Raw genomic sequence first — 115,343 nt, 5'->3', positions numbered from 1 at the left:
CGTCCTGTATCAGCGGACGGGCGGGCGGCTGGGCAGCAAGTGGCGGGTGGGCAGTGCCTTCCCGCGCGGACTGCCCGTTTGCCTACTCACCACCACCGGCCGCAAGAGCGGCGAACCCCGGGTCAACCCACTGCTGTTCCTCGAGGACGGCGAGCGCATCGTCCTCGTCGCCTCGCAGGGCGGGTTGCCGAAGCACCCGATGTGGTACTTGAATCTGCGGAGCGATCCGGCGGTCACCGTTCAGGTGAAGTCGCGTGTGCGGCCGATGACGGCGCGTGTGGCCACCGCCGAGGAACGCGCGCAGTTGTGGCCGCGGCTCGTCGACATGTATCCCGATTTCGACAACTACCAGGCCTGGACCGAGCGAACGATCCCCGTCGTCATCTGCACCCCACGATAAAACTGTATGTACCGCCGGGTAACGGATGCCATGTCCGGAGACTTCTTGCAGTATTGACCCCGTACGGAAGATGTACGACGGCCGAGGCGAGGAAAGCAGATATGACGACACAGGTTCAAGATCGGATACACGACCGTCGGGAGCTCACGGCAGCACTTCTGCGCGCGCTCGAACGGCGACACGAAGTCCTCGATGCGATCGTCGACAGCAAGGATCATGCCGAGGCGCTCACCACCGTCGCCGGCCTCCTGGACACATCCGAGGCGTACGCGGAAGCCGTCCTCAATCTGACGTTCCGTCGCCTCACCAAGGATGAACGCCTCCGCATCCAGTCGGAACTCGAAGACCTCGACGCGAAGTTGGAGTGGACGGCGTCCGACCGCCCGGCGAGCACCGGGCGCAATTTCCGTCTGCGTCCGTTCACACCCACCGACGAGGACGCCGAGTTGTTCCGCCGCCGCTGCGCCGAACAGGAGGAAGACGGCACTCCGTGGTCGCAGGAGCGGATCGAGAAGGAACGCGCGGAGGGTTTGAAGCGAATCGACGACGAGTCCGCAGCGTGGTTCGTCTGCGAGGACACCGCCGAGAACAGCTCCGTCGGGTTGGTCTTCGGTGAGCTCACCGGACGCGAAGTCGACGTAGCCATCTGGGTAGCACCCGAGTGCCGCAAGAAGGGGTACGGCACCGCCGCCGTGAAGCACAGCAGGCAGGAACTGGCCGCCGAGTTCCCCGGCACGGTTCTGGTCGTTCGCGCACCGGCCTGACCCTGCACCGTGGTGGCACGGCGCGCACGCGCGCGCTGCGCCACCACGTTGCGGTACGAACGCCTGGTCAGCCGGATATGACGCGGTAGTCGGGGTCCCGCTGCTTGGTGACGCCCTGCGCCCAGCGGTAGTCCGGCTTGCCGCTGGGTGTTCGCTGCACAGCGTCTTCCACCCACAGGAGCCGCGGAATCTTGTACCCGGCGAGGCTCTGCCGCACGTGGTGTTCGAGGCCGTCGAAGTCGATTCCGGCACCGTCCCGCGGCTGCACGACCGCGGAGACGCGATGCCCCCAGCGTTCGTCCGGCACACCGACGACGATGGCGTCGTAGATGTCGCGGTACGCCTTCACCGCGCTCTCGACCTCTTCGGCGAACACCTTCTCACCGCCGGTGTTGATCACCATGTTGCCGCGCCCGAGGAGGGTGATCGAACCGTCCTCCTCGATGCGCGCACGGTCACCTGTGACCACGACGGGCTTGCCGTCGACCTCCCGGAATATCTCCTTCGTCTTCTCGGGATCGTTGTAGTAACCGAGCGGGACGTAGCCGCCCTTGGCGAACCAGCCATCATTACCGGATCCGGGCTCGATGGGGCGATCGTCGTCGCCGATCACCATGGCATACCGGCCGGCGGGTACCCGCGGCCCACCTACTTGTTTCTGCCCCTTGGTCGCGAACCCGATTCCGCCGAAGCCGGTTTCGGAGGCGCCGATGGAATCCGACACCACCAGGTTCGGGAATGCGTCGAGAAACGCATCCTTGATCACCGGAGAGAACAGCGCCGCACCCGACGCGACCACCGCAAGGCTCGACGTGTCGGTGCGCGAGGACTGACGAGCCTCGATCAGGGGACGCCCCATCGCATCTCCGGTGATGATGAGGATCTGCACCCGGTGTCGCTCCACCAGTTCCCAGGTCCGGTGCGGATCGAATTTCGACTCCAAGAGCACGGTGTTGCCGCTGAACAGCGCGGTGAGGGTGGGCATCATCGCCGCGGCGTGGATCAGCGGCGGCAACGCGAACCACAACGTCGGCTCGCCCTCGGACCCCACCTGCGACTGCTGGTATTCGTCTTCGATGGCCTCACCGGTATAGAAGTCGAGGCCGCCGGCGAGCACTCGCCAGATCGACTCATGCGTCCACACGACACCTTTCGGACGTCCCGTGGTGCCGCCGGTGTACATGATGAACACATCGTCGTTGCTGCGCTCGCCGAAGTCCCTACGGCCGCTGCCGGACAGCGCTTCTTCGTACGGCACCGAGTCGCTGTGCAACCCGACGCCGCCGAGGTCGTCCTCGACGACCACGGTGTACCGGATCTTCGGCAGCGAGGGCAGGACTTCGGCGATCCGCGGCGAGTAGACCCGATGATGGACGACGGCTTCCAAGTCGGCATTGCCGTAGACGTAGGCGAGTTCGTCGCTGGTGTAGCGGTAGTTGATATTGATGGGAACGGCCCGGATCTTGAACGCGGCCAGCAGTGTTTCCACCGTCTCGATCGAATTGTGCAGGTGCACACCGATATGGGAGCCGGTGGTCAGGCCTGCCTCGAGTAAGTTGTGCGCCAAGCGGTTGGCCCGGTCCTCGAGTTCGCGGTAGGTGATTCGCCGTCCAGCCGCAATCAGCGCAACCCGGTCCGGCATGGCGTCGACGGAGTGTTCGAAGAGGTCTGCAAGGTTGTACGCCATGGACTTGTCCTCTTTCAGACGACACTGAGGGGTAGCGGTATGCCGCGGTCGGTGAAGGCGAAGTCGGCGCCCGTGCTGAATCGGGTGAGCGCCACCTCCGACGCCTCTTTCGCGGGCGCCTCCCCCGTGACAACTTCCACGGTGAGCGCCGTGTCCGTCTCCTCGATCACCCGTGCGGAGAAGCGCGGCGATACCCCGCGCAGCAGTGCGTCGAGCGGTTCCAGATGTGCGCCGTCGATCATCGAAGGCCAGGCACCGTCCGCGTCGGAACCGCCTGCACGCCGAATGGTGAGGAAAAGACGATCGACGAGGGTGGTCGTGACCTCGACGTACTGGCGAGGATTGAACGCCGGGTGGATGGCGAGCACGGCTGCGAGTCCCTCGAGGTCGCCCGGCAGCCCGAGCGCGTTCCGGATCCGCTCGGAGGTGAGTCCGGCGATACCGGTGAATTGTCTGCGCGCAATGGTCATCGCCGACTCCTCGTCGGTGCGCGACCGCACTGCCAACAGGAATCCGAGCGTGAGCAGGTGCTGTTGCAGGCACACTTCCTCGGCCATCCGGACGAGGGCCGAATGGGAGAAGTCGGAGAACCGCAGATCGCTGAGAAGCGCATCCGAGTAGTCGTGGCGGCCGGGCCCACGAGTGTCGATCGGCGACAATTCGACCGCCGCGGCCCTCGACCTGCCCAGCGTCACCAGACCCTCGGGCACCGGTGGTGGGGTGTGTGCGTCGTCGATGGTCACGGTCCACTTGCAGTGGGGAGTGCGATCCGCCGGGCGCCGGGGCGGACGGTGGACCGGTCGCACCTGCGCGTGCGGGTTGGTGGCCAGCGCGGTCGCGTCGAAGGTCGGGTCCTCGATGTCGTGGCACATGGACGTGACGTACTCGTCGCCCATCGGTTCTACGTCCATGAGGGCCCCGCAATGGTCCAGCCAGAACTCGCCGTGATCGTGGTCGATCACGCGGTAGCGGAAATCCATGAACTGTGGCGGCGCGCCGATGTCGAGTTGCAGGCCCTTGAAGATGGTCACGACGCCATCACCCTCGAACGCCAGCGCGCGCTGCATCCGCTTGGTGTAGATCGGGCTCGCCGCCATCCACTCCTCGATCGCGACCTGCGTCATCCCCTCGCGTCCGAACGCGCCGATCAGGTGCGGCATGCCGGAGCGATCGATCAGATGCCCACACAGCAGCAGTTCCGGCACCAGCACAGCGAGATCTTCACGGGACAGGTCCGCGAACGACGTGGGAACCCGCACGGCACTCACCACAACGGAACCGGGGCCTGGCCCACCGGATACCACCCCGGAAGCCGGCCGGAGGTCGAGCGCGCGATCCGCGCGTTCATACCGTCGGACATCGCGTTGTTCGTGATCATCTCGAGGAACAGGGCGGAGACGTTGCCGAAGTCGAAGAAGTCACGCTGCCAGGACCATTGGAAGTTGCCGCCGTAGCGGAACCAGCTACCACCGATCCCGTACACCTGGTAGTGGGTGCCGTCCTCGCGTGTGCGATCGGAGACCTGTTTCCAGAACCCGATGACGTCGCCGCTGCGGTCATCGATGACGACTTTCTGATAGGGGTACTCCCAGCCCTCCAACCCCTCCATCTCCTGTCCGAGCGCGAGGTCTCGAATCTCGTCGCGTCCGACGGCCATGAAGTCGTCCTTGGGGCCGTAGTTCCATCCGTACGTCGCGTCCTCGGTGTACATCTCGGCGAGCGGCTTCCAGTCGCCGAGCGATTCGCAGCGCTTGTTCTCGTCGATCCACCGCTGCACCATCTCATCGAGCTCGGCGCGATCGAACTGTACGGCCGGGCCGGTCCTTCGATCGAACTGTGACATCAGGATTCTCCTTCAGAAGTTTCGTTGTCCTCGACGATCCGCAAGGCCTGCGTGGGACAGAAGCGCACGGCGCTTTCCACACTCGCGCGCAGCGTCTCGGGCGGGGCAGTATCCACAATCTCGACCTTCCCGTGCTTCGGCACGGTGAACACCTCCGGTGCCTCGAGCTCACACATGGCGTGGCCCTGGCACAGATCGAGGTCGGCTTCGACTTTCATCACTTGCTGCGCTTCCGGTACCTCACCGCACAAGGCTGCTGCAGCTGAACCACCATCTTGCTGTGGTCGTTGCGATACGTCTCCGACGGCTGCGCCATCTCGAATTCCCAGTCCTGCAGGAGGATGGAGAAGATAGCTTTGAGCTGCATCAACGCGAATGCCGCACCGACGCAGCGGTGCCGGCCCGCACCGAACGGGATCCACGTCCACCGGTTGACGATGTCTTCCTGGTTCGGATCGATGTAGCGCTCGGGGTCGAACGCGTCCGGGTTCGGGAAGTCCTCGGCCAAACGGTTGGAGATCGCTGGTGTCGCAGCCACTAGGTCACCCTGCGCAATCTGGTATCCGCCTACCTCGAAGTCGCCCTGCGCCACCCGCAGCAGGATGATCAGCGGAGGATGCAGTCGCAACGTTTCCTTCAGCACCGCCTCGAGTTTCGGGATCTGCCGCAGCGCCCCGAAGCTGATATCGGAGCCGTCGGCGTACAGATCGTCGAGCTCGCCCACGACTTGCTTGGCGTAGTCGGGGTGGCGAAGCAGTTCGATCAGCGTCCACGCCGCTGTGCCGGAAGTCGTGTGGTGGCCGGCAAACATCATCGAGATGAACATGCCCGTGATCTCGTCGGCACTGAACCGCTCGTTGCCGTTCTCGTCCTTGATCGAGACGAGGACGTCGAGCATGTCCCGGTCCTCCTTGCCCTGCGGAGGGTGTGCGATCCGGTCCGTCATGATGTCCTGGACGAGGGCGACCAGCTGCACCCGGGCCTCGTCCCGTCGCCGGAAGCTGTCGATATCTGCGTAGGGGTCGACGAACGCGATCGCGTCCGTTCCCTGCTCGAGTTCGTGGTAGAGCTGCGCGAAGCGACCGTCGAGTTGGTCCCGGAACTTCTTGCCGATGAGGCAGGCCGAGGACGTATAGATGGTGAGCTCCGCGAAGAACTCGAGGAGGTCGATCTCGCCCTCGTCGTCCCAGCGCGACACCATGCGATCGACCTCGTGGGCGATGGTGGCGGCGTGCCCCTTCATCTGCTCGCCGCGCAGAGCCTGGTTGTGCAGCATCTCCTTGCGTCGTTCGGGGCTGGCGTCGAACACGACACCTTCACCGAAGATCGGCTTCATGAACGGATAGGCCGCCTGCTGATCCAGGTCCTCGTCGCTCGAACGGAAGAAGAACTCGTTCGCTTCCGCCCCGGACAGCATGATGACGTTGCGGTCCACCAATTGGAAGACGCCCACGTCGCCGCACTCCTCGCGCACCCGCCGCATCAGGGCGATGGGGTCGGTGCGCAGTTCCTCGAGGTGGCCGTGTTCGCGCTCTCCGCCGGAAACCCTCGGCGGCTGAGTCAGATTCATCAGGCATCCTTTCGCAGTGGCGCCTCGGGCTGGACCTCGATCAGCACCAGATGTGCTCCACGGGGCGCACTCACGGTGGCGACGACGGCATCAGCGATCGCGGACGCACGCAAGAAGTAGGAGTGGCGGGCGAAACCCCATTTCGCCCAGTCTTCGAGGACGGGTCCGATGACCTCCTCGGTGGTGTTCATACCCATAGCGGTCTGGGTGGGCCCGGGACGCACGATCGACGCACGGATACCGGTACCCTCCAGTTCCATCCGCATCTGCCTGCCCATTGCCTCGACGCCGGTTTTCGCGGCGTTGTAGGCGCCCATCCGCGGTCGTGGTGAGTCTGCGCAATCCGATCCGATCAGCACGAAATCACCGCGCTTGCGTTCGATCATGCCGGGGAGGATCCGATGCGCGAGGCGCTGCGCGCCGACGAGGTGTACATCGACCTGCTTCAGGAACTGATCCGGATCCATCTCGTGGGCGGTGGAAAACTCGAGGTCCCCGGCACCGGACAGCACGATCTCCGTCGAACCGAAGGTGCTCTCGGCCGCTGTCACGAAGTCGTTCACGGACGCCGTGTCCGTGACGTCGAGGAAGTGCGCGAAAGCCTCACCGCCGCTACTTCGGATCTTGTCGGCGATGGCCTCGCATTCCTCCACTCGCCGCGCCCCGAGTGCCACGGGATGACCGAGTTCTGCAAGCGCATAGGCGGTGGCGGTACCTATCCCCGAAGAGGCACCGCTGATGATCGCAGGACGCCGCGGCGGATGGGGTTCGAACCTAGGCATGACGGACCTGCACTTTCAGTGGAAGCGAGGCGAAACCTCGAACGTTAGTGGAATGAACTCGCACACAATTCTTTTCGTCCACCTCGAAGCTTTCGACCTTCTCGACCAGTTGTGTCAGAGCGATCTTCGCTTCGAGGCGGGCCATGTGCGCGCCCAGGCAGAAGTGCGTGCCGCCGCCGAAGCTGGCGAGCTTGTTGCTGCTGTCCCGGCCGATCCGGTACTCGTCGGCATCCTCGAATACCGCGGGGTCGCGGTTCGCGGACCCGATGAGGATCAGCACCTTGTCCCCGGCAGAAATGGTCGTGTCGCGGAAGGTGACGTCGACGGCCGCCGTGCGGGCAACCATCTGGCTCGAGGTGTCGTAGCGGAGAGTCTCCTCTACCCATTCCGACACCCGGCTCGGGTCGCCGAGGACCTTGCGCGCCTCGTCCGGGAACCGTGAGCCCCAGTACAGAGCATTACCGAGCAGCTTGGTAGTGGTCTCGTTGCCCGCAACCACCATGAGGAACATGAACGCGATGATTTCGTCGTCGGTGAGCCGGTCGCCATCGATCTCGGCTTCGAGCAGGGCCGAGGTCAGATCGTCCACGGGTTTCTTGCGCCGCTCGGCGATCATGTCCGCGTAGTAGCCCACGAGATACAGCGACGCTTCCATGGCTGCCTGGGGAACATCCAGGACGCCTTCCTCCCGGTGCACCACCAGGTCGGCGAGTCGCCGCAATTCGGAACGGTCCGTTTCGGGGACACCCATCAGTTCCGAGATGACGTCCATGGGTAGCTTGCCCGCGAACTCCGGAATCCAATCGAACTCCCCGGATGCCAAGGCCGGGTCAAGATACTGCGTTGTCAATTCCTCGATTCGCCCGTGTAATTCATTGACACGACGCGGGGTGAATCCCCGGGAGACCAGCTGGCGCATCCGCATGTGCCGCGGATCGTCCAGGGCCAGGAACGACATCGTCTTGTACGCCTTCGGACCGTAGGCCGCCGGATCGAGGGACACGCCGTTGGCACTCGACAGCCGCGTGTTGTCTCGAAACGCTGCAACGACGTCCTCGTGACGCGAAAGAGCCCAGAAATCGAGTTCCGGGTTGTAGTAGACCGGCGCCTCTTCCCTCAGTCGGCGATAGGTGACGTAGGGATCCTCATGAAAGTCGTAATCGTAGGGATTTAACGTCACCGGATCGAGTGACGCTCCGGGGATCGACGCTGCGGTCATGTGCATTCACTCCAGGATCAGCTTGGCGGAAGTTTCCAGTCGATCTGCGAATTCGGTGTACGACCCGTAGCCCATGCCCGCGCGGACCAACCCACCCGCGTACAGCAGCTCCAGCGCCTCGAGTACGTCCGGATCGGGATCGCTGCCGAGTGCGTCGGCAAGCCGCTGCCGGATCTCGATACCGATCCGCGTGCGCAGGTGCTCCACGTCGGGGTCACGGCCGAGCAATGCGCTGGTGACGGCGCCGGCCAACTCGGGTTCGTCGGCGACCAACAGTGCGATGTGCCGCAGCACGGCCACCACCCGTCCGGTCCGGTCGGGACCCGCGTCCGCCTCCTCGGGTGAAGCCGCGAGGCGGCGCCAGAACACCTCGGCGACGAGGTGCTCCTTGGAGGAGAAGTAGGTGTACGCCGTTGCCGGGGCGACGCCGGCGAGTCCGGCCACCGATCGAACGGTGAGACCGGCGAATCCCTCTGCCCGCAACACCTCGACTGCAGCCTTGGTCAGACGCTCGACAGTGTCTGCCTGCTTTTCGGTCAAACGGCGGCGGGTGGACTCGAAATTCATCTTACTGGACACGTGTCTGGACGCTACTACAGTTTGGTCGGCCTGGCAACGAAAAGTCCTGCATTTACTGCCCGCGCGGGTGAATACGTACGGGCATTGCCTTGATGCCACTGATGAAATTCGACCGCAGCCGCGTTATGGGACCGGTCGGCTCCACGCGATCGATGCGGGCGGCCATCGTCTCGAACAGGATCCGCAATTCCAGCCGTGCCAGGTGCGCGCCGAGGCAGAAGTGAATTCCGCTCCCCCCGAAGGCGACGTGCGGGTTGGGCGTTCGGGCGATGTCGAAACAGTACGGCGCGTCGAACACGTCCTCGTCACGATTGGCGCTCGGGTAGTAGATGACCACCTTGTCGCCTGCGACCACCGGTTGATTGCCGATCATCGCATCACGGGTGGCGGTGCGCCGGAAGTCCATCACCGGCGTGACCCACCGCAGGATCTCCTCGACCGCGGTCGCGGCAAGTTCCGGTTCGGCCTGCAACCGGCGCCACTGCTCGGGATGGTCGATGAAAGCTTGCATGCCGCCCGCGGTGGCGTTGCGTGTCGTCTCGTTCCCCGCGACCACGAGGAGAACGAAGAACATGTTGAATTCCATCTCGGTGAGGGTGTCACCATTCTCGTCCGGCTGGACCAGCTTGGTGACGATGTCGTCGCGCGGTTCGACGCGGCGCTGGGCCGCTAATTCGTTGGCATACAGGAAGATCTCCATCGCCGCGAGCTCGCCGTCCGCCTGAGTGGTGGCGTACTCGGGATCGTCGAAGCCGATCATCCGGTTGGACCAGTCGTAGAGCCTGTCGACGTCCGACGAGGGTGCGCCCAGGAGAGCCGCGATCACCTCGAGCGGTAAGGGGGCCGCGGCGCGGCGCACGAAATCGACCTCTCCCGCGTCGAGTAGGTCGTCGACTATCTGCGAGCAGATGTCCCGGATGTGCGCCTCCAGCGACTTGACCATGCGCGGCGTGAATCCTCGGCTGACCAACTGGCGCAACCGAGTGTGGTCCGGTGGATCCAGATTGACGAGCATGGCCGCTTGCTTCGCCCGGGTCTCGTCGTCGAAGTCGTCGATCTGCGTGGTGCCCAACGCGGAGGAAAACGTGGCGCTGTCCCGCGAGACGGCAACTACATCAGCATGTTTCGTCACGGCCCAATAGCCGGTGCCGCCCTCCTCGGGCTGCCAATAGACGGGCTCGCTCTTACGCAGGCGGTCGAAGAATGCGTAGGGCACCCCCTCCGCGTAGAGGTCGGGGGATTTGAGATCAATCCGAGACGCGGTCATCCACTGCTCCTCGATCGAATAAATGAATGTGATGTGTATCAAACTACACACCTTCATTTATTATGGAAGCCCTTATGCTGAACCCATGGCGAGAGGGCAGAAAGAACCGATCCGGCGTCGCACACTGACGCGCGAGAAGGTCGTGGATGCGGCGATCGACATCATCGACGAGCTCGGGTGGGACCCCCTGTCGATGACGAGCCTCTCCGCCCGACTGGAGGTCGTCACCGCGTCGCTCTACAACCACGTCCGCAATCTCGACGACGTCCGCGGCGCTGTTCAGGTGCGCACCATGGCGGAACTCGGCGCGCACCTACGCGAGACCGCGATGGGCCGAACCGGGGTGGACGGCCTCCGGGCGCTCGTCGACGCGCACCGCGTCTGGGCGACCGAGCACCCGCATCGGTACCGGACACTCACCACAAGCCCGGTCGACAGGGACGCCTTCATCTCCGCAGCCCTGGACGCCAACACGGCACTGCGTACGATGCTGGCGTCGTGCGGTGTGCCGCCCGAAGACACTCTCGATGCGGCTGTCAGCATCTTCGCCGCCATGCACGGCTTCGTCATGCTGGTGAATACCGATTTCCTCGGTGACGAGCTGGACCTGGACTCGATCTACGAATCCGTGCTGCGGGGAGCACTGTCCGGGGTGGGCTGCGTGAAGGAGACGAGTTCCGCCAGCTCGTCCAGGGACCACGGTGGCGCCGTGTCGTGGTCGCGGTAGGCGACGAACTTCGGCGTCTGCCGCTCGAATCGCCCTACGAAACAACCTGATCCGACGAAGACGCCTCCAGTGATCGCCGCGGCCCGATCGCTCGCCAGGTAGGCATAGAGCGCGGCGACGTACTCCGGTGGCGCAGGATGAAGCGAACCGTAGCGCGCCGCCTCGTCGAGCATGCCGCGCCGATGCAGTTCTTCGATGTGTTGCTCGTATCCTTCGCCGACGGACAGTCGAGTGCGCGCACCCGGACAGACGACATTTGCGCGCACACCCGAGTCTGCGAGTTCGGCTGCGATTGCCAGAGTGAGACTGTTGACCGCACCCTTTGCCGCCGGATACCCCGTACCGCCGAAGTCACCGAGGAACGCGAACGAACTCGTGTTCACGATGGCGCCACGTCCCCGCGCAACCATCAGCGGAGCGATCACCCGGCAGGTGCGAAAAGTCGAGGTCAGGTGCGCGTCGATCAGTTCGCTCCACTGCTCGTCGGTGACGTTCAGGATGGACGACTGCGGAGGTTCCGCGATCCCCGCGCAGTTGATCAAGACGTCGACCGACCCGTACGCGCTCACCGCCGCATCCGCGAGCGCCTCCGCGACACCCGGCACCGCGGCCGAGCCCGAAACCGCGATTGCCCGTCCGCCGGCGTCGACGATTTCCTGTGCCACCGAGTCGGACGCCTCCCGGTCGCGACCGTTGACCACCACGCCGGCGCCCTCGGCCGCCAGAGCGTGGGCAACCGATCGGCCGATTCCGCGACTCGAGCCGGTCACCACCGCTCCGCGTCCTTTCAGGTGCTTTGCTCGGTGTGAGTTCATGTCTTCCACTTCCCTCGAGGCGCGTATTGCGATCAATCCGGGCGCATCCCGTCATTGCGCCGTACAGATGTGCAAACTATAGTCCAGACATATGTCCAGTTCTGCGCTGGCTCCACTCTTCGACGAACCCCACAGGGAGCGTTCGCCCATGACCGCACCGACGATCCACCGCCTCCGCGTTGCGGAGGTCATCGAGGAGACCGCCGATGCTCGTTCGGTGGTATTCGCACTCGAACCGCACCAAAAAGAACGATTCAGCTACAAGCCGGGACAGTTCCTCACCCTGCACATCCCCCACGACGGCGCCTCCCTCGCGCGTTGTTACTCGCTCGCGAGTGCGCCGGACATCGACAGTGCACTGAAGATCACCGTCAAACGGGTCGATCGCGGACGGGGATCCAACTGGCTCTGCGACCATGCACAGACCGGCGCGGAGATCGAGGTGCTCGAGCCGTCCGGAGTGTTCACGCCGAAGGCACTGGACCGGAAGTTTCTCCTCATCGCCGGCGGGAGCGGTATCACTCCGGTGATGTCGATACTGAAATCCGTCCTCGGCCGCGGGACCGGCGATGTGGTGCTCTTCTACGCCAACCGCGACGAAGACTCCGTGATCTTCCGCGCCGAGCTGCTCGAATTGCTTGCACGCCATCCCGATCGACTTTCCGTCGCGCATTGGATCGAATCGACCGACGGGCTACCCACTTCGGACCGGTTGCGAGAGCATTTTTCGGCTTTCCACTTCGACGAGGTGTTCGTCTGCGGTCCCGGCCCCTTCATGAACTGCGCCCGAGATGCCTTGAGGGCGATACACTTTCCCCGCGAGCGAGTGCACATCGAGCGCTTCAACTCCCTCGGCAGCAATCCCTTCGAGTCGGTGCTCGCGGCGAGGGGGACTGACCCGGTTGCCGTTCCCCGTGCGTCCACCGTCGTCGTCGAGAAGGACGGCGCGACCCAGACATTCTCGTGGCCGGGCGACCAACGCCTACTCGACGTCCTCACCACCAACGGTATGAAGGCCCCTTCCTCCTGCAGTGAGGGCGTCTGCGCGGCGTGCGAGTGCCGCCTGACCGAGGGCCGGGTGGAGATGGTGAACAACCAGGTGTTGGAAGACGAAGACATCGAAGCCGGATACATCCTCACCTGCCAGGCATTGCCCCTTACCGACACCGTCCGAATCTCCTACGACTCATGACGACGACAACTCCCACACCATCCGATCCGGAAGTGACCCCATGACTCTGCGTCCCACCGACAGTTCCCTCCTGCTGATCGACGGCAAGCTCGTCCCGGGTTCCGGGGGCACCTTCGAGGTGATCAACCCTGCCACCGAAGAGGTGCTGGGTGCCGCGGCCGATGCCACCCCCACCGACATGGACGTGGCGATCGCTGCTGCGCGCCGGGCATTCGACGATACGACCTGGTCCCGCGACCACGCCTTCCGGGCACGGTGCCTGCGGCAATTGCGCGACGCCCTGCTCGCCCACATCGAGGAATTCCGGGAGATCACGATCGCCGAGGTCGGCGCGCCGAGATTCTTCACCAGCGGACCCCAGCTCGAGGGGCCCGTTGCCGATCTAGGATACTTCGCGGGCCTGGCGGACAGCTATTCCTGGGAACAGGACCTGGGTGAGTCGACGACGATGGGAATCAAGTCGCACAGGCGGGTCCTGAAGGAGGCAGTCGGTGTGGTGGGCGCCATCACGCCGTGGAATTTTCCTCATCAAATCAATTTCGCCAAACTCGGCCCCGCACTGGCCGCGGGAAACACCGTGGTGCTCAAGCCCGCTCCCGACACACCCTGGTGCGCGGCACTCGTCGGCACACTGATCGCGCAGGAAACCGACTTCCCGCCCGGTGTGGTCAACATCGTGACGTCGAGCGACCACTCCCTCGGTGCGCAGCTGTCGACCGACCCCCGCGTGGACCTCGTGTCCTTCACGGGCTCGACCGAAACGGGTAAGGCTGTCATGACGGCCGCCGCCCAGACGCTCAAGAAGGTGTTCCTCGAATTGGGCGGCAAGTCGGCCTTCATCGTGCTCGACGACGCCGACCTGGCGGGCGCGTGCGCGATGGCGGCATTCACCGTGAGCACCCACGCCGGGCAGGGCTGTGCGCTCACCACCCGGCTACTCGTTCCGCGCGAAAGGTACGACGAGGCAGTCGAGGCCACCGCGCGCACCCTCCGCGGTCTTCCTGCCGGTGACCCCGACGAACCCGACACCATCTGCGGTCCGATCATCTCCGCACGCCAACGCGAGCGAGTCGAGGCGTATCTGCGTCTCGCGGTCGAGGAAGGCGGGACCATCGTGGTCGGCGGCGGACGCCCCGGCAATCACGAACGCGGCTTCTTCATCGAACCCACCCTCATCTCCGGACTCGACAACAGCGCGCGGGTGGCACGGGAAGAGATCTTCGGTCCCGTGCTCGTGATCATCCCCCACGACGGTGACGACGACGCCATTCGCATCGCCAACGACTCCCCCTATGGGCTGTCCGGATCGATCTGGGGTACGGATCCCGCACGCGTGCAGCACGTGGTCGAGGCAGTGCGCACCGGAACGCTGGGCGTGAACGGCGGAATCTGGTACGCGGCCGATGCGCCGTTCGGCGGATACAAGCAATCCGGGATCGGCCGGGAAATGGGTGTTGCGGGCTTCGAGGAGTACCTCGAGACCAAGCTGGTCGCGGAACCGGCCCTGTAGTCCATCACCACACTTTCACCGCACTCAACTCAGGGAGACAAGACGATATGGGACGGTTCGACGGAAAGACAGCCATCGTCACCGGCGCTGCTCAGGGCATCGGCGAAAGATATGCCCGGGCGCTGGCAACCGAGGGCGCCAACGTGGTGGTCGCGGATCTCAACGCGGAACTCGGCGAAACCGTGGCAAAACAGATCACCTCGGACGGCGGGACGGCAGTATTCAAGGATGTCGACGTGTCAGACGAGGAGTCGGCGAAACAACTCGCCGAGTTCACCGTCGAGAAGTTCGGCGGCATCGACTATCTGGTCAACAACGCCGCCATTTACGGGGGCATGAAACTCGACCTCCTCATCACCGTGCCTTGGGACTACTACAAGAAGTTCATGAGCGTGAACTTCGACGGCGCCCTCAACGTGACCCGCGCGGTGTGGCCGCACATGAACAACGGCGGCGGCGGGTCGATCGTCAACCAATCCTCCACGGCGGCTTGGCTGTACTCCGGCTTCTACGGGCTCGCGAAGGTCGGAATCAACGGCCTCACCCAGCAACTCGCCCACGAGGTGGGTGGCATGAGCATTCGGGTCAACGCCATCGCGCCGGGACCGATCGACACCGAAGCCACCCGCACCGTCACCCCAGGAAATATGGTGGCAGACATGGTCAAGACCCTGCCCCTCAAGCGCATGGGAACACCGGAAGACCTCGTCGGGGCGTGTTTGTTCCTGCTCTCCGACGAGGCGAGCTGGATCACCGGGCAGATCTTCAACGTCGACGGCGGACAGATTTTCCGCTCATGACCACGACCGAGCAGGTATCCGTCGGCTACATCGGCCTCGGCAACATGGGTGCGCCCATGGCGAAGCGGCTTCTGGGCCGCCCCGGCGGACTCATCGTGTGCGACACCCGGCCCGAGGCGCTGGAACCGTTCGGCAAGGCGGGCGCGAAGGTGACGTCGAGTCCGCGGGAGGTGGCCGAGAACGCGGACGTTATCTCCGTGACCGTGCTGAACGACGAACAGGTGCGGGACGTTGTCCTCCAAATTCTGGAGGTGGCCCGGCCGGGCACCGTCGTGGCGGTGCATTCGACGATCAGCGACGTCACTGCCGTCGAATTGGCGCAGTTGTGCGGTGAGCAGGGCGTCGAACTGGTGGACGCCCCGGTGAGCGGCGGCGCACCGGGCGCACACAAGGGCAAGCTCGCCGTGATGGTCGGCGCGAGTGACACGGCGTTCGAGAAAGTGCGGGAGCCGTTCGGGCACTGGGCGGAACTCGTCGTGCACGCGGGCGACGTGGGCGCGGGTACGCGCATGAAGCTCGCCCGCAACCTGCTGCACTTCGTGTCCTTCACGGCCGCGGCCGAGGCGCAGCGACTCGCCGAGGCCGCCGGTCTCGACATCACCGAACTCGGGAAGGTCGTCCGGCACACCGACGCGATCACCGGTGGCGCCGGCGCGATCATGCTCCGCGACAACACCGCCGCCCTCGACGAGAACGACAGCTGGTACCTGATCATGTCCCACGTCCGGGACCTCGGCGAGAAGGATCTTCTCCTGGCGATCGGTCTCGGCGAACGACTCGACGTCACCCTGCCGCTCGCCCGGATCGCCCTGACCGGACTGGGGCCGGGGCTGGGCGTGGACAGCACAGCCACGAAGGAGCAGCGATGAAGAACGACACCCGCACCCGCGGCCTGGCCATGATGGAGAAGGTCTACGGGTTCGAGATGCAGGACGGTCCCGGCGCGCACTTCGCCGTTACCGCCGACCACCTCTTCGCCGACATCTGGGCGAGGCCCGGGCTCAGCATCCGCGACCGCAGGCTCCTCCTCCTCGGTGCGCTCACCGCGCAAGGTCTGGTCGATGTCGCGGAGATCCAGGTGGGCGCCGCCCTGCACAACGAAGAACTCGACGAGGAGCAGTTGCGGGAGATCGCCCTGTTTCTGTGCCACTACGTGGGGTGGCCGTTGGGTACGAAACTCGACTCCATGATCGGTGGGGTGCTACACAAGCGGAAGAAGGCAGCCAGAGCGGCAGCCCCGGATGCAGAGGCCACATGAGCACCGAACACCTGACACGAGACCTTCTCCGACTCGCCGAGTCCACGCCCGGGTTCATGCCGGAGGACGAGGGCACCGCCCTGCACGCGGCCGCGATGCACTATCTGACTCCGGGCGGTACCGGCGTCGAGATCGGCACCTACTGCGGTCGCTCCACGATCTATCTCGGGGCTGCCGCGAAGGCCCGAGGCGCTCGGGTGGTCACCATCGACCACCATCACGGCTCCGAGGAACACCAGCCGGGCTGGGAATACCACGAACCGGCCTTCGTCGACCCCCACACCGGTGTGCTCGACACCGTCGGCCGGTTCCGCCACACCATGGCCGACTCGGGGCTCGAAGAATACGTCGTCGGTGTACTCGGCCGCTCCTCCACGGTGGCAACATTCTGGCGCACCCCCGTCGACTTCGTCTTCATCGACGGCGGACACACCTCGGAGGCCGCGAACGCCGACCTCGAGGGGTGGGCACCCTGGGTCGTCGTCGGCGGCGCACTCGTCATCCACGACGTGTTCCCGGACCCCGCGGACGGTGGACGGCCACCGTTCGAGATCTACGAACGTGCTCTGGCGACAGGCCAATTCAAGGAGACGTCCGTCACCGGGTCACTGCGCGTTCTCGAACGGGTAGGCGGTCAGACCGGCGAACCGCTGGCGTGACAGTAGTCGCCGCACCGATCTGCACCGATCGGTAGTCCCACCGGCGCCGCCGCGTCCCGGAAGATCCCGTGTCCGGGCGTGGTGCGCGACAGTGCGTCCGCCGCGAGAATCATCGCTCCACCCGTCCACGTCGTCTGTTCGACCGGCCAGCGTTTGCCGTCGCTATAGACGAGCCCGGTCCAGTACGAGCCGTCGGGATCACGCAGATGCTGCATGGCCGCGAACTGCTCGAGAGCGCGGGTGCGCTCGCCCATCGCGTCGAGGGCCAGCACCAGCTCGCACGTCTCGGCTCCGGTCACCCACGGCCGGTGGTCGACACACCGGATGCCCAGACCTTCGACGACGAAGTCGTCCCACCGCGACTCGATGCGCGCAGCCGCCGCCGCACCCCGCACGGCTCCCCCGAGGATGGGGTAGTACCAATCCATCGAGTATTCGTCTTTGAGCGCGAACGACTCCGGGTGCTGCCGGATCGCGTGGCCGAGGGTGTATTTGGCGAACTCCCATTCCGGTTGGGGGTCGTCGACCAGTCGCGCCAGCAACAGCCCGCACAGCAGGCTGTGGTGGATGCTGGAGTTGCCGGTCAGCAGCGCCTCGGGGCATGCTTCGCCGCCGCTTCCTCGGGCCCAGAAGATTTCGCCACTCGGTTCCTGTAACTCCACGACGAAGTCGAGTCCTGCCCGCACCGAGGGCCACATGGACACGGCGAAGTCCCGGTTGCCGGTGATCAGGTAGTGATGCCACACTCCGACCGCGAGATACGCGCAGAAGTTGCTGTCGGAGTCGGCATTGTGGACCACACCGTCCCGGAACTCCATCGGCCACGAACCGTCGGGCCGCTGAGTGCGGCGCGACCACTCGTACGCGGCCTCCGCCTCCTCGCGCAACCCGGCAGCGCCCAGCGCCATGGCGGATTCGACGTGGTCCCACGGGTCGGTGTGACCACCGGTGAACCACGGCAACGCGCCCGATGATTCCTGGGCAGCGGCGATCGACTTGGCTGTCTGCAGTACCTGGCTCTCCGACAACACGTTCGGCACCGACGGAACGTCGGCCGCTCTCACCGCGGCGCCCTCACCGCGCTCGGCCGGTTCGGCTTCTCCAGATAGAACACCACGCTCTTGCCGACCACGGGGTTGAGTACCTTCTCCGCGGTGCGAGTGAGCCAGGGAGCTTTCATCATGTCCCACACCAGAACCTGGTGGTAGGCCTTGGTGAGGGGATTGTCGTTGTTCTCGACTCCCACCGCGCATTTGAGCCACCAGTACGGTGAATGCAGGGCGTGGGCATGATCGCGGCCCTGCACTTTCAGCCCGGCCGCAGTGAGTTTGCCCGCCAACTGGTCGGCCCGATAGATCCGCACGTGCCCGCCTTCCACCTCGTGGTAGGCGTCGGACAGTGCCCAGCAGACCTTTTCGGGCAACCACCGCGGAACCGTCACTGCTGCAACACCACCGGGCTTGAGGATGCGCACCAACTCGGCGATGGCGCGATCGTCCTCGGGCACGTGCTCGAGAACCTCGGAGATGAGGACAGCGTCGAACGTGCCGTCCTCATAGGGCAGGTTCAGCGCGTCACCCACCTGAATACGCGCGTCAGCGCCCGCGGGCGCCTCCCCCACTTCGGCCATGGCCACGAACATCTTCTCGACGTCGGCCAGCTCGTCGGCGTTCTGGTCGAACGCGATGACGTCGGCCCCCCGCCGATACAGTTCGAACGAGTGCCGTCCGGCTCCCGCACCGATGTCGATCACCTTGTCGCCGGGCTTCACGCCCAGCCGGTCGAAGTCCACGGTCAGCACAGTCGTTCTCCTCCACGGGTCTGCTGGATGGCATCGGCATAAGTCTCCGCGGTCTTCGCCGCCACCGCAGACCAGCTGTAGCGCTCGAGCGCTCGGCAACGGCCGCCGTCGCCCAGCCTGACGCGCCGCTCCGGGTCGTCGAGCAGCGCGCCCAGCACGTCCGCCAGTTCCTGCGGATCACCGGGCGTCACCAGGACACCGGCTTCTTCCTGAGTTCCCACGACCTCGGGGATGGCACCGGCGCGACTCGCGACGAGCGGAGTTCCGCAGGCCATCGCTTCGACGGCGGGCAGTGAAAAACCCTCGTACAGGGACGGGACACAGGCGACGTCTGCCGAGGCCAGCAGCGACGCCAATTCGGAGTCGTCGATGCCCGAGACCGTGCGCACCACGTCACCGATGGCGAGTTCGTCGATCAGCTTCTCGGTGACCCCGCCCGCCGCCAGTTTGGCGACGAGAACCACCTCGACGGAGCGTTCGGTGTGCACCTTCGCAACAGCTTCGAGCAAGGTCGACACACCCTTGAGCGGCATGTCGGCGCTCGCGACACACACGATCCGCCCCGCGACCCGTGCATCGGCGCGCGGCTGGAACACCTCGGTGTCCACGCCGAGCGGAATGGTCCGCAAATGAGCAGCGGGCACATCGAACTCCGCGCTGATGTCGTCGGCCGAAGACTGCGACACCGTCACCAGCGCGGGGATCCTGCGGGCCACCCGCTTCTGCATGCTCAGGAAGCCGTACCAGCGCCGGACTGTGACCTTGCGCCACCACTTGGCGGCCGCGAGGTCGAGCGCGCGGTCGCGGGTGATCGGATGGTGAATGGTCGCGACGACGGGCAGGCCGGCCTTCTGGAGCTGGAGCAGCCCGTAGCCGAGGCACTGATTGTCGTGCACGACGTCGAACTCGTCGGCGCGCTCACGCAGCAGTCGCGCCGCACGCAAGCTGAATGTGAGCGGCTCGGGAAAGCCGGCCGTCCACATGGTGGCCACTTCCAGCACATCGATGCTGTCGCGGAACTCCCGCAGGTGCGGCGTTCTGAACGGATCGGGCTCGCGGTAGAGGTCGAGACTCGGGACCTTGGTGAGGGTGACCCGGGGGTCGACATCCGGGTACGGCTGACCCGAGAACACCTCTACCTGGTGTCCGAGTTCGACCAGTTCACGGCTGAGATGACGGACGTACACACCTTGCCCACCGCAGTGGGGCTTACTTCGATACGACAGGAGTGCGATGCGCACGGACTCCGACCTCTCCTCGAGCAGCAGACGGCAATACTAGAACACGTTCTCACATTTGCGTGTCCTCGTCCTATCCAACCGCACTACTCAGCGCAGCGCCGCCGACTCGCGCAAACCTTCGATCTTTCCGGCAAGTCGCCCGAGGTACGCGAGCACCTCCTCCTCGCTTCGGTCCGGAACTCCGTAGACGACCTCACTGACGCCGAGGTCTCGCCACCGGTGCAGCTTCTCGACATCCGGCTTCCCGTCGAGCACCACGATCCGCGGTTCGCCCGTCCGGCCCGCCTCACGCCACATTCGTTGAAGAGACCGGACACGGTCGTCGATGTCCTGCTCGATCGGTGTGGTCATCCAGCCGTCGGCCGAACGCACGATCCACTTGAAGTTCTTCTCGTTGCCGGCCGCACCGACGACGACCGGAGGCACACGCGTCGGCTTGGGCCACGCCCAGCTCGGCCCGAAGGTGACGAACTCGCCGTCGTAGGACGCTTCCTCCTGCGTCCACAGGGCCCGCATGGCCTCGAGGTACTCGCGCAGCATCGTGCGACGGCGGCCCGGCGGAACATGATGATCGGAGAGTTCATCCAGATTCCAGCCGTATCCGACACCGAGGACGACGCGGCCGCCGCTCAGATGGTCGAGCGAGGCGATCGTCTTGGCAAGAGTGATGGGGTCGTGCTCGACGGGTAGAGCCACCGAAGTCCCGAGCTCGATACGCTGGGTCACCGCGGCCGCCGACGCGAGCGCGACCCAGGGATCCAGCGTGCGCATGTAGCGATCGTCCGGAAGCGAGGCGTCGCCCGTCTGCGGATGTGCCGCATCACGTTTGACCGGAATGTGAGTGTGCTCGGGCACGTAGAAAGAGTCGAAACCATTGGCCTCGCCCCCCCGCGCGGCGGAGGCCGGTCCGATTCCGCGGTCACTGGTGAACAACGTAATGCCGAACTTCACGAAATCTCCTAAGCCGGGAGGCATTTCCTTCTTGGAGAGTAACTTCTGGACACCTGTTTAGCAAGGTGTCCAAACAGGATTCCGGATCTGCTGGCACCGGGACGAACGGGACGCTCGTTGCGTCTAACGCAACGAGCGTCCCGTTCGTACAGCCTCAGATCAGGCGCCGTAGACCGGGACCGGAGTTTCGGCCTTGGCGAGCAAGCCGGCGACGACGGGGCCGATTTCCTTCGGCTCCCACCGCGCGCCCTTGTCCTGGGTGGGACCGTGACGCCATCCCTCGGCGACGGTGATCTTGCCGCCCTCGACCTCGAACACACGCCCGGTGACGTCCTTGGACTCGATACTGCCCAGCCACACCACCAGAGGGGAGACATTCTCCGGGGCCATCGCATCGAACCCGTCCTCGGGCGCCGCCATCGCCTCGGCCATGGCCCCGCCGGCGCCGATGGTCATCCGAGTCCGGGCGGCCGGGGCGATGGCATTGACGGTGACGCCGTAGTTCTTCAGTTCCGCCGCCGCCTGAATGGTCAGCTCCGCGATACCCGCCTTCGCCGCCGCGTAGTTGCCCTGCCCGATCGAACCCTGCAGTCCGGCACCGGAACTGGTGTTGATGATCCTGGCGTCCACGGAACGCCCTGCTTTCGCCTCACCGCGCCAATACGCGGCCGCGTGCCGCAGGGTGGCGAAATGACCTTTGAGGTGCACCCGCACTACGGCGTCCCATTCCTGCTCGCTCATGCCGACGAGCATGCGGTCGCGCAGGAAGCCGGCATTGTTCACCAGCACGTCGAGGCGGCCGAAGTGGTCCAGTGCAGCCTTGATCAGATTCTGCGCCCCGGCCCAGTCCGCGACATCGTCACCGTTGACGACGGCCTCGCCGCCGGCGGCCACAATCTCTGCGACGACCTGCTCGGCGGGACTCTCTCCCGTCGCAGAGCCGTCGAGTCCGGCGCCGATGTCGTTGACCACTACCTTGGCACCTTCCGCGGCGAAGGCCAGCGCGTGTGCGCGTCCGATACCGCGGCCGGCGCCCGTCACGATGACGACGCGATCGTCGACCAGTCCACTCATTTTCTCTCCTCGTTGATATTCGCCGCCGCTCCGGCGGGATCGGGGTCTGCTGCTGACAGGAAGGCCGGGCGCTCGCCGCCGCCGTGCACGGTCAAGGTCGATCCGCTGACGTAGGCGGCCAGTGGTGAAGCCAGGAACACCGCACAGTTGCCGACATCCTCGGGGCAGGCCATGCGGCCCAGCGGGATCGTCTCCGCGACGGCCGCGAGCCCCGACTCACCGCCGTAGTGCAGATGGGCCTGCTCGGTGCGGACCATCCCGACGACGATCGAATTGACCCGCACCTTCGGCGCCCACTCCACCGCCAGACTGCGGCCGAGGTGATCGACACCGGCCTTGGCCGCCCCATAGGCAGCCGTACCGGGTGAGGGCCGTGAACCGCTGACGCTCGAGATGTTGACGATCGCGCCGCCCGAATCCTGGTTCTGCATCACCGCGTTGGCCACCTGCGACACCAGCAAGGGCGCGAGCAGGTTCAGTTCGACGATCTTGGAGTGGTACTTCGGGCTGGCCTCCGCGGCGAGTGCGTAGGGCGCACCTCCCGCATTGTTGACCAGAACGTCGAGGCGGCCGTGCCGTTCGACGATTCGGTCGACCATGCCCTGTACCTGCTCCGGGTCGCGGATGTCGCAGGCGATGAACTCCGCGACGCGACCGTCCGCTTCGACCGGGCCGTCCGCCGGCCTCCGCGCACAGGTCACGACCGCGGCGCCTGTGCGCAGGAAGGTGCGGCTGATGCCTGCACCTACTCCGCGAACGCCGCCGGTCACGAGCACCACCGTTCCGTTCATAGTGAAACGCGTTTCCATCGTGCTACCCTACCAAGCAATTGCTTGGTGGAGTAGCGAGGCCGCTCAAATGGAGGAAACACATGGGAATCCGGACTGACGACGAGCCCGGGGGCGTCACGACAGTGACGGTCGACTACCCGCCCGTGAACGCAATACCGTCACGGGGCTGGTTCGAACTGGCCGACGCGGTACTGGCTGCGGGCCGCAACCCGAACACACACGTGGTGATCCTGCGAGCAGAGGGCCGCGGATTCAACGCCGGCGTCGACATCAAGGAGATGCAGGCCACCGACGGCTACGACGCCCTCGTCGACGCCAATCGAGGGTGCGCTGCCGCGTTCGCCGCCGTCTACGACTGCGCCGTTCCCGTCGTTGTCGCCGTCAACGGGTTCTGCGTCGGTGGGGGCGTCGGCCTGGTCGGCAACGCCGACGTGATCGTCGCCTCGGACGACGCCGTCTTCGGACTGCCGGAGGTCGACCGCGGTGCACTCGGCGCCGCCACACACCTGGCTCGTCTCGTCCCACAACACATGATGCGCACCCTGTACTACACGGCGCAGAACGTGACAGCACAACAACTGCAGCACTTCGGCTCGGTTTACGAGGTGGTACCGCGCGAGAAACTCGACGCCGCCGCCCGCGACATCGCCGGCAAGATCGCCGCCAAGGACACCCGCGTGATCCGGTGCGCCAAGGAGGCGATCAACGGGATCGACCCCGTCGACGTGAAGACCAGTTACCGACTCGAACAGGGCTACACCTTCGAACTCAACCTGGTGGGGGTCTCCGACGAACATCGAGACGAGTTCGTCGAGACCGGTAAGCCCCGCTCCAACTCGAACAACAGGGAAGGCTGATACATGGCCACCAAGCGTGACAAGCGAATGTCGCTGGACGACGTCGTCGGCGAACTACGCAGCGGAATGACCATCGGCATCGGTGGCTGGGGTTCCCGGCGCAAGCCGATGGCCTTGGTGCGCGCGTTGCTTCGGTCGGATATCACCGACCTCACCGTCGTCACCTACGGCGGCCCCGACCTCGGCCTGCTGTGCTCGGCGGGCAAGGTGAAGAAGGCGTACTACGGATTCGTCTCACTCGACTCGGCACCGTTCTACGACCCCTGGTTCGCGAAGGCGCGCACGGGCGGCGAGATCGAGGTCCGGGAAATGGACGAGGGCATGGTCAAGTGTGGCCTCGAAGCCGCGGCAGCGCGGTTGCCGTTTCTGCCGATCCGCGCGGGTCTCGGTTCCGACGTTCGCGCCTTCTGGGGCGACGAACTACGCACCGTCACCTCCCCCTACCCCGACGCATCGGGCAAATCCGAGACACTCATCGCGATGCCCGCACTGAATCTCGATGCGGCGCTGGTACATCTGAATCTCGGAGACAAACACGGCAACGCCGCGTACACCGGCGTCGACCCCTACTTCGACGACCTGTACTGCGCCGCGGCGGAGAAGCGGTTCGTCTCCGTCGAGCGAGTGGTGGAAACCGAGGAGCTGGTGAAAACTGTTCCGCTGCAGAACCTCATCCTCAACCGCATGATGGTCGACGGCGTCGTCGAGGCACCCAACGGTGCGCACTTCACGCTCGCCGGCGACAGCTACGGGCGCGACGAGAAGTTCCAGCGGCACTACGCCGAATCGGCGAAGGACCCGGAGTCGTGGCAGAAGTTCGTCGACACCTACCTCTCGGGCAGCGAGGACGACTACCAGGCCGCCGTGAAGAAGTTTGGAGAACACGCATGAGCGAGACGATCACCGAGGTGACTCGCGCAGAATACTGCGCCGTCGCCTGCGCCGAAATTTTCGCCGGTGCAGGAGAGATCATGGCAAGCCCCATGGCGACGCTGCCACTGATCGGGGCCCGGCTCGCCCGGCTCACCACCGAACCCGACCTGCTCATCACCGACGGTGAAGCCCTGATCTTCGCCGACACCCCGGCTATCGGCGCCAAGGCTCCGATCGAGGGGTGGATGCCGTTCCGGAAGGTGTTCGACGTCGTCGCATCCGGACGACGCCACGTCGTCATGGGCGCCAACCAGATCGACCGGCACGGCAATCAGAACCTGTCGGCGTTCGGTCCGCTACAACACCCCACGCGCCAGATGTTCGGTGTCCGCGGCGCACCCGGCAACACCATCAACCACCCCACGAGCTACTGGGTGGGTAAGCATTCGTCCCGGGTGTTCTGCGACAAGGTCGACATCGTGTCCGGAGTCGGCTACGACCAGGTCGATCCCGAGAACCCGGCGTTCCGCTTCCTGCACCTGCACCGCGTGGTGAGCAATCTCGGCGTGTTCGATTTCGGCGGACCCGGCCACACGTTCCGCGCGCTGAGCCTCCACCCGGGCGTCACCGCCGACCAGGTCGCGGAGAACACGTCGTTCGAGGTGGCCGGGTTGGACGAGGCCGGAGCGACGCGCGAACCGACCGAAGAAGAACTGCACCTGATCCGCGAGGTCCTCGATCCTCGCAGCCTGCGCGACCGGGAGGTGTCGGCATGAGCGCGCTCCGAACGGCGTTGACGGAACTCGTCGGTGTCGAACATCCGGTGGTCCAGACCGGGATGGGATGGGTGGCCGGACCGCGCCTCGTTGCCGGTACCGCGAACGCGGGCGGACTCGGAATTCTGGCGTCGGCGACCATGACGTATGAAGAACTCGAGGCGGCCATCGCCAAGACCAAGACGTTGACGGACAAGCCTTTCGGGGTCAATATCCGTGCCGATGCCACCGACGCCCCGCAACGCATCGACCTGTTGATCCGGGAGAAGGTGCGCGTCGCGTCGTTCGCGCTCGCCCCCAAGCAGGAACTGATCGCGAAGCTCAAAGCGGCCGGCGTGGTGGTCATACCGTCGATCGGCGCGGCCAAGCACGCGAAGAAGGTGGCGTCCTGGGGCGCCGACGCCGTAATCGTGCAGGGCGGTGAAGGCGGCGGCCACACCGGACCGGTCGCCACCACCCTGCTGTTGCCCTCGGTGCTCGACGCCGTCGACATCCCTGTCGTCGCCGCGGGCGGCTTCTACGACGGCCGCGGGCTGGCTGCGGCACTGGCCTATGGCGCCGCCGGTGTCGCGATGGGCACCCGCTTCCTCCTCACCCAGGAATCGACCGTGCCCGACTCCGTGAAGCAGGAGTACCTGGCGAAGGGATTGCAGGACACCACCGTGTCGCGGAAGGTCGACGGCATGCCGCACCGGGTCCTCAACACCGAACTGGTCAACAGCCTCGAGCACTCCGGGAATGTGCGCGGACTCGTTGCCGCCGCGCGCAACGCGTCCAAATTCAAGGCGATGACCGGCATGAAATGGTCAACGCTCGTCAAGGACGGCCTCGCCATGAAGAAGTCCAGCGACCGCACCTGGCAGCAGATCATCATGGCCGCCAACACGCCGATGCTGCTCAAGGCCGGGCTCGTCGACGGCAACACCGCCGCCGGTGTCCTGGCGTCGGGTCAGGTAGTGGGGCTACTGGGCGATCTGCCCACCTGCAAGGACCTCATCGACGGCATCGTCGCGGACGCCGTCAAACGCATCGACGCCCTGGGCGCACTGCGCTACTGACGTCGGCACGCGGCGGCCTCTGCTCCTGCACGAACGGGACGTTCGTTCGATCCAACGCAACGTACGTCCCGTTCGTCCAGGTGAAGGGGGAAGGGATCAGCCGGCCGACGCAGCCTTCGCCTCTATCCGCGCCCGGACCTCCGGCCGTCGCAGCGGCGGCACGGTGGGGGGCGGTTGCTTCCGAGGTGGCAGCGCAGCCAGCAGTGTGGTGGTGGCCGCGGTGACTATCGCCACGGCCTCTTCGAAGGGCTCGCGGTTGGCGTCCGACACTTTCTGAATCCCGCTGACCTTACGTACGTATTGACGCGCCGCCGCTTCGATCTCCTCCGCGGTGGCTGCCGGCTCGAGTCCGCGCAGTTCGGTGATGTTTCGGCACATGTTTCGACGATAGCGCGGCCACCTCGACACCGGGCGAATGTACCGTTCGACGCATCTGAGGCGCTGAACGGTACATTTGCCCGCCGTCGGTAGGAGATTTCAGGGCCGAGCGGGTTCCAACACGTCCTGGGACGCGGGCTTGACCGGAGTGACCGTGCTGACCGCGGTACGCGACCGGGCCGCCACGACTGCGGCGCAGAGGAGGACCACCCCGGCGAGGCATTGCGAGCTTCCGACCACCTCACGCACGGTCGACTCCACCCAGCCCGACGACGAGGACTGCAGTACGTAATTCGGGCCGATCAAGAAGACGAGGGTTGCCGCGCCGACCACCGGCCGCCAGCTGCGGTAGCGAGGCGCGACGAGGATCGGGACGAGAAGGATGCTGTACGCCCAGTGATGCGTGACGGCGAACGGCGCCGCGAGCAGAGACCCCAACGCGACGATGGACAACGCGATCACATGTTCCCCCGACCGGGTGAACCGGTGAGCCGACCACGCGACAGCTGCGACCACCACGACGACGCATGCCATCCACAGGACACTGGCGAGCCGGCCCTCGACTCCCAGCCGGGCGATCAGACCGGTGAGGGCCTGGTTGCGGAAGAAGTCCGGCGGGCCGGCGCGGCCGGTAGCGAAGAACTCGGTGGTCCAGAACCACACCGACGACTGGGGCAGGAGCCAGAAGCCGAGGCCGATGGTCGCGAGGATTGCAGCGAAGGCACGCGCGATGGAGCGGTAATCCCGGCGGACCAGGAGCACCAAGAGAAACGCCGCAGGGGTGATCTTGACAGCCGCCGCCAGACCTATCGCGATGCCACGGAATCGGCGTGGGATCACGCCGGTGCAGTCGGCGACCACCAAAGCCATCAGGATGATGTTGACCTGCCCGAAGCCGAAGTTCGAGCGCATCGGCTCGAGCAGCAGGACCGGACCCAGCGACATCAGTGCGAGAAGGTCCGGACGCCGCATGTCGAGCTTGCCGAACACCACCCTCAGCATCCACCACACGAGCGCGATGTTCAGGGCGCACCACAGCACCTGCAGAACCGCCGGGTCGAGTTCTGCCATCGGCGCGAAGAGGATGGCGGCGAAGGGCGCGTAGATGAATCGGAATCCGGAGCTGCTCGGGAAATCAGCAGAGTAGAGCGGAAGGCCGTTGAGGAATGCGTAGCCGGCGTCCCGGAACACGGAGAGATCCATGAGGTAGCCCGTCGCCGCCTCGTACTCGCGGTAGGCCACCAACGCGAGCGAGAAGACGGCCGCAAGGACCGCGACGGCGTGAAAGCCATATGTCCTGAACTTCGAGTCACTTCGTAACAAGGATCTGTTCTCTCATGATCGGCGTCGTCGTAAAGTCCTACCGTAGCGGTCCGTGACTCAATCGTGACAAAGTCAGGGTGATGGCGCCCGAAATGCCCGCTTCCGGCCACGTGCGCGTTCCGCCTCGCTCAGTAGAACCTGCCCCCTGCGTTGCCCAGCGGGAGCACACTGCTTCTAGACCCACACTGACTCGAGACCATCGAAAGCTGGAGGGTGGACAGTGACGACGACGCCTTCGACTGCCGGGCCACGACGGGTGTCGGCGCCCCGCGGGCCGGAACTCACCACGCTCGGCTGGCCGCAGGAGGCCGCGTTGCGGATGCTGATGAACAACCTCGATCCCGAGGTTGCCGAGCACCCCGACTCCCTCGTCGTCTACGGCGGGACCGGAAAGGCCGCGCGCAGCTGGGACGCCTTCGAGGCGATGGTCAGGACGCTGCGGACCCTGAAGTCGGACGAGACGATGCTGGTGCAGTCCGGGAAACCGGTCGGGGTGTTCCGCACGCACGAGTGGGCGCCCCGGGTGCTCCTCGCCAACTCCAACCTGGTGGGTGACTGGGCCAACTGGGAGGAGTTCCGGCGGCTCGAGGCGCTCGGGCTGATGATGTACGGGCAGATGACAGCGGGTTCCTGGATCTACATCGGCACACAGGGCATCCTGCAGGGCACGTACGAGACTTTCGGCGCGGTGGCACGCTCCCGCTTCGGTGGCACGCTCGCGGGAACGATCACCCTGACTGCGGGCCTCGGCGGGATGGGCGGCGCGCAACCGCTCGCGGTCACGATGAACGAGGGCGTGGCGATCTGTGTCGATTGCGACGTCACCCGCATCGATCGCAGGATCGCGCTCGACTACCTCGACGCCAAGGCCGCAGACATCTCGGAGGCGCTGACTCTCGCGGTGGAAGCCCGCGACGGGCGGCGTCCGCTCTCCATCGGTCTCGAGGGCAATGCTGCCGAGGTGCTCCCCGAGTTGCTGGCCAGAAAGGCACCGATCGACATCGTCACCGACCAGACCTCCGCGCACGACCCGCTGTCGTACCTGCCGCTCGGAATGGACTTCGGCGACATGAAGAGGATGGCGGAGAAGGACCCGGTGACGTTCACCGAGGACGCCCGGGCGTCGATGGCCCGCCATGTGGCCGCGATGGTGGGGTTTCTCGATCGGGGCGCCGTGGTGTTCGACTACGGCAACTCGATCCGGGACGAGGCGCGCAAGGCCGGTTACGACCGCGCATTCGACTTCCCCGGATTCGTTCCCGCGTATATCCGGCCGCTGTTCGAGGAGGGCCGGGGACCGTTCCGCTGGGCCGCGTTGTCCGGTGATCCCGCAGATATCGCCGCCACCGACTCCGCGATCCTCGATCTCTTCCCCGACAACGAGCACCTGCGCCGGTGGATCACACTGGCCGGGCAGCGAGTGGCCTTCCAGGGCCTGCCTGCCCGCATCTGCTGGCTCGGGTACGGCGAGCGGCACCTCGCGGGTGTGCGGTTCAACGAGATGGTGGCCTCCGGTGAGGTGTCGGCGCCCATCGTGATCGGCCGCGACCACCTCGATTCGGGGTCGGTCGCCTCGCCGTACCGCGAAACCGAAGCGATGGCGGACGGCTCCGACGCCGTCGCCGACTGGCCTCTGCTCAACGCACTGCTCAACACCGCGTCCGGTGCAACGTGGGTGTCGATCCACCAGGGCGGCGGCGTCGGGATGGGGCGGTCCATCCACGCCGGACAGGTGTGTGTGGCGGATGGCACCGACCTGGCGGCGCAGAAACTGACGCGGGTGCTCACCAACGACCCCGGAACGGGAATCGTCCGGCACGTCGACGCCGGGTACGAACACGCCGCCGACATCGCCAGAAAGCGCGGTGTGCGCATACCGATGTCCGAAGGGTGAAGGTGCGTCGTGACGACGGACGCCGCCCGCTCGACGGTCCTCACCAACATCGGCATGCTGGTGACCAACGACCCGGGCGCCGGAGCCGGTCCGCTCGGACTGATCCGCGACGCGGCCGTCGTATTCGACGGTGGCACGGTGGCGTGGGTGGGGCCCTCGGGAACCGCCCCGAGCGCCGATGCCGGACACGATCTGGGCGGCCGGGCCGTCCTGCCGGGTTTCGTCGAGAGCCACGCGCACCTCGTCTTCGGCGGCGAACGTGCCGAGGAGTTCGCCGCGCGCATGGCCGGGCACCCCTATGCCGCGGGCGGGATCCGCACCACGATCGAAGCGACACGCTCCGCGACCGACGAAGAACTACACGCGAATTCGCGTCGACTTCTCGCCGAAGCGCTGCGGTCGGGCAGCACCACCGTCGAATGCAAAACCGGGTACGGCCAGACGGTCGGACACGAACTGCGCTGCACCCGGATCGCGGCGTCGCTCACCGGCGAGGTCACGTTGCTCGCCGCGCACGTGCCTCCACCGGAATATGACGGGCGCACCGACGACTACGTCACCATGGTGTGCGCGGAGATGATCGACGCGTGTGCAAGCGAGGCCAAGTGGATCGACGTCTTCTGCGAGAGAGGGGCATTCGACCGGGACCAGGCACACGCGGTCCTCACTGCCGGGATGGCGAGAGGCCTGATCCCGCGGGTACACGGAAATCAGCTCGGCCAGGGGCCGGGTGTCCAGTTGGCAGTGGACCTGGGAGCCGCGTCCGTCGACCATGTCTGCTACACCACGCAGTCCGACCTCGACGCCCTGGCCGGAAGTTCCACGGTGGCGACTCTGCTTCCGGCAGCGGACTTCTCGACCCGGAACAAGTACCCCGACGCCCGCGCCCTGATCGACGCCGGGGTGACAGTGGCACTCGGCGCGGACTGCAATCCCGGGACGAGCTACACCACCAGCCTGCCGTTCTGCATCGCCCTCGCCGTGCGGGACATGCACATGACACCGGACGAGGCCGTCTGGGCTGCCACAGCCGGGGGCGCGCGGGCACTGCGACGAGACGACGTCGGGGTGTTGCGTCCCGGCGCCCGTGCCGACGCCCTGGCCCTCGATGCACCGTCGCATCTTCATCTCGCCTATCGCCCGGGCGTCCCCCTGATCACCGACGTGTGGCGCAGTGGCGTCCTCGCCTACTCGGCCGCCCGGCCCCGGCCGTGAACGTGCCGATCCCGGTGTCCACTCCCCCGCCGACCTGGTCGGGGCGAGTGGACGGCTCCACCTCGGAACACCTGCGCTGGCATCAAGTGGTCACACCGTTCGATCCCGCAGCCGAACCGGGGGCGACCGTGCTTCTCGGTTTCGCGAGTGACGAAGGGGTGGCACGAAACAAGGGGCGGCGGGGGGCGGCGGGCGGACCGGACGCGTTGCGGTCCGCACTTTCCTCCATGGCGCTGCCCCACCCGATTCGGGCGTACGACGCCGGGACCATCGCAGTCGTCGATGATCGGCTCGAGGCCGGGCAGGAGGCGCTCGCGGCGGCGGTCGGCACCGTTATCGACGCGGGTCACTTCCCGGTCGTCCTCGGCGGCGGGCACGAAATGGCCTACGGGACGTACCTCGGTCTGGCCCGGTCCGCGCTGAGAACCCCGGATCGCCGAATCGGAATCCTCAACGTGGACGCGCACTTCGATCTCCGCCCCGATCCGGTGGCGACGTCGGGAACGCCGTTCCGGCAAATTCTCGAGCGCGAACGTGCCGCCGGAACCGCAGTGCAGTACTCGGTGATCGGCATCGCCCAGCCGAGTAACACGACAGCGCTGTTCGACACCGCCCGGCGACTCGGTGTGCGCTACCTGTCGGACGACGACTCGTTCGACCGGGCAGCTTTGCGCGCGTTTGTCCTCGAATTCCTGGCGGGCGTGGACCTCGTCTACCTGACCATCGATCTCGACGCTCTGCCCGCTGCAGTCGCGCCGGGAGTGAGTGCGCCCGCCGCGTTCGGCATTCCGGTCGAGACGGTGCAGTTCATCTGCGACACCGTTTCCGTCAGTGGAAAACTCGCCGTCTGCGATGTGGCCGAACTCAATCCTGTCTACGACATAGACCAGCGCACCGCACGCACCGCGGCACGGCTGATTCACCGACTGGTGATCGGTCGGTCGAAATGACGCCGCAGGCGACGGTGCCGGTGACCGAAGAGGGCGTGCACCACGCGACCGATCAAGGGCGCCATCACGGCCATCGGAGTGCGAAGTTCGAGCGTGATCCGGTCAGAAATCCGAGTACGGCCGTCCTCGCACGGAGTCAGAGTGCGTTCGTGCTCCCAACGACGCATGCTGAGCATCGTCGACTTCTCGTGGAACCGTCGTCCCCGATCGAGCTCGGCGATGGTCAGGGCGTCGTAGTCGAAGGGCAGAATGCCGAACAGCTTGAGCCAGGCGCGGCCGAGGGGGTCGCCCACGGGAACAGTGTCGATGGTGATCGACCCGGCGCCGCGGGGCAGACTCATCGTCAACCAGGGCCGCAACTCGTCGTTGATGCCGTCGGGGCTCACCACCCGGTCCCAGACCCGGTCCATGGGTGCATCGACAGTCGATTCTCGCTCGATGATCACGGGATTCATTCCGGCCACCCACCGAGCATCCCGGTCAGCGACCGCAGACAGAGGTCCCGAAGCTCGCATTCGCGGATCGACGGATGATCGAGCCAATCCATACACACGGCCCGGACGAAGGCGATCCAGCCGCGCACCGCGACACCGATGAGCTCACGGTCGTCCGCCGGTGGGTCGAGGGCGTCGACGATCCGGCGTTGCTGCGCGTCGAGTTCGCGCTCGACGATGGCCCGGATGTCGGCATCCGCCGACAGGGCACCGAAGTTGACCGCCCGCACGCCGTGCCGATGGCTGGCGACATGCTCGAGATACGCGTCGAGGCCCGCCGCCACCTGCTCTTCGACGGGTAACGACTGGTCGGGGGCAGTGGCCGCGAGGAGCCGTTCGGACTCGCGCTCGACGATGGCCGCGAAAAAGTCTCGTTTCGTCGGGAAGTAGTGATACATCAACCCACGCGACACCTCGGCGAGTTCGGCGACCTCCTCGATCCAGACGTCCTCGTACGGCCGGTCGGCGAACAAACGCGCGCCGATGTCGAGTAGCTGCGACCGCCGCTGTTCGGGGTCGAGGCGGCGGCGGGCACTGGTCATGCTGACTCACGCTACTACTTGACACCGATTCAGTAAGGCGTACCTTGCGTACTAGACATCAATTCAGTAGTGCACGACACACCGGGGGCAATATGAGCGTCGAATCACTTCGCGAGCGCGACACCGCGGCCATTCCTCATCCGCGCTGGCGACTACCGGTACTCGGTGACGTGCTCGGCATCAACATCCGCACTCCATTGCAGAATTCGATGGAGATCGGAAAGACGCTCGGGCCCATCTTCGAACGCGACGTCCTCGGTAACCGCTTCGTGTTCGCCTCGGGCGCCGACATGGTGGCGGAACTATCGGACGAGTCCCGTTTCGCCAAACACCTCGCTCCCGGCGTCGCCTCGTTACGGGAGTTGGGCGGAGACGGGCTGTTCACCGCCTACAACCACGAGCCCAATTGGAGCAAGGCACACAACCTGCTCGCGCCGGCTTTCACGAAGTCGGCGATGCGCTCGTACCACCGTACGATGCTCGACGTCGCCGGCGAGTTGACCGAGTACTGGGACCGCCGCACCGACGGCACACCCGTGGACGTGTCTTCGGACATGACCAAGCTGACCCTCGAGACGATCGGCCGCACGGGCTTCAGCTACTCGTTCGACTCGTTCGAGCGTTCACGTCCGCACCCGTTCGTGCAGGCAATGGTCGGCGCTCTCAGCCATTCGCAGCGGACGACGTTCGTGAAGACGTCCGCGCTCGGGCGACTCCTGACGCGCCGGGCGGATCGCCGCAATGCGAGAAATCTGGAGTATCTGGCCGAAGTGGTCGACGAGGTGATCCGGGCCCGCCGAGGCAGCGGCGACACGGGCCCTGAGGACCTTCTCGAACTGATGTTGCGGGCGGCCCGGGAAGATCACCCGGACAAGATCGACGAGTTGAACATCCGCCATCAGGTGGTCACCTTCCTCGTCGCGGGACACGAGACAACCTCCGGCGCACTCTCTTTCGCCCTCTACTACCTCTCTCGTCACCCCGAGGTGCTTGCGAAGGCCCGCGCCGAAGTCGACGAGGTGTGGGGCCAGGAGACACCGGAGTTCGAGCAGATCGCCAAACTGCGGTATGTGCGACGAGTGCTCGACGAGTCGCTGCGGCTGTGGCCCACGGCGCCCGCCTACGGCCGGGAGGCCACCGTCGACACCACCCTCGTCGGCAAGTATCCGATGAAGGTCGGCGACTGGGTCCTCGTCCTCATCCCCGCGCTGCACCGCGACCCCGTTTGGGGGGACGATCCCGAGGCCTTCGACCCCGACAACTTCTTGCCCGAACGCATCCGATCGCGTCCCGCGCACGTGTACAAGCCTTTCGGCACCGGCGAACGTGCCTGCATTGGAAGACAATTCGCGGTACACGAGGCCGTGCTCGTTCTGGGGACCATTCTGCGCCGCTACGACATCGTGGGTGATCCGGACTATCAGTTGAAGATCGCCGAGCGGCTCACCCTCATGCCCGAGGGCTTCACGCTCCAGCTGCGATGCCGCTGACCCTCCGACTGCAGCGGTGTGACGGTCGGACGCCCCGGCACGCTCACCCCGTTGCGCGCGCGAGCGCCTCGTCGACGACGTATTCGGCGATGGCAAGCGAGGACGTCGCACCCGGGGAGGGCGCGTTCCGGACGTGAATGACGCGGTGCGCCCCGGTGATGACGAAGTCGTCCTCGAGGCTTCCGTCGGCGTTCATGGCCTGGGCCCGTATCCCCCGGGGACCACGGGTGACGTCCGCGCGACACACATCGGGCACGTACTTCTGCGCCTCCCGCACGAACGCCTCCGCACTGAGGACGGTGCGGGCTTCACGCACGGCTGCCGCCACGTTCCCTCGGGCGAACCGCCAGAACCCCGGGAATCCGATCGCCGACGCGGTATCGCGCACCGACCAGTCCCGCCGCGTGTATGCCTCCCGGCCGAGCGCAAGGAAAGCGTTCGGGCCGAGCATGATCCGGCCGTCGATCCGTTTCGTGAGATGCACGCCGAGGAACGGATAACGAGGGTCCGGCACCGGATAGATCAGTCCCTTCACCAGCGACGAACGTTCGGGTTGCAAGAGGAAATAGTCGCCGGAGAACGGGACAACGCGCGGTGATCGCGACTCACCGGACAGTACCGCGACGCGGTCCGAGTGCAAGCCGGCGCAGGTGACCACCAGATCGAACGACTCGGTCCCGCGGGAGGTGGTGACCACGGCCTCCCGCGCCCGGCTTTCCAGCCCCACCACTTCGGTCCCGAGTCGTACCCGCCCACCGGCCGCGCCGACGTCTCCGGCGAGCGCCTCCGCCACCGCGACGTAGTCGATGATCGCAGTTCTCGGGGAATGAATTGCGGCGACGCCGCGTGCGTGTGGTTCGATGTCCCGAATCGCGCCGCCGTCGAGCAATCGGACGTCCGGCACCCCGTTGGAAACGGCACGCTCGAAAATGGCGTTCATACGAGCGATCTCACTGGAATCGTGGGCGATCACCACTTTGCCGCATTCCTCGTAGCGCACACCCTTCTCCTGTGCATACTGCCGGAGCAGGGTGACACCACGCAGACACAGCCGGGCCTTGAGGCTGCCTGGAGTGTAATAGAGACCGGCGTGGACGACTCCGCTGTTGTGGCCGGTCTGATGGGCCGCAACACGGGTCTCCTTCTCGAACAACGTCAACTCCAGGCCGTCGATCCGGTGCAGAAGTTCCCGGGCGACCGCCAGACCGATGATGCCGCCGCCGACGACGGCCGCACGAACTTTCGCCATGAGCACCCCTCCGCATATCGAATTCGAGATATCATCGATGGTATGTCGACCCAACCTCGGCGCACTGCCTTTCCCGGATTGGAACACCTGTCCGGCCGGCGTCGAGCGCTCCTGGACGAATTGGTCGCCACCCGCCTCGAGCACGGACTGACCCAGACCGACATCGCGGCACAGATGGGCACGTCGCAGTCCGCGATAGCCCGCCTCGAGCGCGGTGACATCGATCCTCGGCTCTCGACGCTCGAACGGTATGCAGCGGCCGTCGGCCGGACTGTCGACTGGACGATCTCTGCACAACGGGAGTCATCACCATGATCTGGCCACCACCCTCACCGCCGCCCGTCCCGCCGTTCCACACACCGTGGCAACCGGATCCGCGGCAGCCACCCGCGCCGATGCACGTCACGTCGGTCCCCGCTCCCAGTTCCGACTGGCTCACCGAGCGCCTGTTCGATCAACGAATCGTGACGTTGACCGGCCGGCTCGACAGCGAGGCCACCAACCGCGCTGCTGCGTCACTCGCCCTGCTCGACGCATCCGACGACGGGGCGGTCCAGGTGTGGCTGCGCAGCGTCGATGCCGATGTCGACGCTGCCGCCGCTCTGCTCGACACCTTGGATCTGATGAGCGTTCCGCTGCACGTCCACTGCCAGGGCGTCGTCGCGAGCGTGGCGCTCGCGCTCCTGTCTCCCGCCGAGAGACGGACGGCAGCACCTCATGCCACCTTTCACCTCCGCGAACCGCGGACCACGTGTGCCGGTGCGGCATCGGACATCGCCACTGCCACCGAACACCACTCGCGGCAACTACGCAGGCTGCAAAGTCGTATCGCCGACTCCTGTGGACGTCCCGTCGACACCGTGATCGACGACATGCGCGCACACCGAATCCTCTCCGCGGACGAGGCGCGGGACTACGGGTTGATCGACACCGTCACCGGTGCTCGCGCCGCCGAAGAGGAGTAGCCCGGGCTGATCACCGGCGCCCTTCCGCTCCGCACGGGCGTCTCCACGGAGGCCTCTTGCGCCCGGGACCTCGACCGGAGAATCATCCGAGGATGACGGTCGAACGATCGCGCATCACGGTTCACGGGGTCGTGCAGGGCGTCGGCTTCCGCCCGTTCGTCGCCCGCCTCGCCGACGACCTCGGTGTCAGCGGCCACTGCGGCAACGACGACGTCAGCGTGTTCATCGAAGTCGAAGGTCCCGCTGCGTCGTTGTCGGAGTTCACGCACAGACTCCGCGCGGACGCGCCGCCGATGGCGGTCATCGTGGACGTGACCGTCGAAGCGGTACCGCTGCGGGGCGACGACTCGTTCCGGATCATCGACAGCCGTCACGTCACCGGTGCGAGAACGCTCGTCTCACCCGACGTGGCGACGTGCGCGGATTGCCTCCGCGAGCTGGGTGATCCGCAGGACCGCCGGTACCGCCACCCGTTCATCAACTGCACGAACTGTGGACCTCGTTTCACCGTGATCACCGACCTGCCCTACGACCGGCCCAACACGACGATGGCCGAGTTCACGTTGTGTGAGCGGTGCTCGGCCGAGTACCGCGACCCCGGTGATCGCCGGTTCCACGCGCAACCGGTCTGCTGCCCCGACTGCGGTCCGCACCTGTTCGCCGAAGTGGACAGTGAACGTCTCACGGGCGATGACACCGTACTGCTCGCCGTGCAGCGGGCGCTGCAGGGCGGGAGGATCGTCGCTGTCAAGGGTCTCGGCGGGTTCCATCTCGTCTGCGACGCCACCGACAGCGCGGCGGTCGCGACCCTCCGCAAGCGCAAGCATCGGCCGGACAAGCCGTTCGCCGTGATGACGGCCGACCTCTCCGTGGCCCGGGAACTGTGCCGGATCTCCGAGTTCGAGAAGGCCCTGCTGCAGCATCCGGCCCGGCCGATCGTCCTGCTGCGCAAGCACGACTCGACTTCCGTGTCCGAGGGCATCGCTCCCGGCATCGACGACCTCGGTGTGATGCTCCCCTACACGCCGCTGCACCATCTGCTGTTCGCGCGTACCCCGGGCGGCCGGGTGGGACCCCCGCGGACGCTGGTGATGACTTCCGGCAATCTCAGCGGTGAACCGCTGTGCTTCGACAACGACGATGCGCGCACGCGGCTCCGAAGCATCGCGGACGTGTTCCTGATGCACGACCGCCGCATCGCCGTGCCGTGTGAGGACTCGGTGCTGTCGGTGGACGGTGACACCGTCCTGCCGATCCGGCGATCCCGCGGCTATGCACCACTTCCGGTCGTACTCCCGCAGCACAGTCCGGAGGTGCTGGCGGTCGGTGCCGAGATCAAGAACACCTTCTGCCTGACCCGGCAGGACTACGCATTCTGTTCGGCGCACCTGGGCGACATGGGCAGTCTCGAAAGTCTGCGGGCGTTCGAGACGTCGGTGCAGCAGTTGACGCACCTCCACGGCATCTCGCCCGAGGCAGTGATCGCCGATGCGCATCCCGGATACTCGACCCATCACTGGGCGCAGCGGTACAGCGAGCGGACCGGCGCCCCCCTGCACACCGTCCAGCACCATCACGCACACGTCGCGTCACTGATGGCGGAACAGGGATTGCTGGGCACAACGGTGCTGGGTGTGGCCTTCGACGGCACCGGATACGGCTGCGACGCCACGGTCTGGGGCGGCGAACTCCTCCTCGTCGGCCCCGACGTGCTGAGCACCCGGCGTATGGGACACCTGCAGCCCTTCTCCCTTCCCGGCGGTGATGCAGCCGTCCGCAACCCGGCCCGGGTGGCACTCGCCCTCCTGCACGAGGCCGGGATCGGGAACCTCGACGGACTCCCCTGCACGGACGCGCTGCCGGCAGCGGAACGCGCGGCGGTCGCGTCACAACTCGTGTCAGGCAGGGGCTGCGTCAGGACCACCAGCGCGGGCCGTCTGTTCGACGGGGTCTCGTCCCTACTGGGTGTACGTCACCGCGTCACCTACGAGGGGCAGGCCGCCATCGAACTCGAGGCGCTCGCTCGCACCACCACTCACCCCGCCCCGCTCACCATGGACGTGGACGGCGACCAAATCGGGATCCATTCACTCCTGTCGGGCCTGATCGAGGGTGTCCACGGCGGGACGCCTCCCGCGGAACTGGCACTCGGTTTCCACCATGCCCTGGCCGAGGCCACCGCGACGCTCGTCGACCTCGCCGTCGCCACCACCGGCATTACCACGATCGGACTGACCGGTGGAGTCTTTCAAAACCGTTTATTCCTCGGTCTGTTGAGAGCACACTGGAAGAGCAGCGGTTATCGAGTCCTCACCCACCACCGGGTGCCTCCCAACGACGGAGGACTCTCCCTCGGCCAGGCGGTGATCGGTGCCGCGGCGACCATGCGCGGACCGTGACGTCGGTAGCCCCGACCGACCGGCCCGGGGACGGGAGCGAAGTCAATGACGACAACCGAAGCGGGCGGCCACCTCGTCGACACGGACCTGTCGGCAGACCTTGCCGCCGCATCACTAGCCCTTGCGCGCAGATTCCACGACGGCGCGACGCTCTGGGTCATCTCACCTCAATGGGAGCCGCACGCCCACCACGTGGCGGTCGAATTCGTGCACCCGGTGATCATGGGAAAACGCGCGTTACCGTCGGTCGCACTCGTCGAGCCCGACCCCGTGGCGCAATCCCGGGTGGCGAGCCGGCCCGGGGACGTCCTGCTGGCGGTCGCGTCGGCCGACGAACCTGCCGTCGTGGACGCGATGCGCCGCGCCCCCGCGTGGGGCGTCGAAACCCTGTGGATCGGGGCGGGACCGCGCCCACCCGCCGGAGCGGCGAACCACATCCTGTGGGTCGATTCCGACGACCCGATGGTCCCGGCCACCGGGCGATTCGTCCTGATGTACCACCTGTTGTGGGAGCTCACGCACGTCTGTTTCGAGCACTCGGGGCTGCTGAAGCCCGACACCGATGAGTGCACCCAGACCGGCTGCGTCACCTGCAGCGACGAGGGCCGTCTCGGCGAAGTGGTGCTGGAGCCCGCCGACGCACTCGGCCCCGCCCTGGTGCGCACCGCCACGGGTGAGGAATGGGTGGACGTCAGCGTGTTGCCCGACGTGCGGCCGAACGACCTGGTCCTCGTCCATGCGGGAGCAGCGATCACTCGACTCGACGGCACAGAGCTCCGCCAAGCAGAGCAGGAGAGGGAAGGATGACCACGCACGACTCCGAGAGCACCAATTTTCTCTACCCGTTCATCGACTCCGAGGAGACGGACGCGAAGAGCCTCCTCGACGACCTGGCCGCCTCGGCGCGTGGAAAAGCAGCCGAAAGCGCACGGCTGCAACGGGCCTCACTCGAGGAGTACGGCGAAGGCCTGACAGCGGCCGGCATCGAGATGGCCGACAGGTTTCGGCGCGGTGGCCGCCTCTACACGTTCGGCAACGGCGGCAGCTCCACCGATGCCGCGACCCTGGCGACCCTGTTCAGTCGTCCGGCGCGCGGACGCCCCGTCGCGGCCTGGTCCCTCGCCGCCGACCAGGCCGTCGTGACCGCATTGGCCAACGATGTCGGGTTCGACCTGATCTTCAAGCGGCAGATCATCGCCCACGCCCGGGATCGGGACGTGGCCATTGCGTTGTCGACCTCCGGCAATTCCGACGATCTGATGACGGCGCTGACCGAGGCGAAGAGCAGAGGTCTTCTGACCATCGGATTCGCGGGACACGAAGGCGGGCGGATGGCGGTTGCCGACTACTTGGACTATTGCTTCACCATCCACTCGCAGAGCATTCATCGCATTCAGGAGAGCCACGCGATGCTCGGCTACCGGTTGTGGTCCGTCGCCCAGGAACATCTCGCGAGACCGGGAGCGTATGCATGAGCACCACCGAACCAGCCACCTCGGCTCAGCGCGAAGACCGCGTCCTCGAACGCATCGACAAGTTCCGTCAGCGTCGGCCGCGATTGCTGGACGAGGTGGTGACCCTCGCGCACGGGGCCGGCGGCAAGTCGTCGGCCGCGCTCGTCGATGCCGTCTTCGTGGAGGCGTTCCGCAACGAAGAACTGGAACAGCTCGGGGACGCCGCGGCCCTGGCACTGCCTTCCGGTGAGCGGCTCGCCTTCTCCACCGACTCCTACGTGGTGCAGCCGCGGCGCTTCCCCGGTGGATCGATCGGTCACCTCGCCGTCCATGGCACGGTCAACGACCTCGCGGTGTCGGGTGCGCGGCCGCAGTGGCTGTCGGCGGCATTCGTCATCGAGGAAGGCTTTCCCATCGCGGAGCTGAAGGAGATCGTCGCCGACATGAGTGAGGCGGCGATTCTGTCCGGAGTGCAGATCGTCACCGGCGACACCAAGGTGGTGGGCAAGGGCGCCGCCGACGGCGTGTACATCTCCACGGCGGGCGTCGGTGTGATCCCCGACGGCCGGCGGTTGTCGCCGGACCTCGTCCGGCCCGGCGACAAGGTGGTGTTGTCCGGCACCATCGGGGAACACGGGATGGCGGTCATGCTGGCGCGGGGTGACCTCGCGATCGAAGCCGACATCGCCTCGGACACCGCGCCGGTGAACGGGGTGGTGGAGGCGCTCCTCGCGGCGGCACCGTCGACACGGTGGATGCGCGACGCCACGCGCGGCGGTGTCGGAACCGTCTGCAACGAACTCGCCAAGGCCGCCCAGGTCGCCGTCATCGTCGACGAGGAAACCCTGCCGATCCAACCGCAGGTGCTCGGTGCCTGCGACATGCTCGGCATCGACCCCCTGTACGTCGCGAACGAGGGCAAGTTCGTGGCCGTCGTCGCGGCGGAGGAAGCCGAGGCCGCCATGACGGCGATGCGGGCGCACCCCCGCGGAGCGAATGCCGCAGTCGTGGGCGAGATTCTGAGGGAACCCCCAGGAATCGTCGCGTTGAGAACATCATTCGGGGGCAGCCGGATCGTCGACATGCTCGTCGGTGACCCCCTCCCCCGGATCTGCTGAGAACCTCCCGGAGAGGAGAAACCCGATGTGCTTGGGAATACCCGGTCAGGTGGTCGACATCGTCGACGCCCAACAGCATCTGGCCAAGGTGGACGTGAACGGCGTCCAGAGAACGATCAGTGTTCGACTGCTCGCCGAAGACAACCTGGTGGTCGGTGACTGGGTGCTCGTGCACGTCGGGTTCGCAATGGCGAAGATCGACGAAATCGAGGCGCAACTCACCCTGGACCAGGTGCAGAAGATGGGCGCCGACTACGTGAACGAGATCGACGCGTTCAACTCGTCCGAGATCGCCTGAGAGTCAGAGGTAAGTGATGAAGTTCGTCGACGAATTCCGCGACCCCGCGGCGGCGCGAGCCCTGGTCAAGTCCATCACCGAGCTGGCCCGCGGTGACGAGTTCAAGTTCATGGAAGTGTGTGGCGGCCACACCCACACGATCTATCGTCACGGTATCGAGCACCTGCTGCCCGAATCGGTGGAGTTGGTGCACGGGCCCGGATGCCCGGTGTGCGTCATCCCCATGGGCCGCGTCGACGACGCGATGTGGCTCGCGGAACAGCCCGGTGTCATCTTCACCACCTTCGGCGACATGATGCGCGTGCCCGGCTCGAAGGGCAATCTCATCGAGGCCAAGGCGCGGGGCGCGGACGTCCGGTTCGTGTACTCACCGCTCGACGCCCTGAAGGTCGCCATCGACAATCCGGACAAGCAGGTGGTGTTTTTCGCGGTCGGCTTCGAGACCACAGCGCCGTCGACGGCCGTGACCCTGGTGCGGGCGCGGGCACTCGGGGTGACGAACTTCAGCGTGTTCTGCAACCACGTCACGATCGTTCCGCCCATCAAGGCGATCCTGGAGTCGCCGGACCTGCGGCTGTCCGGGTTCCTCGGCCCCGGGCACGTGTCCACGGTGGTCGGACTGCGCCCGTACCGCTTCGTATCCGAGGTGTATGGCAAACCGATGGTCGTCGCCGGCTTCGAGCCCCTCGACATCCTCGCCTCGGTGCACATGCTGCTCCAGCAGATTCGGGAGGGACGCTGCGAGATCGAGAATCAGTACAAGCGGGTGGTGCGCCCGGAGGGCAACGTGCAGGCGCTGAAATTGATGGCCGAAACGTTCGAGCTGCGACCACATTTCGAGTGGCGTGGTCTCGGGTTCATCTCGCAGAGCGCACTGAAGGTGCACCGGAATTACGCGGAATTCGACGCCGAGGAGAAGTTCTCGATGCCGGGCATCCGCGTCGCCGACCCGAAGGCATGCCAGTGCGGTGAGGTACTCAAGGGTGTCATCAAGCCCTGGGAGTGCAAGGTGTTCGGGACGGCCTGTACACCGGAGACACCCATCGGTACCTGCATGGTCTCCCCTGAGGGCGCCTGCGCCGCCTACTACAACTTCGGCCGGTTGCACCGCGAGACCGCGCAGCTGCTCGGGCAGCGAGCCTGACTGCCATGGTGTCGCTCGAACATTCGGTGCTGCCGGGGCACCGCCTGTTCGCGCAATACGCGCACGCCCCGAATGCGCTCGGGTATTGCGGCCCTCCGGGTTCCGAGCGACTGCAGGCGCTCGCGTGCGGTCTGGCCACCGACGTCGATGTGCTCTCGATAGCACGGCAGTTCAGCGGCGCCTGGCCGTATCAGCAGGTGATCGCCGAACTCGCGGGCATCGCCGACCCCCTGGACGAGCGGGTGGTCCGCGCCTACTGGACGGCCGACGACCTGATCGACCGCATAGACCGAGCCCAGTTCGGCGCAACCCTCCTCGGGCGGCTGGCGTCGACAGCGGGACACTACTGGAAACACCTGACCGGGAAGCTCCTCGTCGAAGCGGCGCCGACCCACAATTTCCATGTCTTCGGCGTCTACCCGTGGTCACGGCTACTCGACACGGGGATGCCGCAACCGCTGCACATCCTCGACTCGTGCCGGATCAGCTGGGGCGAGGTGGTGGGGTTCACGGCCGACCGGGCAGTGGTCCGTTCACGACCGCTGATGTTCGAGCACGGGCAGCTCTTCCTCGGACCCGACCGGGAAGTGCCCGCCGACTACACGGTGCCCGAGGGAGCCTTCGTCCCCGATCTCGCCGTCGGCGATCGTGTGGCGGTGCACTGGAATTTCGTCTGCGACCGACTCGACTCCGCCCAACTCGACCGCCTCGAGCAGCAAACGGAATGGCAACTTGTCCAGACCAACCGGAGGTTGAGTACGACTGGTCACTGCGGGTAGCAGTTTCATCTCTCGGGTGTGGCATCGACCCGACTGAGTGGACGGTGGTCAACCGCGCGCCCCACTCCTCGCCGCAACGGAAGCAACGGTGTAATATATCGGTGCAAACGTAGCAAGGAGTGCGGATGTCGACCCACCGATCGATCTCTCCCAGGCGACAGCACAAGGTGGCCGGCTACCGGCTGCGCCGAGACACCTTGACCGGCCGCTACACCCGTGCCGACGACCGCCCGCACGCCACCGTGTCGCTGGACGAGCGGCGCCGTTTGTCGGATCTGTCGACCCCCGAACTCATCGACGTCGTCGCCTCCGAACTCGCCGCACGCCCCGAGATGCACCTGGTCCGCAATCAGGTGACCGCTCTGCTGGCGATGGCACCGACCCTCACCGACCGCACCCAAGCCGCCCGGATCGGCGCCGACCTCGTCGACGACGCCATCGCCCAGGCTGAAATAGAGCAAGCCGCCCGCCGGCACATCCTCGACCACCCGATGCTCACCGCCGGCCAGGTCGCCGCCGCCCTACGCCGACCGGCATCAGACCGCACCGTCGCCTCGAGGCTTCGCACCACAGGCAAGGTCGTCGCCCTCCCCGTCGGCAACAGCTACCGGTACCCGGCATTCCAGTTCGACGAGGCCACGGCGTCGGTCCGCGAGACCGTCGCGTCTGTCAACACCACGCTCGGTGCGGCCGCCGACCCGTGGGGGGTGGCGTCATGGTGGCTGACCCCCTCCACCCGCCTGCGCGAGGGGCAGACCCCGGCCGACCTCGCGGCCGACCCGGACCCCGCGTCCGGCCAAAAGCTCGAGCGGCTCGCCGCCGCGGTGCTGCCCGACTGATGCCGAACATCGAACCACCGGCCGGAGGGTTACTCGGGCCGGCGCATCGGAGCGTGCTCACTACTGGAACGGTGGTGTGGCGGGTGCACAGCAGCCACCGCGCCCCGCACGCCCCGAACCCGACCGCGCAGCCCGACGAGCTCGCCGGTGGCCGGTTCGACTCTCTCGACGGCAGCTACGCCTACCTCTATATCGCCGATAGCCCCGACGGTGCGATCGCCGAAACCATCTGCCGGGACCTACCACTCGATCCCACCGTCGCTCGGATTGTGCCCGCCTCCGCAGTGGCAGGCCGCACCCTGACCGCGCTTACCGTCACCCGCACCCTCACCGTCGCCGCACTCCACGGACCGCACCTCTCAGCGGTTGGCCACGACCTGTGGCTCACCAAATGCGAAGCCCGGCACTACGTCTTAACCCGGCGGTGGGCCAACGCCATTCGTACCGCCGACCCCGACCTCGACGGACTCGCCTACCGGCCCCGGCACAACGAAGACACCCTCGCCTGGATACTCACCACCGACCCAGCGATCACACCTCACCCAGAACTGGCAATCGACCCGACCACCACACCCCTGCCCCTCGACCACGGGACCGGCCGCGACCTCGTCGCCCGCATCATCGCCGACCACAGCGCCATCCTCTCCCCCACCTGAGCCAGAACAGTGCTAGCTCGGCGGTGGCTTCTTCTTCCTCGGCCGCCAGTTACAAGTTCACCGTCAGCCAACTCCGACGTCTTCTACGTCGATGGGTTCTCCACCGCCCAGAGTCTGTTGACCCCCAAGGCCGACTGTGACCTCCTGTCGCGGGATGCCGTCACCGTCACTGCCCTTTCGGTGGATGGTTGACCACGCGGGGGGCTGCGACGGCCTTCAGACCCTCGACCCCCTGGACGAGCGGGTGGTCCGCGCCTACTGGACGGCCGACGACCTGATCGACCGCATAGACCGAGCCCAGTTCGGCGCAACCCTCCTCGGGCGGCTGGCGTCGACAGCGGGACACTACTGGAAACACCTGACCGGGAAGCTCCTCGTCGAAGCGGCTCCGACACACAATTTCCATGTCTTGGGCGTCTACCCGTGGTCGCGGCTACTCGACACGGGGATGCCGCAACCGCTGCACATCCTCGACTCGTGCCGGATCAGCTGGGGCGCGGTGGTGGGGTTCACGGCAGACCGGGCAGTGGTCCGTTCACGACCGCTGATGTTCGAGCACGGGCAGCTCTTCCTCGGACCCGACCGGGAAGTGCCCGCCGACTACACGGTGCCCGAGGGAGCCTTCGTCCCCGATCTCGCCGTCGGCGATCGTGTGGCGGTGCACTGGAATTTCGTCTGCGACCGACTCGACTCCGCCCAACTCGACCGCCTCGAGCAGCAAACGGAATGGCAACTTGTCCAGACCAACCGGAGGTTGAGTACGACTGGTCACTGCGGGTAGCAGTCTCATCTCTCGGGTGTGGCCCGGATTGCGGATTCGACGAAGTGCTGAATCTGGGCGGCAGTGCTGTCGGTGCCCGACTGCGCCGTCGAGTCGTTGATCTGAGGCCAGTGACGGGCAACGTCTTCGGGGGTTCTGGCATCCGCGGGGAGGAAGACGCCGTGGGCTTCGAGCATGCGGCTGACCGCAAACGTTCCACCGCCGGCGCCGAGGATCGTCTTGGTCGGTGCATCCTCGGAGACCAAGAACAGCGCACCGGGCGTAATCGAATCCGGAGTCAGAAGTTCGGCGGCCGTGACGTCGAGAATCGATTCGGTCATGGAAGTCGTCGCGAGGGGCGCCAGCGCATTGACTCGAATGCCCTTGGATTGTCCCTCGATCGCGAGCACGTTCATCAGGCCGACGAGCGCCGATTTGGCTGCGGCGTAGTTCGCTTGCCCGAAGTTGCCGTAGATCCCGGACGCGGAGGTCGTCATGAGAATTCGGCCATACTTTTGGGTGATCATGTGCGGCCATACGGCTTTACTGCAGTGCACGCCACCCATCAGGTGGACGTCGAGGACTGCGCGGAAGTCGTCGATGTTTGCGTTGCGGAAGCTGGCATCTCGCAGAATTCCGGCGTTGTTGATGAGGATGTCGACCCGGCCCCATGCGGAGAGGGCCCGGTCGACCATGGCGGTGACCTGGGGATAGTCGGTGACGTCGGCGTAGTCGGCGATTGCCGAGCCGCCGCGGGTGGTGATGTCGGCGACGACCCGGTCTGCGGGCGTGTTCGGAGTGTTGTCGGCGGAGCTTTCGTCAGCGGATCCACCGATGTCGTTGACGACGACGTGAGCGCCGCGGGCTGCGAGGGCGTGGGCGTGGGCACGGCCGAGTCCACCGCCGGCCCCGGTGACGATGGCGACCTGGCCCGTGAAATCAATGGTCATGACACTGCTTTCTGTTCAACGTTCTCAGCGACAGGGATGACCGCGTCGGCTGCGGTATGGCGCGGTACGAGCAGCGTCAGTACGGCGCCGACGACGGCGGGGACGGCGAAGGCGAGCAGTTGCCAGGTGGTGCCGGCGCCGAGTGCGACGAAAAGTCCCCCGTAAGTGGGGCCGATGATCGCACCGATCCGGCCACCCCCAATGCCATGCCGAGCCCGGTGGCCCGGCAGGATGCCGGGTAGAAGGTGCCGACGAAGGTGTTGAGCAGGATTTGGGTGCCCGTCGTGCCCACACCCGCGAGGAGTACCAGTAGATAGATGACCGCGAGCGGCGGGGCGGTGGCGACGAGCAGCAGAGAGACTGCGGCAATGACGAAGAAGGTTGCGGTGACGTGTTTTATGCCGTACCGGTCGGCGAGTACGGCACCGATGAGTGCGCCCGCCGCGCCGCCGACGTTCAGGGTGAGCAGGAACGACAAGGCGGCGCCCAGCGGGTAACCGGCCGACTTCATGAGCGCGGGAAGCCAGGTCGCGACGCCGAACAATACGAGCAAGCAGACCAGGGTCATGCCCCAGAACAGAAGCGTCGCGACAGTGCGGTCCGCGCCGAACAGTGCGCGCAGCCCGCGTCGGGGGCTGGGCGCGGCCAGAGCGGAGGTCGCGGCGTGCTGGAGGTGATAGCGGTCGGCGATCGCCGCCGCGGCCTCATGCCGGCCGCGAGCATTCAGATAGGCCGGTGACTCCGGCAGGTATCGGAGCATCACCGGAAGGAAGACGAGTGCCGGCACCATCCCGGCCAGGAACATCGCCCGGAACCCGTACTCGGGCACGAGCCACAGCGACAGCACTCCGGCAAGTATTCCGCCGATGCTGGTGCCGACGAACCCGAGCGCCACCGACCGGGCCCGAGCACCGGGTTCGGCGAACTCGATCAATGTTGCTGCGGCGGTCGGCATCAGGACACCGGCCCCGAGTCCCACCGCAACACGCCCTACCCCGAACACTTCGGGGCTGGGTGCGAACGCGCACACCCCCATCGCCGCGGAGAAGACGAGGACGGCGGTGAGGAGAGTGCGGCGGCGGCCCCAACGGTCGGCGACGGCCGCGGCGAGTAGGGCGCCGACGAGCATGCCGACTCCGGCGAGGGAGCCGAGCATTCCCACCTGGGTGGCGTCGAGATTCCAGGAGTCGTAGCTCAACAGTGAGGGGACCACTGTTCCGTACATCAGAAGGTCATACCCCTCGAGGACCAGTGCCATGAGGCAGAGTCCGACGACGGGCGCCGCAGGGGTGATACGGGCAGACATCGGTGTCTCCGCTCGAAGTGACATGACCACGCTGTCCCACCGGAGGCAGGACAGGGTGAATGCATCAGTGGCTAGGGACGCGTTACGTGCAGCGGGTTTCGAGCCACGCGCCGATCTCGGCGGCGGCCAGGCTTGCGCCGGTGGGGGCGCCGTCGCGGATCGGCCCTCCGAAGTGGGTGCCGGCGACGCGGACGTGCGTTGTGTCGGTCGATCCGAGGGCGTCGACCATCATTGTGGCGTCCTCGGGGAAGCACGCCTGATCACCGGTGAGTTCGACGAAAAGTGTCGGGGCGGTGACTGCGGGAGCACAGCGGAGGAAGTCGGCGTTGCTGCTGAGGCCCGACCAGGTAGACAGCCAGGCGTCCGGAGTGGCGAACCGTCCGAAGCCCACGAGTCCGTAGTTGGTCAGGTCGGGTCGCCGGCCGAACAGTGACCCGTAGGGACGCTCGTTCGGGCTCAGGGACAGGTCGGTGAACCTCAGGTCCGCGTCGGTGCGGTACACGGTCAGGACGTGGGGCGCGAGCGCGGCGCGGCGCTCCGCCGGGTCCGCGGTGCGCTTGTATCGACGACGCGCATCGGCGGCTTCGTCGACTCGTGCACGGGCGATCGCGTCGAGGCGGGCGATGCGGTCGTGCTGCGCTGCCCGGTAGCGGGTGACGAAATCCGGTGGATACGAAGAACTGTGCGGCGGTTCGGCGAAACCGTTCGCAGGATCGAAGGGGTTGAGGTCGGGATCAGCGGCGAGGGGGTCCGACTCGTCGGTGACCGACGGGTCGATCAACCGCAACAGCAGTGCCCCCTGTCCGGGGTGCGGGGCCATGAAAATCGCCGCGTCAGGCAGCGGCATCTCGGCGCCGGGGAGATCGATCGGTCGTCCCGCAGGGGTACGGGTCAACCGCTCCCCTGCCGGTAGTGCGGCCTGCTGGTGATAGAACGCGAAGAGGGTCCCGCCTCCGGAGTGCCCGAGAGTGACGACGTACTCGAACCCTTTCTCCCGCAGGAACACCTGTCCTGCCGCGGCATCCAGCAGCGCCTGTTCGTGCACCAGGGCGATGTCGTTGTTGACCGACCGGGTGCCCTGCGTCCACACCGCGAACCCACGGGCAAGCAGTTCGGGAACGAGCACGTGATGAGTCAGATCCTGACGCGGGTGCATCAAGGTGACGACGGTGCGCGCACCAGGAACGACCCGCAGCACGCCGGAGACCTTGGCACCGTCGGCGGTGGCAAGTTCGTGCGTCGACGTCACCGTGGCCTCGGGAGCTCGAGCAGCGTCGATATACCGGCCGGCGCCCAGCCGTGAGCTCGCACTCATCGCGGCTCGACCCGCATAGCGTCCTTGTCCCACTGCGTGATTCGGGACTGCGCCAGCCCGGCGACACTGCTGTACCAGACGGCGTGGCGGCAGCCGGTGGCGCGGCGGTCGATGACGATGGCCGTCTCGGAGACGATCCGGAAGTAGGGACCGACGTGGTCGACGGTGACCGCCGGATCCTGACCGGCGACTTCGGCGACCGCGGTGTTCTCCGGGACGTCGAGGACGAACAAGGTGGTCATCGGGTCACCATCTCCTTCGATTCCTGTTCCTGCTGCCAGGCGGCCGCGCGTTCGGTGATCAGTTCCGCCTTGCGAGTCAGCAGGGCGGCCATGCTGGGATCGGGGCCGGTCACCACGTCGACGAGGGCGTCGATGGTGAGGTTCGCGTCGAGATCTTCCTGCGGGGTGACCGGACGCAGCGCCCGGGTGATCTCGATCATGTACCCGTTGGGGTCATGGGTGTAGATCGACTCGATCGTCTCGTGCTGGATCTGCATCTCCACCGGCCATGCGCTGTGGTCCAGTCGCCGCCGATATTCCGTCAGGTCCTCCTCGCTGTCGACGTGAATGGCCAGATGGCGCGAGCGGATGAAGAAGATGGGCACGTCGTCATCGAAGCGGGAGTACGAGTCGCCCTGTGGTCCACCGTCGAAGGGTTCGAGGCCGAAGTAGTAGAAGAAGGCGAGCCGGTCGTCGTTGCCGATGTCGAAGAAGAAGTGAATGAAGTCAGGGTGTTTTTCCGGGCCCCAGCCGGCGGCGCAGATGGAATGTACGACCGGGAACCCGAGAACGTCGCGATAGAACTTCACGGTTGAGGCAGGATCGAAGGTCGGGTATGCGACGTGGTCAACGCCTCTGACGGTGTGCTGCAGTTCGGACATGGTCAACTCTCCCAAGGGGTTCGGTTACTGGCGGGCGGCAGAAGGTGCGTCGGCGCGCAGCAGACTTCCAGCTCCGGGAATGTCGACGTCGAGGTCGAGTGCGCGCAGCAGGCTGTAGGCGCCGGCGGTCGCTGCTGACAGCACCGGCAGGCCGAACTCGTCTTCCGCGCTTTGGACGAGGTCGAGTGAGGGCATCTGCACGCAGGCGGAGATCACCATGGCATCGGCTCCGGTGCGGTCGAGTGATCGTGCCGCTTCCATGACCCGTTCGCCGGGTATGCAGCCGACCTCGGCGTTGTCGGAGACCTCGAGAGCGCGCCAGTCGGACACCGCAATGCCTTCCGCCTCGATATAGGCGACGACCTGCTCGGCGAGCGGAAGCATGTAGGGCGTGACCAGGATGATCCGTTTCGCGTCGAGGGCGTGGAGTGCTTCGATGAGGGCGCCCGCGCTGGAGCGGACCACTGCGTCGGAACCCCCGGTCGCCAGTTGCTCGGCGACCAGGCTTTCCACGCGTTGGTGCTCCCCGGGTCCCACTGACATCAGGGCGACCAGACATGCGTAGAGGATGGCGTCGACGCCTGCGTCACCGAGTTCGAGGATGCACCGCTCGCGTTGAGCGTTCATCGCTCGCAGTTGTTCCGGAGACACCGCCTGCATGCGCATGCGGCTCGAGTGGAATGAAAACTGGGCCTCCGCATGTCGGCCGAGCAGTGCCGGCATTTCCGTTTCGACGGTCACATTCGAGCTCGGTACGACGAGTCCGATGCGGTGAATGCCCATGGCGTAGTCCTTCTGATTGGGATGGCAGGTGGGAGCGCGGTCCGCACTGCCGGATATTTACGTTCATGACGATTATTCGACGCATATGACGATTCGTCAAGCCTTGGGTTGGCGGGTCCTCACGAGCAACGATGCCGACCTGAGCCGCGTTTGTGTCCGTTCTCACATTCAGCACTTGACAGGTCGTCAGTAACGTCGAATACTCGACATTGACGTAAGGAGGTGTTCGAGGATGACCTCACACCCCGTCGCATACCCCCGGCACGAAGGAGCACAGCGGCAATGGCATATGTAATCGGAGTGGACGTCGGTGGCACGTTCACCGACGCGGTGTTGGACGACAACGCCGGCACTGTTCTCGCGGCCAAGGCTCCCTCGACCCCGCCCGACTACTCACGCGGCGTGATCGACGTTCTCGAGGTGCTCGCCGAGCAACTGGGATGCCCGATCGACGAGATGCTGGCAAACACGCACCACATCGCTCACGGCACCACCTCGTCCCTGAACGCCCTCGTCATGGGCAACGTGCCCCCGGTCGGCTTCCTCACCACCAAGGGCCACCGCGACTCGATCTACATCATGAACGTCGAAGGACGTTATCTGGGCAGCTCACCTGAGCAGCTCCAGAATGTGATGGGACAGAGCAAGTCCCACGGTCTCGTCCCGAAGAAACACGCCCTGGAGGTGACCGAACGGCTCGACCGGGACGGCAACGTCGTCGTCGCCCTCGACGAGGATTCCGCCCGCGAGTCCATCCGCGAGCTCCTCGCCGAGAAGGTGTCGGGGATCGCGGTCTCGCTGTTGTGGTCGTTCCGCAACCCCGCGCACGAGCAGCGCATCCGCGAACTCGTCCACGAAATCGACCCGACGATGTTCGTCTCCCTGTCGAGCGAGGTGAGTCCCCGCATCCGCGAGTTCGCCCGCAACGCGACGACCATCATGAGCACTCAGATCGGGCCCGGGCTCCGGGACTACCTCGGCGAATTGGAGTCCAAGCTGCGCAAGCTCGAACTCGCGGGACCTCTGCTGGTGATGCAGAGCAACGGGGGCGCAGTCGCCGCCGCGGAGGCACCGAAGAATGCGATCAGCACAGTCGGATCAGTGTTGACCGGCGGTGTGGTGGGCGCCGTCTCCCTCGGCAAGCAACTCGGCCACCGCAACATCATCGCCACCGACGTCGGCGGAACCACCTTCCTCGTCGGACTCGTCGTCGACGGGGAGCCCGTCCGCTCCTCCAGCACGATCATCAACCACCATCCGATCAACGTGCCGACCCTCGAGGTCCACGCCATCGGCTCCGGCGGTGGCGCCATCGCCTGGATCGACCCGGGTGGCAACCTGCAGATCGGCCCCCACAGCGCGCAGGCCGTCCCCGGCCCGGCCTGTTACGGCCAGGGCGGAACCGAACCGACCAATGCCGACGCTAACCTCGTGCTCGGAATTCTGCCCGAACGTGGCCTTCTCGGCGGGCGTAAACCGCTCGACAAAAACCTTGCGCGCGAAGCGATTCGCACCAGAATCGCCGAACCCCTGGGTCTGTCGATCGAGGACGCCGCCGCGGCCATCTACGCGGTCCAGAACGCTCAAACCGGCGACCTGCTTCGCAAGACCGTGGTCGAGGCCGGCCACGATCCCCGGAACTTCGTCCTCTACGCTTTCGGCGGATCCGGCCCAGCCCACTGCGCGGCCTACGCCGCCGAGGTCGGTGTCCGGGAGGTCATCGTTCCGCTCGGCCAGGTCGCTTCGGCCTTCTCTGCGTACGGTCTCGCGTCGTCCAACATCGTCCTCGCCGCCGAACTGTCCGACCCGGCCGCCATGCCCCTCGACCCCGCCCGCGCCGAGCGCAATTTCTCGCAGCTGGAAACCCAGGTGCTCGAACAGATCAACCGACAGGGCTTGACGTTCACCAGCGTCGAGATCGAGCGTGAGATCGACATGCGCTACACCATGCAGCTCGCCGAGGTCGCCACCCCGATCCCGGCCGGAGACCTCGACGCAGTCGGGATCGCGCAGGCGTCGGATCTGTTCGAGCAGCGGTACGCCGAACTCTACGGAGAGGACAGCGGATTCCGGGAAGCCGGCATCCAGGCGATTACCTACCGGGTGCGCGCGACCGGCATTCTGCCCTTCTCCCCCACGCTGCCGGAACTGAAGTCCGCGGACTCCGCCGATGCATCCGCCGCCAGGATCGGCACCCGCAAGGTCTGCCTGAACGGCCGGATCGGATACGTGGACACCGACGTCTACGACTACAGCAAGCTGCTCGCCGGACACGTACTGTCCGGCCCGGCGATCGTCGAGGTCCCGACGACCACCGTCGTCGTCCCCCACGGCACCACCGGCACCGTCGACCGTCTCGGCAACCTCAACATCGTCGCCCACTAGGAGCACCGAAGATGACCATGCAAATTCCCGGCGCCGAGGTTTTCTCGAGCCGACCCGTCGACCCCGACGCGCTCTCCCGATCCCTTCCGCCGACGCTGGAAGTCCACACCGTCACCGACGAACAGATCGACAACCTCGACCCGCTTACCTATGAGGTCATCCGGCACCGTCTGTGGTCGGTCACCGACGAGATGGGTGAGGCACTCAAGCGAATGTCCGGCTCCCCCATCGTCACCGATGCAAACGACTTCGACTTCGCCATCAGTGACGAGCTCGGCCAGGAAGTCCAGGTCGGCCTCTACAACACCATGCTCGTCGGCGCCGTCGACCTCGCCATCTACTGGACCCTGCAGCACCGCGCCACCAATCCGGGCATCACCGAAGGCGACATGTTCTTGTGCAACGACCCCTGGGTCGGGGGCGGCCTGCACCAGAGCGACGTGATCGTCTATCAGCCGATCTTCCACGAAGGCAAGCTGTTCGCCTGGACCAGTGCCATCTGCCACGAGCCCGATCTCGGCGGATCCGGCCTCGGGTCCTTCGACCCCGCAGCCAAGGATGTGTTCTCCGAGTCGCTGCCCACCCCGCCGATCAAGGTGGTCCGCGACTACGAACTGCAGCGCGACGTCGCCGATGCCTGGGTACGGCGCTCGCGGGTCCCGATGCTCGTCGGACTCGACCTGCGGGCGAAGATCGGCGCCAACACGGTCGGCCGCAATCGGCTTCTCGCCGTGATCGAGCAGTACGGTGCCGACACCGTCAAGGCCGTGATGAAGCGCATGATGGCCGATGCCGAGAGTCGGCTGCGGGGCAAGCTCACCTCACTGCCCGACGGAACCTGGAAGGCCACCGGCTACCAGGACCAGTCACACACCGGGGACCGCGGCGTCCACAAGATCACAGTCGCGATGACCAAGACCGCCGACCACCTCACTTTCGACTTCACCGGCACCGACCCCCAGACCGGCGTCATCAACTGCACCTACGCCGGCATGCGCGGCGGCGTCATGCTGGCTCTGCTGCCGATCCTCGCCGGCGACATTCCGTGGTCCGCGGGCGGGCTGATGCGCTGCTTCGACCTCGTCGCCGAGGAAGGGACGATCAACAACGCCACCTTCCCCGCCGCCGTCAGTCGCGGCCCGATCGGACCGGCGTGGCTCACCGGCACCCTGATCGCCGAATGCCTGTCCCAGATGCTCGACCGCTCCGTCGATCTCGGCACGAGTGTGCAGGCCGCCTGCTGCGGCACCTGGGACACCGCGGTGATCGCCGGTCTCGACGAGCGCCCCGAACAATCGGTACCGTTCCTCAACATCATGATGGAACCCATGGCGGGCGGATACGGTGCGCGCCCAACCGCCGACGGCATGGACACCGGTGGCCTGTTCTGCATCCCGATGGGCCGCATTCCGGACACCGAGATGACCGAGTTCCTCTATCCGCTACTCACCCTGTGGCGCCGCGAGGAACCCGATTCCGGCGGACCGGGACGTCACCGCGGCGGTGTCAGCGCCTCCATCGCCATCACCCCCTACGGCACCAGCCTGCCGATGGGCCTGGTCCTGGCATCCGCCGGCAAGGCCGTCGCCCAGAACAACGGACTCGCCGGCGGATACCCCGGAAATACCGGGGTCGAGGTGCTTGCCCGCGGCACCGACATCGTCGAGCAATTCGCGGCGGGCCGCATTCCGGGTTCGCTCGACGACCTCGGCGGCGGTCGTGAACTCGGAGCCTGCTACGCCGAGAGCTATGTCGCCCCCGGCGAGGTGCTGTACATGCACTGGCAGGGCGGCGGCGGATACGGCGACCCCTTGCTGCGCGACCCGGCCGCGGTGGCCGCCGACTTCCGCGAGGGCAAGGTCACCGCATCCGGTGCCGAGACCGTGTACGGCGTCATCCTCGGTGACGGCGCCGTCGACGAGATTCGAACCTCGGATCGGCGAGACGCGATGCGCACCGAGAGGCGAGAGCGCTCCGGTTGCACACCGATCGACGCCCCCACACTCGATCTGACCGGCGCTCGCCGACTCGACGACAACCTCGCCGAGGTCACCATCGGAGACACCCGCGCCATCGCCTGCGCCCAGTGCGGAAGACTTCTCGGAGACGACAAGAACAACACGTCGCTCGATCTGGCACGGTTCGAAGGTCCGTCGTCGACCGCCGGACCACAGGTCACGTCCGACCCGGCCGAGTACGTGGACACCCCGGTCGTATTCCGGCAGCTGTGCTGCCCGGGCTGCTGGACCGCCATCTACTCCGGCATCGTGCCTGCCGATCACCCGGACCACGCCCTCGAGCTGGCGCGGCTTCTGCCTGCCGTCACGGAGCGGTGATGTTTCCCGCCGGCACAATCAGGACCAGCAGAGGAGATCGACCGTGACATTCTCGGACTGGGGTGGGCGCCTGGTCCCGTTCCCGGAGGATCGGGCCGATCACTACCGCGCAAGCGGTGCGTGGAGTAGTGATCCCACCGGGCAGCGACTGCACGAGATCGCCACCCGCTTCCCGGACCGGTCGGCCGTGATCACCGCGGAACGGGAGATGAGCTTCATCGAACTCGACCGGCGCACCGACCAGATCGCGGCCGGGCTGATCCGGCTCGGTCTCCAGCGACTCGACCCGGTCATCTTCCAACTGACCAACCGACTGGAAACCGTCCTCGCCTGGTACGGCTGCGTCAAAGCCGGGCTGATTCCGGTGGCGACGTTGGCCGCGCACCGCATGCACGAAATCGGGAACATCAGTCGAAAGGTCGGTGCCGTTGCGCACATCGTCGAGGCGAGTCTGCCGACTTTCGATCTCGTCGGGTTCGCCCGCGAACATGCCGCCGACCATCCCACTATTCGCCATATCCTCACCGTCGCCGGTGCCGCCGACGGCGCCGAACCGAGACTCGAGGAACTGGGGCTGGACATCCCGGTCGCGTCGGCGCGAACGATCGTCGAGCAGACCGAGGCACAGACCGACCCACTCGACGTCGCAGCGTTCCAACTTTCCGGCGGCACCACCGGGGTCCCGAAGGTCATTCCACGCATTCACGCCGAATACTGGAACAACGCCCTGCTCTACGCGCGGCGACTCGGTTGGGACGAACACAGTCGTGTGGCACATCTGATTCCGATCATCCACAACGCCGGGATCACCTGTGGTTTGCACGCAGCGCACTCGGTCGGTGCCTGCCTGATCCTGGCCACTGCCGACGCCTCCTCGGCGTTCGAACTGATGGCACGGGCCCGGGCAACCGAGGTCCTGATCGGGCACGGTCACTACCAGGCCGTGCTGAGCCCGGAGTTCGACAAGGCCCGCGCATCACTGTCCCGCGTCGTACTGTCCGGTGCCAAGGTTCCACTCGAACTGTTCGAGCGTGTCGACGACGGTGCAGGCCACTGGGCCGGGCAGCTGTTCGGCATGTCCGAAGGCCTGTTCACGGTGACTCCGCCCGGTGCCCCCACCAAGGCGCGACTGACGACAGTGGGCACCCCGGTCGCCGCGGACGATGAAATCCGAATCCTCGAGCCCGGCACCGAGAACGAACTCGGCGACGGAGAGGTGGGAGAACTTTGTTGCCGAGGCCCGTACACGATCCCCGGCTACTTCGACGCCCCGGACCACAACCGGGAAGCCTTCACCTCCGACGGCTTCTACCGCACAGGGGACCTCGCCGCGATCACGATCATCGACGGTGAGCGGTACCTGTCGATCGAAGGCCGCATCAAAGATCTCATCAACCGTGGCGGGGAGAAGATCAACGCCGAAGAACTCGAACTGCTCCTGCTCGCACACCCCGGAGTCGCAAACGCGGCGGTCGTCGCCATGCCCGACCCGCGACTCGGGGAAAGAACCTGCGCGTACCTGGTGGCCACCGACGGAGAACCCCTGCCACTCAGCGATATTCAGGCCCATCTGGCGCAACTCGGTGTGGCCAAGTTCAAATGGCCCGAACGGCTCGAATGGGCCTCGTCGTTGCCGCACACGAACGTGAACAAGGTCGACAAGAAGCGATTGCGTGCCGAGATCGCAGCGAAAGTGGCCGCCGAGGCAGAAATGAGTCACACGGTCGTGTGAACCAACGGTTCAACACCTTTCGGGGCATGTCTCAGCGAGGCATGCCCCGAAACCGATGCGGGGCCGGGGCGTCGCGAAACGCAACACCGGAGCTACTCCGAGATCGCCTCATGTCGGATTGACGATTCGACATCTGTGTAGAATAATCTACCTAAACGTCACAGACTGGAGTTGTCATGAATCTCGAGCGAGTCGCAGTACTCGGCGGCGGGCCTGGTGGCCTCTACGCCGCGAGACTGCTCAAACGCAGCCACCCGGACGCCGAAGTGACGGTCTACGAACAGAGCCCCCCAGATCAGACATTCGGCTTCGGCGTCGGTCTCGCCTCGCGCACTCAGCGCAACCTCCGGGACGCCGACCCGGCGTCACTCGAGGCGATCGTGGCAGCGGCCCACCCCCACGAAATGTCGATGCAGGTCGGCGATCAGATCGCACGGCTGGCACACGGAGACCTTCTCGCCATCGCGCGCACCACCCTGCTCCACGTCCTCCAGCAGCAAGCGCAGAACGCCGGCGTGCGACTGCATTTCGGCGAACGACGCGACGCAACAGACCTCGACGCGGACCTGATCGTCGCTGCCGACGGAATCAACAGTGCCACTCGCACCCAGATGGCCGACACACTCCAGCCCCGCATCGACACCGGCGCCGGCCTGTATCTCTGGTGCGCAACAAATTTCGCGCTTCCCAGCGCCATCTTCATCCCCGTGACCACCGAACACGGAACCTTCGTCGCGCATGCCTATCCCTACGCCCCGGACCGCAGCACCTTCCTCATCGAGACCGACGAGGAAACGTGGCGGCGGGCAGGGTTCGACGTCTCCACCGACAAGACCGCACCGCAGGACAGTGACGACTTCGCGCTGCAGTACCTGCAGGATGCGTTCGCCGACACGCTCCAACATCACCCGCTCATCGGCAACCGCACCCGCTGGATGCGCTTTCGGACCGTCTCGTGCGAGCGCTGGCACAGCGGCAACGTTGCCCTTCTCGGCGACGCCGCCCACACCGCGCATTACTCCATCGGCTCGGGAACCAAGCTGGCGATGGAGGACGCCATCGCCCTCGACCGCGCACTCACCACGGCCCCGACCCTCGAAGACGCCCTCGCGGAGTACGAGCGGGTACGGCGTCCCGCCGTCGAATACCTTCAGCAGATCGCGCACCGTAGCGAACTCTGGTGGGAATCCTTCCCGCGACGCATGAACCTTCCCGTCGAACAGCTGATGATCGCCTACATGACCCGCGCCGGAAAGGTCAGCGTCAGCAGATTCCACGAGTCCGCACCCGACCTGGTTCGTAAGGGGCTGGCCAGCTACGCGAACGCACCCGTCGACTCTGTCCCCAGCACAGCCATCGCGGACTGGATTTTCGAGCAACCGCTCGACCACGACAACGACCGGTTCGAGCACCGGATCGCCGCGCCAGAGCTGCGTGAGTCGGCGACCACCGTCGTACTCGATGTCGATCTCGACTCAGCCTGGGATCCCGAAGCCACCGCCCTCGTCGCGTCCGCACCGAACGCGCGTCTTCTGTGGCTCGCCGGCCCCCCATCCCGGGCTGCCGTGCTCACGCGGCTCGATCTCGCCGAACGACTCCGCCACCACACCGATGCCCTGGTCGTCGTCGAAGCCCCCACCTCATGCCGCGAAGATATCGCCGCCGGTCTGGCCAGCGCGCGCATTGACCTTGCTTTCGTCGATGAGCCCGCATCGACACCGGCCGATCCCGTGTTGGCCAGGTTCGGGGCCTCGGGATGAGCACCCGGCCCGTGTCGGGCTCCCGTTATCCTTCGGGCATGACACGCGAGGAAGCTGCACCCGGGCGCCGACCCCGTGGGCGGGGTAAGTCGACCACCGCAAATCAGGCCACGGTCGAGAGCGCAGCGAGCCGCAGCAACCCTCGTCGTGAGCTCGTGGAGAAGCAAATGATGGAGCAGGCTACTCGGCTGTTCGCCGAGAAAGGCTTCGCCAGCACGACGCTCCAGGACATCGCTGATGCGACCGGCCTCACCCGGCCCGCTCTCTACCACTACGTGGCCAACAAGGACGAGCTCCTTTCGCGTCTGGTCAGTGAGAGCACCGAGACGCCCGCCGCTCTCCTGCACGAGATCAACGAGCGTCCCGAAGTCGGTCCGACCGAGAAGCTTCGGCAAATGGCCACCGCCATCGCCCTGCACCAGGCGGAAGGTCCGGACAGATTCCGGCTGATCATCCGATCCGAAGCCGAACTTCCGGAGGAGATCGCGTCCACGTACCAGCAAAGCCGCCGGCACGTGCTCAAGGAGTTCATTCGAGTCATCGAAGACGGAATCCGACTCGGCGAGATGCGTCCTGTCGATCCCCGAACTGCCGCACTCGGTGTGATCGGCATGATCAACTGGATCGCGTGGTGGCACCAACCCGGGAATGCCGAGAACGACCGGGCTATCGCCGGCCAACTCGCCGACATGGCAGTACGTTCCCTGGTTCAGGAGAACCCACATCCCGTCACACCTGAAGGTCCCGCCCGCGCCATTGCGTTACTCCGCCAAGATCTCGACTATCTGGAGCGTCTCATCGACGAATCAGCGACGTCGGACTGACCGATGAGGCTCCCGCCCGTCACAATCACTGCCCTTTCGGTGGATGGTTGACCACGCGGGGTGCTGCGACGGCCTTCAGACCCTCGACCCCGTGCTCGAGTCCGTAGCCGGAGCCTTTTACTCCGCCGAACGGGACGGCCGGATGCGGAACGGCGTGGGAGTTGATCCACACGGTGCCGGCGTCGAGACGATCCGCGACTTGCGCCGCGGCGTCGAGGTCGGCCGACCACACGGACGCGCCCAGGCCAACGTCGAGCCGGTTCGCGCTCGCGACGGCGTCGTCGACGTCGGTGAACTTGATGATCGGCAGGGCAGGGCCGAATTGTTCCTCGTCGACCAGTCGATCGCCGTCTTTCATGTCGGCGACCAGGGTGATCGGGTAGAACAACTCGCCGAGATCGGTCGCCGGAATGCCGCCGGTCACGATGCGTCGGCCGTGTGCCTTTGCGTCGTCGATCAGGTCGGCGACGATGTCGAACTGCTTCTTGTTCTGTAAAGGGCCGAGCATGCTGGCCTCGTCGAGGCTTGGACCCATGGGCGCCGACGCCGCGACCGCGGCAAGCGCGTCGACGATGCCGTCGTACGCATCCTCCTGCACGTACAGGCGCTTGATCGCTGCACAGGTCTGGCCGGTGTTCACGAACGCACCCCAGAAAAGTCCCTGGGCGACGGCGACCGGGTCGACGTCGCCGAGCACGATCGCGGCGTCGTTGCCACCGAGTTCGAGTGTCAGCCGGGCCAGGTTGCGGGACGAACTCTCGACGATGGCCCGGCCGGTCGGGGTGGAACCGGTGAACATGACCTTCGCGATCGCCGGGTGTTCCGACAACCGTGCCCCGACCTCGCGGTCACCGGAGAGCGCGACCAGCACGGACGGGGGTAGTACCTCATTCATCACCTCGACCAGGGCGAGCGCGCTGAGCGGGGTGAACTCAGATGGCTTGACGATCACGGCGTTGCCCATCCGCAGAGCCGGTGCGATCTGCCAGATGCCCACCATCATCGGGAAGTTCCACGGTCCGATCGCCGCGACCACGCCGAGGGGGCGGTACTCGAGCGTGGAGTAGCCCTGTGCGTCGTCGCGCACGACCTGGGGTTCGAGCGGGGTGTCCGCAGTAGCACGAATCCAGGCGATCGTCGCGCCGACCTCCGCGCGAGCGCCACCGCCCGGACCGTTCAGCGGCTTGCCCTGCTCGCGGGCGAGCAGTTCGGCCAGGCCCTCGGCCACCGACTCGACCCGGTCGGCCGCGCGGTGCAGGATCGCCGAGCGCTCGGCGTGGCCCAGTGCTGCCCATGCCGGCTGCGCGGCCCCCGCCGAGGCGATCGCACGTTCGAGATCGTCGACGGTGTGCACGGGCGCGTACCCGACGACCGCACCTGTCGCGGGCTCCCTCATCTCGCGTCCCTCGCCGGCGGGTGCGCCTACCTTCGTCAACAGATCTTCGAACTGGGACATTGCCTTCTCCTCGAGATTGCGTGTGGTGCTGCGACGGCTCCAGCCGTCGCTGCATGGCCGTGGATCGGGTTCGCCTCGGGCAGTGTGGAACCCGGTCGAATTCTGAAGGTGCTGTATCTGTCTCACAGCTAAATGGTTGGCTCTACGTTTGTAGAAATAAACTGATTGTCGAAACGTACATCGCGACGGCTGGGCTGTAAAGACCCTTCCTTCGTTATCAGGCAGTGCACCCGGTGACCCGGCGTATCGCCGCGCGCAAGCCCGCCGCGTCCGGACCGTCGACGACCGCCGCAACGTAGGCATCCGGCCGGATCAGCCATACCTCCTTCGGGCCTGGCGACAACGCCAGGGTCAACGCGCCGTCACCGTCGACACTCTCGATGTCGTGTATCCGAGTCGGGGCGGTGGTCGCGTCGGCGGCAACTTCGCGCACCGCAGTGACATCGACGGCGGAGCCGCACAAGAGGAGGAAACCGGACCGGGCAACCTCACGCACCCGGACAGCAGACCGGTCCGGCATCTGCACGGGCACATCGGGGATCAGGATTCCCGGGCCGGCGTCGGGGACACATCCCCGCGCGGGCCGACCCGCGAAGGGCCGTAACGGATCTGTGGTAGTCAATGTCGAGTCGACATACCAGAACGGCTCCGCCAACCGTCCCGAATCGACCAGGGCGCGGGCCCGCACATCGCCGACCGCGGCTTCGAGGATCGTGCGGCGATTCCGACTCCGGGACTCGTCCTGAGGGACGAGGAAGTCCATCGTGGCCGTGGTGATCGCGATGTTCTCGAGTGCGGCGGCGTGCCGCTCGCCGTGGTAGCTCTCGAGCAGTTCCTCGTCGGCCCAGCCGTGGATGACGAAAGCGAGCTTCCATGCGGCGTTCTCGGCATCGGCGACCCCAGAATTGAGGCCCCGGGCACCGAACGGCGACACGATATGGGCGGCATCTCCCGCGAGGAGGACCCGGCCCACCCGCATTCGGCTTGCGACCCGCGAATGGAAGCGGTAGACCGACTTCCACACGATCGAGTACTCCGTGTCACCGATGATGCGGCGGATCCGGGTGTCGAGGGCTCCCGACGCCACCTCCTCGTCGAGGTCGTACTCGCCGGGAACCTGCCAGTCGATCCGGAACGTGGAGTCCGGGCAGGGGTGGATCAGCACCTGCCTGCCTGGGTTCCAGTCGGGATCGAAATAGAACCGGCGTTCGTTGGCCCACCCCGGGATGTCCGCGCGGATGTCGCAGATCAGAAACTTGTCGTCGAACGAGCGGCCCTCGAACGTGACACCGAGCTGCTCGCGAATCCGGCCGGCTCGTGAACCGAGTGCCACGACGCTGTAGTCGGCGCGCACCACGGCAGGCCCGTCCGGGGTCTCGCAAGCAATGGTCACCCCGTCACCGTCCTGCTCGACCGCGCTCACACAGTGTCCCCACCGCACGTCGACGAGCGGGGTGGCCTCGATCTGTTCGTCGAGTAGCTGCTCCGTCCGGGCCTGGGAGATGTTGACGAACGGCGGGAACGCCGAGCGTCCCCGATCGACGAAGGTCTGCGCGAACAGCTCCGCACCGCGGTGGAAAGTCCGGGCGCACTCCCAGGTCACACCCTCCTCGGCGAGCTGGCGGCCCACCCCGACGGCGTCCCAGACATCGAGAACGTCACGCTGCTGGCAGATCGCCTTGGAACCGACCGGGTCCCGCTCGGCCCGCGCATCGAGCAGGATCGCGCGGATTCCCCAACGCGCCAACAACAGCGCCGTCGTCTGGCCGACGGGCCCGTTGCCGAGCACGGCGACCGTGCCGGCAGGTGTCTTCTTGATTGTCATGAGATCCTCTGAAACAGTGTTAGCGGTGACGTCGGCTCACTCAGTCCTGCAACTGATTCCACACCTCACGGTCGCGTTCGGCAGTCCAGATGACCGGACGTTCGATCCCCGACAGCTCGTCCCACACACGGGAGACGTCGAAGGGCAGGCAGTGCTCGAAGATCGGCCAGTGCCCGTACTGCTCGTGCAATGCGGCGTGCGTGGCCTCGAAAGCCTCCTTCAATGTGCCGCCCCGCTGCTGCACCGCGGCGACCTCACGCAGCATCACCTCGATGAAGTGCCGGGTCTGCCCGATCGCGGCGTCGACCCCCGCGCGCCCGCGTGAGACCGCGCCGCGACCACCGACGAGCGCCTCGGCGTTCAGCGCCGCGAGCCCGTCCAGTGTCCCGGTCGACCAGTCACGGTGGAATGCGTCGCCGGTGTACAACGCCGCCTGCGCCTCCACGAGATCACCGGCGAAGAGGATGCGGTGCTTCGGCAACCACGCCACGATGTCCCCCTCGGTGTGGCCGCGTCCGTGGTACTGCAACTCCAGCGTGCCCCGGTCACCACCGAGGTCGATGGACAGGGCGTCGGAGAAGGTCATGGTGGGCCAGGTGAGACCGGGAACGGAGTCGGCTCCCTTGGCCAGTCGCGGCATACGGCCGAATTCGCTTTCCCAGTCCTGCTTTCCGCGCTCATGGATCAGCGCCAACGTGTTGTCGTGGGCGATGATGGTCTCCGCGTCGAACGCAGACGCCCCGAGCACCCGAACAGCGTGGTAGTGCGAGAGCACCAGGTACCGCACCGGCTTGTCGGTGTGCTCGCGCAGCTTCGTCAGCCAGCTCTGCGCAGCCACGGGAGTGGCCAGCGCCTCGAAGCAGACGACGAAATCCTCGCCCTCGATCGCCCCGATGTTCGGATCACCCTCGGCGGTCAGCGCATAGACGCCGTCCGCCAGCACTTCGAGGGTCTGCTCCTTCTCCCCCAGGTCCGCCGAAGATGCGAAGGATGTTGTCGCCATGGAAACCACCTCAATAGTCAAAGCATTGATCATCTGGTCCGTCCAATGTAACCGACCTCACAGAAAAAGCAAAGCCTTGATCATTTCGCGGCGGATCGGCGCTATCGTGACACCATGACCTCGACAACTCCGCCCGCCGACGAACTCGACTTTCTGTCCTTCGTCGATTTCGCCGTGAAGCAGACGGCCGCGGAACTGCCCGAGATCGACCCCGTCTCCATGCGCCTGGTCCTCGCTCTCCACCGGGTGACCAGCGCCCTGGTGTACGACCTCGAGTCGAGCGTGCACCGGCCCAGCGGGTGGAGCTGGCCCGGCTTCCGGGTGATGTTCGTGTTGTGGCTCGCCGGCCCCTGCGAGTCCAAACGGGTCGCCCAGTTGTCCGGCATGAGTCGCGCGGCCGTGTCCGCCCTGGTCAACACCCTCGAGCGGGACGGACTGCTGAGGAAGGAAACATCCGCCGCAGACCGGCGAGCGGTCCAGCTGAGCCTCACCGACGCCGGGCACGACGCGATCGTCAGCACCTACACCATCCACAACCAACGCGAGCAGCAGTGGGCGAATGCGCTCACCGAACGCGAGCGCCTCACACTCATCGGACTGCTGGAGAAGCTCGCCACGGGTACCGCCGCCCGGTCGGCTGCCCGGCGGTAAGCGCTGCCGCGGTACTCGGTGGAGCGCATTGATACCGTTGTCGCATGATCGCGGACAGGACAGGTACGCGTCGTGCCTAAGCTTGTAGATCACGACGAGCGGCGGCGAAGTATCACCGCCGCCGCCTGGCGGCTGATCGCCGCCCGTGGTATCGATGCTGCCAACATGCGCGACATCGCCGCCGAGGCCGGATACACCAACGGCGCCCTGAGCCACTACTTCGCCGGCAAGGACGAGATCCTCCGGACCTCGTACGAACACATCTCCGAAGTCACCGACCGCCGCATCCGGGAAGCCCTCGGCGACGCGACCGGACTCGATGCCCTACGCATCCTCTGCCGCGAAGTGATGCCGACCAACGAAGAAAAACTTCTCGAAGCCCGGATCGCCGCCTCGCTGTGGCCGCGCGCCATGTACGACGAGCAGATGGCGGCGACCAACCGACAGACGATGGACAATTGGCGCGAGCAGATGGCGATCTTCCTCGAGCAGGCGCGCGAGGAGGGCACCGTCGGCGACATCGACGTCAGCATCGTGGTGGAGCAGTTGCTCAACATGATGATGGGTATGCAGATTCTGGGTGTCCTCACGCCCGGCGAAACGTCGTCGGAGCGTCAACTGGAGATGCTCGAGCAGTTCGTCGCCGCACTCTGATTCGTCCGCCGCTCAGCGAAAACCGTAGCTGCCGAATCTGATAGAGAAATCTTTTGACCGAACGGTCAGTTTGTTCGGGCGCGAAACTCACTGTTTACACGAGGGCACCTCGACTGTAACGTACGTCACTAAGCTTTTTATTCAACATCCGTAGAACCAAAGGATCGCGACATGCCCACCCTTTCCCCTGCGCGAATCGACCACCCGCTGTCGCTGCCGACCGTCGAAGAGATCGCCTCCCTCCGCGAGATCCTCGAGGCCGCCGACACGCTGACCGAGCAGACGCGATTCGTCTACGTCGGCCTCGAGGAACCGGACAAGTCGACGCTGTACACGGCGGCGGGCACCGAGACCGATCGCCGATTTCGCGTTCTGCTGCACGACATCTCGTCGCCGAACGCGGTGGACGTCGTGGTGTCGGTGACCCAGCGGTCGGTGATCAGCTCGGTGACCCTCGACGCGGTCCGCGACGGTCAGATGCCCGTTCTGGACGAGGAGTTCGAGCTCGTCGAACAGGTGCTGGCCGCCGACGAACGCTGGCTCGCCGCGCTTGCGGCCCGCGGACTCGACGTCGCCGACGTCCGGGTCGCTCCCCTCTCCGCCGGTGTCTTCGACTACCCCGGCGAGACGGGCAAGCGGATCCTTCGGGGGCTCGCGTTCCGCCAGGACCACCCGAAGGATCACGCCTGGGCACATCCGATCGACGGGCTCGTCGGATTCGTCGACGTCATGAACCGGACCGTCACCGACGTTCTCGACCTCGGCGCCGTCCCGATCCCCGAGGAGTCGGGCAACTTCGACGACCTCGCCGTCACCGGCCCCCTGCGCACCACCCAGAAGCCCATCGAGATCAGCCAGCCCGAGGGACCCAGCTTCGTCATCGACGGCAACCGCGTCGATTGGGAGAAGTGGTCGTTCCGAGTCGGTTTCGACGCACGCGAGGGTCTCGTCCTCCACCAGCTCGGATTCGCCGACGGTGATCGGGTGCGCCCGATCATTCACCGCGCGTCCATCGCCGAGATGGTGGTGCCCTACGGCGATCCCTCGCCGGTCCGGTCGTGGCAGAACTACTTCGACACCGGTGAGTACATGGTGGGCCGCTACGCGAACGCCCTCGAACTCGGCTGCGATTGCGTCGGCGACATCACCTACTTCGACGCTGTCATCGCCGACGAGTTCGGTACTCCCAAGACGCTGAAGAACGCGGTGTGCATGCACGAGGAGGACTTCGGCGTGCTGTGGAAGCACACCGACCTGTGGGCCGGCTCCGCCGAGACCCGCCGTCAGCGCCGTCTCGTCGTCTCCTTCTTCACCACGATCGGCAACTACGACTACGGCTTCTTCTGGTACCTGTACCTCGACGGCACCATCGAGTTCGAGGTCAAGGCCACCGGCATCGTCTTCACGTCGGGTCACCCGGGCGGCGACTACCCGTACGCCTCGGAGATCGCCCCGGGCCTCGGCGCCCCGTACCACCAGCACCTGTTCAGCGCCCGCCTCGACATGATGATCGACGGCGACCGCAACTCCGTCGAGGAGGTGCAGACCAAGCGGGTGAAGATGGGCCCCGGGAACCTGCACGGAAACGCTTTCACCCTCGAACGCACTCCGCTTATGAAGGAATCCGAGGCGCAGCGCCTCGCGGACAACAGCGTCGGACGCGTGTGGCACATCAGCAACCCGAACAAGTTGAATCGTCTGGGCAAGCCGGTGGCGTACGCACTCCACCCGGAGGGGCAGCCGGTCCTGCTGGCCGACGACGACTCCTCGATCGCGGCGCGGGCGACGTTCGCCACCAAGCACCTGTGGGTCACCCAGTTCGACGAGAAGGAGCGTTACGCGTCAGGGGATTTCGTGAACCAGCACGCGGGTGGCGCCGGACTGCCCAACTACGTTGCCGGTGATCGCGATGTGGAGAACGAAGACATCGTTGTTTGGCACACGTTCGGCCTCACGCATTTTCCGCGTCCGGAGGACTGGCCGATCATGCCCGTCGATTACACCGGATTCACGTTGAAGCCCAACGGCTTCTTCGACCGCAACCCCGCTCTCGACGTTCCCCGCACGACGTCGAAGCACTGCGCGACCGCTGCCGGCAGTTGCCACTCGGACGGGGGAACAGATGTCTGACACCACCACGGGAGCCGGCAAGTTACGCGGATCCATCGGCGTCGTCGGAATCGTCTTCCTCGTCATCGCCGCGGCGGCGCCGCTGACCGCGATCGGCGGCGCTCTGCCCGTCATGATCGCGATCGGCAACGGTGCGGGCGCCCCGACCGCCTATCTCATTGCCGCACTGGTCCTGCTCGTCTTCAGCGTCGGATACGCGGCCATGAGCAGCCACATGGTCGACACCGGCGCCTTCTATGCCTACGTCGCCAAAGGACTGGGCGAATCCTGCGGGCTCGGGGCCGCCGGACTCGCTCTGCTGACCTACACCGCCATCCAGGGCGCCGTGTACGGCCTGGCCGCCGCAACGATTCAGAGTCTCGCGGTCCAGTACGGCGGACCTGACCTGCCGTGGTGGATGTGGGCGCTGGTACTCATCGCTCTCGTGGCCGTGCTCGGATACCGCAGCATCGACCTCGGCGCCAAGGTACTCGGAGTTCTCCTCGTGCTCGAGATCGGCATCATCCTGGTGCTCTCGTTCGGCGTGCTCGCGCGGGGTGGGGCCGCAGGTATCGACTTCGCGTCGTTCACCCCGACGTCGTTCTTCAGCGGATCCCCCGGCGTCGCATTGATGTTCGCGATCGCGTCGTTCATCGGCTTCGAGGCGACCGCGATTTACGGAGAGGAAGCCCGCAACCCCCGGCGCACGATTCCGATCGCGACGTACGCCGCCGTGATCGTCATCGGACTGGTGTATGCGCTGGCGAGCTGGGCGGTGGTTCTCGCGTTCGGCAGCGACAACGTCTCCGCGGCGGCCGCCGCCGACCCTGCCGGGCTGACGTTCGCCGCCGCCGCGCACTTCCTGGGCGGTCCCGCGGCCGACGTCATGGCGATCATGCTCGTCACGAGCCTGTTCGCCGCGCTCCTGGCCTTCCACAACGCCATCTCCCGGTACGTGTTCGCCCTGGCCCGCAAGGGCGCGGCTCCGCGCGCACTGTCCCGCACCCACACCAAGCACGGTTCCCCGCATATCGGCTCGGTCGCCCAGACAATCTCGGCGACGGTGGTCGTCGGGGTGTTCGCGCTCGTCGGCGCGGACCCGGTGCTGGAGCTGTTCACCTGGATGGCAGGTCTGGCCACCGTGAGCATCCTGGTGCTGATGGTGCTCACCAGCGTCGCGATCATCGCGTTCTTCGCCCGCACCCGGCTGGATACCCGGCTCTGGCACACGCGTATCGCCCCGCTGCTCGGATGCGTGGGGCTGGTGGCCGTCACCGGGCTGGTGCTCGACAACTTCACCACGCTGATCGGCGGGTCGGAACTACTCGCGGACATCCTGCTGGCCGTCATCGCGATCTTCTTCGTCGCCGGACTGGTCGTCGCCCGGGTCACCCGGCAGAGCCGGGCGGGCGTCGAGCGTGACCGCGAACTCACCCCCACGATCTGAGTCCGACGATGTTCGAGATCCCTGCCGTGCACGCGGCGATGCTCGTGGGAGCGGTCGGCGCGGTCGTGCCGATGTGGTGGGCGCACGGAACGGATTGCCGGGTGCGGATCGCGCACGGTGCGATGGCGGTGTCCATGGTCGCGATGATGATCCCCGGCCTGCCGGCGGGGATTCACCTGCTCGAGGGTGCCGTCCTCATCGGTCTCGCCGTCTTCGTCACCGGTGAGACGATGCACCGCCGGACCGCCGTTCCCTGCGCGGTGGACCTCACCGCCATGGGGGTGCTGCTGCTCCTGGCCCCGACGTCCGCTCCCGCCTCGACGGCGTCGGCGCCGGCACCCTCGGGTCACCACCACGGCGGCGCAGGGATCTCGACGGGCGGGCTGCCCGTGGTCGTCCTCGTGTGCTGGGCCCTGGTGGCACTGCACCTCTTTCGATCCACACCTCCCCGCGAACGCCGATCCGGTGTCAGAACCGCGGCAGCGGGATCCGCACTGATGATCCTCGGCATGGCCCCGATGGCCATCTGACCGCTCTCCCCGACAGCAACCTGGAGGAACCAATGAGTTACGCCGATGCGGTCTACACCCACGGCAAGGTCTTCACCGTCGACGAGAACTTCACGATCGCCACCGCCCTCGCGGTGCGTGACGGACTCGTCCACGCGGTGGGCACCGATGCGGAGATCGACGCCCTGACCGGACCGGACACGGTGGTCACGGACCTCGGTGGGAAAACGATCCTCCCGGGAATCAACGACTCGCACTTGCACGCCATCGCGTACGGGCTCGACACCCCGCCGCTGTCGCTGGACGTCTCGTTTCCGACGGTCCGTTCGATCGCCGATGTCCGCGAACTCGTGCGTAAGGCCGCCGCCGCTGCCGCGGACGGTGAGTGGATCATCGGAACCGGCTGGGACGACGGCTATCTCGACGAGTGCCTCACCGAATCCGGTCGGACGCCGACCCGCTGGGACCTCGACGAGGTGTCCCCGAACAATCCCGTGTTCCTGCAGGACTTCTCGCGACACACGTCGTGGGTGAACAGCGCGGCTCTCGCGCTCGCCGGGGTGGACGAGACCACCCCGTTGCCGCCGGGCAGCCTCATGCCCGTCGGTGAGGACGGCCTGCTGACCGGCATCGTCATGGAGGGAGCACAGGCCCTCGTGCAGCGTGTTCTCCCGGCCCTCACCCGGGAACGCCGAGAGGAGGCACTCCGCTCGGCGATCTCGATCCTGCAGAGCGAGGGCGTCACCAGCTTCACCGATCCCGCGATCGGCCCCGGCGGCGAGGCCCTCGCCGGTGGCGCAATGGGGGCGGAGGGCCTCGCGGTGTATGCCGACCTCGCCCGCCGCGGCGAACTGGGCGCCCGCGTCAACCTTCTTCTCCTGCCCACCGGAATGTCCGGATCGGCTGAGGATTTCGGGCAGAACCTCGCCGAAATCGATGTTCCGGAATCGGTGGATCCGCGGATGTTCCGGGTTCTCGGGGTAAAGGTGTTCGCCGACGGCATCCCGCCGAGCAAGACCGCGTGGATGCACGAGGAGTACGTCGGCGGCGGCTGCGGCTCACTCTGCGTCGGCGGCGACACCGACGAACGTCAGGTGTACGAGGTGACCGAGATGGTCCGCATCGGCCACGAGGCCGGCTACCAGGTCGGTGTGCACGTCACCGGTGACCGTGCCATCGACACCGTCGCCGACGCGATCATCGCCGCGCAGACTGCGCACCCCCGCGAGGACGCCCGGCACTACCTGATCCACGGCGACTTCATCAGCGAAGCCACTCTGAAGCACTTGGCCGACAACGGCATCGGCGTCAACATGAACCCGACGATCAAGTGGACGATCGCCGACCTGGAGGTCGGGGTGGTCGGGACCGAACGAGCCGCCTACGAGTGGCCGTATCGCAGCGCCGTCGAATCCGGGGTGCACCTGATGAGCAGCTCCGATGCACCGGTCACACCACCCGATTGGCGCCAGGGCATCTCGACGATGATCCTGCGCGAGAGCAAGGCGAGCGGCGCGGTGAGCGGGCCCGACCAGTGCATCGGGCTCGCCGACGCCGTCCGCACGTACACCATCAACGCGGCCTGGCAGGACTTCGCCGAGGACTGGAAGGGATCTCTCGAGGTCGGCAAGGTGGCCGACCTGTGCATCCTCGACGGCGACCTCGAGACCATCGACCCACACGACATCCCGGCAATGCAGGTGGTCTCCACCGTGCTGGGTGGGAAGGTCGTGTTCCAGCGCGTCGCCGAAAGCGTCGCGTAAAGCATCTATCGATACGAAAGAACTGCCGGTTCGCCGCTCGGTCGGCGAACCGGCAGCTCTGCGTCCCACCCCATCCGCCGGTTCACTGAGCCCAGGCCGCCTCCGCGATCCAGTACTCGCTTCCGTCGGCGCTGATTCCGCGTTGCCAGTCGGTGGTCCGTCTCAGGTTCGGTTCGACGCGCGCGGTGGCCGCGTCGGCGCCGTCCGGTCCGTCCTCCTGGGTCTGCCAGTGGACCCAGTTCACTTCGTTGCCGTCCTCGTCGTGCACGAAGAGGTCGACGTGGTGCCAGCCGTAGCGGTGGGTGTCGGCGTAACAGGTCAGGAATGTCCGGTGATGATGCGAATAGTCCACGAGGTACCTCCGGGCCGCGGTGGTGTTTCCCAACACGCTAGAACCGGATCGGGCGCAACGGAATCCAAGAAACCTTTACCCGCGTGGGGTCGTCCGCTCAGAGGTTCGGATCGGCGGGCAATGTGAACGTGAAGACGGCCCCGTGCGGATCATTCTCGCGCGCGGTGAGTGTCCCACCCTGGCGGGTGATGATGCGGTGGCTCAGTGCGAGCCCGATTCCGTGACCTGTGGACTTCGAGGTGAACACGCCATCGAAGATTCGTCCGTCCGGGATGTGCGAGAGCCCCTTGCCGTGGTCCTCGACGCTCACGACACCCTCCGTCTCGGTGACGTCGGTGCGTACCGTCACGATGCGGTCGGCCACCGGCCATTCCGCCATCTCGTCGATGGCGTTGAAACACAGGTTCAGGATGACCTGCCCGGTGAGCACACGTTCGCACACGACGGCAACGGTGTCGTGCACACAGACGTACTCGACCCGAACTCCCTTCTGCCGCGCCCGGATGTTGATGAAATACGCGCATTCGTCGACGATATCGTTGAGATCGACGATCTGCTGTGACTCCTCGAGTTGCGTCACGTACTCACGCAGACTCCGGACGATCTGATTGGCCCGGTCGATCTGTTTGCGCGCCTCCCCCAGGCCCCAGCTCACCTCGTCGTGACTGTTCTGGCCGTCGCCGAGGCGGCTCTGCGTTCCGGCGATGAAATTGGTGGCGGCCGCCAGCGGCTGGGCCAACTCGTGGGCGATGGCCATGGCCATATCGCCCATCGCGTTGTACCGGGCCAGGTAATTGAGGTACTGCGAGTCCCGTTCGTGCTCCTGCTCGGTGCGGACGTGTTCGGTGACGTCGTGGAAGAGCAGGAGGTGGCCGCTCAGATCGTTCTCGATACCGATGTGCTGGCAGCTCCCCGCATGCCATCGGCGCTCCTCGGCCGTCAGTTCCACCTCGTAGCGCAGGCTCTGGGAGCCTCCGTCGGCGGTTGTCAGTTCCAGGGCGCGGCGTACGCTGTCCCGTGACTGCCCCGCCCGGCAGAACTCCGTGAAGCGTTCGCCGACAAGCGATGCCACCGGAACCTTCAGGAGCTGCGACGCCGCCTCACTCGCATACGTGATACGGCTGTCGTCGTCCAGGACGAGGATTCCTTCGGCCATGTTCCGCAGGAAGGCGGCCAGGCGGGCCTCGGTGCGGGTGAGGTCGGCCTCGGTGCGGGTGAGGTCGCGGCGCATCGACGTCTCCTGCTCGATGTCGCGGAACTGCACCATCACCACGGTCCGGGCGCTCAACTCGACCCGGACCGCGATCGCCTCCGTGAGGACTTCCCTCCCGCTCTTCGCGCGATACGCCCATTCGATGACCGCCGCCCCGTTGTCGACAGCGTCCTGCAGCCACCGCCGTCCCACCGACCGGCGGTAACGCTTCGCCGGGGAACTCATATCGGGGGCCTTGAGCGGTTTGAGTTCCTCGACCGTGAACTCCAGCAATTCCGACGCAGCCCTGTTCGCCCAGAGGATGTCCTTGGTGGCCGCATCATGGACCAGGACGCAGTAGCGGAGGGACTCGACGAGTTGTTCGTAGTCGGACGGCGCGAGATCGGACAATGCGGCCTCCTTCGGCTCACGTCGAGTCTACTGAGCGGACAGACAGCGGACACGATAGGGAAATCCTTTACTCCGAGGCGACATCTCTGCACGTCGGCGGGAGGAAGCACCGATTGAGTGATGCCCACCACCGCAATAGCGTGAATTCGACACGAAACACGCCACACCCCTTCTACTTCGGTCGATCGGAGTATTTGATGACCAACGCACCGACCCTCGACACGACGGACGCCGCCGCGAACGGGACGCTGTCGTTCGAGGACGTCCTCGAGCACGTCGCACTGCGGCGGGAAGAGTTCGCTCGCCAGAAGTTCGTGCCTCGCGACATGATCGACGAGTTCAAGCAGATCGGCATCTACCGCGCGGCGACCCCCCACCGGTTCGGCGGTGACGCACTGCCCCCGAGCGAGTTTCTGCGGATGATTGAACGAATCTCCGCGGTGGATGCGTCGGCGGGCTGGGTGACGAGCTTCGGCTCCGCCCTCGTCTACCTGGCAGCACTGCCGCTCGCGACTCAGGCGGAGCTGTACAAGGACAGCCCGGACCTCGTCTTCGCCGGCGGATTGTTCCCGGTCCAACCCGCCGAGCAGGTGCCGGGTGGTCTGAAGATCACCGGGCAGTGGAAGTTCGCCAGCGGCTGCAAGGGCGCCGACATTCTCGGTGTCGGAATTCGCGGCGGCGACTCCACAGCCGGAAAACCCCGCACCGCACTGCTGTGGCCGAAGGACGTCGAGATCGTCGAGAACTGGGACGTGGTCGGCCTGTCGGGTACCGGAAGCCACGAACTGAAGGTCGACGGCGTCGTCGTCCCCGAGGATTGGACGTTCATCCGGGGCGGAACCCCGACCGTCGACGAACCCCTCTACCGCTATCCCTCCATCGCGTACGCCGCCCAGGTTCTGGCCGTCGTCAATCTCGGAGTGGGCCGCGCCGCACTCGACTACGCGATCAAAGTCGGTGCGGGACGCACGGGAATCACCGGAGCGCCGAAGCTCGCCGATCGGGCCTACTATCGCATCGACCTGGCCAAGGCGGAGGCGACGCTGAGGTCCGCCCGCGCCTTCTTCTACGAGGTCACCGACGAGGCGTACGCCACAGTGGTCGCCGGCGATCCCGTCCCGGACAAGCTTGCGGCACTTCTTCGTCTGTCCTCGACGCACGTGGCCAAGGCGGGCGCTTCCGCCGTGCACACCGCCTTCCAGTTGTCGGGCACCGGGGCGATCTACGACGGCAACGCGATGCAGCGGTACATGCGCGAGGCCCTGGTCCCGCCGCAGCACGCTTTCCTCGGCGACGGCATCTACGACAGCGCCGGTGCGGTGCTCATGGACATCCCGCCGTTCCCCGGCTTCATCTGACCACCCCGTTCGAATCGAGGAGATCATCGTGAGTGACACCAAGACCGCACCGCTGCGAGTCCTGTTCTGCATCGGCATCAATCAGAACTTCTTCGACCTCCCGACCGGCCAGGGCGGGCTGGTGTGGAAGGCGTTCTCCGGGATGATGGACGCGGTGGCCGAGACACCGGGCGTCCGGGTGATCGGCGACATCGACGACGACAGCCACCTGGTCGGACCGTCGGACGGCTGGCCCTGGACCTGCTACATCCTCGCCGACGTCGACACCCAGGAGACCGTCAAGGCCGTCTGCAACCTCTTCCGCACCACCCCGGTCGGCGAGTACACCTTGTGGCGATACGCGAAGATCGAGGCCCGCATCGGCCGTGCGCTCACCGTCCGCGAAGACGTCGACCTCGGCGTGTGAACGGAATGCACTCTGCGACCGCGGCCGAGCGCATCGAAAGTCGTGAAGCCGTGCACCGCGTGATGTGCCGCTACATGGAACTGTGCGATGTTCCCTCCGTGGAGTTTTCGGTCGAAGAACTCGCCTCGCTGTTCACGCCCGATGCGGTGTGGGAAGGCATCGGCACCGAGTACGCGCTCGAGTTCGGCACGCGTCGGGGCCGGCCGGAGATCGTCGGAATGCTCACCGCGTATCTTCCCCCGAACTCCCATTTCCGGGGAAATGTACACCTGCTCGGGAGTGAGCAGATCGAGGTGGACGGCCCTGCGGGGCGGGGGCGGTGGATCATGCAGCAGCTGTCGCGATACGAGGACGAATCGGCCGAACTGCTCGTCGCACGCATCACCGCCGAGTGTGAAGTGCAGGGCGGTATCGCCCGGATCAAGCACTTCACGACCGAGAAGCTTTTCGTCACTCGCCTCGACGAGGCGACACGACTGCTCGAATCGAATGGAAAAAGAAACTGATGACCACTTCCCTGGATCCCACCACCACCGACACCAACTTCGCGGACCTCGCCACGGGCGACCGCGTGGACGGATCGCTGTACACCGACCCCGACATGTTCGAGGCGGAACTCGAAAGGATCTTCTACCGCACCTGGGTATGGGTTGCCCACGAGAGCGAGATCCCCGAGGCCGGAAGCTACAAGATGGCGACCATCGGCCGGCAGCCGGTGATCGTCAACCGCGACCGCAAGGGGAACTTCAATGTCCTGCTGAACCGGTGTCGCCACCGCGGGGCCAGCGTCTGCGAGGTCCCCAAGGGCAAAGCGAACGGGTTCACCTGCCCCTATCACAGCTGGTCGTACGCCCTTGACGGTCGTCTGCGCGGAATTCCATACCCCGACGGATACGACGAGAACCTCGACAAGAAGGACCTCCCCCTCCAGAGCCTGCGGGTGGAGTCCTACGCCGGGATGATCTTCGCCAGCTTCAACCCCGACGTTGAACCCCTCGACGACTTCCTCGGTGACGCCAAGGTGTGGATCGACCTGTTCATGAAGCAGGGCGCGGGATACCCCATCAAGACGCAGGGCGAACATTGCTTCCGCTTCCGCGGAAACTGGAAGATCCAGTTGGAGAACACCACCGACGGATACCACTTCCCGATCGTGCACCGGTCCTGGATGTCCTCGGTCGACGCCGAGACCGCCGACATGCTCTCCTTCATGACCGACGACAACGCCGTGACCCACGCTCTCGGAAACGGCCACAGTGTCGCGATCATGGTCCCGGAGCACGTCGACCTGGACCATGACGACGGCACCGAGAAGATTCAGGCCCGCTTCGACCACATCGTCGAGGAACTGTCGAAGACGATGCCCGCCGACAAGGTCCGCCGCATCGTCCGCTCGATGCACGGTGCCGGATTCAACCTCAACATCTTCCCCAACGTCGCGATGTCGATGTCGTTCTTCCGGGTCCTGCGCCCGATCTCGGTCGACGAGACCGAGATCCGGCACATCGCCCTCGGCATGGACGGTGGCCCGGAGATCGTCAATCGCGAACGCCTCCGCATCCACGAACATTTCCAGGGCCCGTTCGGGTTCGGCAGCCCCGACGATTCCGAGGCCTGGGATCGGGTACAACGCGGATCCCGCGGCGCACCCGGAATGCCGATCATGGTGAACCGCGGCCTCAATCGGGAAGCGCTCGACAGCAACGGACACCGAACCTCGCACGTCACCGACGAAACCGGAATGCGCGAGGCCTACGCAATGTGGAAGAGGATGATGACCGATGAGCACTGATCTGATGACCGCCCAGTTCGCCGACACCCGCGTACTACAGGCGATCGAACTCATCTGGCACGAAGCGGCCCTCCTCGACGCCAAGGACTACCAGGCGTGGGACGCCCTCTGGACCGAGGGTGGCCGGTACGTCATTCCCATCGACCCGGACACCGACGACTTCGACGGATCGCTGAACATGGTCAATGACGACACTCGCATGCGCCGCATGCGTATCGAACGTCTGACCTCCGGTTACTCGATGTCCGCGCTCGCCGCCGCGCGGACGGTCCGCACCGTCTCGCGGTTCACGGTCGAGGAACGGACCGAGGACTCGGTCACCGTGAGGTCCGCGCAGATCCTCGTGGGTTTCAAGCGCGACGACCAGCAGACCCTCGCCGCCGACGTCACGCACCGCATCCGCTACACCGAGAGCGGACCGCGGTTGGACCTCAAGGTTATCCGGTTGGTGAACTCGCAGGCAGCGGTCAACGCCTCCGGCTACCTGCTCTGATCAGCATTTTCCGAACCTCATCGATCGAACAGGAGCTCGACGTGGATTCTGTCGCAGTAGTCACCGGCAGCGGCCGCGGCCTCGGTGCCGCGATCGCACACCAATTGCACGACCGCGGATACCGCGTCGCGGTCGCGGACATCGACAGCGGCGCCGCGAAAGAGACAGCGGCGGAGCTGGATCCGGACGGTGACACGGCCATCGGCGTGGAGTTGGACGTCCGGAAGCGGAAGAGTTTCGAAGCCGTCCGTGACCGGGTGATCCAGGAGTGGGGCGGCATCGACGTCCTCGTCAACAACGCCGGCCGGTCACAGACGGGCTCGCTGATGGACATCACGCCGGAGGAATTCTCCGACATCGTCGAGATCAACCTCAACGGCGCCTTTCTCGGCTGCCAGGTGTTCGGAAGTTACTTTGCCGAGAAGCGATACGGCAGAATCGTCAACATCGCCTCGCTGGCGGGACAAAACGGTGGCACGGCGACCGGCGCCCACTACGCCGCGGCCAAGGGCGGCGTCGGCACACTGACCAAGGTCTTCGCACGCGAACTCGCCCCGGCGGGTGTCACGGTGAACGCCGTCTCCCCCGGGCCGCTGGATCTACCGGTGGTGCGTGAGACGGTGCCCGCGGACAAGCTGGCCGCCATCCTCACCACGATTCCGGTGGGCACCTTGGGCTCGCCCGACTTCATTGCCGAGACCGTTGCTCTGCTCGCGTCGCCGACGGCCGCGTCGGTGACGGGAGCCTGCTGGGACGTCAACGGCGGCCTGTACATGCGCTGACCCCGCCCGCGGGCGACGGGTCGCAGCACCGGAGGAAGAATCACCATGAGCATGTTCACTGTCACTGTTGCGGACATTGTCGACGAAACGCCGGACATCAAATCGTTCCGGCTTGTTCGGACGGACGGTTCACCGTTCGACCCGTACCCTGCCGGCGCCCACATCGACATCCTCGGCCCCACCGAGGTCCTCACCCAGTACTCGCTGTGCAGCCCGCCGCACGAGTCCGAGTCCTATGTGGTCGCCGTCAAACGCGAGACCGGTCCCCGCGGCGCCTCGGCCGCACTGCACGATCGTGTGACGATCGGCAGCGAGTTGCAGATCAGCCGGCCGCGCACACTGCTCACGCTCGCCGAGGGCGCCGATCGGCACATCCTCGTCGCGGCGGGGATCGGGCTGACCCCGATGCTGAGTCTGGCGTTCGCGTTGCACCGGCGGGGTCAACAGTTCGACCTGCACTACTTCGCGCGGACGAGGGCGCAGGCCGCGTTCGTCGACCTGCTCGAGAGTACCGATTTCCGCCGGGACGTGCATTTGCACTTCGGCCTGGCGAGGGACGACCAGCTCTCCACCCTCGAGAAGATCCTGGCGGACGCGTCCGCCGCCACACACGTCTACACCTGTGGCCCCGAAGGTTTCATGGAACGGGTGCGCGGGCTGGCGGAACCCGCTGTCGGTGAGGACGCGGTCCACTTCGAACACTTCGAGGCGGTGACGCCTACAGCGACCCGGTCGGACACGGCGTTCGAATTGGAACTCGACACGGGCGAGGTGTTCCAAGTGCCTGCCGGGAAGTCCATCGCCGACGTACTCGAAGAGAACGACATCGAGATCGACACGTCCTGCAGGGAAGGTATTTGCGGCACTTGTGTCCTGGACGTGCTGGAGGGCGAGCCCGACCACCGCGACAATTGCCTCACCAAGAGTGAGAGAAAGGCGGGAGACAGAATTGCCGCGTGTGTGTCGCGCGCGAAATCCGGGCGGCTCGTCGTCGAACTCCCCTGAAAAGTGCTGAATTATTTCAGGTCACGGCAATTCCGGCCTGCAGAATATCGCGTACGAGAACGGCGATGCTTTCTGCTCCGGTCTTTTCCTTGATACGGGTGCGATGCACGTCGACCGTCTTCACGCTGATTCCCAATTCTTTCGCAATGTTCTTGCTGGGCAATCCGTCGAGGACGAGTGCGAGGATTTCCTTCTCGCGCACTGTCAGCGTGTCTATCCTGCCCTGCAGTTCCGTTCTGTTGCGTCGCTCGCAGAATCGTTGACGCGCGACTCGGAGCGCGTCCTGAATGACGTCGAGCATGTGCTGCGGATCGTAGGGCTTCTCGATGAACGTCAGCGCACCCCGCTGGAGTGCCCGCACCGACATCTTGATGTCACCGTGTGCCGACACGAAGATGATCGGAATCGGGGATTCGTCGGCGAGCAGTGCCTCCTGGAGCTGGAATCCCCCGACTTCCGGCATCCGGACGTCCAGAACGAGGCAGGCCGGGATGTCGCGGCGGTACTCGTCCAGGAACGACTGCACCGACAAGTAGTACTCCGACGTGATGTTGACCGAATCGAGTAACCATGCAAGCGATGCGCACAACTCCTGATCGTCGTCGACGATGTAAACCCGTGTTTCTTGCTGTTCCATCGAATCCTGCCTCGCACAGATGGCTTGCTTCCTCGTCCAGTGAACACCGACCGTAACGGAAGCGGTAGGCAACTGAAGGAATCCCCTACCCCGGTAGGCGACTTACTGCAAGAAAGTAGCGTCGCCGCCAATGTTCCAGTGCATGACGCGCGTCATATCCTTCTTTCAGGAACGCCGGCGCAACGTGGTGACACGACTTCTTGTTCCAACTCATGGAGACGAAATGCCCGAACTCACAACCATGCAATCGATCTTCCGCACCGCCATGGCCAATCTGCCGGCCGCGGTCAACATCGTGACGACCGACGGCCCTGCCGGGCGATGCGGAATGACGGTGACCGCCGTCTGCTCGGTAACCGACTCCCCGCCCACCGCACTCGTATGCGTAAATCAGAACAGCGCCATGCACAACGTATTCCAGAACAACGGCAGAGTCGGTATCAACGTGCTCTCCGGCGACGACGAAGAACTGGCCATGCATTTCGCGGGCGCAACACAAGTCGCGATGGCCGACCGGTTCCAGTGGGACATCTGGGAAGACGACACCGACGACGGTGTCCCGATCCTGCGCGCCGCCCACGTGGTGCTCGCCGGCCGGATCGCGGACAGCAAGACCGTGGGATCGCATTCGGTGATGTTCATCGAACTGGACCGCGTGCATACGCGCGAACACGGCGACAGCCTCGTCTACTTCCAACGCAAATTCCACCGTTTGTCGGTTCCGGTCGAGTCCCCCGACTGGCTGTTCTACGACGAATGGTCCGATCCGATCACCGTGACACCCGCACTCGTTCCCGCCGCAGCCGGAGGTAAATAGCCATGGTCACCTCGTCACCGCCCGAACAAGTCACACAAAAATCCGACCTGCAGGCGCTCGCAGACACGCGTGCCGCCCTGACGTTTCGTCTCAGCGCCCTGGTCCTCGCACTGTTTCTGCCCCTGCCGATCCTCGGCGGGTTCACCTCGCTGCTGGACGGCGTCGTCTTCAGCGGCGTCACCGTGGCGTGGCTCTACGCGGTCGCGCAATTCGTCGTCGCCATCGTCGTGGCCCGGTACTACATGGCGCGGGCAGCCGAACTCGACTCCCGGACCGCCTCGCCGGCGAAAGGATAACGCGCCATGAACCTCGTCTCCGCTGCACTTTTCGCGGCCCTCGTCGTTGTCACCCTGATGATCACCGCGTGGGCTTCCAAGAGGAACAAGTCCGCCGCCGATCACTACGTCGCGGGCGGCAGCCTGACCGGCAGGCAGAACGGTGTCGCCATCGCCGGCGACTTCATCTCTGCCGCCTCGTTTCTCGGAGTCACCGGCGCGATCGCGCTGACCGGTTTCAACGGGTTCTACCTCGCGGTCTTCGTGCCCGTCGCGTTCGTCCTCGCGATGCTGCTGATCGCGGAACCCCTGCGCAACCTCGGCCGCTTCACGCTGGCGGATGTTCTCGCCACCCGGTTCCCCAGCAAGGACGTGCGGTCGATGATGGCGATCAGCACGGTGGTGATCAGCGTGGTCTATCTCGTGTCGCAGCTGGTCGGTGCCGCGCTTCTGGTGTCGTTGCTGTTCGACCTCGACTACGCCGTGGCCGTGTTGATCATCGGAACACTCACCACGGCGTACACGTTGGTGGGTGGCATGCTCGCCACCAGCTGGATCCAGATCATCAAGACCGGTCTCCTCATGGTCTGTGCCGTCGTGCTGTTCGTTCTCGTGCTGGTGCGGTTCGATTTCAATCCCTTCGGCCCGTTCAGCACCGCGCTCGCCGAGTTCGGGCAATCGTTCGTCGCGCCGCAGCGTACGTCCGGTGCCGCGTCGTTCGACCAGTTGTCGCAGACCGTCGGGCTCGTCCTCGGCGTGCTCGGCCTGCCGCACGTGATGATCCGCTTCCTCACCGTTCCGGATGCGAAGCAGGCGAGAACGTCCGCCTACACCGCGATCTGGATCTTCTTCGCCTTCTACCTGCTGGTTCCCGTGCTCGGCTACGGCGCCGCCAAGCTGGTCGGTGTCGAGGTGATCAAGTCCGAGAATCGGGGCGGCAACCTCGCGGTCGCACAGCTCGCCGAGACGGTCGGCGGCGGTGTCCTGCTGGCGTTCGTCGCGGCCGTGGCGTTCGTGACCATTCTGGCCGCACTGTCCGGCCTGGTGATCGCCACCTCCGGTGCGATCGCACACGACCTGTACGGGCAGGTGATCAGGAACGGATCGGTGTCGGCGAAGGCCCAGCATCGCGCGGCCCGGGTCGCGACGGTGGCAACCTGCGTCATCGGTGTCGCCATCGCCTTCGCGGCGCAGAAGCAGAACGTCGCGTTCCTCGCCTCACTGGGGATGTCGATCGCAGCATGTGCGAACCTGCCGGCACTGCTGCTGACCATGTACTGGAAGCGCATGACGGCGCGTGCCGTCATCTCCGGCATCGTGGTCGGGCTCGTCCTGTCGGTCACCGTCATCCTGCTCAGCCCGGTCGTGCAGGGACCGGACTCCATCCTCGGGTTCTCGAACCCGGCACTCGCCGTGGCACCCCTCTCGCTGGCGGTGTCCATCATCGTCGCGCTGTTGTCGGCGCCATCCGGGGAGACGAAAGCACGAGCCGATCGCCTCTTCTCCGTGATGCGCACCCGAGCGCTCACCGGGCAGACCGAGACGACGAGCGACGACACGATGGTGGCGATGCGATGAAGACGGAACTACGGTCATCGAGCCCACTCCGGGAGCTGGCCGAGCAGCTGGCGACGGGCGCGACGACGCCCATCGATGTGGCGGAGGCGGCCCTCGCACGAATTGCGGACCTCGAGCCGGAAGTTCACGCCTGGGCCCACCTCGATGCCGATGCGGTGCGGTCCGCGGCCGACCGAATCCAGGACAGCGGCCCGGACGGCGCGCTCTGGGGCCTGCCCGTCGGAGTCAAGGATCTCATCGACGTCGCGGGTATGCCGACGCGCTGCGGCAGTGAGCTGCGGGGTGCGGATTCCGCGACGACGGACGCCGGCTGTGTGGCGCGTGCGCGTGCCCTCGGCGCACTCCCGTTCGGTAAGACGGTGACCACCGAGTTCGGGTACTTCAAGCCCGGCCCGACCCGCAACCCCCGCGCCCTGGGTCACACCCCCGGCGGGTCGTCGAGCGGCTCGGCGGCAGCGGTGGCCGCAGGCATGGTGCCGCTCGCATTCGGTACACAGACCGCGGGGTCACTGACGAGGCCGGCGTCGTTCTGCGGAGTCGCAGGTTTCGTCACCGCTCACGGCGAATTTCCGACCGCGGGCATCACCGGGCTGAGTCCCAGTCTCGACACGGTGGGGCTGCTGGCACGAACCGTGCCCGATCTCCACTTCGCGTGGACAGCACTGCGCGACGGCACGCGAGCGCCCGCTCTCGAACCTTCCGCTCCACACCGGCTGCGGCTGTGGAGCGGGTTCGAGCTCGGCGAGGTGTCCCGAGAGATGACGGCGGCGCTCAGGACGACCGCTGATTCCGCCGCGTCGGCGGGGATCGGGTGCCGTGAGTTGGACTCCGCCGCAACGATCGTGGCACTGGCGGAACACCACCACACGGTGATGGCGCACGAAGCCGCCCGCGAACGCGCCGCCGAGGCCGCGCAGACCGACAGAATCAGCACACCCCTCGCCGAACTGTTCACCGCGGGGGCCGCAACCACAGAGACGGATTACCGTGCCGCCCTCGCCGAAATCCGCGAGACCCGACAGCTGCTGCTCTCGGCGTTGGGCGAGGACGAAGCAATCCTCGGGCCCGCGGCTCTCGGCGCCGCGCCGCACGGCCACGACGCGACAGGGACGCCCATCATGAGCCGACCGTGGCAGGCGATGGGTCTACCGGTGGTCACGATCCCTGGCAGTCGTGACAGTGCGGGCCTTCCCCTCGGATTGCAGTTGATCGGGCGTCCCGGTGCCGAGCAACGACTCTTCCAGACAGCCGCCTGGCTCGAATCTGTGCTCTGACCGGAAAACGTCAGTCGACGAAGTTCGACGGTGCCACACCCGGTGTCACGGGGTCAGCGAAGGTCGAACCGATCGAGGTTCATCACCTTGTCCCATGCGGAGACGAAGTCGTGCACAAACTTCGCCTTCGCATCGTCGGCGGCGTAGACCTCGGCCAGCGCGCGAAGCTCCGAGTTCGACCCGAACACCAGGTCCACACGGCTGCCGGTCCACTTCACCTCACCGGTGGCGAGGTCGCGACCCTCGTAAATGCCCGAGTTCGCAGATGTGGGCGCCCACCACGTTTCCAGATCGAGCAGGTTTACGAAAAAGTCGTTGCTCAACGACCCGGGGTGTGCGGTGAACACGCCCAGCGACGACTGGTTGTGGTTGGCGCCCAACACCCGCAGGCCACCGATCAGCACCGTCAACTCGGGAGCGCTGAGGTTCAGCAGATTCGCCTTGTCGATCAGCAAATACTCGGCGGGCAGCCGGTGTGCCGTCCCGAGGTAGTTGCGGAACCCGTCCGCGCTCGGCTCGAGAGCGGAGAAGGATTCCACGTCGGTCTGATCCTGCGTGGCGTCGGCTCGTCCCGGAGTGAAGGGCACCTCGATGTCGTGTCCGGCGTTCTTGGCGGCCTGCTCGACAGCCGCAGCTCCGCCCAGCACGACCAGATCGGCGAACGACACCCGGGTGTTCCCGGTCTGCGCGGAGTTGAACGACTCCACGATGGCGTCGAGGATGCCTACCACCTGCGCGAGCTCGTCGGGGTTGTTGACCTCCCAGCTTGCCTGCGGCTCGAGACGGATACGGCCGCCGTTGGCGCCGCCCCCGCATGTCGCTACCGCGGAACGACGACGCCGCCGCCCACGCAGTCGAAATCAACTGTGGAACAGTCAGTCCCGACGACAGGATCCGCCCCTTGAGGGTGGCAATGTCATCGGCGCCGACGAGGTCGTAGGTCACGGCGGGGATGGGGTCCTGCCACAGCAGCGTCTCCTGCGGGACCAGCGGCCCGAGGTAACGGGCGACCGGGCCCATGTCTCGGTGGGTCAGCTTGTACCAGGCCCTGGCGAATTCGTGCGCGAGCTCCTCGGGGTGGTCGAGCCAGCGACGGGTGATCTTCGCGTAGGCAGGGTCGATCCGCAGGGAGAGGTCGGTGGTCAGCATGGTGGGGGCGTGCCGCACCGAGGAGTCGAAAGCGTCGGGCACGGTACCGGCACCGGAGCCGTCCTTCGCGATCCACTGGTTGGCGCCGGCGGGGCTCTTGCTCAGCTCCCACTCGTAGCCGTACAGGGTTTCCAGGAAGCTGTTGTCCCACGTGGTCGGGGGTAGGTGTCCAGGTCACCTCGAGGCCACTGGTGATGGCGTCCTTGCCCTTACCGGTGCCGAAGGAGCTCTTCCAGCCCAGACCCTGCTCCTCGAGCGGTGCAGCCTCGGGCTCCGGGCCGACGTGGTCGGCCGGGCCGGCCCCGTGGGTCTTGCCGAAGGTGTGGCCACCGACGATCAGTGCGGCCGTTTCGACATCGTTCATCGCCATCCTGGCGAACGTCTCACGGATGTCCGTGGCCGCGGCGAGCGGGTCCGGGTTGCCGTTCGGGCCTTCGGGGTTGACGTAAATCAGACCCATCTGCACCGCACCGAGCGGCTTTTCGAGGTCCCGCTCACCGGTATAACGCTCGTCGCCGAGCCAGGTGAGTTCCGGGCCCCAGTAGACGTCTTCCTCGGGCTCCCACTGATCCACCCGGCCCGCGCCGAATCCGAAGGTTTCGAAGCCCATCGACTCGAGGGCGCAGTTGCCGGCGAAGACGATCAAGTCGGCCCACGAGATGGTCTTGCCGTACTTCTTCTTCACCGGCCACAGCAGGTGCCGTGCCTTGTCGAGGTTCGCGTTGTCGGGCCAGCTGTTCAACGGCGCGAAGCGCTGCATCCCGGCGCCGGCACCGCCGCGACCGTCGGTCACGCGGTAGGTGCCCGCGGCGTGCCACGCCATCCGGACGAACAGCGGGCCGTAGTGCCCGAAGTCGGCGGGCCACAACTCGTGTGAGGTGGTCATGACCTCCTCGATGTCACGCTTCAGAGCATCGAGGTCGACGGACGCGAATTCCTTGGCGTAGTCGAAGTCCTCGTCCATGGGGTTACGCACGGCGGGGTTCTTCTGCAGGATTTTCAGGTTGAGCTGGTTCGGCCACCAGTCACGGTTACCCCCGCCTTCAGTGGGGTGCTTCTGACGGCCGTGGGCAACGGGGCAGCCGCTCTGCGCGGGCTCCGTTTGGGCCTCGGCTATCGGAGGGTGTTCTTCTGCGATGGTCTGGGTGTCAGTCACTGCTTTCCTTCCAAAAAGGGAGTAATCCGGGCTGTGCTTGGTGGATCGGGTTGTCAACGGTGCGATGGGGAACAGTCAGGGCAGGTGCCCCAGAAGATGAGCTCCGCCTCGTCGACACGAAATCCGTTGTCGTGCGAAGCGGTCAGGCACGGCGTGTCACCGACGGCGCAGTCGACGTCAGCGATGGCTCCACAGGACCGGCAGACCACGTGGTGGTGATTGTCACCGACCCGAGACTCGTAGCGCGCCAGGGAGCCTGACGGTTGGATCCGCCGCACCAACCCTGCCGCGGTCATCGCGTGAAGCACGTCGTACACCGCTTGCTGAGACACTCGCGGCAGAACACCGCGCACCGCCGCGAGGATCGTTTCCGTGTCGGCGTGGGGATTTGCCTGCACCGCTTCCAATACCGCAATCCGCGGCTGGGTCACACGCAGATCGGCGAGCCGCAGCTGTCGTGCGAAATCCGTTGTCGAAGGCACGGGCAGACTATGCCCCGACTTTCTGTAACTGATCAAGATAATGAGTCATATTGAGACGCTGCGGAAACTCGCGGACTGGTCCGAATCCGACGGGCATTAATCGAACCCGGTAGCGCATTGCACAGCCGGGTTCACGCCGGCTGCCGTGCTCGCTGTTTCGAGGTGGCGAGACTGGCGCGGCATGCGGCGATCAGGCGGGTGGTGGCCGGACTGCCCCCGTCACCACACCGAGTGCAGACGATGGTGACGGTTCCCGCGATCTCGTCGATGACCACGGGCAGGGGGACGGCGCAACTACGGCACCATCGGTGTCGCGTCACTGCATTGATATGGGCCGGCGACGCGACGCAGCGGTAGATCCACCGATGGTGTAGCGGGCACGTGACCCGGTCGTCGGGAGCCAAGCGCAGATCATCCTCGGCAGCGTCCTCGCTCGCGAGACACTCGCCGAATACACCTCGTGGGTAGCGTGATTCAGATGTCCATCCGATTTTGGTCAGGGTCGTCATGACGTCACCTCCACCAGATCGAACTGTGCATGCAGTTGTGCCCAGGTGGTCTTGCGGCGACCGTCGGGGCTGCGGTAGGTAGCGTCGCCGTCCGGCAGCCAGGTCCGCATCAGGTCATCACGCACGGGAGGGCGGTCGGTGGGGGCGGCCGTCGTGCACAGTGGTGCCACCAGCCAGACCCGACCACTACCGGAGTGCTCTCGCCCAGTCGTTGTGTGCAGAGTATGCGGGTTTGTCGTCATCAGAATCGCCTTCTCGGTTGCCGCGCTAGACTTCGGGTTTCGTACCGAGTGCACTATCTCGGTATCCCCCATCGTCCGGCGGAACTGGTGTGATGGCCGTCTCATTTCCGGACACGGAAAGGGTGGTCACTCGGTGAACTGGAGACGACCACAGAGGACCATCAGCACCCGATCGGCCGCGATTCGCGCGGCTTCCCGGTCCGTACCGGGTTCGGGCACTGAGCAATCCGGACCCGAGGCAGGAAGCCACGACGCGCGGGGTGTCCGCGATCAGCGATAGCTGAGTAGCTCCGCGTGACCGCGGGGCGGCAGTCCATGCTTGGGAGACGACTTACAAGCCGATTCCGAACTCCTTGATTTTCCGGTAGATCGTCGCGCGTGAGATGCCGAGCGCGGTTGCCGCCGCCTTCTTGTTTCCGTGGTTTTCTTCGAGGCTGCGGACGATGGCGTCTCGCTCCAGGGCCTCGATCTGTGTAAGCGTGTGTCGGCTCAGCGCCCGGCATACCGGTGGCAACTGATCAACTCCGGCGATGCCGGAGCGTTGCCGCTGCACCACCTCCTGGAGGACCTGCCGGAGCTCGCTCACGTTTCCGGGCCAGCTGTATTTACACAGTTGACGCATTGCCGCAGGGTCGAGCGATAGCTCTGCCCCGTGGCCCAGCTGACGGAGTAGGAGCGGTACCAGGTCGTGGAGATCCTCGATGCGGTGGCGCAACGCGGGCACAGGCACGGTGTGGCTGAAATAGGGCAGGATAAGCGTGTCGAGATCGGTGTTGTGCGCTGCAGCGCCGATGGTTACACCGGTCCAGCCGGCATGCTCACGTCCGGAAATGAGGTCGGCGACAGACCTCTGATGCTCCTCGTCGAGCAGATCGATGTCGCGAAGGATGATGCTGAAGCGGTCCTGTTCGAGTTCTTGCCGAAGCGCCTGCATGACGCCACTGTCCCCCGACAGCTCCGGCCCACAGAAAATTCGCGTTCGAACCGGAATATGGGCCATAGCAGCCGCTTTGAGTGCTGCAGTGCGACCGCTTCCCGGCTCTCCGGAAACCGTGACCCACTGTTGTTCGCGAGCGCAGCGGGCGATCTGCTGGCAACTACGGCGCCAAGAAGCGCTGCTGCCGGTGATACCGGGCAGGGAATCATGTTTCTCTGTTGCTGGGATCGCGGAGTTGGCGGTGTCAAGGAGGTGTACGTAGAACAAAGCCATCTGCCGTCGCGATCCGAATCCGAAATCCTCGGTGGACGACAGACGCGCCGACAGTCCGCTGGGTAGGGCGACGATATGTCGATGTGTGGCAGGCATTCCTGTCAGGTCGACAGCGTGCTCGAGCAGCGCAGCTTGGTCTTGGGCATCCAGTGCCAGGCGCAGGCGACGGTTGAGGAGCACCAGATCGTCACCCAGAGCGAGAACCCCTGCTTGTGGTGCCCGCCGACCTGCCTTCAGGTAGGCGTTCAGGAGCGCTGTCTGCTCGGCACTGGCCTGTGCAAGGAGCCGCCCTTCGATCTGGGCGGTTGCGGATTTGGCCAGGGTGGCCAGCAGTGGTCCCCCGTCCTCGACCCAGCCGGTCAGGTCGAGCGCGCCGACGAGAGCTCCGGAAATCGGGTGGGTGATCGGGACACCGGCACAGGCAAGTTGCCCGAGACTTTCGACGTAGTGTTCGGCGCCGGTGACCAGGGTTGGTTGCCGGGTCTCGAGGGCAGTGCCGATACCGTTGGTACCTGCGAATTCTTCCGAGTAGCTGAAACCTGGGGCCAGGCTGACAGCGTCGAGCGTGCGATTGAGCCGCTGGCTGGCGGCGATCCTTGTCAAGATCACTCCGTCGGCGGATGTCAGAATCACACTGACCGGCTCGTCCACCAGCCCGTCCGCGAGCTGTTTCAAGACCGGTCCGGCTGCCGTGACGAGGGGACAGTCCAGGTTCGGCTCCCGGACATACGGGAGATCGAGCTGATCAGGTACGACTTTCAGTGACTTCGACCGCTGCCAGGAGGAGTAGATGTCCTGCCGAATGGAGCTGTCGAGATGATGCTCGGAGAGAAAACGCTCACGTGCTACCCGTAGATCCTTAGCGGTCATGATTCCTACACGCCCCGTTCTTCCGCCGGTTACATGCATGAGCGTACGGCGTCTCAATGTGATACGGGTCTCAGTATGAGACACAGGCCTGTGCGCGTAGATCCCCAGGTGGGCCGACGTCCTCGACGCACGCACGGTGTTACGACGAGTTTCGGGTGTCACCCCGGGGTAGACGAGCCACCGGCTGTCGCACGCGTGGTACGTGGGGCACCGGGTGGCCAATTGCGGTAGGGCATGCCCGGTGGGCGCTCACCACGACCACGCCTTGGGAAACTGCGATCTGCAGCCTGAGTTGGTTCAGACCGGGTAATGCGATTCCGGCAGATTCAGGACGCTTCCTACCGGGGCTGGGAGCTGTTACCTCACGGCTGTGTGTCCTGGGCGACGGGCCGCCGGCGAACCCCGGTGAGTGCTTCCAGTGCGCACAGCAGGTCGGTCATGGTGAGCGTGCTCGACACCGGGAGCGGCTGCGGTTCGGGGGCGGGACGGCATTGTGGTCGCGGGACGGGGTTCACAGGCATCGTCGTGGCCTTTCGTCGGGGATGGTCACCGGTGTGCTCAAAGGAGGTAGCCGTTCGGCGCACACGGCGAGAAGTCGTTGACGGAGGAAGTCATCGATGGCAATGAATCGGCGTGTGGCCAGATAGCGCAGGCGTTCGAAGTACCGAGCCTCGTTCCACCCGAAGGCGATGAAGATGTCTTCGGCGCTGCCGCAGCCGAAATGCACCCATCGGGCCGCGAAGTTTAGTACGAAGTCGTCGTTCTCGTCGGATCCGGCCGCCGGGAGGACAACTGGATCGATATTTGCGCAAGCGTCCACTGCATCGGGCGACGACTGCGTGGGTATCGCGATCCGCGATCGGGATGGGTGCAGATCCATGCCGGGTGCTTTGGTGGCAGTCATATCGCGCGTCCCGGATTGAGTATCCCAGCGGGATCGAACACGGCCTTGATCTGACGCATCAAACCTCGCTCGTGCGTGCCGACCATCGTTTCGAGGTAGCTGCGTTTGAGATCACCGACGCCGTGCTCCCCCGTGATCGATCCGCCCAGCGCCAAGCACCGGGTGACCATCTCGTCGAAGGCGCGGTAGGCACGGTCGGATGCGTCGCGGTCGGCTGCGTCGAACACGATCGTGGGGTGGAGGTTTCCGTCCGCGGCGTGTCCGAAGGTGCCGACGAAAAGATGGTGGCGGTCCGCGATACGGCTGATGGCGTCGAGCATGTGCGGTAGCCGGGGCACCGGCACTGCCAGGTCGTCGAGCAGCGTACTGCCGCAGCGTTCGAGGGCGGTCAACGCGACACGCCGAGCCTGCATGAGCCCGTCGCTTTCGACCGGGTCGGTGGTCACGAAAAGTTCGGTCGCCGCACAACTGCGGCATGCTTCGGCGATGCGATCGGTTTCCGCCTCCGCGGCCTCGCCGTCGCACTGGATGAGTAGCAGCGCACCGGCGCTCTCGTCGAGGCCCATCTGGGTCATGTCGTTGACCGCGGTGATCGTGTTGTGGTCCATGAGTTCGACCAGGCTCGGGTCGGCCACGTTCTGAATCGCCATTACCGCGTTGACGGCCTGGACGGGGTCGGTGAACGCCGCCACCACAGTGGACGCGTGCGCCAGTTTTCTGCGCAACCGCATGGTCGCCTCGACGATGACGGCAAGAGTGCCCTCGGACCCGACCAGCAGTTGCGTGAGGTTCAGGCCGGCGACGTTCTTGCGGGTGGCTGCACCAGTATGGATGATCCGGCCGTCGGCGAGCACCGCTTTTATCCGGGCGACGTGATCACCGGTCACCCCATACTTGGCGCAACAGGGCCCACCGGCGTTTGTCGCGAGGTTCCCACCGATCGTGGAGATGGCGCGACTGCCTGGGTCGGGCACGTACCAGAGTCCTCGCTCTGCTGCTGCAGTAGCGAGGTCGCCGTTGACGACACCGGGTTCGACCGTCGCGGTACGGGACTGCTCGTCGATTTCGAGAATCCGGTTCATTTTCTCGGTACTCAAGACAATGCACCCCTCGAGCGCATTGGCACCGCCGGCAAGACCGGTCCCCGCACCTCTCGTGACAACCGGAATCTTGTACCGGTAGGCAGTCTGCAGCGTCGTCACGACGTCGTCGACCGTCCGGGCGCGAACCACTGCCATCGGTTGACCGGATGGCGAGAGCAGCGCCTGATCGCGGGTGTAGGCGATCATGGTGTCTCCGTCGGTCACCACAGCATCGCCGAGACCCGCAACCAGATCCGCTACGGGGCCGGTCGTCACCACGGTCATGCCTTGTCCTTCCGCACTGTTGTGTGTCCGTCACGGGTGCACCACACCGGGGTTTGCCTGGCCCGGTGTGGTGCGTGGCGCATTACGAAGCGATGTCCAACTCGCCCATACGGGACCAGTCGTCGCCGGGAAGCTCGGTGTGGAGGATGCGCGGTGTCTCGCTCAGTGCCGGGCGCATCGCGTCCAATCCCTTCCGGAAGTGGTCCGCATTGACATGGTCGGAACCGGCCTGCCCGTCGGCGAATGCCTCGATCAGCACGAACTCGGCGGGATTGTCGGCGCTGCGGTGCCATTCGAACCAGAGATTGCCCGGTTCCGATCGGGTCGCGTCGGTGAACTCCTTGGTGATGAGCAACCAGTCGTTCTGGTGTTCGTCGAGGACATTGAACTTCACCACAATGAAAATCACTCTGCTTCACTTTCTTTCGGGCGAGTGGGTCACCGCCTCGCAGGACCCCGAGGCAGTGACCCACTGGTTTCTAGTAGATATTCGACGGGCGGACCATGCCTTCGGCGAGATCGCCGAAACCGGGTGCCATGATGGCACCGGGATTACCGATAACCTCCTCCACGACAGCGGTTTCGGTGGTGATCAGCAGTGCCGCGATCGAGGCTGCGCTTTCGAGTGCGGCGCGGGTTACCTTGAACGGGTCGATCACTCCGTCGTCGAACATGTCCCCGTATTCGCCGGTGAGCGCGTTGAATCCGTGCCCGAGCGGCAGGCCGGCGACCACCTCGACGACCTCGTCGCCGTCGAACCCGGCGTTGATCGCGATCCAGCGCAGCGGTTCCGGAAGAGCGCGACGCACGACGTCGCATCCGATGGCCTCGTCACCGGCCAGGTCGAGATCGGCCAATGCCCGATGCGACTGCGCCAGCGCGGTGCCACCTCCGGAGACGATTCCGGCCTCGACCGCGGCGCGGGTGGCGGCCAGCGCGTCGTCGACGCGCAGCATCCGTTCCTTGAGCTCGACACTGGTCGCGCCGCCGACGCGGATGACGGCAACACGCCCGGTGAGCCGGGCGATACGCAGTTCGAGGCTTTCCTGATCCGCCTCGATCTTGGCGCGCTCGAGCTGGGCCTCGAGCTGGGCGATGCGGGCATCGAGGAGGCGCTGGTCCCCGTGTCCGCCGACGATCGTGGTCTCGTTCTCGGTCACGGTGATGCGGTCACACGATCCGAGATGTTCGACGCTGATTTCGGACAGTTCGATGCCCGTGTCCTTGGCGATCACGTGCCCACCGAGTGCCACGGCGAGGTCTTCGAGCTCGGCGACGCGGCGATGGCCGAAACCGGGGGCACGCACGACCACCGACTGCATGGTCTTGTGCATGTTTCCGCCGACGAGCAGCTGCAGGGCCGGACCGTCGACGTCCTCGGCCAGTACCACCAGCGGTCGGTCGGCACGTTTGGCCACCTCGATGCTCGGCATGATGTCCTGGACCTGGGTGATCTTCTTGTTCGTCAGCAGGATCAGCGGATTGGTGTGCACCGCTTCCATTCGCTCCGGGTCGGTGACCATGTAGCCGGAGATGTAGCCGTGATCGAACTCGATGCCGTCGACGATGTTGACCGACAGCCCGAGGGTGTCGCTCTCCTCGGTCGTGACAACCCCGGACTTGCCGACGTAATCAACCGCCGTCGAGATGGCGTGCCCGATCACTTCGTCGTCGCTGGCGGCGAGGGTTGCGATCCGGTGCAGTTCACTCTGCCCCCCGATCTGGGAGGCCTGCTCGCGGAGGGAATCGACGACCACGGACACGGCCCGCTCGATGCCGCGCCGCACCCGCATGGGGTTGGCGCCGGCATCGACCGAGCGCAGACCCTCGCGGACCATGGCCTGAGCGAGCACGGTGGCGGTGGTGGTGCCGTCGCCGACCACACCATTGGTCTTCATCGCCACCTCCTTGACCAACTGGGCACCCATGTTGGCGAAGGGTTCGCGGAGCTGGATCTCGCGGGCAATGGTCACGCCGTCGTTGGTGATCGTCGGTGGCCCGGTGAGCTTTTCGAGCACCGCGTTGCGCCCCTTGGGGCCGAGGGTCACCTTGACCGCGTCGGCGAGGGCGTTGACGCCCTGCTCGAGGCGGGCTCGGGCGTCCGTGTTGTACCGCAGCTCTTTCGCCATGGCTGATGTTCCTTTCGTGCTTTCTTTCGCGGAGAGATGCGGTTAAGGGACGAGGATCGCCCGGCCGCGGACCCGACCGGCATCGAGATCGTCGAGGGCTTGCTGGAAGTCCTCGAGCCGGTACCGGGTGGTGTGCAATGTGACCTTGCCCTGGGCGGCGAGGGTCATGAGCTCCTGCAGGTCGTTGTAGGAGCCGACGAGGTTCCCGATGAAGTTGATCTCGGTGGAGATCACGTCGATGGTCGGGACGTCGAGGTTCTCGCCGTATCCGACGACGTAGTAGTTCCCGGCGCGGCGCAGCATCGCGATCCCTTCGGCGGTGGCGCCGCCTTCGCCGACGAAGTCGACGACGGCTTCGGCGCCGTGCCCGCCGGTCAGGTCGAGCACCTGCTGGATGTGGGTGCCGTCGGCGACGATGCCGTGGTCGGCGCCGATCTTCACGGCGAGGTCGACGGCCGCGGGGTTACGGTCGAGCACGACCACGGTGACCCCGGAGATCGCCTTCAGGACCTGGATGCCGATGTGGCCGAGTCCGCCTGCCCCGATCACCACGCACACGTCTCCGGGGCGAGTGGTCCTGGCGACCTTGGCGACGGCGTGGTACGCCGTCAGGCCCGCGTCGGCGAGGGCGGCGACGTCGGCGGGTTCGAGCGAGTCGTCGATCCGGACCACACTGCGGGCGGTGGTGCGCAAATACTCGGCGTATCCGCCGTTGGTGTCGATGCCGGGGAACTTGCTGTTCTGGCAGTGGACGTCGTCACCGAAACGGCACGCCCGGCACAACCCGCACGTGATCAGCGGGTGCAGGATCACCTTGTCGCCGACCACCACGTTGGTGACGGCGTCACCCACCGCGTGGACCCAACCGGCGTTCTCGTGACCAATTGTGTACGGCAGTGCGACACCGGACTTCTCCTCCCACTGCCCCTCGAGAACATGCAGGTCGGTACGGCACACACCCGCGCCGCCGATTCGCACGATGACATCGAGGGGACCCTCGATGGTGGGTTCGGGAATATCGGTGAGCTGCAGCTTGGTGTGGTATCCCACCACTTGCACGGCCTTCATCGCGGGCTCCTGGTTCTGAGATCGGTGATTCGCGGAGTGCTGCCGACGGATTCGCTGTCGGCGTAGCGGGTGGCGAGCAGGCCGCGGCAGAAGTGGGCGTTGCCTTCCATCGAAATGCGCACCGACTTGGCGAACCGCAGCCGCATCGGCACCGACTCCGCGGAGATGCGTTTGCCGGCGTCGTCGACGAACACTGGGCTGGCCGGGCAGATGCTCAACCCGATGCCGATTCGGCGTCGCAGCAACGCGGCCTTCGCTTTTCCGGGGGCGAGGTCGCTGAGAACGAGTCGGTAAATCTCGTTCACACCCATGTCGGTGGTCTTCAGGTGCGCCTCGACACAGCGTTCCATCGCCGCGGCATGTGCCTTGGACCGAAACGTTCGGCGCAGTTCGTGCAGACTCTCCTCCGCCTCGGAGCCGAACGTTCCGACGTATCCGGCGTCGGCTGCGAGGCCGGTGTTGATCTTGTCGCTGTCGTGGTGGTCGTCGAGCAGCACCCGAACCTCGCCGATGTCCTCGATCAGGCGCAGGGCGTCGAGGGCGTCGGAGGCCATGAGGTAGGCGAAGTTCGGCGAGCAGAACGCGGTGGGCAGCCGCAGGTGCACGGTGACCCCGTCATCGTCGAGGGTGACCGACCGGACGAAACCGAGTTCGGTGATCGGCTCGTCCAGTTCCGGGTCGGTGACCGTCGACAAGGCCATCAGAACGTCCTCTTCGGTGCAGACGACGGCGGCGGTGGTGGTGGTCATGACGACACGGTTTCCCACGCCCCGGCAGCGACCTCCACACCTTCCTGCCCGGCCGGCTCGGCCAGTTGCAGGTCCGCGGGAACGTCGATGTCGTACAGCGCTGCGGCGTTGAGGCCGAGGATCTTCTGCTTCTGTTCGACGGTGATCGGGGCGTACTCGCCCTGCATGTCCTCGGGGATCTGGAACTCGACGAACTTCTCGATCAGCCATTTCGGGGTCCACAGTGCGTAGTCGCTGCCGAACAGGATCTTGTCCTCGCCGATCCAGTAGAGCAACTCACCGATTATCTGGGCGAAGTAGCGGGGCCGGGTGTGGATGAACGGCAGAGCCACTGCCAATCCGCCGTAGACGTTCGACTCCTGGGTGGCGATCCAGCAGAAGTCCTCGAGCCGTGGCAGACCCACATGTTCGACGACGAAGCGCAGGTCCAGGTAGTCGGTGGCGACCTTGTCGACGTCGGAGACGTCGAAGGCGTCGCGGTCGAGGGGACGGATCGTCGGGCCCTTGTGTACGTGAATGTTCTTGATACCCAGCTTGATGCACTCTTCGAGGTAGCGCCGCGACCACGGGTCGTCGAGTTTGTAGCCGCGGGAGTCGCCGTGCCATTCGGCGGTGTAGAGCTTGACGCCCTGCAGGTTCATCCGGTCGGCGTCCTTGCGGAGTTGTTCGAGCCCGGCCTCCTCGTGCCGTGGGTCGTAGGCGTGGTTGTAGGTGAGCTTGCCGGGGTGTTTGGCGACCAGGGCGAGTGCTTCGTCGGTTTGCCCGAATCCGTTGTGGTAGAAGTCGCTGAGTAGGGTGGCCTGAAAGATCGCGTGGTCGACGTATCCGTCCACGAAGATGTCGCGTTCGAAGCGTTCGCTGCCGTAGTACGTGTAGGTGTCGTAGTCCCACACGACCTCTTCGGGGCTGAGGTTCTTGTGGTAGTCGTAGAAGCAGTCGATGAACTGCTTGCCGTGCACGTTCTTCTGGTTCGACTTGCGACCGTCCCAGATGTGTACGTGGCCATCCACGATGAAGTATTTCCGACCGTCCTTCTGATACATCGCGTCCTCGCTTGGTCCTGGTTTTCGGGTGGGCTGGGGGTGTCCGGGGCCACCTGAGTGGCCCCGGACAGCTGCGGTCAGTGCTCGGTGAGGTCGAATCCGATGTACTCGGCGGCGTCTTCGGGGCTGGCGAACAGCAGGGTCTTGTCGTCGAGGTGAACCATGCGCCCGTAATGGGTGGAGCTGATCTCCTCGAAGATGGAGCCGTCGAACTCCTCACCGAGAGCGTCGGTGAGTTCCTCGTAGTCGAAACTCAGCAGCTTCTGGCCGTCGACGCGGATCATCGACGGGTACTCGGTCAGCTCGACACCGTCCTTGGCGCCCATCACCTCCGCGACGACGCGGCCGATGGGGGTGTTCATCAAGGTGACGCCACACATGTTGGAGAACTCGGTGGTCGATCCGAATTGCATGGTCACTGGTCCAACTCCTTGGGGATGTCGAGCCCGAGGTCCTCGAGCAGGGAACGGAACTTCGCGGTTGCGGCGTCCAGACTGGTGACGAAGGTGACTGCCTTGTCGGCCGGCTGCGACCAGATCGGCTGCAGCGCCCGGGCGGCGGCGAGGCACCGGGGCACCCAGGTGGCGAGCCAGGTGCCGAACAGCTCCTTGTTGGTCTCCCCGTGTTCGGGGTCGCGGGTGAGCAACCGGAAGAGGTTGCGGGTGTAGTTGAGGTCGCGGTCGTAGTCGTGCTCGCCGGTACCGACGATGGTGGGGGTGATGTAGTCGCCGTTGCCGGCGGCGATCTGCATGACCAGTTCGGTGCGGAACAGCGATCCCACCAGCTGTTCGAAGACGATGTTCGAGGCGAACAGCAGCTCACACCAATCGGGAACCGCGGTGAGCCGCTCGACGACCTCTCGGGTGGGTTGCCACTCGGGAGCGGACTGCCACACCTCTTGGTGCGCGGCGCCGTCGAAGTCCTCGGTGGCCTCGGACAGGTCCAGGTTGAACAGTGCCAGGTCCTGGGCGAAACGCATCTTGTGGGCGGCGTTCACCGCGACGGCGGTGTTGATCATGTTGGTCGGGCAGGACCGCTGGATGGAGGTGAACACGTGGAGCGCCAACCCGTTCTCGGCGTGCATCCACGCCCCCAGGTTGCGGGAGATGAACGTCAGCCACGGTGTGTTCCAGCCGTCGTAGACCCGGGCGCGTTTGGCGTTGGACAGGCACAGTTCGACCTGGTGGACGACCTTGGAGTTGTTACGGAAGATGGTCTGGTCCCACTCCTCGTTCGGGTCGAGGAAGGCGTGCCAGTTCGACGACTTCGCGGCCGTCCACTCCTGCGGGTAGCCGCCTGGGCCGTCACCGAAGCCGTAGATCCAGCCCTGGGAGAGGTGGCGGTCGGGGTCGGGCTGGACGTCGACCGTGACGTCCTCGTACATCGTCGACCGCTTCTTGGCCGGCGTGTAGTAGGTGAAGGTGCGGCTGCGGGAGCTGGGGAATTCCAGTGCACCGGCCTCGGAGTCGGTGAACTCGATCTTCGGAAAGCTCCGCTGCTTGGGCTCGGAAGTTGCGGTCATCTCGTTTCTCAGTTCTGTCGGTGAAGCAGGATGGTGGTTTTCTCGGGGCGCCTAATCGAATGCGGGGCTGGTGAACTTGTCATAGAAGATCTGGTCGTGCGGGGTGCCCTCCGCCTCGAGCAGTTCCAGGGCTGCGTCGACCATCGGCGGCGGCCCGCACAGGTACACCTCTGCACGACCGAGCTCAGGTTCGCAGCGGCTCACGACATCGGTGACATTGCCGTCCTCGACGGCAATCGCACCCCCCGGCGCAGGGTCCATCGACTCCGACAGGCAGGCCACGAACGTGAAGTTCGTCAGTCGCTGTCCGAGCTCGAGGATCTCGTCGAGATAGAACAGGTCCTGCGGGGTGCGGGCACCGTAGTAGAAATGCACCTGCCGGGTGTTGCCCGTCTCGCTCATGTGCCGCAGCAGCGACAGCAGCGGAGCCATCCCTGCGCCGCCGCCGATGAAGACCATCGGCAGGACATGGCCTTCCTTGATTGTGAACGACCCGTACGGTCCCGTCAGGGCGATCTCGTCACCCACTGAGATCCCGTCCTCGAGCAGGCCGGCGAACTTGCCGCCGGGATATTTTTTGATCAGGAACTCGACATGCCCCGGCGTCGATTGGGTTGTCGCCATGGAGAAGGAGCGATGCTCGTCGGTTCCCGGGATGTGCAGGTCCGCATACTGGCCGGGTTTGAATTCGTACGCCGCGGGTTCGATGGGCGCCAGCCGCAGCGACACGATGTCCTTCGTCATCGACTCGATTGCGGTCACCTGGGTGCGCACATCCTGGATGGGGACGCCCCCGAGGAGTTCGTCCTCGTCGAAGTTGAGCAGTTCGATGGTGCAATCGCTGTAAGCGGTAGAACGGCACAGCAGGACGTGTCCGTCGTCGACCTCGGCGTCGTTGCACGCAAACGTCGAGTAATTCTCCATCTGGATATCGCCGTCGAGAACAAACGACTTGCAGGCCGAGCACCGCCCCTCACGGCACCCGTGCATCAGGTGAATGCCCTGCCGGAATGCCGCATCGAGGATGTACTCGTCCTCGCCGACTTCCATCTCGATATCGACGGGCTCGAAGTTGATTACGTGCTTGTCGGCCACGGGGTCTCTCCTGTGCTTGTGAAGTGAATGGTGAGGCGGTGGGTGGCGCCGGAAGTGGCCGCGGCGCCACCCACCGGGCCTGTATCAGGCCGGAACTGCGCCGCCGGCGCGGTACGCGGCAATGTGCGCGTTGCGTTCGGCGTCCGACATCTCGTTCAAGAGCACATTCGGGCTCTGGAACGTGTTGCCGCGGACGTCGTCGAGAGTCCACAACTTCTTCGGATCGTCCAGATGCAAGTGCGGCTGACCGACGAGGGTCTTGCCGTCATCGCGGACATAACCCAGATCCTGCACGATGTCAGCGAGGTCCTTACCGTGATGCAGGGTCTCCCATTCACGGAACCCGGTGAGCCGCCCCATGTTCGGAGTCGGCTTGCCCTGGTACTCGCTGCGGAACGCGACGGCGTCGGTCCAGTAGCAGGTCTCCGAGCAGTAGGTCCGCCACTGCTCGTCGACCTTCTCCACGACCATGTCCTCACGAATGAGCGCGGGCACCATGCACGTCCAGCAGCGGTGCGGGTACTGGTACCCGACCTCCTCGAACGCGATCGGCTTGTTGCGTCCGGGGTAGGCGAGGCGGTTGTACTCCTCCCACCACTTGCCGTACTTCGAGTACCAGCCCGGGTACTTGTGCTCGAACCACTCGAAGTCCGTGTCGGTCATCGCATCGATCCGCCAGTAGTTGACCGGCCACCCGGTGGCGAAGAAACGCGCTACCTCGTGGACGTAACCCTTCTCGGTGATCCGCTTCCACGCCTCTTCGACCAGGTCGTGCGGGATCGTCAGGCCGTACTTTTCGAGCGGGATGAGGTAGCTGCGGTAGTAGTCGTCGTAGATCCACCGCCGCCACATCTCGGCGTAGCTCTCCCGGTCCTTGCGACGATCCTTGGTGCCGTACTCGATGAAGGTGCCGATCGCGGCGTCGACGACGCAATGGTTGTTCCACCACGCGTACCGCAGGTCGCGTTCGAGCAGGGGACGGTTGCGCTCGTCGGCGAGGGCCATCAACAGGATCGAGTAACCGTTGGAGATGTGCCGCGATTCGTCGGACTGCACCGAGTGAAACACGGTGGGCAGCAGGTAATCACCGTTGGCGGCTGCCTCGTCGGGCATGGCCACGAACAGGGTGTTCGTGAACGCGGTTTCGGCAACGACGGTCAGATAGATGTTCGCCGAGGTGATCGCGTCGCCGGTAATGAAGCCTTCGCCGAACTGACGGCCGATGGTGCCGGCGTAGTTGTTCGCAAACGCCTTCTCCGTCATATCGAACCCGGCGGGATCGATGTAGTTGTTCATGTACAGCTTCTTGAGGTTCATCTGGATCGTCGAGTGCCGAACCTCGTCGATCATCTGCACCGCGAGCCCGTTGTGAATCTCCGGGTTCGGCACGGCGTCGATGGCCATCGGCATCGCACGGGCGGCCGAAATCTCCGGGAACGGGATGATCGACAGGAACAGCTTCTGCCATTCGAGCCAGCGCTGCTGAACCTGGCGGAACATGTTGCCGCGGATGGCGCCGTCCATGGCGCCGTACACGCGGTTGTCTTTCTCCTCCTCCATCGGGAAGTAGGACCGCATAATCTGCTTGAGAGGGTCCTTCTTCGGAGCCTTCTCGAAGGTGTAGTCGGTGCCGAACCGGGTGGCCGGGGTCGCGAAGGTCGGATCCCATGACAGTTCGGTGATCTTCGCGTGGGCCTTTGTCAGGCTTTGCCTACTCAATGTGCGCCTCCTGAATCGGGTGCCGGCCGAGTGCCGGCGGTGGGGACGTTGTGCAATGAATTGAACCGCGTAATCCAGCTCTCGAGCGTCTCAGTGTGAGACGGGCGTCACATGGAGATGGCGTGTCGGGCGTCCACACTCAGCGCACAAATAAGACCGATCCGTCAGGGGTACGAGAGACGGCCGGGATAGAGGTCCTGGACATCCCCGGCAGCATTTGAGAAGACCGCTCGGAGACCCGGGTTGCGTCAGTTCGTTCTCGAACTCGGCGAGACCCACGGTGCGGGTGGAGTCTCGCCCGTCACCGCCGAGGTCACCACCAGCTCATCGATTGCAGAGATCACCAAACACGCACACCAGTAATGCTTTTCCGTTGCGCGATAGAAGTGGGCTATTGCCTCCGGGGTGGCGGTGATCGCTGCTGTCGATCGCACTTGCGATGTTCTCCTATTGTTGCAGGCCGCCGTCACCGCGAGCGAGGGCCAACATGAGCCGGCCGCGCGGCGTTCACCGGACAGTCACTGCCAACTGTTGTCGTTCCGCAAGAACGATGACGGATGTGAGGAGACGTGGGTGGCACGGATAAGACTCGACGGGGTATCGAAACGGTTCGGCACGACCCCGGTCGTGCAGGATGTGAATCTCGATATCGCGGATGGTGAATTCCTGGTCCTGCTCGGGCCCAGTGGGTGCGGCAAGTCGACGCTGCTGCGGATGATAGCCGGGCTGGAGTCGCTGTCGACGGGGCGGATTCTGCTCGACGATGTCGATGTCACCGCGACGCCGCCACGGCACCGGGACGTGGCAATGGTGTTCCAAAGCTACGCCCTGTATCCACATCTGACCGTCGCGAAAAACATCGGCTTCCCGTTGCGCACCCGGGGCCGCTCGCGGCAGCAGATTCGGGAGAAGGTCACCGACGTGGCGACGGCCCTCGGTCTGATCGAACACCTCGACCGGCGGCCGGGCGCCCTCTCGGGTGGGCAGCGTCAGCGGGTCGCGCTCGCGCGGGCGATGGTGCGCGAGCCGGGCGCGTTCTTGATGGACGAGCCGCTGTCGAACCTCGATGCGGCGCTGCGCAGTGCCACCCGGACCGAACTGACCTCTCTACATAGGCGGTTGGCCACCACATTCCTGTATGTCACCCATGATCAGGTCGAGGCGATGACCATGGCCTCGAGAATCGCACTGCTCAACGGGGGGCGGGTCGAGCAGGTCGGGACCCCCTCCGAGTTGTACGACGCTCCGCGGTCGACGTTCGTCGCCGCATTCCTGGGGTCCCCGCCGATGAACCTGATCGACGCGACGATCGTCGACCGGGCGGGTGAGCTGCATGCCGTTGCCGACGGGCTCGACGCACCGCTCGGGCTACCTGCCGGCGCGGCTTCGTGGCCACGGGCGGTCACGGTCGGGATTCGACCCGAACGGCTGCACTTCGATACCCCCGACGCCCGCGTGCGCGGTGTCGTCACCGCCATCGAGAACCTCGGCGGCGACGAGGTCGTTCGCATCAATGTGGGCGCCACCAGTCTGGCGGTGCGGGCGCCGCGGCCCGTTCCGGTTCGGGTCGGCGACGCCACCGGACTCGATGTCGACCCCCGCGACCTCCACCTGTTCGAATCCGGCACCGGACGCCGCCTCCTCTGGCGGCCCCTACACGAGCATGGGGCATCGGTCCCCGAGGCTTCCTCCCTGTCGGTGGCCTGAGCCTGGCCACCCGATTCGCTCGCCTTCCACACATCACAGGAGACAACAGTGAAGAAGACCTTGCCCGCGATGGTCGCGCTCGCGACCAGCGCTGCAGTCCTGACCGCCTGCGGCGGCCTGGGCACCACCACCACGGACTCAGCGGCGAGCGGTTCCGGTCCGGTCCCGGAACTCGCTCCGAATCAACAGGTGTCGATCGTGTTCGAAAGCTACAACTACGGCATGGCGGGGGCGTGGACCGACACCTTCAACGCCCTGATCGCCGATTTCATCAAACAGAATCCGAACATCCACGTCACGGCGCAGAAGCCGCAGGGCAACAGCCCGAACCCGGCCACCGACACCGTCTCGAGCATCCAGAGCCAGACGGTGGCCGGATCGCCCCCGGACGTCGCGCAGCTCGGCTTCAGTGACCTGGACTTCACGATCCATCAACTGGGGGCCAAGCCCCTCGACGATCTCGTCGGCAAGGATGCGGTGCAGAAGAATTTCGACGGTGCGAAGCACCCTTACGCTGCGACCGCACGCGATCTCGGCGACTGGGAAGGCACAACCTACGGCGTGCCGTTCGTCTTTTCCACCCCGGTGTTCTATTACAACGCAACGTTGTTCGAGCAGGCGGGCCTCGACCCTGCCAACCCGCCGACCACGTGGGATCAGGTCGCCGACGCCGCGGCGGCTATCACCTCGAAGACGGGCAAGGGCGGGGTGTACCTGGACTGCCTGACCAAGACCGCGAAGGACTGGTGCTTCCAGAGCCTCGTCCGGTCCAACGGCGGACGGGTCATCGCCGAGGACCGGTCGTCACTCACGTTCGCTGAGGACCCCGCGGTACAGGTTGCGGACATGGCACAAAACCTGGTGCAGTCCGGTGCCACACCGAAGCTCAGCCAGCAGCAGGGTTACGAGGCCTTCGCCCGCGGTGACATCGGCATGATCCTGGAAACCAGCGCAATCCAGGGCACATTCGTCAAGGGCGCCAGGGACAAGTGGGACCTGCGCGCGACGACGATGCCTGCCTTCGCCGGCAAGACCACGGTGCCGACCAACTCCGGCGCCTCCCTGTTCACGTTCGCCTCGGACCCCGCGAAGCAGCGGGCGTCGTGGGAGCTGATCAAGTTCCTCACCGGTGAAGCGGCGTACACGAAGATCGCCCAGGGCATCGGGTACCTGCCGCTGCGCACCGGGCTCGTCGACGATCCGGCTGGTTTGCAGGACTGGGCACAGAAGAGCCCGCTTCTCGCCCCCAACCTCGCGCAGCTCGAATCGATGGAGCCATGGATCTCCATGCCCGGCAACAACTATCTGCAGATCCGCGATGGCATGATGGATGCCGTCGAGGCGATCGTCTATCAGGACGCCGACCCGAAATCCACCCTCGAGGCCGCCCAGAAGCAGGCCAGCGCGCTTCTGCCCGTCGGATGAGCACCGCAGCAGGCAGGTCCGGCGACGATCTCACGATTATTCAGCTGACCGACACTCACATCACCACCGGTGGGAAGCTTGTTCACGACGCGGTGGACACCCTCGACGCGCTACGGCGCACCCTCGACCGGATCGTCGAATCCGGTCGGCGAGTCGACGCGCTGGTCCTGTCGGGGGATCTCACCGACGACGGGGCACCGGAGGCCTATCGGCGGCTGCGTGCGGTGGTCGAGCCGGCGGCAGCGTCGCTGGGTGCTCAGGTTGTCTTCGCCATGGGCAATCACGACAAGCGCACGGCTTTCTATACCGAACTTCTCAGCCTCCGTTCTGGTGACCTCGCCGCACCGTACGACACCGTGCACGACGTCTGCGGTCTGCGGATCATCGTGCTCGACAGCACCATTCCCGGTCGGCACGAGGGCGGCCTTACCGAGGAACAACTCACCTGGCTCGGCGACCAACTGGCCTTGACGAGTAGGCGCGGCACTCTCCTCGTCCTGCACCATCCGCCGATTCCGTCGCCGGTCACGACGGTGAACTCCCTGCGGCTGCAGGAGCCGGACCGGCTGGCGGCGGTCGTGGCGGGATCCGACGTCCGGATGATCCTCTGCGGGCACGCACATGTGACCGGTACCGGTGCGGTGGCGCGGATTCCGGTATGGGTGGGTCCGGCACTGTCGTACCGGGTCGACCCGCTGGCGCCGGTCGGTCGGCACCGCGGCCACGCCGGGTATGGATTTACCCGCATCGACGTCCTCGGCGACACCGTAGTGGCCACTGCGGTAGAGGCGACCCCGGCCGAGGTGGTCTACGACATTCCCGAGCAGGACATGCTCGACCGGTTGCGCGCGCTCGCGCTCGGGACGGGCTGAGGAGGCGATCGTGTTCGTTGCCGTACCGGAGCTCACCGACGCGCCAGTGCCTTCCCCGTCGCCGGCGGTCGTTCCGGCCGCCCGTGTCCACCCTCTCCGGAGAGTGATGCGGGCGGCCGCTCCCTACCTGTATCTCACGCCTGCGGTCGCGCTGCTGATCGTGTGGACCTACCGACCCCTGATCCAGGCAGCCCAGCTGTCGACGTACTCCTGGAATCTGCTGCCGACCACGCCGATGGTCCCCGTCGGCGCCGACAATTACCGGCGGCTGCTCGAGCTGCCGACCTTCGGGGACTCGGTCTGGCGGACCGTCGTCCTCGTCGTCGGCCTGCTGCCGTTCACCTTGGTGCTCCCGGTCGTGGTCGCGTTCGCGACCCGCGGCGTCCGTGGGCGCTCCCGCGCGGTCTATCAGAGCCTGATCTTCGCGCCGTTTCTCGTCGCCCCGGTGGCGAGCGCGGCCGTGTGGCAGTGGTTGCTGGACCCCGGTGCAGGGGTGATCAACCGGGTCTTGGGGTCGGACACCAACTGGATCCGCGAACCAGCCACGGCACAGTGGGTGATCGTGCTCATCACCGGTTGGCACTTCATAGGGTTCGCGGTGCTGGTGGTCTCGGCCGGCATGGCCGGCGTCAGTGGCCACTACGCTGAAGCGGCGCAGGTAGACGGCGCCACCCGGCGCCAGATCGATTGGTGGATCACCTTGCCGCTGCTCTCCCCGACCCTGGTGTTCCTCGCTCTGATGACGGTGCTCCTCAGCGCCCAGTGGACGTTCCCGCTGATCGACACTCTCACCCAGGGCGGACCGTCGCAGGCGACGACCAACATCTACTACCTGTTGTGGGACTACGGCTTCCACAGCTTCGACGCCGGACTCAGCGCCGCCGCCGGGGTGCTGCTGTTCGTAGGCTTCGGTCTCATCGCGGGTGTTCTCGTGTGGCTCTCGGAAAGGATCTCGTTCCATGACGACTAGCGAGTCACCCGTTTCCGAGCCGTTGTGGCGGCGGGCATGGGGACATGCCGTCCTCGTCGCCATCGCCCTCGCGTGCATATTTCCCATCTACTGGCTGCTCGCGACGTCGCTGCGACGGCCAGACGACGTCGGCTCCCTCTCCCCCATTCCGTGGCCGCTGTCGTTGGGCAACTATGTGGACGCGGTCGAGAAGGTCGACGTGATCGGACTGCTCCTCAATACATTCGCCGTATCGGCGGTCTCGGCGGTGGGTCAACTCTTCGTGGCCCTGCTCGCCTCGTACGCGTTCGCGATGTATTCGTTCCGCTTCCAGCGGCTGTTGTATCTCGCCTTCGTCGGGACCTGGTTGGTGCCCTTTCAGGTCACGATGCTTCCCAACTATGTACTGCTGTACCAGCTGGGGCTGATCAACAACCTTGCCGGGGTGATCGTGCCGACGCTGTGCTCCGCGCTGGGTGTCCTGATGCTCCGGCAGCACCTGGACAGCTTCCCGAAGGAGCTGGTCGCGGCAGCGAAGATGGACGGACGTTCGTCATGGTCGATCCTGTGGACCGTAGTGGTACCGAATCTGCGTCCTGCATTGGCGGCGCTGTCTATCCTGCTGTTCATCAATGCGTGGAACGAATACTTCTGGCCGGCGGTGGTCCTGCAGCGCAGCAATTCGGTCGTTCAGTTGGGGTTGAGGAGTTTCATGGGAACCGAGGGCAACGACTGGGGGCCGATGATGGCCGTCGCCGGTCTGGCGTGCCTACCGGTGTTCGCGCTCTACATCGTCCTGCAACGGCACATCGTCAATGCGTTCGTTCGGTCCGGACTGAAGTAGATTCAGCTCGTAGCCCAATCAGATAGCAGCAAGCGCGTTTTCGGTCCTCGACGACCCTTCGCCATGACCGATGCAGTCGAGGAAGGAGAACACCGCAGGATTGATCGCGTCCGCGCGCCACACGGCATACAGGTCGATCATGGGGGTCGGATCGAACAACTTCACCGCCACCGTGCTGGTGCCCATCGCGAGCAACCCCCCGGACGAGGCGCGCGGCTGGGAGGCGAACCCCACCAAGGATTTGACCGACACCATATGCGCCGTCGCTCCCGGATCGTCCGCCAGCTGAACGACGTTGAGCGAAATTTTGCTGTCCGCCGCGGCGCAGAAAATCGAGTCGTACATGGCCGGGCACTGCTCGCGAGTGAACAGAACACACGACTGAGCGGCGAGTTCGGCGAATGGTACACCAGCCCTCCCGGCCCAGCGGTGCCCTGCTCCGACAACAGCCACCAGCGGAATATTGCGCAGCACGAGTCGGGACCGGAATTCCGCGCTGCGGGGATGTCCGTACACCAGGCCGATGTCGAGGCGACCGTCTGCAAGATCGTCGAGTTGCGGACCAGTACGCCTCTCCCATAGGGACACTACGACATCGGGATGGGCGGCAGTCATCCTCACCAGAGCCGAGGGCAGCACGTGTCGACTGGCAGGCAGGTTGTATCCGATGTTCAACGTGCCCGATCGTCCCTCCGCAGTGGCCTTGGCAATCTGTGCGGCCTTGTCCACCTGAGCGATGATCGAACGCGCCTGCCCCTCGAACTCCCTGCCTGCGACCGTCAGCTTGACCTCGTGCGAGGTCCGCGCCACCAAACGCACTCCGAGCGACTTCTCCAGCTTCTGCAGGTGCGCGCTGAGCGAGGGTTGGGTGAGATGCAGCCGCGTTGCTGCTCTGCCGAAATGTAATTCCTCGGCTATAGCGATGAATGAGACGAGATGTCTGAATTCCACAGTCACTCCCCGATAGCCCTTGCCTGAAAGGCTAACGGAGTGCCATAACTCCAGGTGAACTGCGCGAACACGCGTCGAGCAGTGCTCATGAGCATTGCGTGAATGGTCCGCTGATTTCTGACAATTGGGTTAGTTGTGTCGGCGCTCAGTGCTTGCCCGCCAGGCCCGTCCGAACTCCCGCAGCATCAGGGGGTAGACGATCACATGCCGGAACGGCTTGATCGCTGCCATGTAGGCGGCCCCGAGCTTCCCGTTCCGTTTCACGAGAATGGCCATTTGGCCGCGAAAACCGCCCACCTCATCGGGCACCCAGCCGACATGGAGAATTCCGTGCACGGTCCGATTGACAGCTTCGAGCGCCCACTCGTCGTCGAGTTGGTACAGCGAGGTGAAGGGCAGCGTGTCGGAGCCGGGGCCGGCCGGGCTCGCACGCAGGTCGTCCGGCAACCGATCGGCGAGAGTGGGAGCGGGCACACGTGAACCGGCGTCCTGATCGTCAATCCCGAACACCTTGCCGAGCTCGAAGCGAATAGCGAACAACAGACGCATCGGCCACGGCCCGCGCCTCATCGGGTCGAAGGCTGTAATAACCTGCACCAGCCGGGGAAAGTCGTCCGGACCACCGGGTGTCGGTAGAGCCCACACGTCCTCGAGCCGGAAGTCACGGGTGAATTCGTGGATTCGCCAGGGCTGAGATGTGTGCGCGCTCTTCGGCAGTCTCATCTGCGCATCGTAGGATGCGCGACAACGTCTGTATACGCGTGTCTCAGCCGCCGTGTCCGGGAACGGACACTCCGCGCGAGCTGAACCAGCCGACAGGATCGATCTTGGCGCCGTTGGCCGTCCAAACCTCGTAGTGCAGGTGAGGTCCGGTCGACTGACCGCGGTTGCCCATGGTGGCGATGTGATCGCCCGCGCGGACCTGCTGCCCGACCGATACGAGCGACCTGTCGATGTGGCCGTACACGCCGATGGTGCCGTCGTCCTGCTGCAGACGGACCCACTGCCCGAACCCCGACGCCGGACCCGACTCGATCACGGTGCCGTTGGTGACGGCCTTGATCGGGGTGCCGATGGAGTTGGCGATATCGATGCCGTTGTGGTTCGTGCCCCACCGCGGGCCGAAGCCCGACGTGAAAGTACCGTCGGTCGGAAAGACGACACCCGGTCGACGCGCGGCTTCCTCAGCGGCAGCCCGTTCCGCAGCCTCGCGGGCAAGCCGCTCGGCCTCGGCCCTCGCCCGCTCGATCCGCTCGACCTCACGCTGGGTCGCCTGCTGCAGCTCGTCGGTGAAGTCGGTGAGATCCGTACGCGGGAACCGCAAGACCTGGGGTGCCATCGAGAGCGACACGCCCGCCTCCGCGGCGGTAGGCGCGATGCCGACGGCCACATCGCCGGTGGTCGCGGACGCGATCGTGCTCCCGGCCACGAGCAATGCACTGGCGGCAAGCGGGACTGCTATCAGTCGGCCGCGAACGGTCCTCAGGTGGCGGCGTCGTAGGGCGCGCGGTGCTGGGTCGATTTTCCGGTGTCGAGACAAACCAGATTCCTCTGTCGAGCGGGGTAACCGGTAACGAATTGATCACGGTTTCGTCACAGGCTACTACGCGTTCGACAGATTTCGGCGCGTCGATTTGACAAACCTGCCCCGGCCAACGCTGTTCTGTGGATTTTTGGCGGAACACTAGTCCCGCGGGCAACAACTGGCACCAGCTGTCACGCGAAAGCGGTGACTGACCTCACAGTTAGGTCACAGGATCGACGTCGGATACGGCTTCCGACAGGCGGGAATGAGACATCCCCGCCGCCGGAGTTCCGCATAACTCGGTCAGGCGCCGACGTAGGCCGCGAGATGCTCGCCGGTGAGTGTGGAGCGGGCGGCGACCAGATCGGTCGGCGTGCCTTCGAAAACGATCGTGCCGCCGTCGTGACCGGCCCCGGGGCCGAGGTCGATGATCCAGTCGGCGTGCGCCATGACCGCTTGATGGTGCTCGATGACGATGACCGACTTGCCGGAGTCGACCAGCCGGTCGAGCAGTCCGAGCAACTGCTCGACGTCCGCGAGGTGGAGGCCGGCGGTCGGCTCGTCGAGGACGTACACACCACCCTTCTCCGCCAGGTGGGTAGCCAACTTGAGTCGTTGCCGCTCGCCGCCCGACAGCGTCGTGAGCGGCTGGCCGAGCGCCAGGTAACCGAGCCCGACGTCGGCGAGCCGGACGAGGATCTTGTGCGCGGCCGGGTTCTTCGCCTCCCCGTCGCCGAAGAATTCCTCGGCCTCGGCCACGGACATCGCGAGCACTTCGCTGATGTCGCGGCCACCGAGGTGGTAGTCGAGCACCGCTGCCTGGAACCGCTTCCCCTCGCACTCCTCGCAGGTGGTGGCGACACCGGCCATCATCGCCAGGTCGGTGAAGATGACACCGGCGCCGTTGCAGGTGGGGCAGGCGCCCTCGGAGTTGGCGCTGAACAATGCAGGCTTGACGCCGTTGGCCTTCGCGAAGGCCTTGCGGATCGGATCGAGCAGTCCGGTGTACGTCGCCGGGTTGCTGCGCCTCGAGCCGCGGATGGCACCCTGGTCCACCGACACCACGCCGTCCCGTTTGGCCAGCGAGCCGTGGATCAGTGAGCTCTTCCCCGACCCGGCCACACCGGTCACCACGACCAGCACGCCGAGCGGTACGTCGACGTCGACGTTCTGCAGATTGTGGGCGTTCGCACCACGAATCTCGAGCGAGTCGGTGGAGGCGCGCACCGCTTCCTTCAGCACGGCCCGGTCGTCGAAATGACGGCCGGTGATGGTGTCGCTGGCTCGCAGGCCCTCGACGGTGCCCTCGAAGCAGACGTGCCCACCGGCGGTACCGGCGCCAGGGCCGAGGTCGACGATGTGATCGGCGATCACGATCGTCTCCGGCTTGTGCTCCACGACGAGCACCGTGTTGCCCTTGTCCCGCAGACGGAGCAGCAGGTCGTTCATTCGGGCGATGTCGTGCGGGTGCAGGCCTGTGGTGGGCTCGTCGAAGACGTAGGTGACGTCGGTCAGCGAGGACCCGAGGTGGCGAATCATCTTGGTACGCTGCGCTTCACCGCCCGACAACGTACCCGACGGCCGGTCGAGGCTCAGGTAGCCCAGCCCGATCTCGACGAACGAGTCGAGGGTTGCGCCCAACTTCTCCAACAGGGGCGCCATCGACGGTTCCTTCAGACCGCGCACCCACACCGCGAGGTCGCTGATCTGCATCGCGCACGCGTCGGCGATGTTGATGCCCTTGATCTTCGACGATCGCGCGGCCGCACTGAGGCGGGTGCCGTCGCAGTCGGGGCAGGTGGTGAACGTGATCGCCCGCTCGACGAACGCGCGGATGTGCGGCTGCATCGCGTCGACGTCCTTGGACAGGAACGACTTCTGTATCTGCGGGATCAGCCCCGTGTACGTCAGGTTGATGCCCTCGACCTTGATTTTGGTCGGCTCCCGGTGGAGCAGGTCGTGCAGTTCCTTCTTGGTGTACTTGCGGATCGGCTTGTCGGGGTCGAAATACCCGCAGCCGCGGTAGATGCGGCCGTACCAGCCTTCCATGCTGTAGCCGGGGATCGTGAGCGCACCCTCGTTGAGTGACTTGCTGTCGTCGTAGAGAGCGGACAGGTCGAAGTCGGTGACCGAGCCCCTGCCCTCGCAGCGCGGACACATGCCGCCGGTGATGCTGAAGCTGCGCCGTTCCTTCGTCTGCTGGCCGCCGCGCTCGATGGTGACCGCGCCCGCACCCGAGATCGAGGCGACGTTGAACGAGTACGCCTGGGGCGAGCCGATGTGCGGCTTTCCGAGCCGGCTGAACAGGATTCGGAGCATCGCATTGGCGTCGGTGGCGGTGCCGACGGTGGAGCGGGGGTCGACGCCCATCCGCTGCTGGTCGACGATGATCGCGGTCGTCAGCCCGTCGAGTACGTCGACGTCGGGCCGGGCAAGCGTCGGCATGAAGCCCTGAACGAAGGCGCTGTAGGTCTCGTTGATCATCCGCTGCGACTCCGCGGCGATCGTACTGAACACCAGGGAACTCTTGCCGGAGCCGGACACACCGGTGAACACCGTCAGCCTGCGTTTCGGGATTTCGACGCTGATGTTCTGAAGGTTGTTCACCCGCGCACCCTGCACGCGGATCAGATCGTGGCTGTCGGCACGATGCTGCGCCGGCGACTTCGAGTTGTCCCCTCGCTGCGCTCGCCCCGCCCTGTCCGTCCTCGTCGCCGTGCTCATCGTGTCTCCCCTCGGTTCCGCGGGCCGCCCCTCGCGGTCTCCGTCAGCGGCGTGCGCGCGCATCTACTCGATGCCGCAGTCACGTTAGCTGTGGCTCGGGTGCCGACGCTTCTCGATTCCTGATCGGTCTGGTCACCTGTTTCACCACGCAGGACGGCATCCCCGCCGTCGCGTGCTCTGCCGCGCGGCGATAGACGCTGGGCGGAACACCGACCAGCTCGGTGAAGCGGGTGCTGAAGGTGCCCAGCGACGAACAGCCGACCGCGAAACACACCTCGGTGACACTGAGGTCGCCACGACGCAGCAGCGCCATCGCGCGTTCGATACGCCGTGTCATCAGATAGGAATACGGCGACTCGCCATAGGCCAGCCGGAACTGGCGGCTGAGGTGCCCGGCCGACATGTTCACGCCGCGGGCGAGCGCCTCGACGTCCAGCGGCTGCGCGTACTCCCTGTCGATCCGGTCGCGAACGCGGCGCAGACGTGCAAGGTCCTGCAGGTGCTGCGCTGAGGCGGGTCTGCTGGTCACCTGCTCGATCGTGCCACGCCGCACCGCAGTTGCCCAGTGCCCACCACTCCAGCCGGAAGACAGACCCGGCGGACGTGCACGCCACGCGATAGTCGCTGCAAATAGCTATGCTTGCGTCTCCGGTGGCCGGCAGCGTCCGGGCGCGGGAGATACGTTCCGGAGGCGTGCCTCGTCGCCGGGCCGTCGTTACGGAGGAACGCCATGTCCGCTGAAGTCGTCCCCACCACACCGTCGCCTGCCACGCCCGAAACCGCCAGCGGGCACATCCGATTGACGTCGCACAGCGGCGGCGTCGGGTCCCTGCCGATTCGATGGGGCGCTCCCACGGCTGCCGAGCGCGGACCGGTGGTCGGCACCACTACCAACCGCGCCCACCGCAACGTGGTCGGCACGCACAGCGGCTCCTACAGCATCTACCGGGCGTTGGCGGTCGCGGCCGGCGCGCTGTCGCGCCACCATAAGGCCGACCTCACGAACACCGCGCCTACCAACATCATCGGCCCGTACCCTCAGTGGAGCGAGCCCGGCAAAATCGTGAGCCTCGACCCGTGGGGCGCCATGGTGGCGGAGGTATTCGCGGCCGAGTTGGCCGCCGGCCACGACATCCGCCCCAGCATCGCCGTGACCAAGGCACACGTCATGCTGCCGGAGATCATGGATGCCATCCAGAAAGGCCGACTGCGCCCGGACGGCCGTTTCCTGATGTCCAACGGTGCTGCGCTGGTCAGCAAGGTGGCGATCGAACCTGTCTGGCACCTGCCGGGTGTAGCGGAGCGCTTCCACTGCAGCGAGTCGGATCTACGCCGCGTGCTGTTCGAGGAGACCGGGGGCATGTATCCCGAACTCGTGACCCGCTCGGATCTCGAGGTGTTCCTGCCGCCGATCGGTGGGCAGACCGTGTACATCTTCGGCGACCCACGCGACCTTGCCGATCCTGCCGTGGAGCTGACGGCGCGCGTGCACGACGAATGCAACGGCTCCGACGTCTTCGGCTCCGACATCTGTACCTGCCGCCCGTACCTGACGCATGCGATCGAGGAATGCATCCAGGGTGCGCAACACGGCGGGGTCGGCTTGGTGTCCTACTCCCGCAAGGAGGGCCGCGCGCTGGGTGAGGTGACCAAGTTCCTGGTCTACAACGCCCGCAAGCGTCAGGTGGGCGGCGACACCGCGGACCAGTACTTCGCCCGCACCGAATGTGTCGCCGGCGTGCAGGACATGCGCTTCCAGGAGATGATGCCCGACGTGCTGCACTGGCTGGGGGTGCGCAAGATTCACCGCCTGGTTTCGATGAGCAACATGAAGTACGACGCCATCACGGGCTCGGGCATCGAGGTCGGGGAACGGGTGGACCTGCCCGACGAGCTGATCCCGGCCGACGCGCGGGTGGAAATCGACGCCAAGATGGCGGCGGGTTACTTCACGCCGGGCGTGGTGCCGAACGCCGACGAACTGGCGAAGGTCAAAGGCCGGGAGCTGGACGAATGAGCATGCTCGGCGTCGGTCCCGACGTCGACACCGGGCGGGCGGAGGGCGCGGCCGCGGCGCTGCGCACCACGACCGCTGTGCGGGAACGCTCAGGGCAGCTGCTGCGCCGCGCGCGAGAGGGCGGCTCGCGCTGGTTCAGCGTTCACGACGACGCCTTGCAGACTGCCGCGGCCGAGGTGGTCGACGTGACCCGTGCGCGCTATCCGGACCTCGCGATTCCCTACCACAGTCGCTGGCGGCATTTCGAGGCCGGCGGCGTCGACCGCAAGGCCGACCTCGATGCCCGGCTGGCCGGGCTGGACGTGCAGGCCCGTGCCCGCGCGATGATCGATCTGGCCGTGGTCAGCGTGCTGCTCGATGCCGGGGCGGGTCCCGACTGGCATTACGACGAGAAAGCCGGCGGGCAGCGGTTCGCCCGTTCCGAGGGACTGGGTGTCGCCAGCTGGCACGCGTTCGTCGGCGGCCTGTTCTCGACCGACGCGGCACACCCGCTGCAGGTCGATGCGGCCGCACTACGGGGCCTGGACACCAACCGGCTGGCCGAGTTCTTCCAGGTCGGCCCGTCCAATCCGCTGGTAGGCCTCGAAGGCCGGGTGCTCCTGCTGCGCCGG

At 65.7% G+C, this 115,343-nt stretch carries 112 protein-coding genes and 1 pseudogene (2 of these 113 cut by a window edge); 58 read left to right on the top strand and 55 right to left on the bottom strand.

The window, feature by feature from the left end:
* Both CBI38_RS04980 and CBI38_RS04975 read left to right on the top strand, forming a co-directional pair.
* Positions 1–400, top strand: partial view of a nitroreductase family deazaflavin-dependent oxidoreductase gene (locus CBI38_RS04980; protein WP_109326881.1) — the 3' portion only. It extends 92 nt beyond the left edge of the window; 400 of the gene's 492 nt are visible here — the last part of the coding sequence; the start codon falls outside the window, past its left edge; it ends in the stop codon at positions 398–400.
* A gap of 101 nt (positions 401–501) precedes the next feature.
* The gene (locus CBI38_RS04975; RefSeq protein WP_109326880.1) at positions 502–1,164 is read left to right on the top strand and encodes a GNAT family N-acetyltransferase; all 663 of its coding nucleotides are present in this window, start codon (positions 502–504) and stop codon (positions 1,162–1,164) included.
* 67 nt (positions 1,165–1,231) lie between these two features.
* Here the strand turns inward: CBI38_RS04975 and CBI38_RS04970 are convergent, their stop codons facing one another.
* The 9 genes from CBI38_RS04970 to CBI38_RS04930 form a co-directional block, all read right to left on the bottom strand.
* Positions 1,232–2,851, bottom strand: a complete 1,620-nt coding sequence (locus tag CBI38_RS04970; RefSeq protein ID WP_109326879.1) for an acyl-CoA synthetase — start codon at positions 2,849–2,851, stop codon at positions 1,232–1,234.
* 14 nt (positions 2,852–2,865) lie between these two features.
* On the bottom strand, positions 2,866–4,122 hold the full coding sequence (locus CBI38_RS04965) for a hypothetical protein (protein ID WP_109326878.1): 1,257 nt from the start codon (positions 4,120–4,122) through the stop codon (positions 2,866–2,868).
* Positions 4,116–4,694, bottom strand: coding sequence for a Cif family virulence factor (locus tag CBI38_RS04960; protein WP_109326876.1), 579 nt, complete (start codon positions 4,692–4,694; stop codon positions 4,116–4,118). The genes CBI38_RS04965 and CBI38_RS04960 overlap by 7 nt, the downstream gene beginning before the upstream one ends.
* Complete coding sequence (locus CBI38_RS04955) at positions 4,694–4,912, bottom strand: ferredoxin (RefSeq protein WP_109326875.1); 219 nt, start codon at positions 4,910–4,912, stop codon at positions 4,694–4,696. Before CBI38_RS04955 ends, CBI38_RS04960 begins: the two co-directional genes overlap by 1 nt.
* Positions 4,912–6,264, bottom strand: coding sequence for a cytochrome P450 (locus CBI38_RS04950; protein ID WP_109326874.1), 1,353 nt, complete (start codon positions 6,262–6,264; stop codon positions 4,912–4,914). The genes CBI38_RS04955 and CBI38_RS04950 overlap by 1 nt, the downstream gene beginning before the upstream one ends.
* Positions 6,264–7,046 (bottom strand): SDR family oxidoreductase, encoded by a 783-nt coding sequence (locus tag CBI38_RS04945; protein ID WP_109326867.1) that lies wholly within the window; start codon positions 7,044–7,046, stop codon positions 6,264–6,266. The genes CBI38_RS04950 and CBI38_RS04945 overlap by 1 nt, the downstream gene beginning before the upstream one ends.
* Positions 7,039–8,265, bottom strand: a complete 1,227-nt coding sequence (locus tag CBI38_RS04940; protein ID WP_109334862.1) for a cytochrome P450 — start codon at positions 8,263–8,265, stop codon at positions 7,039–7,041. Before CBI38_RS04940 ends, CBI38_RS04945 begins: the two co-directional genes overlap by 8 nt.
* Positions 8,266–8,271: 6 nt before the next feature.
* Positions 8,272–8,832, bottom strand: coding sequence for a TetR/AcrR family transcriptional regulator (locus CBI38_RS04935; protein ID WP_109326866.1), 561 nt, complete (start codon positions 8,830–8,832; stop codon positions 8,272–8,274).
* 64 nt (positions 8,833–8,896) lie between these two features.
* Complete coding sequence (locus tag CBI38_RS04930) at positions 8,897–10,111, bottom strand: cytochrome P450 (protein ID WP_109334861.1); 1,215 nt, start codon at positions 10,109–10,111, stop codon at positions 8,897–8,899.
* An 85-nt stretch (positions 10,112–10,196) separates the two neighbouring features.
* On the opposite strand from CBI38_RS04930, the gene CBI38_RS04925 reads away from it, so the two are divergent.
* On the top strand, positions 10,197–10,838 hold the full coding sequence (locus CBI38_RS04925; RefSeq protein ID WP_230990085.1) for a TetR/AcrR family transcriptional regulator: 642 nt from the start codon (positions 10,197–10,199) through the stop codon (positions 10,836–10,838).
* Here CBI38_RS04925 and CBI38_RS04920 read toward each other — a convergent pair.
* Positions 10,730–11,653, bottom strand: a complete 924-nt coding sequence (locus CBI38_RS04920) for an SDR family NAD(P)-dependent oxidoreductase (protein ID WP_109334860.1) — start codon at positions 11,651–11,653, stop codon at positions 10,730–10,732. The two genes, CBI38_RS04925 and CBI38_RS04920, sit on opposite strands and share 109 nt — an antisense overlap.
* Positions 11,654–11,801: 148 nt before the next feature.
* Here CBI38_RS04920 and CBI38_RS04915 point away from each other — a divergent pair, with 148 nt between their 5' ends.
* The 6 genes from CBI38_RS04915 to CBI38_RS04890 are packed head-to-tail and all read left to right on the top strand — an operon-like array spanning position 11,802 to position 17,072.
* A complete protein-coding gene (locus CBI38_RS04915) occupies positions 11,802–12,845 on the top strand; it encodes a ferredoxin--NADP reductase (protein ID WP_109326865.1) in 1,044 nt (347 codons plus the stop codon).
* 40 nt (positions 12,846–12,885) lie between these two features.
* On the top strand, positions 12,886–14,355 hold the full coding sequence (locus CBI38_RS04910; protein WP_109326864.1) for an aldehyde dehydrogenase: 1,470 nt from the start codon (positions 12,886–12,888) through the stop codon (positions 14,353–14,355).
* A 47-nt stretch (positions 14,356–14,402) separates the two neighbouring features.
* On the top strand, positions 14,403–15,155 hold the full coding sequence (locus CBI38_RS04905) for an SDR family oxidoreductase (RefSeq protein ID WP_109326863.1): 753 nt from the start codon (positions 14,403–14,405) through the stop codon (positions 15,153–15,155).
* Positions 15,152–16,024, top strand: coding sequence for an NAD(P)-dependent oxidoreductase (locus tag CBI38_RS04900; RefSeq protein WP_109326858.1), 873 nt, complete (start codon positions 15,152–15,154; stop codon positions 16,022–16,024). The genes CBI38_RS04905 and CBI38_RS04900 overlap by 4 nt, the downstream gene beginning before the upstream one ends.
* Positions 16,021–16,413 carry a carboxymuconolactone decarboxylase family protein gene (locus tag CBI38_RS04895; protein ID WP_109326857.1) on the top strand — a complete coding sequence of 131 codons (393 nt, stop codon included), beginning with the start codon at positions 16,021–16,023 and terminating at the stop codon, positions 16,411–16,413. Before CBI38_RS04900 ends, CBI38_RS04895 begins: the two co-directional genes overlap by 4 nt.
* Positions 16,410–17,072: a class I SAM-dependent methyltransferase gene (locus tag CBI38_RS04890; RefSeq protein WP_109326856.1), complete on the top strand. Its 663-nt coding sequence runs from the start codon at positions 16,410–16,412 to the stop codon at positions 17,070–17,072. The genes CBI38_RS04895 and CBI38_RS04890 overlap by 4 nt, the downstream gene beginning before the upstream one ends.
* Here the strand turns inward: CBI38_RS04890 and CBI38_RS04885 are convergent.
* The 6 genes from CBI38_RS04885 to CBI38_RS04860 form a co-directional block, all read right to left on the bottom strand.
* Entirely contained in the window at positions 17,048–18,136 is a 1,089-nt protein-coding gene (locus tag CBI38_RS04885; protein WP_109326855.1) for a prenyltransferase, read from the bottom strand. The two genes, CBI38_RS04890 and CBI38_RS04885, sit on opposite strands and share 25 nt — an antisense overlap.
* On the bottom strand, positions 18,133–18,873 hold the full coding sequence (locus tag CBI38_RS04880) for a class I SAM-dependent methyltransferase (RefSeq protein ID WP_109326854.1): 741 nt from the start codon (positions 18,871–18,873) through the stop codon (positions 18,133–18,135). Before CBI38_RS04880 ends, CBI38_RS04885 begins: the two co-directional genes overlap by 4 nt.
* Positions 18,867–20,114 (bottom strand): glycosyltransferase family 4 protein, encoded by a 1,248-nt coding sequence (locus CBI38_RS04875; RefSeq protein WP_109326853.1) that lies wholly within the window; start codon positions 20,112–20,114, stop codon positions 18,867–18,869. The genes CBI38_RS04880 and CBI38_RS04875 overlap by 7 nt, the downstream gene beginning before the upstream one ends.
* Before the next feature lie 87 nt (positions 20,115–20,201).
* Positions 20,202–21,089 carry an LLM class F420-dependent oxidoreductase gene (locus CBI38_RS04870; protein ID WP_418328314.1) on the bottom strand — a complete coding sequence of 296 codons (888 nt, stop codon included), beginning with the start codon at positions 21,087–21,089 and terminating at the stop codon, positions 20,202–20,204.
* A gap of 135 nt (positions 21,090–21,224) precedes the next feature.
* Positions 21,225–22,139 carry an SDR family oxidoreductase gene (locus CBI38_RS04865; RefSeq protein ID WP_109326846.1) on the bottom strand — a complete coding sequence of 305 codons (915 nt, stop codon included), beginning with the start codon at positions 22,137–22,139 and terminating at the stop codon, positions 21,225–21,227.
* On the bottom strand, positions 22,136–22,948 hold the full coding sequence (locus tag CBI38_RS04860; RefSeq protein WP_109326845.1) for an SDR family oxidoreductase: 813 nt from the start codon (positions 22,946–22,948) through the stop codon (positions 22,136–22,138). The genes CBI38_RS04865 and CBI38_RS04860 overlap by 4 nt, the downstream gene beginning before the upstream one ends.
* A 62-nt stretch (positions 22,949–23,010) precedes the next feature.
* Here CBI38_RS04860 and echA20 point away from each other — a divergent pair, with 62 nt between their 5' ends.
* The 4 genes from echA20 to ipdC are packed head-to-tail and all read left to right on the top strand — an operon-like array spanning position 23,011 to position 26,494.
* Positions 23,011–23,787 carry a (7aS)-7a-methyl-1,5-dioxo-2,3,5,6,7,7a-hexahydro-1H-indene-carboxyl-CoA hydrolase gene (gene echA20 / locus CBI38_RS04855; RefSeq protein ID WP_109326844.1) on the top strand — a complete coding sequence of 259 codons (777 nt, stop codon included), beginning with the start codon at positions 23,011–23,013 and terminating at the stop codon, positions 23,785–23,787.
* A gap of 3 nt (positions 23,788–23,790) precedes the next feature.
* Positions 23,791–24,678, top strand: a complete 888-nt coding sequence (gene ipdA / locus CBI38_RS04850) for a cholesterol ring-cleaving hydrolase subunit IpdA (protein WP_109326837.1) — start codon at positions 23,791–23,793, stop codon at positions 24,676–24,678.
* Positions 24,675–25,436, top strand: coding sequence for a cholesterol ring-cleaving hydrolase subunit IpdB (ipdB, locus tag CBI38_RS04845; protein ID WP_109326836.1), 762 nt, complete (start codon positions 24,675–24,677; stop codon positions 25,434–25,436). Before ipdA ends, ipdB begins: the two co-directional genes overlap by 4 nt.
* Positions 25,433–26,494: a (3aS,4S,5R,7aS)-5-hydroxy-7a-methyl-1-oxo-octahydro-1H-indene-4-carboxyl-CoA dehydrogenase gene (gene ipdC, locus CBI38_RS04840; protein WP_109326835.1), complete on the top strand. Its 1,062-nt coding sequence runs from the start codon at positions 25,433–25,435 to the stop codon at positions 26,492–26,494. The genes ipdB and ipdC overlap by 4 nt, the downstream gene beginning before the upstream one ends.
* Before the next feature lie 96 nt (positions 26,495–26,590).
* On the opposite strand, the gene CBI38_RS04835 is transcribed toward ipdC, so the two are convergent.
* Positions 26,591–26,872, bottom strand: a complete 282-nt coding sequence (locus CBI38_RS04835) for a DUF2277 family protein (protein WP_109326834.1) — start codon at positions 26,870–26,872, stop codon at positions 26,591–26,593.
* Between the two features lie 99 nt (positions 26,873–26,971).
* Complete coding sequence (locus CBI38_RS04830) at positions 26,972–28,195, bottom strand: glycosyltransferase family 87 protein (protein ID WP_109326832.1); 1,224 nt, start codon at positions 28,193–28,195, stop codon at positions 26,972–26,974.
* Positions 28,196–28,415: 220 nt separating this feature from the next.
* Here CBI38_RS04830 and hutU point away from each other — a divergent pair, with 220 nt between their 5' ends.
* The 3 genes from hutU to hutG are packed head-to-tail and all read left to right on the top strand — an operon-like array spanning position 28,416 to position 32,254.
* On the top strand, positions 28,416–30,089 hold the full coding sequence (hutU, locus tag CBI38_RS04825; protein ID WP_109326829.1) for a urocanate hydratase: 1,674 nt from the start codon (positions 28,416–28,418) through the stop codon (positions 30,087–30,089).
* Positions 30,090–30,143: 54 nt separating this feature from the next.
* The gene (gene hutI, locus CBI38_RS04820; RefSeq protein WP_418328327.1) at positions 30,144–31,304 is read left to right on the top strand and encodes an imidazolonepropionase; all 1,161 of its coding nucleotides are present in this window, start codon (positions 30,144–30,146) and stop codon (positions 31,302–31,304) included.
* Positions 31,305–31,312: 8 nt separating this feature from the next.
* Positions 31,313–32,254, top strand: coding sequence for a formimidoylglutamase (hutG, locus tag CBI38_RS04815; protein ID WP_418328326.1), 942 nt, complete (start codon positions 31,313–31,315; stop codon positions 32,252–32,254).
* Here hutG and CBI38_RS04810 read toward each other — a convergent pair.
* Both CBI38_RS04810 and CBI38_RS04805 read right to left on the bottom strand, forming a co-directional pair.
* Positions 32,224–32,700 carry a hypothetical protein gene (locus tag CBI38_RS04810; protein ID WP_109334859.1) on the bottom strand — a complete coding sequence of 159 codons (477 nt, stop codon included), beginning with the start codon at positions 32,698–32,700 and terminating at the stop codon, positions 32,224–32,226. The genes hutG and CBI38_RS04810 overlap by 31 nt on opposite strands.
* 5 nt (positions 32,701–32,705) lie before the next feature.
* Entirely contained in the window at positions 32,706–33,290 is a 585-nt protein-coding gene (locus tag CBI38_RS04805) for a TetR/AcrR family transcriptional regulator (RefSeq protein ID WP_109326827.1), read from the bottom strand.
* Positions 33,291–33,382: 92 nt separating this feature from the next.
* On the opposite strand from CBI38_RS04805, the gene CBI38_RS04800 reads away from it, so the two are divergent.
* Positions 33,383–34,780 (top strand): cytochrome P450, encoded by a 1,398-nt coding sequence (locus CBI38_RS04800; RefSeq protein ID WP_109326826.1) that lies wholly within the window; start codon positions 33,383–33,385, stop codon positions 34,778–34,780.
* Between the two features lie 43 nt (positions 34,781–34,823).
* Here CBI38_RS04800 and lhgO read toward each other — a convergent pair whose 3' ends face one another.
* Entirely contained in the window at positions 34,824–36,029 is a 1,206-nt protein-coding gene (gene lhgO / locus CBI38_RS04795) for an L-2-hydroxyglutarate oxidase (protein ID WP_109326823.1), read from the bottom strand.
* Between the two features lie 42 nt (positions 36,030–36,071).
* Between lhgO and CBI38_RS04790 the strand changes: the two genes are divergently transcribed.
* From CBI38_RS04790 to CBI38_RS04735, 12 genes are all read left to right on the top strand, one after another.
* Positions 36,072–36,344: a helix-turn-helix domain-containing protein gene (locus tag CBI38_RS04790; protein ID WP_109326821.1), complete on the top strand. Its 273-nt coding sequence runs from the start codon at positions 36,072–36,074 to the stop codon at positions 36,342–36,344.
* Between the two features lie 80 nt (positions 36,345–36,424).
* Positions 36,425–36,994: an ATP-dependent Clp protease proteolytic subunit gene (locus CBI38_RS04785; RefSeq protein ID WP_204164945.1), complete on the top strand. Its 570-nt coding sequence runs from the start codon at positions 36,425–36,427 to the stop codon at positions 36,992–36,994.
* A gap of 92 nt (positions 36,995–37,086) precedes the next feature.
* On the top strand, positions 37,087–39,393 hold the full coding sequence (hypF, locus tag CBI38_RS04780; protein ID WP_109326819.1) for a carbamoyltransferase HypF: 2,307 nt from the start codon (positions 37,087–37,089) through the stop codon (positions 39,391–39,393).
* Positions 39,394–39,438: 45 nt separating this feature from the next.
* Positions 39,439–40,200 (top strand): HypC/HybG/HupF family hydrogenase formation chaperone, encoded by a 762-nt coding sequence (locus CBI38_RS04775; RefSeq protein ID WP_109326815.1) that lies wholly within the window; start codon positions 39,439–39,441, stop codon positions 40,198–40,200.
* Complete coding sequence (locus CBI38_RS04770; RefSeq protein WP_109326813.1) at positions 40,197–40,868, top strand: D-sedoheptulose-7-phosphate isomerase; 672 nt, start codon at positions 40,197–40,199, stop codon at positions 40,866–40,868. The genes CBI38_RS04775 and CBI38_RS04770 overlap by 4 nt, the downstream gene beginning before the upstream one ends.
* Positions 40,865–41,965 (top strand): hydrogenase expression/formation protein HypE, encoded by a 1,101-nt coding sequence (hypE, locus tag CBI38_RS04765; RefSeq protein ID WP_109326812.1) that lies wholly within the window; start codon positions 40,865–40,867, stop codon positions 41,963–41,965. Before CBI38_RS04770 ends, hypE begins: the two co-directional genes overlap by 4 nt.
* 25 nt (positions 41,966–41,990) lie before the next feature.
* Positions 41,991–42,263: a HypC/HybG/HupF family hydrogenase formation chaperone gene (locus CBI38_RS04760; protein ID WP_109326811.1), complete on the top strand. Its 273-nt coding sequence runs from the start codon at positions 41,991–41,993 to the stop codon at positions 42,261–42,263.
* Positions 42,264–42,279: 16 nt separating this feature from the next.
* The gene (gene hypD / locus CBI38_RS04755) at positions 42,280–43,407 is read left to right on the top strand and encodes a hydrogenase formation protein HypD (RefSeq protein WP_109326808.1); all 1,128 of its coding nucleotides are present in this window, start codon (positions 42,280–42,282) and stop codon (positions 43,405–43,407) included.
* A 5-nt stretch (positions 43,408–43,412) separates the two neighbouring features.
* Entirely contained in the window at positions 43,413–44,186 is a 774-nt protein-coding gene (locus CBI38_RS04750; protein WP_109326807.1) for a DUF6390 family protein, read from the top strand.
* 125 nt (positions 44,187–44,311) lie between these two features.
* Positions 44,312–45,025, top strand: coding sequence for a hypothetical protein (locus CBI38_RS04745; RefSeq protein ID WP_109326806.1), 714 nt, complete (start codon positions 44,312–44,314; stop codon positions 45,023–45,025).
* On the top strand, positions 45,025–45,681 hold the full coding sequence (locus CBI38_RS04740; protein ID WP_109326805.1) for an RES family NAD+ phosphorylase: 657 nt from the start codon (positions 45,025–45,027) through the stop codon (positions 45,679–45,681). The genes CBI38_RS04745 and CBI38_RS04740 overlap by 1 nt, the downstream gene beginning before the upstream one ends.
* A 184-nt stretch (positions 45,682–45,865) precedes the next feature.
* Positions 45,866–46,462 (top strand): DUF6390 family protein, encoded by a 597-nt coding sequence (locus CBI38_RS04735; RefSeq protein ID WP_418328312.1) that lies wholly within the window; start codon positions 45,866–45,868, stop codon positions 46,460–46,462.
* Between the two features lie 5 nt (positions 46,463–46,467).
* Here the strand turns inward: CBI38_RS04735 and CBI38_RS04730 are convergent, their stop codons facing one another.
* The 6 genes from CBI38_RS04730 to CBI38_RS04705 form a co-directional block, all read right to left on the bottom strand.
* Positions 46,468–47,391 carry an SDR family NAD(P)-dependent oxidoreductase gene (locus tag CBI38_RS04730; RefSeq protein ID WP_109326803.1) on the bottom strand — a complete coding sequence of 308 codons (924 nt, stop codon included), beginning with the start codon at positions 47,389–47,391 and terminating at the stop codon, positions 46,468–46,470.
* A gap of 76 nt (positions 47,392–47,467) precedes the next feature.
* Complete coding sequence (locus CBI38_RS04725) at positions 47,468–48,697, bottom strand: MFS transporter (protein WP_230990083.1); 1,230 nt, start codon at positions 48,695–48,697, stop codon at positions 47,468–47,470.
* A gap of 82 nt (positions 48,698–48,779) precedes the next feature.
* On the bottom strand, positions 48,780–50,012 hold the full coding sequence (locus CBI38_RS04720; protein WP_109326800.1) for an alpha/beta hydrolase: 1,233 nt from the start codon (positions 50,010–50,012) through the stop codon (positions 48,780–48,782).
* Positions 50,009–50,254 (bottom strand): hypothetical protein, encoded by a 246-nt coding sequence (locus CBI38_RS04715; RefSeq protein ID WP_109326799.1) that lies wholly within the window; start codon positions 50,252–50,254, stop codon positions 50,009–50,011. The genes CBI38_RS04720 and CBI38_RS04715 overlap by 4 nt, the downstream gene beginning before the upstream one ends.
* Entirely contained in the window at positions 50,251–50,895 is a 645-nt protein-coding gene (locus tag CBI38_RS04710) for a VOC family protein (RefSeq protein ID WP_109326798.1), read from the bottom strand. The genes CBI38_RS04715 and CBI38_RS04710 overlap by 4 nt, the downstream gene beginning before the upstream one ends.
* A 24-nt stretch (positions 50,896–50,919) precedes the next feature.
* The gene (locus CBI38_RS04705) at positions 50,920–51,678 is read right to left on the bottom strand and encodes a maleate cis-trans isomerase family protein (protein WP_109326797.1); all 759 of its coding nucleotides are present in this window, start codon (positions 51,676–51,678) and stop codon (positions 50,920–50,922) included.
* Positions 51,679–51,960: 282 nt separating this feature from the next.
* Between CBI38_RS04705 and CBI38_RS04700 the strand changes: the two genes are divergently transcribed.
* The 5 genes from CBI38_RS04700 (at position 51,961) to CBI38_RS04680 (ending at position 60,715) form a co-directional block, all read left to right on the top strand.
* A complete protein-coding gene (locus CBI38_RS04700) occupies positions 51,961–54,063 on the top strand; it encodes a hydantoinase/oxoprolinase family protein (RefSeq protein WP_109326796.1) in 2,103 nt (700 codons plus the stop codon).
* Positions 54,064–54,074: 11 nt separating this feature from the next.
* Positions 54,075–56,399: a hydantoinase B/oxoprolinase family protein gene (locus CBI38_RS04695; protein WP_109326795.1), complete on the top strand. Its 2,325-nt coding sequence runs from the start codon at positions 54,075–54,077 to the stop codon at positions 56,397–56,399.
* Between the two features lie 43 nt (positions 56,400–56,442).
* Positions 56,443–58,131, top strand: a complete 1,689-nt coding sequence (locus CBI38_RS04690) for a (2,3-dihydroxybenzoyl)adenylate synthase (protein ID WP_109326794.1) — start codon at positions 56,443–56,445, stop codon at positions 58,129–58,131.
* A 176-nt stretch (positions 58,132–58,307) separates the two neighbouring features.
* A complete protein-coding gene (locus CBI38_RS04685; RefSeq protein WP_109326793.1) occupies positions 58,308–59,891 on the top strand; it encodes an FAD-dependent monooxygenase in 1,584 nt (527 codons plus the stop codon).
* 38 nt (positions 59,892–59,929) lie between these two features.
* Positions 59,930–60,715: a TetR/AcrR family transcriptional regulator gene (locus tag CBI38_RS04680; RefSeq protein WP_204164944.1), complete on the top strand. Its 786-nt coding sequence runs from the start codon at positions 59,930–59,932 to the stop codon at positions 60,713–60,715.
* 25 nt (positions 60,716–60,740) lie between these two features.
* On the opposite strand, the gene CBI38_RS04675 is transcribed toward CBI38_RS04680, so the two are convergent.
* The 3 genes from CBI38_RS04675 to CBI38_RS04665 all read right to left on the bottom strand — a co-directional run bounded on the left by CBI38_RS04675 (position 60,741) and on the right by CBI38_RS04665 (position 64,999).
* Complete coding sequence (locus CBI38_RS04675) at positions 60,741–62,171, bottom strand: aldehyde dehydrogenase family protein (protein WP_109326791.1); 1,431 nt, start codon at positions 62,169–62,171, stop codon at positions 60,741–60,743.
* 217 nt (positions 62,172–62,388) lie between these two features.
* Positions 62,389–63,996: an FAD-dependent monooxygenase gene (locus CBI38_RS04670; protein ID WP_109326780.1), complete on the bottom strand. Its 1,608-nt coding sequence runs from the start codon at positions 63,994–63,996 to the stop codon at positions 62,389–62,391.
* A 40-nt stretch (positions 63,997–64,036) separates the two neighbouring features.
* Positions 64,037–64,999, bottom strand: a complete 963-nt coding sequence (locus CBI38_RS04665; RefSeq protein ID WP_109326779.1) for an MBL fold metallo-hydrolase — start codon at positions 64,997–64,999, stop codon at positions 64,037–64,039.
* Between the two features lie 114 nt (positions 65,000–65,113).
* Here CBI38_RS04665 and CBI38_RS04660 point away from each other — a divergent pair, with 114 nt between their 5' ends.
* From CBI38_RS04660 to CBI38_RS04635, 6 genes are all read left to right on the top strand, one after another.
* The gene (locus tag CBI38_RS04660) at positions 65,114–65,650 is read left to right on the top strand and encodes a MarR family winged helix-turn-helix transcriptional regulator (RefSeq protein ID WP_109326778.1); all 537 of its coding nucleotides are present in this window, start codon (positions 65,114–65,116) and stop codon (positions 65,648–65,650) included.
* 72 nt (positions 65,651–65,722) lie between these two features.
* Positions 65,723–66,304: a TetR/AcrR family transcriptional regulator gene (locus tag CBI38_RS04655; RefSeq protein ID WP_109326777.1), complete on the top strand. Its 582-nt coding sequence runs from the start codon at positions 65,723–65,725 to the stop codon at positions 66,302–66,304.
* A gap of 171 nt (positions 66,305–66,475) precedes the next feature.
* A complete protein-coding gene (locus CBI38_RS04650; protein ID WP_109326776.1) occupies positions 66,476–68,434 on the top strand; it encodes a primary-amine oxidase in 1,959 nt (652 codons plus the stop codon).
* On the top strand, positions 68,427–69,860 hold the full coding sequence (locus tag CBI38_RS04645; RefSeq protein ID WP_109326775.1) for an APC family permease: 1,434 nt from the start codon (positions 68,427–68,429) through the stop codon (positions 69,858–69,860). Before CBI38_RS04650 ends, CBI38_RS04645 begins: the two co-directional genes overlap by 8 nt.
* 8 nt (positions 69,861–69,868) lie before the next feature.
* Complete coding sequence (locus CBI38_RS04640; protein ID WP_109326774.1) at positions 69,869–70,390, top strand: DUF5134 domain-containing protein; 522 nt, start codon at positions 69,869–69,871, stop codon at positions 70,388–70,390.
* 32 nt (positions 70,391–70,422) lie between these two features.
* A complete protein-coding gene (locus CBI38_RS04635) occupies positions 70,423–72,132 on the top strand; it encodes an amidohydrolase (RefSeq protein WP_109326773.1) in 1,710 nt (569 codons plus the stop codon).
* Positions 72,133–72,214: 82 nt separating this feature from the next.
* On the opposite strand, the gene CBI38_RS04630 is transcribed toward CBI38_RS04635, so the two are convergent.
* The gene (locus tag CBI38_RS04630) at positions 72,215–72,484 is read right to left on the bottom strand and encodes a hypothetical protein (RefSeq protein ID WP_109334857.1); all 270 of its coding nucleotides are present in this window, start codon (positions 72,482–72,484) and stop codon (positions 72,215–72,217) included.
* A 97-nt stretch (positions 72,485–72,581) separates the two neighbouring features.
* On the bottom strand, positions 72,582–74,087 hold the full coding sequence (locus CBI38_RS04625; protein ID WP_109326772.1) for a sensor histidine kinase: 1,506 nt from the start codon (positions 74,085–74,087) through the stop codon (positions 72,582–72,584).
* 197 nt (positions 74,088–74,284) lie between these two features.
* Between CBI38_RS04625 and CBI38_RS04620 the strand changes: the two genes are divergently transcribed.
* Genes CBI38_RS04620 through CBI38_RS04590 form a run of 7 tightly spaced genes read left to right on the top strand, consistent with a single transcriptional unit; the run spans position 74,285 to position 79,923 of the window.
* Positions 74,285–75,445 (top strand): acyl-CoA dehydrogenase family protein, encoded by a 1,161-nt coding sequence (locus CBI38_RS04620; protein ID WP_109326771.1) that lies wholly within the window; start codon positions 74,285–74,287, stop codon positions 75,443–75,445.
* 28 nt (positions 75,446–75,473) lie between these two features.
* On the top strand, positions 75,474–75,851 hold the full coding sequence (locus tag CBI38_RS04615) for a hypothetical protein (RefSeq protein WP_005255968.1): 378 nt from the start codon (positions 75,474–75,476) through the stop codon (positions 75,849–75,851).
* A 5-nt stretch (positions 75,852–75,856) separates the two neighbouring features.
* The gene (locus CBI38_RS04610) at positions 75,857–76,357 is read left to right on the top strand and encodes a nuclear transport factor 2 family protein (protein WP_109334856.1); all 501 of its coding nucleotides are present in this window, start codon (positions 75,857–75,859) and stop codon (positions 76,355–76,357) included.
* Positions 76,357–77,643 carry an aromatic ring-hydroxylating oxygenase subunit alpha gene (locus CBI38_RS04605; protein ID WP_109326770.1) on the top strand — a complete coding sequence of 429 codons (1,287 nt, stop codon included), beginning with the start codon at positions 76,357–76,359 and terminating at the stop codon, positions 77,641–77,643. The genes CBI38_RS04610 and CBI38_RS04605 overlap by 1 nt, the downstream gene beginning before the upstream one ends.
* Positions 77,633–78,136 carry an aromatic-ring-hydroxylating dioxygenase subunit beta gene (locus CBI38_RS04600; RefSeq protein ID WP_109326769.1) on the top strand — a complete coding sequence of 168 codons (504 nt, stop codon included), beginning with the start codon at positions 77,633–77,635 and terminating at the stop codon, positions 78,134–78,136. The genes CBI38_RS04605 and CBI38_RS04600 overlap by 11 nt, the downstream gene beginning before the upstream one ends.
* Positions 78,137–78,177: 41 nt before the next feature.
* The gene (locus CBI38_RS04595; RefSeq protein ID WP_109326768.1) at positions 78,178–78,918 is read left to right on the top strand and encodes an SDR family NAD(P)-dependent oxidoreductase; all 741 of its coding nucleotides are present in this window, start codon (positions 78,178–78,180) and stop codon (positions 78,916–78,918) included.
* Positions 78,919–78,963: 45 nt separating this feature from the next.
* Entirely contained in the window at positions 78,964–79,923 is a 960-nt protein-coding gene (locus CBI38_RS04590) for a PDR/VanB family oxidoreductase (RefSeq protein WP_109326767.1), read from the top strand.
* A 16-nt stretch (positions 79,924–79,939) separates the two neighbouring features.
* Here CBI38_RS04590 and CBI38_RS04585 read toward each other — a convergent pair whose 3' ends face one another.
* Positions 79,940–80,560, bottom strand: coding sequence for a response regulator transcription factor (locus CBI38_RS04585; protein ID WP_109326766.1), 621 nt, complete (start codon positions 80,558–80,560; stop codon positions 79,940–79,942).
* 223 nt (positions 80,561–80,783) lie between these two features.
* Here CBI38_RS04585 and hpaC point away from each other — a divergent pair, with 223 nt between their 5' ends.
* The 4 genes from hpaC to CBI38_RS04565 are packed head-to-tail and all read left to right on the top strand — an operon-like array spanning position 80,784 to position 84,504.
* Positions 80,784–81,377, top strand: a complete 594-nt coding sequence (gene hpaC / locus CBI38_RS04580) for a 4-hydroxyphenylacetate 3-monooxygenase, reductase component (protein WP_109326765.1) — start codon at positions 80,784–80,786, stop codon at positions 81,375–81,377.
* Positions 81,378–81,379: 2 nt separating this feature from the next.
* Entirely contained in the window at positions 81,380–81,673 is a 294-nt protein-coding gene (locus CBI38_RS04575; protein WP_109326764.1) for a DUF485 domain-containing protein, read from the top strand.
* Positions 81,674–81,679: 6 nt separating this feature from the next.
* Complete coding sequence (locus CBI38_RS04570; protein WP_109326763.1) at positions 81,680–83,230, top strand: solute symporter family protein; 1,551 nt, start codon at positions 81,680–81,682, stop codon at positions 83,228–83,230.
* Positions 83,227–84,504 carry an amidase gene (locus CBI38_RS04565; RefSeq protein ID WP_109326762.1) on the top strand — a complete coding sequence of 426 codons (1,278 nt, stop codon included), beginning with the start codon at positions 83,227–83,229 and terminating at the stop codon, positions 84,502–84,504. Before CBI38_RS04570 ends, CBI38_RS04565 begins: the two co-directional genes overlap by 4 nt.
* Before the next feature lie 53 nt (positions 84,505–84,557).
* On the opposite strand, the pseudogene katG reads toward CBI38_RS04565, so the two are convergent.
* From katG to CBI38_RS04485, 17 genes and pseudogenes are all read right to left on the bottom strand, one after another.
* Positions 84,558–86,791 (bottom strand): annotated as a pseudogene (gene katG, locus CBI38_RS04560) (catalase/peroxidase HPI).
* Between the two features lie 71 nt (positions 86,792–86,862).
* Positions 86,863–87,291, bottom strand: a complete 429-nt coding sequence (locus tag CBI38_RS04555; protein WP_109326761.1) for a Fur family transcriptional regulator — start codon at positions 87,289–87,291, stop codon at positions 86,863–86,865.
* A gap of 131 nt (positions 87,292–87,422) precedes the next feature.
* The gene (locus tag CBI38_RS04550; protein WP_204164873.1) at positions 87,423–87,800 is read right to left on the bottom strand and encodes a hypothetical protein; all 378 of its coding nucleotides are present in this window, start codon (positions 87,798–87,800) and stop codon (positions 87,423–87,425) included.
* Complete coding sequence (locus CBI38_RS04545) at positions 87,797–88,042, bottom strand: hypothetical protein (protein WP_109334854.1); 246 nt, start codon at positions 88,040–88,042, stop codon at positions 87,797–87,799. Before CBI38_RS04545 ends, CBI38_RS04550 begins: the two co-directional genes overlap by 4 nt.
* A 331-nt stretch (positions 88,043–88,373) precedes the next feature.
* On the bottom strand, positions 88,374–90,122 hold the full coding sequence (locus CBI38_RS04540; RefSeq protein WP_109326760.1) for a sigma-54-dependent Fis family transcriptional regulator: 1,749 nt from the start codon (positions 90,120–90,122) through the stop codon (positions 88,374–88,376).
* 362 nt (positions 90,123–90,484) lie between these two features.
* Positions 90,485–90,643, bottom strand: a complete 159-nt coding sequence (locus CBI38_RS37720; RefSeq protein ID WP_162603142.1) for a hypothetical protein — start codon at positions 90,641–90,643, stop codon at positions 90,485–90,487.
* Positions 90,634–91,026, bottom strand: coding sequence for a hypothetical protein (locus tag CBI38_RS04535; RefSeq protein ID WP_230990082.1), 393 nt, complete (start codon positions 91,024–91,026; stop codon positions 90,634–90,636). The genes CBI38_RS37720 and CBI38_RS04535 overlap by 10 nt, the downstream gene beginning before the upstream one ends.
* The gene (locus CBI38_RS04530; protein ID WP_109326759.1) at positions 91,023–92,393 is read right to left on the bottom strand and encodes an FAD-binding oxidoreductase; all 1,371 of its coding nucleotides are present in this window, start codon (positions 92,391–92,393) and stop codon (positions 91,023–91,025) included. The genes CBI38_RS04535 and CBI38_RS04530 overlap by 4 nt, the downstream gene beginning before the upstream one ends.
* Positions 92,394–92,475: 82 nt before the next feature.
* Complete coding sequence (locus CBI38_RS04525) at positions 92,476–92,802, bottom strand: putative quinol monooxygenase (protein ID WP_109326758.1); 327 nt, start codon at positions 92,800–92,802, stop codon at positions 92,476–92,478.
* Positions 92,803–92,872: 70 nt separating this feature from the next.
* Positions 92,873–94,522, bottom strand: a complete 1,650-nt coding sequence (gene groL, locus CBI38_RS04520) for a chaperonin GroEL (RefSeq protein ID WP_109326757.1) — start codon at positions 94,520–94,522, stop codon at positions 92,873–92,875.
* A gap of 42 nt (positions 94,523–94,564) precedes the next feature.
* Entirely contained in the window at positions 94,565–95,590 is a 1,026-nt protein-coding gene (locus CBI38_RS04515) for an NAD(P)-dependent alcohol dehydrogenase (protein ID WP_109326756.1), read from the bottom strand.
* On the bottom strand, positions 95,587–96,339 hold the full coding sequence (locus CBI38_RS04510; protein ID WP_109326755.1) for an iron-sulfur cluster assembly protein: 753 nt from the start codon (positions 96,337–96,339) through the stop codon (positions 95,587–95,589). Before CBI38_RS04510 ends, CBI38_RS04515 begins: the two co-directional genes overlap by 4 nt.
* Positions 96,336–97,382, bottom strand: coding sequence for an amidohydrolase family protein (locus CBI38_RS04505; protein ID WP_109326752.1), 1,047 nt, complete (start codon positions 97,380–97,382; stop codon positions 96,336–96,338). The genes CBI38_RS04510 and CBI38_RS04505 overlap by 4 nt, the downstream gene beginning before the upstream one ends.
* 77 nt (positions 97,383–97,459) lie before the next feature.
* On the bottom strand, positions 97,460–97,801 hold the full coding sequence (gene mimD, locus CBI38_RS04500) for a propane 2-monooxygenase effector subunit MimD (protein WP_162603180.1): 342 nt from the start codon (positions 97,799–97,801) through the stop codon (positions 97,460–97,462).
* Entirely contained in the window at positions 97,798–98,904 is a 1,107-nt protein-coding gene (locus CBI38_RS04495) for an aromatic/alkene monooxygenase hydroxylase subunit beta (RefSeq protein WP_109326750.1), read from the bottom strand. Before CBI38_RS04495 ends, mimD begins: the two co-directional genes overlap by 4 nt.
* 51 nt (positions 98,905–98,955) lie before the next feature.
* Entirely contained in the window at positions 98,956–99,999 is a 1,044-nt protein-coding gene (locus CBI38_RS04490; RefSeq protein WP_109326749.1) for an FAD-binding oxidoreductase, read from the bottom strand.
* An 84-nt stretch (positions 100,000–100,083) separates the two neighbouring features.
* On the bottom strand, positions 100,084–101,718 hold the full coding sequence (locus CBI38_RS04485) for a ferritin family protein (protein WP_109326748.1): 1,635 nt from the start codon (positions 101,716–101,718) through the stop codon (positions 100,084–100,086).
* Positions 101,719–102,291: 573 nt separating this feature from the next.
* Here CBI38_RS04485 and CBI38_RS04480 point away from each other — a divergent pair.
* From CBI38_RS04480 to CBI38_RS04460, 5 genes are read left to right on the top strand one after another with little or no spacing between them, the layout of a single operon-like run.
* Positions 102,292–103,425, top strand: a complete 1,134-nt coding sequence (locus tag CBI38_RS04480) for an ABC transporter ATP-binding protein (protein WP_109334853.1) — start codon at positions 102,292–102,294, stop codon at positions 103,423–103,425.
* A gap of 48 nt (positions 103,426–103,473) precedes the next feature.
* A complete protein-coding gene (locus CBI38_RS04475; RefSeq protein WP_109326747.1) occupies positions 103,474–104,850 on the top strand; it encodes an ABC transporter substrate-binding protein in 1,377 nt (458 codons plus the stop codon).
* The gene (locus tag CBI38_RS04470; protein ID WP_109326746.1) at positions 104,847–105,722 is read left to right on the top strand and encodes a metallophosphoesterase; all 876 of its coding nucleotides are present in this window, start codon (positions 104,847–104,849) and stop codon (positions 105,720–105,722) included. Before CBI38_RS04475 ends, CBI38_RS04470 begins: the two co-directional genes overlap by 4 nt.
* A 10-nt stretch (positions 105,723–105,732) precedes the next feature.
* Positions 105,733–106,692, top strand: coding sequence for a carbohydrate ABC transporter permease (locus CBI38_RS04465; protein ID WP_204164872.1), 960 nt, complete (start codon positions 105,733–105,735; stop codon positions 106,690–106,692).
* On the top strand, positions 106,682–107,515 hold the full coding sequence (locus tag CBI38_RS04460) for a carbohydrate ABC transporter permease (RefSeq protein ID WP_109326742.1): 834 nt from the start codon (positions 106,682–106,684) through the stop codon (positions 107,513–107,515). Before CBI38_RS04465 ends, CBI38_RS04460 begins: the two co-directional genes overlap by 11 nt.
* An 18-nt stretch (positions 107,516–107,533) precedes the next feature.
* Here the strand turns inward: CBI38_RS04460 and CBI38_RS04455 are convergent, their stop codons facing one another.
* The 5 genes from CBI38_RS04455 to CBI38_RS04435 form a co-directional block, all read right to left on the bottom strand.
* Entirely contained in the window at positions 107,534–108,466 is a 933-nt protein-coding gene (locus tag CBI38_RS04455) for a LysR family transcriptional regulator (protein WP_109326740.1), read from the bottom strand.
* Between the two features lie 129 nt (positions 108,467–108,595).
* Complete coding sequence (locus CBI38_RS04450) at positions 108,596–109,189, bottom strand: DUF2867 domain-containing protein (RefSeq protein WP_109326739.1); 594 nt, start codon at positions 109,187–109,189, stop codon at positions 108,596–108,598.
* Between the two features lie 43 nt (positions 109,190–109,232).
* Positions 109,233–110,006: a M23 family metallopeptidase gene (locus CBI38_RS04445; protein ID WP_418328311.1), complete on the bottom strand. Its 774-nt coding sequence runs from the start codon at positions 110,004–110,006 to the stop codon at positions 109,233–109,235.
* A gap of 288 nt (positions 110,007–110,294) precedes the next feature.
* Entirely contained in the window at positions 110,295–112,715 is a 2,421-nt protein-coding gene (locus CBI38_RS04440; protein WP_109334850.1) for an ATP-binding cassette domain-containing protein, read from the bottom strand.
* Positions 112,716–112,794: 79 nt separating this feature from the next.
* Positions 112,795–113,244, bottom strand: a complete 450-nt coding sequence (locus CBI38_RS04435) for a helix-turn-helix transcriptional regulator (protein WP_109334849.1) — start codon at positions 113,242–113,244, stop codon at positions 112,795–112,797.
* Between the two features lie 201 nt (positions 113,245–113,445).
* On the opposite strand from CBI38_RS04435, the gene CBI38_RS04430 reads away from it, so the two are divergent.
* Positions 113,446–114,732, top strand: coding sequence for a GTP cyclohydrolase II (locus tag CBI38_RS04430; protein WP_109326737.1), 1,287 nt, complete (start codon positions 113,446–113,448; stop codon positions 114,730–114,732).
* Positions 114,729–115,343, top strand: partial view of a URC4/urg3 family protein gene (locus CBI38_RS04425; RefSeq protein ID WP_109326733.1) — the start only. It continues 651 nt past the right edge of the window; only the first 615 of its 1,266 coding nucleotides appear in the window; the start codon lies at positions 114,729–114,731; the stop codon falls past the right edge of the window. The genes CBI38_RS04430 and CBI38_RS04425 overlap by 4 nt, the downstream gene beginning before the upstream one ends.

The organism is Rhodococcus oxybenzonivorans (genome assembly GCF_003130705.1).
Classification (GTDB): domain Bacteria; phylum Actinomycetota; class Actinomycetes; order Mycobacteriales; family Mycobacteriaceae; genus Rhodococcus_F; species Rhodococcus_F oxybenzonivorans.
The sequence above is the reverse complement of the archived record's forward strand: the minus strand, read 5'-3'. Positions and strand labels throughout refer to the sequence as shown.

Coding starts and splice junctions, on each gene's coding strand:
- CBI38_RS04975 (WP_109326880.1), top strand. CDS start 502: ATGACGACACAGGTTCAAGATCGGATACACGACCGTCGGGAGCTCACG.
- CBI38_RS04970 (WP_109326879.1), bottom strand. CDS start 2,851: ATGGCGTACAACCTTGCAGACCTCTTCGAACACTCCGTCGACGCCATG.
- CBI38_RS04960 (WP_109326876.1), bottom strand. CDS start 4,694: ATGTCACAGTTCGATCGAAGGACCGGCCCGGCCGTACAGTTCGATCGC.
- CBI38_RS04955 (WP_109326875.1), bottom strand. CDS start 4,912: ATGAAAGTCGAAGCCGACCTCGATCTGTGCCAGGGCCACGCCATGTGT.
- CBI38_RS04950 (WP_109326874.1), bottom strand. CDS start 6,264: ATGAATCTGACTCAGCCGCCGAGGGTTTCCGGCGGAGAGCGCGAACAC.
- CBI38_RS04945 (WP_109326867.1), bottom strand. CDS start 7,046: ATGCCTAGGTTCGAACCCCATCCGCCGCGGCGTCCTGCGATCATCAGC.
- CBI38_RS04940 (WP_109334862.1), bottom strand. CDS start 8,265: ATGACCGCAGCGTCGATCCCCGGAGCGTCACTCGATCCGGTGACGTTA.
- CBI38_RS04935 (WP_109326866.1), bottom strand. CDS start 8,832: ATGAATTTCGAGTCCACCCGCCGCCGTTTGACCGAAAAGCAGGCAGAC.
- CBI38_RS04930 (WP_109334861.1), bottom strand. CDS start 10,111: ATGACCGCGTCTCGGATTGATCTCAAATCCCCCGACCTCTACGCGGAG.
- CBI38_RS04925 (WP_230990085.1), top strand. CDS start 10,197: ATGGCGAGAGGGCAGAAAGAACCGATCCGGCGTCGCACACTGACGCGC.
- CBI38_RS04920 (WP_109334860.1), bottom strand. CDS start 11,653: ATGAACTCACACCGAGCAAAGCACCTGAAAGGACGCGGAGCGGTGGTG.
- CBI38_RS04915 (WP_109326865.1), top strand. CDS start 11,802: ATGACCGCACCGACGATCCACCGCCTCCGCGTTGCGGAGGTCATCGAG.
- CBI38_RS04910 (WP_109326864.1), top strand. CDS start 12,886: ATGACTCTGCGTCCCACCGACAGTTCCCTCCTGCTGATCGACGGCAAG.
- CBI38_RS04905 (WP_109326863.1), top strand. CDS start 14,403: ATGGGACGGTTCGACGGAAAGACAGCCATCGTCACCGGCGCTGCTCAG.
- CBI38_RS04900 (WP_109326858.1), top strand. CDS start 15,152: ATGACCACGACCGAGCAGGTATCCGTCGGCTACATCGGCCTCGGCAAC.
- CBI38_RS04895 (WP_109326857.1), top strand. CDS start 16,021: ATGAAGAACGACACCCGCACCCGCGGCCTGGCCATGATGGAGAAGGTC.
- CBI38_RS04890 (WP_109326856.1), top strand. CDS start 16,410: ATGAGCACCGAACACCTGACACGAGACCTTCTCCGACTCGCCGAGTCC.
- CBI38_RS04870 (WP_418328314.1), bottom strand. CDS start 21,089: ATGCCTCCCGGCTTAGGAGATTTCGTGAAGTTCGGCATTACGTTGTTC.
- CBI38_RS04865 (WP_109326846.1), bottom strand. CDS start 22,139: ATGAGTGGACTGGTCGACGATCGCGTCGTCATCGTGACGGGCGCCGGC.
- CBI38_RS04860 (WP_109326845.1), bottom strand. CDS start 22,948: ATGGAAACGCGTTTCACTATGAACGGAACGGTGGTGCTCGTGACCGGC.
- echA20 (WP_109326844.1), top strand. CDS start 23,011: ATGGGAATCCGGACTGACGACGAGCCCGGGGGCGTCACGACAGTGACG.
- ipdA (WP_109326837.1), top strand. CDS start 23,791: ATGGCCACCAAGCGTGACAAGCGAATGTCGCTGGACGACGTCGTCGGC.
- ipdB (WP_109326836.1), top strand. CDS start 24,675: ATGAGCGAGACGATCACCGAGGTGACTCGCGCAGAATACTGCGCCGTC.
- ipdC (WP_109326835.1), top strand. CDS start 25,433: ATGAGCGCGCTCCGAACGGCGTTGACGGAACTCGTCGGTGTCGAACAT.
- CBI38_RS04835 (WP_109326834.1), bottom strand. CDS start 26,872: ATGTGCCGAAACATCACCGAACTGCGCGGACTCGAGCCGGCAGCCACC.
- hutI (WP_418328327.1), top strand. CDS start 30,144: ATGCTGGTGACCAACGACCCGGGCGCCGGAGCCGGTCCGCTCGGACTG.
- CBI38_RS04805 (WP_109326827.1), bottom strand. CDS start 33,290: ATGACCAGTGCCCGCCGCCGCCTCGACCCCGAACAGCGGCGGTCGCAG.
- CBI38_RS04800 (WP_109326826.1), top strand. CDS start 33,383: ATGAGCGTCGAATCACTTCGCGAGCGCGACACCGCGGCCATTCCTCAT.
- lhgO (WP_109326823.1), bottom strand. CDS start 36,029: ATGGCGAAAGTTCGTGCGGCCGTCGTCGGCGGCGGCATCATCGGTCTG.
- CBI38_RS04790 (WP_109326821.1), top strand. CDS start 36,072: ATGTCGACCCAACCTCGGCGCACTGCCTTTCCCGGATTGGAACACCTG.
- CBI38_RS04785 (WP_204164945.1), top strand. CDS start 36,425: ATGCACGTCACGTCGGTCCCCGCTCCCAGTTCCGACTGGCTCACCGAG.
- hypF (WP_109326819.1), top strand. CDS start 37,087: ATGACGGTCGAACGATCGCGCATCACGGTTCACGGGGTCGTGCAGGGC.
- CBI38_RS04775 (WP_109326815.1), top strand. CDS start 39,439: ATGACGACAACCGAAGCGGGCGGCCACCTCGTCGACACGGACCTGTCG.
- CBI38_RS04770 (WP_109326813.1), top strand. CDS start 40,197: ATGACCACGCACGACTCCGAGAGCACCAATTTTCTCTACCCGTTCATC.
- hypE (WP_109326812.1), top strand. CDS start 40,865: ATGAGCACCACCGAACCAGCCACCTCGGCTCAGCGCGAAGACCGCGTC.
- CBI38_RS04760 (WP_109326811.1), top strand. CDS start 41,991: ATGTGCTTGGGAATACCCGGTCAGGTGGTCGACATCGTCGACGCCCAA.
- hypD (WP_109326808.1), top strand. CDS start 42,280: ATGAAGTTCGTCGACGAATTCCGCGACCCCGCGGCGGCGCGAGCCCTG.
- CBI38_RS04750 (WP_109326807.1), top strand. CDS start 43,413: ATGGTGTCGCTCGAACATTCGGTGCTGCCGGGGCACCGCCTGTTCGCG.
- CBI38_RS04745 (WP_109326806.1), top strand. CDS start 44,312: ATGTCGACCCACCGATCGATCTCTCCCAGGCGACAGCACAAGGTGGCC.
- CBI38_RS04740 (WP_109326805.1), top strand. CDS start 45,025: ATGCCGAACATCGAACCACCGGCCGGAGGGTTACTCGGGCCGGCGCAT.
- CBI38_RS04735 (WP_418328312.1), top strand. CDS start 45,866: ATGGTTGACCACGCGGGGGGCTGCGACGGCCTTCAGACCCTCGACCCC.
- CBI38_RS04730 (WP_109326803.1), bottom strand. CDS start 47,391: ATGACCATTGATTTCACGGGCCAGGTCGCCATCGTCACCGGGGCCGGC.
- CBI38_RS04725 (WP_230990083.1), bottom strand. CDS start 48,697: ATGTCTGCCCGTATCACCCCTGCGGCGCCCGTCGTCGGACTCTGCCTC.
- CBI38_RS04720 (WP_109326800.1), bottom strand. CDS start 50,012: ATGAGTGCGAGCTCACGGCTGGGCGCCGGCCGGTATATCGACGCTGCT.
- CBI38_RS04715 (WP_109326799.1), bottom strand. CDS start 50,254: ATGACCACCTTGTTCGTCCTCGACGTCCCGGAGAACACCGCGGTCGCC.
- CBI38_RS04710 (WP_109326798.1), bottom strand. CDS start 50,895: ATGTCCGAACTGCAGCACACCGTCAGAGGCGTTGACCACGTCGCATAC.
- CBI38_RS04705 (WP_109326797.1), bottom strand. CDS start 51,678: ATGGGCATTCACCGCATCGGACTCGTCGTACCGAGCTCGAATGTGACC.
- CBI38_RS04700 (WP_109326796.1), top strand. CDS start 51,961: ATGGCATATGTAATCGGAGTGGACGTCGGTGGCACGTTCACCGACGCG.
- CBI38_RS04695 (WP_109326795.1), top strand. CDS start 54,075: ATGACCATGCAAATTCCCGGCGCCGAGGTTTTCTCGAGCCGACCCGTC.
- CBI38_RS04685 (WP_109326793.1), top strand. CDS start 58,308: ATGAATCTCGAGCGAGTCGCAGTACTCGGCGGCGGGCCTGGTGGCCTC.
- CBI38_RS04680 (WP_204164944.1), top strand. CDS start 59,930: ATGACACGCGAGGAAGCTGCACCCGGGCGCCGACCCCGTGGGCGGGGT.
- CBI38_RS04675 (WP_109326791.1), bottom strand. CDS start 62,171: ATGTCCCAGTTCGAAGATCTGTTGACGAAGGTAGGCGCACCCGCCGGC.
- CBI38_RS04670 (WP_109326780.1), bottom strand. CDS start 63,996: ATGACAATCAAGAAGACACCTGCCGGCACGGTCGCCGTGCTCGGCAAC.
- CBI38_RS04665 (WP_109326779.1), bottom strand. CDS start 64,999: ATGGCGACAACATCCTTCGCATCTTCGGCGGACCTGGGGGAGAAGGAG.
- CBI38_RS04660 (WP_109326778.1), top strand. CDS start 65,114: ATGACCTCGACAACTCCGCCCGCCGACGAACTCGACTTTCTGTCCTTC.
- CBI38_RS04650 (WP_109326776.1), top strand. CDS start 66,476: ATGCCCACCCTTTCCCCTGCGCGAATCGACCACCCGCTGTCGCTGCCG.
- CBI38_RS04645 (WP_109326775.1), top strand. CDS start 68,427: ATGTCTGACACCACCACGGGAGCCGGCAAGTTACGCGGATCCATCGGC.
- CBI38_RS04640 (WP_109326774.1), top strand. CDS start 69,869: ATGTTCGAGATCCCTGCCGTGCACGCGGCGATGCTCGTGGGAGCGGTC.
- CBI38_RS04635 (WP_109326773.1), top strand. CDS start 70,423: ATGAGTTACGCCGATGCGGTCTACACCCACGGCAAGGTCTTCACCGTC.
- CBI38_RS04620 (WP_109326771.1), top strand. CDS start 74,285: ATGACCAACGCACCGACCCTCGACACGACGGACGCCGCCGCGAACGGG.
- CBI38_RS04610 (WP_109334856.1), top strand. CDS start 75,857: ATGCACTCTGCGACCGCGGCCGAGCGCATCGAAAGTCGTGAAGCCGTG.
- CBI38_RS04605 (WP_109326770.1), top strand. CDS start 76,357: ATGACCACTTCCCTGGATCCCACCACCACCGACACCAACTTCGCGGAC.
- CBI38_RS04600 (WP_109326769.1), top strand. CDS start 77,633: ATGAGCACTGATCTGATGACCGCCCAGTTCGCCGACACCCGCGTACTA.
- CBI38_RS04590 (WP_109326767.1), top strand. CDS start 78,964: ATGAGCATGTTCACTGTCACTGTTGCGGACATTGTCGACGAAACGCCG.
- CBI38_RS04585 (WP_109326766.1), bottom strand. CDS start 80,560: ATGGAACAGCAAGAAACACGGGTTTACATCGTCGACGACGATCAGGAG.
- hpaC (WP_109326765.1), top strand. CDS start 80,784: ATGCCCGAACTCACAACCATGCAATCGATCTTCCGCACCGCCATGGCC.
- CBI38_RS04575 (WP_109326764.1), top strand. CDS start 81,380: ATGGTCACCTCGTCACCGCCCGAACAAGTCACACAAAAATCCGACCTG.
- CBI38_RS04570 (WP_109326763.1), top strand. CDS start 81,680: ATGAACCTCGTCTCCGCTGCACTTTTCGCGGCCCTCGTCGTTGTCACC.
- CBI38_RS04565 (WP_109326762.1), top strand. CDS start 83,227: ATGAAGACGGAACTACGGTCATCGAGCCCACTCCGGGAGCTGGCCGAG.
- CBI38_RS04550 (WP_204164873.1), bottom strand. CDS start 87,800: ATGACGACCCTGACCAAAATCGGATGGACATCTGAATCACGCTACCCA.
- CBI38_RS04545 (WP_109334854.1), bottom strand. CDS start 88,042: ATGACGACAAACCCGCATACTCTGCACACAACGACTGGGCGAGAGCAC.
- CBI38_RS04540 (WP_109326760.1), bottom strand. CDS start 90,122: ATGACCGCTAAGGATCTACGGGTAGCACGTGAGCGTTTTCTCTCCGAG.
- CBI38_RS37720 (WP_162603142.1), bottom strand. CDS start 90,643: ATGCCTGTGAACCCCGTCCCGCGACCACAATGCCGTCCCGCCCCCGAA.
- CBI38_RS04535 (WP_230990082.1), bottom strand. CDS start 91,026: ATGACTGCCACCAAAGCACCCGGCATGGATCTGCACCCATCCCGATCG.
- CBI38_RS04530 (WP_109326759.1), bottom strand. CDS start 92,393: ATGACCGTGGTGACGACCGGCCCCGTAGCGGATCTGGTTGCGGGTCTC.
- groL (WP_109326757.1), bottom strand. CDS start 94,522: ATGGCGAAAGAGCTGCGGTACAACACGGACGCCCGAGCCCGCCTCGAG.
- CBI38_RS04515 (WP_109326756.1), bottom strand. CDS start 95,590: ATGAAGGCCGTGCAAGTGGTGGGATACCACACCAAGCTGCAGCTCACC.
- CBI38_RS04510 (WP_109326755.1), bottom strand. CDS start 96,339: ATGACCACCACCACCGCCGCCGTCGTCTGCACCGAAGAGGACGTTCTG.
- CBI38_RS04505 (WP_109326752.1), bottom strand. CDS start 97,382: ATGTATCAGAAGGACGGTCGGAAATACTTCATCGTGGATGGCCACGTA.
- CBI38_RS04495 (WP_109326750.1), bottom strand. CDS start 98,904: ATGACCGCAACTTCCGAGCCCAAGCAGCGGAGCTTTCCGAAGATCGAG.
- CBI38_RS04470 (WP_109326746.1), top strand. CDS start 104,847: ATGAGCACCGCAGCAGGCAGGTCCGGCGACGATCTCACGATTATTCAG.
- CBI38_RS04460 (WP_109326742.1), top strand. CDS start 106,682: ATGACGACTAGCGAGTCACCCGTTTCCGAGCCGTTGTGGCGGCGGGCA.
- CBI38_RS04450 (WP_109326739.1), bottom strand. CDS start 109,189: ATGAGACTGCCGAAGAGCGCGCACACATCTCAGCCCTGGCGAATCCAC.
- CBI38_RS04440 (WP_109334850.1), bottom strand. CDS start 112,715: ATGAGCACGGCGACGAGGACGGACAGGGCGGGGCGAGCGCAGCGAGGG.
- CBI38_RS04430 (WP_109326737.1), top strand. CDS start 113,446: ATGTCCGCTGAAGTCGTCCCCACCACACCGTCGCCTGCCACGCCCGAA.